Origin of the sequence: Intestinibacillus sp. Marseille-P6563 (assembly GCF_900604335.1) — a bacterium.
Taxonomy (GTDB): Bacteria; Bacillota; Clostridia; order Oscillospirales; family Butyricicoccaceae; genus Butyricicoccus_B.
Genome location: NZ_UWOD01000002.1, coordinates 1,256,854 through 1,370,665, shown reverse-complemented (window position 1 = coordinate 1,370,665; position 113,812 = coordinate 1,256,854). Strand labels below are relative to the sequence as shown.

Genomic DNA, 113,812 nt, shown 5'->3' with positions numbered 1-113,812 from the left:
TCGGTGCGGTAGAATTTTTCCCACAGACGGGGCAGCTCGTCCTCGGAAACACCTTCGCCTTCATTAAATACCGTGATGGTCGTGCCCACACTGTTTTGCTCGGCCTTGATCTTCACCGCACCGCCCTCGGGCGTATAACGGATAGCGTTGGTCAAATAATTGTCCACCACCTGCGAAAGCATGGTATCGTCGGTGTGGGCATGCAGGCCGCAGGGCGTATACTGTACCTTCAGGCTGCGGCCTTCGGACAACACCGCCGTTTTTTCCACGGCCGCGCCGATGAGTTCATCCAGGTCAACGTCGGACAGATTGGGTGTTTCGCGCCCGAGTTCCAGTTTGGAAAGGCTCAAAAGCTGCATGACCAGGTTGTTCATGCGCACTGCTTCATCCGAAATGGTCGAGCAGTAGTAATCACGGTCCTCGGGTGTTTCGGCAATGCCTTCTTTCAGACCCTCGGCATAGCCCTGGATGAGGGCGATCGGGGTCTTGAGTTCATGCGAGACATTGACGATAAATTCCTGCCGCATGGCGTCTATTTTTTCCTTTTCCTTGATTTCCTGGCCGAGTTTCCAGTTGGAGCGCCGCAGTTCGGCGATGGTTTCCTCCAGATGCTCGGACAGACGGTTAATCGACTGGCCGAGCTGACCGATCTCGTCGCGCACCGGGCCGTCGTATTTTTTGGAAAAGTCCAGGTCGGCCATGGCATTGGCCACATTGCCGATGGCAATGAGCGGCCGGGTGAAATGCCGCGCCACAAAAAACGCCAGGCCCATACAGATGATGAGTGTCAGCCCGCCCGAAATGCCCAGGAAGAACATATTAAATGTAGAGTTCTGTTCCATATAGGTAAACGGGATGCGCGCGACCACATAGCCGCTGTCCATCTGGCCGACCAAACACAGGAATTCCTCGCTGCGCTTTTTGTCATAGACGTTGACAAAATCAATGCCCTGCTTTTTCATCTTGTCCACATCGACGGCCTGAAAGGCGCTTTCCACAACTGAAAGCCCATAAAACAGGGTTTCCTGCGAGCTGTCGATGCCGGTGAGCTGCTCGCGCAGCACCGAGTCATAGCTGACCGTGCCGTCGCTGCCCACCAGGGTCAGGCGCACACCTTCGGTGTCCTCGCTCTGGATAATCTGATTGAGCAGGGCGTCGTTGCCCTCATCGCTGGCGTGCAGAATGTCCTCATAGGTATCCTGCAAGGCGCGTTCGCGCTGCCAGAGGTAATAATCATCATACAGCGTTACGTTGAGCAGGGTCAGCACGCCGACAAAAGCAATGGCGATTGCACAGATGGCGGCGAAAAATTTAAATTTGATCGAATGGCGCATGGCTGCGTCTCCCTTCATTTCCCGGGGAATCGGCAAAAAAAGGGGACGGACAAGCCGTCCCCCCTGGTTTATTTTTCTTCCTGCTGGTCGATCTCGTCGAACGCCTCAGCAGCCGATTTGCCGCCATACAGGATGGCGAAAACACCGGGCATATACTTATCAAACATATTGAACCCGACATAGGTCAGACGGGTGACGATCGAATCGGCCAGACCCTGTTCCGGTTCAAACACACCCACCGATTTATAGCTGAGTTCTCCGTCGGACATATCCATCTGGAAATTGCCCAGAAGCAGCACATAATTGACGCGGGTGAGATATTCGCTGACCGCCTCCCGCTTGTTTTCGGGGATATTCATGGGCAGGATGGTGGTAAACAGCGCAGTGCGCGGGTTGACGATGCGCGCGACAAAGCGCACGTCGGGGGACACCTCGGTATTCATGGAAAAGCGGATCATGCCGCGTTCCTCATCGGTGGAAAAATTGAGCTCTTCGGCCTCATAGACCTGCTTTACAGACAAAATATCAAATGCCATCGGGGATGCACCCTCCTTCTGAAAGTTCTGTCCTTAGTATACCACAAAAGGGCAGCGCTTTCATCGGGCAATTTCAGATTTCAAAGCGGTAGCCATAGCCGCGCACGGTCTCGATCTTGCTGCCGTATTCGCCCAGCTTGGCGCGCAGCTTTTTAATGTGGGTATCCACCGTACGCAGGTCGCCGAAATAATCGTATCCCCACACGGCATTCAAAATCTTTTCGCGCGACAGGGCGATGCCGCGGTTGTTTTTAAAGTAGACCATGAGTTCATATTCCTTGGGCGTCAGGCCGATGTCGGCGCCATGCACCCGCACTTCGTGCCGGGCTTCATCGATGTCCAGTTCGCCAAAGCTGTCCGCCTGTTCCTGCTGCGGGCCGATGGCCCGGGCGAGCAGGTTTTTCACCCGTGCACACAGCACCAGCGGCGAAAACGGCTTGGTGACATAATCGTCCGCGCCGCCCTGCAAGCCGTGTAGCTGGTCGAGTTCCTCAGCGCGGGCGGTCAGCATCATGACCGGAAGCCGTCGGGTGCGCTCGTCCTGCCGGATGCTTTTCAGTACGGCAAAGCCATCCGCGCCCGGCATCATCACATCCAAAATCGCCAGATCGATCTCATTGTGCTGGCGCAGCAGCTCCAGCGCCATGGTGCCATCCTCGGCTTCGAGCATGGTGTGGCCGTCTCGTTTTAAAAAATCGGACACCAGACGCCGGATACGCGCCTCGTCGTCCGCAATCAGAATCACTGCCATGGGGTTCACTTCCCTTCCTTATGCCGTTAGTATACCGTAAAATTTTGAATATTGAGTGAACAAACCAAACTTTTTTGCAAAAAAATTCTCCAGCGGCTAGGGACCGCTGGAGAAGGGTAGGGGATCAGTGATTTAATACCATCGCACGCTTTAAAATGTCGATCGAATAGAGGTGGCCTTCCATCATGCTCATGGTCAGGTCTTCCATCTCGAGGGATACGACATCATTATAACCGGACATGCGAACAACCGACAAAAATTCGCTCCACCACTGCTCGTTATGACCCGAGCCGACGGCGACGAAGTTCCAAGCGCGGCGCGCAAAGTCGTGGATGGTCTTGGTGTCGAGTACACCGTTGGGGTCGACGAGGTAGCGTTCCAGACGGGAGTCCTTGCCGTGTACATGATACAGCGCACCGGCAGCCCCCAGCACACGGGCTGCCGCCATCGGGTCACCCGACTGCCAGAACATATGCGACGGGTCGAGGTTCATGCCCACCATGGGACCGACCGCTTCGCGCAGCTTAAGGCAGGTCTCTACATTATATACAAGCTGACAGGGGTGGTTTTCCAGTGCGATTTTTTCGATACCGCACTCCTTGGCCAGCGCCACCAGACGGGTCCATTCGGGGATGGCAACTTCCTCCCACTGGTACTTGAGGACGTCCTGGGTTTCCGGCGGCCACGAGGTGGTCACCCAAACCGGGGTCTTGTCGCCCTTGCAGCCAGCCGGCAGGCCGCTCATCATGACGATCTTCTTAACGCCCAGCTCGCCGGCCAGACGGAAGGTCTTTTCGGTTACGTCCATATCGTGCTCGTAGGCGAGCGGGTTGCCTGCACAGTTGAGCGAATCGAGCGTCAGACCGCGGGCGGTGATCTCTTTATACCATTTATCGCGCGCGCCCTTATCGCTGACGACCGTGTCCAGGTCGATGTGCGGCGCGGCCGACCAGTTGCCGGTCGCGATCTCGAGCAGGGGGATTTCCTGCTGTACGCAGAAGTCGAGCGCTTCTGTATAAGGAAGGGTCAGGGTACAGGTCTTGATGCCAAGTTTCATAACAGCATTCCTCATTTCTCCGGATGTCTTGCCTTCTCAGGCAACTCTATTACTTCTTCGGCCTTATTTTAGCATAGCGACACGTGCCCGTTCAAGTATTTTGCAATATTTTTTTGATTAAAATATCTCGGCAGTTATTTACTTGCGCCCGCGGGTGTGCTATCATGAAGATACCGGAAGAGAAGACCGGATTTTGAGATTTGGAAAAAGCCCTCGTTTTGCGAAAGGAGAAAAGATCGTTATGCTGAATGTTGGTGTAATCGGCTGCGGCGGCATGGGCCGCGACCACGTTCGCCGTCTAACCCACGTGATCACCTCGACCAAGGTGGTCGCTGTGTCCGATGTTTTTGAAGAAGGCGGCCGCAAGGTGGCCGATCAGTATGGTGTGAAGTTCTATAAGGATGGCGTGGACCTCATCCATGACCCCGAAGTCGATGCGGTCGTTGTATGCACCGCCGATGAATTCCATGCCCCGCTGGTGCTCGCATGCATCGAAGCAGGCAAGTACGTATTCTGTGAAAAGCCCCTCGCACCCACGGCCGATGACTGCATGAAGGTCATCAAAGCCGAAATGGCGTTCGGCCGCCGTCTGGTACAGGTTGGCTTTATGCGCCGCTACGACAACGGCTATCGTGCGATGAAGAAATTCATCGACGAAGGCAAGATCGGCGCGCCGCTGCTCATTCACGCCTGCCACCGTAATTTCAGCCATGTCCCGGGTCATACCTCGGATATGACCATCGCAAACTCGGGTGTTCATGAACTGGACGTACTGCGCTGGCTGCTCGGCGAAGATTATGTTGCCGGCGGCGTCATCTGCGGCAAGCAGAACCGTGGGGAAGATCCGGCTGTCCTGCTCGACCCGCAGGTCATGATTCTGGAAACCAAGTCGGGCGTCCGTATTGATGTAGAGATCAACCAGCATGCCGGCTACGGCTACGACATTCAGTGCGAAGTTGTCGGTGAAAAGGGCGTTGTTTCGCTGCCTGACCCGGCCACCATCCACACCCGTCTGGACTGCCAGGCCGGTTATGAGGTTTATCATGACTGGACCCAGCGCTTTATCCAGGCGTATGACACCGAATTTGAAGAATGGGCACAGTCGGTCGCAGAAGGCAAGCTGGTCGGCCCGTCGGCGTGGGATGGCTATGCTGCCTGCCTGGGCGCAGATGCCTGCAACCGTGCACGCAACGAAGGCAAGTATATGCTGCCCATCGAACTGGAAGAGACCCCGGCATTCTATCGCTAAGCATTCAAAAAGGGAAACGAGCCGATCGTTTCCCTTTTTCTGCATATCCGGCCCCTTGAGGCTTTTCAGGAGGAATGAGCTATGAATCAGTATGAAATCCAAGGCACCGGCATCCGCATTTCCAGCCTGTCGCTGGGCACCTGGGCGTTTTCGGGCGCGAAAATCTGGGGGGCAGGGGACGACAAGGAAGCCATCCGCACGGTGCACTGTGCGATGGAGCGCGGCATCAACCTGTTTGACACCGCCGAAAAATACGGAAACGGCAAAGCCGAAGAGGTTTTGGGCGAAGCTCTCAAAGGCCGCCGCGACCGCGCCGTGGTCGCCACCAAGATCTTTACCGACAAACTCCACCACGATGATGTCATCGCCCATTGCGATGCCAGCTTAAAACGCCTGCAAACCGACTATATTGATCTGTATCAGATCCATTGGCCCAACCCGCACATTCCGCTCGAGGAAACCTTCGGCGCTTTCGAAGAACTCAAACGGGCCGGAAAAATCCGTGCCGCCAGCGTATGCAACGCCGGACCGAACTGTATCCGCGAGATGGCGCCGTATGGCGTGGCTATGAACCAGCTGCCGTATGCGCTCATCTGGCGCGTGGCCGAAAAAAAAAATCATTCCGGCGACTGAGCAGGCCGGTGTACCCGTGTGGGCGTATGTGCCGCTGGCCCAGGGGCTGCTCACCGGTAAATTCCGCTCAATCGACGATGTGCCCATGGGCCGCCGCGAAACACGCTTTTATAGTAGCCGCTGGCAGCAGGGTCTGCACCATGATCCAGGCTTTGAAACCGAGATTTTTGCCTTTTTGGATGAACTTGATGCTTTGTGCAAGCGTGGAGGCGTGACACCCGCCCAAGTTGCGCTGCAATTTCTCAAACGCCGGCCCATTGTCAAGAGCATTCTGATGGGCGCACGGTCCATCCGGCAGCTGGAACAGAACCTGGATGCTTATGCAGCCGATGTGCCGGACGATCTGATGGAAGAAATTGAGCACGCTTCCGAGCCGCTGCGCGACGGAATGGGAGAAAATGCCGATTTGTGGATCAGCGACAACGGTGGCCGCTTTTATTAACGCTTTCTTCACGAAATACCGTTTTCTTATCGAAAACGGTATTTTTTTATTCTTTCCGCTATTTCTAGTCACTTTTCATTCAGTTTTTCCCGCAAATCGCGTTTTTCCCAAACATTGGATTTTCTATGCGCTTTTCGTGCCATATCGGTGTCAATTCAGGCCTTATGACCTTCTAAAGCCTAGAAAATGGATATTTCCCGACAAATCTGCGTCTTCGGCAGTGCGCCGGCAAAACCATGAATTTCGATTTTCCAGTTTGCTTCCAATTTGCGTTTGCTTTCTATCCAAAACCGTTGTCTTTTGATACAACATCGTCGGAACACCCCAGCAACGGATATTTTGATAGCACCATTTTGCAGAATCTATCCAACCGACCGCCATTGTGCCGATTCAATTGTGACTTGTCTAAAATAAAGTCGTTTAGACCAATATTCGGCGAAAAACCCGGGAAAAACGAACTAGAATTTTGTTTCAAATCCTCTGCTGTCTTGACAGTTTCACTGCAATATTATGCAGTTTGTCTGGAAATAAACAATTTCTATGCACGATTGGCCTGCGTGCCAAAAAAGTTGGCTACTCCACTGTTTTCGTAGGATTCGCCCAAGGACGGGCCTTTGCGCAGGACTAAGCCTAGTGTGCTCACCGGGGGACATCCCCTACATGGACCCCCATCCAGCCCGCCTTGGATATACTGCATGATGCGGGAGATTTGCATGCCGGAAGCCATCGGCCCCACATTATTTTTATGGTATATACCGCATAGATTACCACCCCTCTGTTGCCGCCCAAACTCGGTGCTCAGGCGCAAGAATGTGTAATTTCCGTCTCCTGCGTAAATAACATATTGACTTATTTATATTTTTTCAGATGGCGCCGATCTTCTTTTGTTTGCCGCGCTGCGGCAGGACTTTTGTTTCTTGTTAAACCAACAGTCAAAAAGTTTTGAAAGCCCGCTTTTTCCTTTTCCACGCGCCAAATGTCCTTTTCCCAATATCTGTTCTTCCTTCACAAATCATGGTCCTATTTTTTATGGAATGTGACGGTTTGCATAAATTTTTTTTAAAAATCGTTGACTTTTTTAGCAGGAATGATATGATGGGGTTACTCCACGAGGGTAACAAACTTACTATCTCAAATCAAGAAAGGGAGCAGTTATTATGGATTTTACGTTGAGCAAAGAGCATCGCGCGCTGCAAGAGAAAGCAAGAGAATTTACCGAACAGGTACTCTTCCCGTATGAGATGGAGTGTGAGGAGAATAACGGCATTTCTCCTGAAACCCATAAGTACATTAACGATCAGGTAATGAAGTGGGGCTTCAATGCGACCAACCATTCGAAGGAACACGGCGGCACTGGTTACACCCTGTTTGAGCAGGCTCTGATCAGCGAGCAGCTCGGTATGTCTACCGGCGCTATCTGGGACGCAGTTCCGCAGCCTTCTTTCCCGATGAAGTTCGGTACCAAGGAACAGATCGAAGAGTATCTGATTCCGACCTGTCAGTGCAAGCGCCGCGACGCTTACGCTATCACCGAAGCTGACGCAGGTTCTGACCCGACTCAGTGCCAGACCACGGCTGTTAAGTGTGACGGCGGTTATAAGATCAACGGTGAAAAGTGGTACGTAACCGTAGGTAACATCGCTGACTATCTGCTGGTACATACCCATCTCGATGGCGATCCGGACAAGGCAACTGTATTCTTCGTAGAGAAGGACACCCCGGGCGTAAGCATCAAGCGTACTCCGGAATTCACCCACCACTTTGCATTTAAGCATCCGGAATTCACCTTCGACAACGTAGTTGTTGACGAATCCAAGATCCTGAAGGGCATCGGCGAAGGCTTCAACATGACCAAGGACTGGTTCGTAGAAGCTCGTCTGGGTATCGCTGCTCGCTGCGTAGGCGGCGCAGAGCGTGTCCTGAAGGTTGCTAACGAATGGGCTGCAGAGCGCGTACAGGGCGGCCGCATCATTCGTGACTACCAGGTTATCGAGCATATGCTGGTTGACATGACCATGGACATCATGGCTGCTAAGAGCCTGCTGTACCGTGTATGCTGGGAGATCTCCGGCGATATGGACCGCAAGCTGAAGCATGCTAGAGCTTCTGCTATCAAGCTGTGGTGCTCTGAAATGGTTAACCGTGTTACCGATAAGGGCGTTCAGATCCTGGGCGGCCGCGGCTACATGAGAGAGAACCCGGTAGAACGTCTCTGGAGAGACCAGCGTGTTGACCGTATCTGGGAAGGTACTTCCGAGATTCAGCGCAACGTTATCGGCGGCCAGATCAAGAAGCGCGGTATCGAGCTGTACACCGGCTGGGCTTACGAAGAATAAGAACCCGTGAGGCTTGTTTCTCACAGTAATAGGAGGTTTATATGTTCCCGTTAGAAGGAATTCGAGTTCTCGATTTAATGACACTTTCCGGTTACTGCGGGATGGAACTGGCTGATTACGGAGCGGAAGTTATTAAAGTGGAGTCGCCCGACGGAGGCGACCCACTGCGGACACTGGTGCCATTGAAAAATGGCACCAGTGCTCATCATGCCTTCCGTGATCGTGGCAAAAAGAGTATCACGCTTAATCTGCGGCATCCTGAAGGGAAAGAAATCTTTAAAAAGCTGGTGGCTACGGCCGATGTAGTTTTGGAAAATTTCCCTCCCAACACGATGGAAGAACTTGGCTTAGGCTATCAGGAACTGTCGGCTATCAAACCATCTCTTGTATATGGACGCATTTCTGCGTATGGCTCGACCGGCGAAGGGGCAAATACTCCCCAGTATGACCTGATTGCGCAGGCAAAGAGCGGCGTTATGCACTTTACCGGTTTCCCGGAAAACCCGCCCACCCGCATTGGCTTCTCGATTTCGGAACGCTATGCGGCTAGCTTCCTGTCCTCCGCTGTATGCCTGGCGATCTATAACGCCAGAACTACCGGAGAAGGCCAGATGGTCGAAACCACGCTTTGCGGTTCGGCGATCGCCATTTCGGAAGATAAGGTCATTACTTACGGCGCTACAAAGGAAGATCCGATGCGTACGGGCAATGCTCACCCGCTGATCAACCCGTATGATATCCTCAAGTGCAAAGACGGTTACGTAGCCATGGGTATTTCTTCGGATGCCCAGTGGATGAAGTTCTGCAATGCATTCAATTGTCCTGCTGAATGGACAGAGGATGAAAAATACTGCTCGAACCTGGTTCGAGGTTATCATTATTTCGGCGACCTGCGCGTCAAGTTGGAAGATCTGTTCTCCAACTACACCATGCAGGAAATTGCCGACATCTGCGATCAGGCTCTTATCCCGGGCACGATGTGCAGCACGACCAAGGAAGCGCTGCAGCAGCCGCAGCTCCAGGTAAGAAACATGATCGTGACAGTGAAGGATTCGACTCTTGGCGATCTGGAAATGCCGGGCAAGCCGGTGAAGTTCTGCAATCAGGAAGAAGAGCCTTTGCGTACAGCGCCCGAAGTTGGGGAACAGAACGCACAGCTTTATGCCGCTTTGGGGATTGATTCCGCTAAGCTCGAAGGTCTGCAAAAAGAAGGCGTTATCTAAACAACTGGGGTGGATAAACCTGAGAACGTAATTAAGGAGAGTGAAAAATGAAGAAGGGACCTCTCGAAGGGATTAAAGTTCTTGATTTTTCTCAAGTTTTATCTGCACCGTTCTGTGGCATGATGCTGGCAGACATGGGAGCAGAGGTAATCAAAATCGAGCGGCCTGGGCTCGGCGATATTTCCCGCGAATACGGGCCATATGCCAATGACATCAGTTTGTATTTCTGCCAGTACAATCGAGGTAAGAAGGGAATTGCAATCGACATGCGGTCGGAAGAGGGCAAGAAGGTTGTCCTGGATCTGGTCGCGCAAGTAGATGTCGTAATTGAGAACTTTAAGGCTGGTACCCTGGAAAAACTGGGAATCGGCTATGATAAGATGCTCGAAGTAAACCCCGGCCTAATTTACGGATCGATCTCCGGTTTTGGCACTTACGGTCCCCTGTCGCACCTGCCGTGCATGGACATCATCGCAGCGGCTCGCAGCGGTCTGGTTGGACAGAGTGGCAATGCGGATGAAGCACCGATTAAGCCTGGTTTCTCGCTGTGCGATACCTGGGCTGGATTGCAGCTGTTCCGTGGCCTTTCGATGGCGCTGCTGCACAAGCAGAAGACCGGCGTAGGTCTTCGCGTTGACATTGCAATGCTGGACTGCGCATTCTATATGTGTGAAGCGCCTGTCCTGGAACACTCGCTGACCGGCGAATTTACCCCAAGAACGGGCAACCATCATGCGTGGTATGCACCCTATGGTGAATTTGCGGCAAGCGATGGCAATGTGGTGCTCACCGTGACCAAGGAGGAAGAGTGGGCAGCACTCTGCCGGACTTTGGGTCTGGATGCCCTTGTGGCAGACCAGCGCTTCTGCAACAATGAGTTGCGGGTGCAGAACAGGGATGCGCTGATCGTGGAGCTTGAAAAGGCAACCAGTGTCATGGGTCGCTATGACATTGAAAAGAAACTGCTCGAAGCTGGCGTTCCGGCGGCAGCGGTGCAGTCGTTGCAAGAATTTGACAACAACCCACAAACGAAAACATTAAATGTTATAACGCAGGTCAATCAGCTTGGCGTAGGTGAGTACACGGTTACCAATACGCCCATCCTTTTCAGTAAAACACCGGTTAACCCGGATGCTTCGGCACCTGGCTTCCCGGGTGCGAACAGCCGTGAAATTCTGACAGAGCTGGGATACAGCGCAGAACGGATCGAAAGTCTGCTCGCGGATGGAGCCGTACATCAAGCAGGTTGATCATTGTCATGGGTACAACTTATGGATCCATCTAATGTTCATTGCCTGAATCAACGGAGCATATGAGCATTAGATGGATTTTTTTGAAAGGGATATTGTTGTGGAACGTATTTCACTAGTTACTCCTGATAAGGCAAAATGCGTAAAATGCAGCGCATGTGCCGAAATTTGTCCCATGCGCGTCATTCGAATGGGGACGGACGGCTATCCGGAATCGATCAGCAATGCATTTAAAACGTGCATTAACTGTGGTTATTGTGTGGACGTTTGCAGCTTCGGCGCACTGTCACACCGGGTACGTAAACGTTCGAATAATTCGGATGCCGCATTAAGACGCTTGAAGAGGATCAAGGAAAACCGACTGAAGCGAGGAGATTTGAAGAAATGAGGAGTGATTGCTTTTTCTTCTGTCCGGTCCGCGTCCGCTTCGGAGAAGTAGACCGGCAGGGTATTGTCTACAATGGCAATTATGTAGTCTATACCGACCTGGCATTTGAAGAATTTCTCCGCTCGAAAGGGTATTCCTATCGCGAACTGGCTGAAAAGTATGATTCAGAGGTGTGCCATAGAAAGGCGACCTATGAATATGTTTCCAGCGCTTATGAGGGAGATACGCTGGAAGTTGGTATCAGCAAGATCAAAGTTGGCAACCGGAGCTTTACCATTCAGTTTGAGATTTACCGAGAAGGGGAAGACGACCTAATTCTCCTGTGCGAATCGGTATATGTCGGATATGACGTGGAAAACCGGTGCAGCCGCCCAATTACCGACTTGATGCGATCTCTTCTAAGTTCATAACTGTAACTTGACAGTATGGGGAGGCGAACCATAAGATGGATAATAACTCGAAAAAAACCAAAAATTCGGACGTAGAAGTTGGCCTAATTATCGTTAGTGTTGCGATCCTGATCGTATTTATCATCTTCATGATCCTCAACCCCGAATCTACATTAAATGCAATTACCTCCTTCTTTAATGTAATGATTTCCGGGCTTGGACCGATCTTCGAAGTAGTAGCCTTCATATCTTTTCTTGTTGGCCTCTATTTTTGTTTCGGAAAATATGGTAAAATACGTTTGGGGAATTGTAAACCGGAGTATTCCAATTTCAGCTACTTTGCTATGATGCTGCTGGCATCGCTGGCATCGGCTGCACTGTATTGGTCTTTCACCGAATGGGCCAGCTACTATCAGGCGCCCGGTCTCGGCATGGAGCCGTTTAGTGTAGAAGCATTGGAGTCCTCCCTTGGCTATCAGTTTTTCCACTGGGGCATTGTCAACCAGGCCATGTACACGGTTATGGGCGTGGCAATTGCCTATGGCGTATATGTTCGAAAGATTCCTTCCTTCCAGACCAGCGCCGTTTGCTGCGCAATGCTGGGTGAGAAGGTCAAAGGCAAGACAGCGATCGGTAAGGTCATTGACTTCCTGGTTATTTTCGGCATCCTTGGCGCGCTGAGTTCTTCTCTGGGTCTGGCGGTTCCGCTCGCAACTGGTGGTTTGAAGCAGTTGTTTGGCATCGAAGCGACACCGCCCGTCCAAATCGGCATTATCGCATTCATTGCCGTTGTATATTCGATCACTGCATACCTGGGCACTGCAAAGGGCATGCAGGTTATCAGTAACATCACTTCGGTTGTCTGTGTATTCTTCCTTCTGTATGTCCTGTTCATGGGCCCGACGACCTTCATCCTGAAGAACATCGTCAACTCCATGGGACATATGATCGAAAAACTGCCGCGTATGTCCTTGTTTACCGACCCCATCAACAATACGGGCTTCCCGGAAGCATGGACCATCTACTTCGTTGCATTCTACCTCAACTACGTTGCGATGATGGGTATCTTCATTGCAAAGGTTTCCAAGGGTAGAACTATCCGCGAAGTTGCAGTTTACACCATGTTCATCATGACCGCCGGCGGTATCGGCATCTTCGGTATCAACGGCAGCTTCTCGATCTTCACCCATCTGTCCGGTGAGGTCGACGTAGTTGGTCTGGTCAACAGCGGCGTTGGTGACGCAGCGATTTACGGCATTATGTCGGTTCTGCCGCTTGGTAAAACGCTGCTTCCGTTCCTGATTCTGGTCCTGATCGTCGGTTTTGTGGCTCCGTCCATGGACTCGGCTTCGCTGGCATTGGCCGAAACGGTTACCAAACGAGGCACGCCAAAAATGGCACTTCGTCTGTTCTTCTGTATTTTGCTTGCAGTTATCCCGATGTCGATCATCCTGGTTGGCGCGGAATTTACGGCAATCAAAAACATCGCGATCATTATTTCGGCACCATTCCTCATTATTTTGGCAGGCACTATGATTGGCCTGCTCAAATGGCTCAAACATGACGAGCGCAGTGGTCTGCATGCTGAAATTTTGGCCATCCAAGAAGCGGAAGAAAAGCAGGAAGAACTGGCGAAGGAAAACAAGAAAAAAGAAGAACTGGTTCAAGAAAAGGTTTAAATTTCACAAGTTAATCTAATGGCACAACGAATACGTATGCGGCATTTTGCCGCATGCGTATTTGTTGAATTTACAGGCAGGGAGACACTTAGAAATGGTAAGAGATTTATATTACGGAGAAGATGCGAGAAATCGGCTGCAGGCAGGCGTAGATCAGCTTGCGGACACGGTGAAAGTCACCTTGGGTCCCACGGGCCGGAATGTTTTGGTGAACAAGTCTTCCGGAGTGCCGATCATTACAAATGCCGGCGCGAGTGTTACGAAAAATTTTGAACTGAATGACACTGCGGAAGATTTGGGCGCACAGCTCATCAAGCAGGTCGCGGCCAAAACCAGCGAAGCGGTTGGCGATGGCACCACGACTGCTATTCTGTTATCGCAGAGCATCATCCGGGAGGGTCTGAAGAACCTTGCCGCAGGAGCCAATCCCATTCTGCTGCGCCGCGGTATTCATGGCGCAGTCAATGCCAGTGTACAAGCCCTTCGGGAGCAGGCCCGTCCGCTCGACGGCAGCCAGGACATTATGCACGTTGCTGGCATTTCGGGTACCGATGAATCTCTGGGCCAAATGATCGCCGATATTATGGACGAAGTCGGCCAGGACGGCGTTATCACCGTGGAAGAATCCAAGACCATGGAAACCACGTTTGACATCATCAAGGGCATCCGGTTTGACCAGGGCTATCTGTCCTCTTATATGGTCAGCGACCAGGAAAAGATGGAAGCCGTGATGGAAAATCCGTATATCCTGTTTACCGATAAGAAGATCACCACGCTGCAGGAGATCATCCCGATTCTGGACCGTGTGGCGCAGCAAAAGGCTCCGCTGCTGATCGTTGCCGACAACGTAGACGGCGAAGCCCTCAAGGCGCTCATCATCAATAAGCTGCAGGGCGCAATCGATGTGGTCGCTGTCCGCGCACCGGGCTTTGGCGAACGCAAAAAGGCTCTGGTAGACGATCTGGCGCTGCTGACCGGCGCAACGGTCGTCCGCGAAGAAATCGGTTACGATCTGAGCCAGGCTACCCTGGGCATGCTGGGCCGTGCCGAAAAGGTCACGGTCACCAAATCCGGCACCCTGATCCTCAATGGCGCAGGCGATCCGGCTGCCATTGCAGAACGCACCGAGGAAGTTCGTCGGATGTTGGCCAAGGCTGCCGATGAGTTCGCAGTAGACCGTGCCAAGGAACGTCTGGGCAAGCTGACGGGTGGCGTTGCGGTCATCCGTGTGGGCGCGATTTCCGATGTGGAACTGAAGGAAAAGAAGCGCTGCGTGGAAGACGCTCTGCGTGCAGTACATGCGGCCGCTGAAGAAGGTATTGTTGCCGGCGGCGGTGTTGCTCTGTGCAGCGTCATCCCGCAGGTGGAGGCTTATGCCAATACGCTGGAAGGGGACGAAAAGGTCGGCGCACAGATCATTCGGCAGGCCTTGGAAATCCCGGCGCGTCAGATCGCGGAAAATGCCGGTTTTGATGGCAGCGTTGTCGTCGCGGAGATTTTGGGCCGCGGCAATGGCGTTGGTCTGGATGTCCTCAAGGGTGAATATGTGCCCATGCTGGAATCGGGCATCGTAGACCCGGCCAAGGTCACCCGTCTGGCACTGGAAAATGCCGCTTCGATGGCATCCACCTTCCTGACCACCGAAGCCGATATTGTTGACCCGGTTGATGAATCCTGGGTTCTGCCGGGCGGCGAAATCCGCACCCGTGCACCCCGCAAATTCCCGATCAAAAAGTAAAAAAAACGCGGTCCTCCGGCATACGGCTCGGAGGGCCGTTTTTTACATCAAAAAAAGAGCGGACGCTTGTCCGCTCTTTTGCGTTGTTTACGAATCGCCGTAAATATAGTCGTTGATGTCCTGCGCAGCCTTGTCCAAATCGTAAACGATATACTGTTCCTGGCTGCCGCCGTATTCCCATTCGCCATCCTTGGGCACACGGCTATGCTCCATCTGCGGCTGGCCGTTTGCAAACAAGCCCTTGGCCAGCGAAACCATCTCACTCTTTTTCAGCGATGTGGTCACATAAGGCAGCAGACGCGGCATCATCGCCACCAGTTCGGTAATCGACTTGTCCTGCACGGTTTCAAACATGGCTTCCAGCACAATGGACTGTCGTTCCACACGTCCCCAGTCATCGCCCGTGCCACCCTTTCGGATGCGTGCATAGGTCATGGCCTGGATGCCGTTGAGGTGCTGGTACCCGGCTTCTTCGATCAGTTCAGGCTCCATATCAAAGGATTCATAGTATTCCTTGATATATTTGTTGGCCTCGACCCGCTCGGCTTCGGATACATCGATATCCACGCCGCCGACTTCCCCGATGAGGTTGGCCATCTGGACGAAGTTGACTTCGGCATAGTCGGTGATATTCAAATCAAACGTCTGGTTGATGGTCTTAATGGCCAGTTCCGGGCCGCCATAGCTGTATGCATGGCATAATTTCTGGGTGCCATGGCCTTCGATCTCGACTTCGCTGTCACGCATGAGGGAAATCAGCTTGATGGTGCCCGTATCGGCGTTGACCGACATGACCATCATACAGTCCGACCGGGTCGGCTCATCCGGCCGGGTATCGATACCAAACAAGGCGATGTTGGTAATGCCCGATGCCGGTTTGGCACTGACGGCCAAATCCTCATCCGACAACCCTTCCAGCGAATTATCGTACGTATAGGAAAACAGAAAACGATAGACGAACAGCCCGACGGTAATCGCCAGCGTCGTCAGCACAGCCAGCAGCAGGCAGCGGCGCACAATACGCATCAATCTACGAAATGACATACTTCCTCCAGACCCAGCCCTTTTTGAGTAAGACGCACACGGTCGCGCCGCCCGAAAAACAGGCGGCGCGACCGACAAAATCCGTTATTCGTATTTTATCACAATGCGCTCGGAAATTTTAAACAAATTGTAAAGAATTGGCCTCTTTTTGATGACAAAATGGCTTATTCTTCAAAAGCGAGGTTGATGAAATCCTCGGTCACCTGGATGACGCGCATGGTGTTGGTGTAGCTGACACGACCAACCGGCATACCGGCGGTAACGATGATGACATCGCCCACCTTGACGTTCATAGCCTCAACCGCGCCGCGAACTGCCTGCATATACAGTGCTGTACCGCTGGACGGACGGCCAACCAGGCAGGGGATAACGCCCCAGGACATGGTCAGACGGTGGAAGGTCTTTTCCGACGGGGTTGCGCCGACGATCAGCTTGCCCGGACGGCGGCAGGATACCGCACGTGCGGTCGAACCCGATTCGGTGAAGGCCACGATGCACTTGGCCTCCAGGTCGGTTGCGGCGTTGCACACGGCGTGTGCGATCGCATTGGTCTTGACATCGCCCATGAGTTCCATTTCCATGAACTCCGGACGGGTGATGCGACGACGATCATAGTGAATGCTAGCTTCGGCGTTCTCCGCGATGCGGCTCATGGTCTGCACGGTCTGCACCGGATACTTACCGACCGAAGTTTCGCCCGACAGCATGATGGCGCTGGTGCCGTCGTATACGGCGTTCGCAACGTCGGATACTTCGGCGCGGGTCGGACGCGGGTTCTTGGCCATGCTTTCGAGCATCTGGGTTGCGGTTACGACGCGCTTGCCGCGGGATACGCACTTCTTGATCAGGCACTTCTGGATTTCCGGCAACTCCTCAAACGGTACTTCGACGCCCAGGTCGCCGCGGGCTACCATGATGCCCTGTACTTCGTCCAAGATGGCGTCGATGTTACGTACGCCTTCCATATTCTCGATCTTTGCGATGATCTGTACGTCTTCGCAGTTCTGCTCCTTGAGGATCGCCTTCAGGTCCTTCATGTCCTGCGCGGTGCGGCAGAAGGAAGCTGCGATAAAGTCGATGCCCTGCGAGCAGCCAAAGACAACGTCATCGCGGTCCTTATCCGAAATGTAGGGCATATTCAGCTTGATGCCCGGTACGTTGACCGACTTGCGGTTGGACAGCGGGCCACCATTGAGCGCACGGCAAACGATGTCGGTGCCGCCGCGGATTTCGATGACTTCAAATGCAACCAGACCGTCATCTATCAGAATCCGGGTGCCAACCTGCACGTCAGCCGGCAGGCCTTCATACGAAATGGAAACGATGGTGTTATCGCCTTCGATATCGCGGGTGGTCAGGGTGAATTCCTGGCCTTCCTGGATCTCGATCTTACCATCTTTGTAAGTCTTGGTGCGGATCTCCGGGCCCTTGGTGTCCAGCATAATGCCGATGGGCAGACCGAGCTCGGCGCGAGCGGCCTTGACCATATCCATACGAGCCTTGTGTTCTTCGTGCGAGCCATGGCTAAAGTTAAATCGTGCCACGTTCATGCCCGCCTTCATCATGTCCTTCAATACTTCGCCCTGATCGGTTGCCGGGCCCAGCGTACAAATGATTTTTGTTCTTCGCATTGGTACTCCATACCTCACTTCACAACTAAAACCTGCAAAATCAAAATTTTGCCTTCACCTAATATGTTTATTCCGTTCTTATTTTATATCATTTGCGTACTTTTGACAACACTATCCGGCTTTCCGGACGCGCTGCACGCGCATTTTCATTGCTTTTATCCAAAACCGGTTTGCTAACCCCTTTCTTTTGTTGCCATTTTGCCGGACAGCGCTTGTCAGGGGCTCCAAAATCGATTATAATAGCACTAGAACATACACCAAAATGTCCACACATTTTACAAAACAAATTTTTCCTTTTTTCAGCTGGCCCGTTTCTGCGGGCAGGCCGCATTTTGTTTGACCAAACTGGAGGGATCCTCATGAACAATACCCCGGCGCTCGTTGTTATGGCTGCGGGCATGGGTTCGCGTTACGGCGGCCTGAAACAGATCGACCCGCTCGGACCAAACGGCCAGATCATTCTGGATTATTCCATTTATGACGCTTACCGCGCAGGTTTTTCGCGCGTCATCTTCATCATCAAGCCCGAACTCAAAGATGCCTTTGAGCAGGCCATTGGCGCCAAGGCCCGGCGTTATATGCAGGTCGACTATGTGTTCCAGACGCTGGATAACCTGCCGGACGGCCTGACCGCCCCGGAAGGCCGCGTCAAGCCGCTGGGCACCGGCCACGCCGTATGGTGCGCACTGCCGCTGCTCGACGTGCCCTTTGCGGTCATCAATGCCGACGATTTCTATGGCGCTGACGCATTCCAGAAGATGTTCGACTTCTTGTCCAAGACCGTGGACGACGACAAATATCGGTACTGCATGGTCGGCTATAAGGTCGAAAACACGCTGACCGACAACGGTACGGTTTCCCGTGGGGTCTGCCAGGCCGACCAAAACGGCTTTTTGTGCTCGATCGTCGAGCGCACGGCCATCGCCCGGAGCGAGGACGGAGTGATTCATTTTTCCGAAGGCGATACGACCGGCGAAATCGCGGACGGCACTCCAGTATCGATGAACCTTTGGGGCTTTACGCCCTCGTTCCTCGGCGAACTGACCACCATGCTGCATGAGTTCTTTGCCGAGAAGCTGCCGAGCAACCCGGAAAAAGGCGAGTTTTATCTGCCGTCGGCCGTGGATGCCCTCATCCAGAACGGCAAGGCGACCGCCCGTCTGCTGACCACGGATGCCCGCTGGTTCGGTGTGACCTACCGTGAGGACAAGCCCACCGTGCAGGCGGCGCTTGCGGCCATGACCGAAGCCGGGGAATATCCGGCCGATCTATAAGGAGAACACGCCATGTTACCCAATTTTTCCGAATCTTTCGTTGAATTTTGCAACCGGGTCGAGCAATCGCTGCCGGCACAGTTCACCTGCACCCGCATGACCGAATACAATGGCCGCATCGCGGCGCTTTCGGCGGAATTTTCCACCTCGGAAAAGAAAAAACTCATGGGCCTGATGCCGACCAAACAAGTCACGCATTGCCATGAGTTCCGGCTGGTCTATGCCGTACCGGTGATGGACCTGGCTGCCCTGGAGGAATGGTGGGAATTTGCGCGCGGCCTGCAAAAAGAGATCGTTCCCGCTGACCCGACGCATGAATTTTCCATGGTCAGCCTGATTTTAGTAGCCGGGGAAGTGGACCCGGCGGCGGCCAAAAAGCTGAAAAGCCGCGCCAGCGAACTGCGATACAGCGCACCCCAGTCGGGCTGGTCCTCGGTACGGGTCGCGCTGGTCGATCTCGGGCGGGGCAAGATCCATGTCAACCGCATGGGCGGACCGCTGCGAGATTTGATCAAAAAACTGGTGTAAACGGTTACATTTTTCCCGTTTTGCTCGGATTTATGCAAAATTGCTTGCAATCGGCGGCCGGGTGTGCTATGATAACATGTACGCACATCATGCCCATCCGGGCTTTGTTAGAACACAAAAATCAAAAAGAAGCGGAGGTTTGGAAAAGCTATGGATACCCTTCACATTGTCATGAGCGTTGTGGAAGTGCTCGCTTGCCTGTTCCTGATCGTGACCATCCTGTTGCAGGAAGGCGCATCCCAGGGCCTGTCCGGTACGATCGCCGGCGGCGCGGAAACATTCTTTGGTTCCAAGAAGGCACACGGCATGCAGTCGACCCTGAGCCGCATCACCACCGGCGTCGGCATCCTGTTTGTCGTGCTGGCCGTTGCGCTCAACCTGCTGTAAGATGCGCACGCTGCAATATGCAACCCTGGGTCTGTTTGCACTGTTTGCTGTGCTGACCGTGTTTTTCCAATTCCGCATCGGAATGAAGGATGGGCAGGCCCAACGGGAAAATTCTTCCGAGGCCAAGCAGGCCGGAGAACGGTTCAGCCATCTCGCGCGTTCTTGCGCGGTGCTGGCCGCCGTATTTTTGGTCATCTGCATGGTGCTCGGCGCACTCAGTCGATGACAGAAAAGTGGCTGGATCTTCGCAAGGTCCGGCCATTTTTATATTTCCGCGCAAAAAAACACATCCGGCGCCTACAACGGCAAACCGGATGTGTTTTTTCAGGATTTCGCTCCTGATACCGTCCCCAATAAAAAGGGTTGGGATGGGGGACGCTTTTTATAAGGACGGTGTTATTTTTTTGCTCTCCGGGGTTTTTGAAGTGCGAGGCAAGAGGGAGAGAGCAAAAGGGATGTTATTTATGGACGTAGTTAGAAACCGGTTGGGGGAAAGCTGTGGAACTTTGGCAGGTTGTGTTCCATTTGCTGATCGCGGCTTGCATGCGGCAATCGGGGCAAATCACATGCTTGGCATACCATTCAGCCTTGTGTGCACGTTCTTCGGCTTGTCCGGTGAGATCCAGGATTCCCTGGTGACCGCAACGGAATTGTACTTGACATAACATTCTACAATCTCTCCTCTCTTGATGCCGCCCCACGGGGGAACCAAGTACACAAAAATATAATGTGTCCGAAAATAATTGTAGAATCCATTTCAAATCAACAGAAGCACATTATATTTTTATAAAATACTTTTGCATCATACTGAAATCGGTTTCATGTTTCTGCTCTTATTATAAAAAAATCGACTCTTTTTTTCAATGTGCATTTTGTACATTTTTTCTTAATTTTATTTGTATTTTACTAACATGATTTGCATTTGTTCATGATTACTTTTTGTATAATTTTATATTTTGATTACTTTTCCTGTTTTCGCTTGCATCTTGCCGCCAAACAGGGTATCCTTATACTATTCTGAAAGTTCAAAATGGAGCGCGTTTTTATGAATATTCAAATCTTCGGGAAAAGCAAATGCTTTGACACCAAAAAAGCCGAGCGCTGGTTCAAAGAGCGCGGCATCAAGTTCCAATCGGTCGATTTGATTCGCTATGGGATGTCGGTCGGTGAATTGACATCGGTCTGCCGGGCCGTCGGCGGTGTGGATGCCCTGATCGACCCCAAATCCAAGGATGCTGCCACGCTACGCTATCTGGAAGGCGACCAGGCCAAATTTGACAACCTTCTGGACAATCCCAAGCTGCTGCGCACGCCCATTGTCCGCAACGGCAAACAAGCCACGGTCGGCTATTGTCCGGAAGTCTGGGCAGGCTGGGCATAAGCCTGTGCACAACTTTGTGGAAACTCTGCATAACCCCAAAAAGGAGTATATAACGTGAAACAAGTTACCATATATACCGATGGTGCGTGCTCGGGCAATCCGGGACCGGGCGGCTGGGGCGCCATCCTGCAATACGGCGCCCACACCAAAGAGATCTCGGGCGGCGACCTGATGACGACCAATAACAAAATGGAGCTTTTGGGTGTCATTTCGGCGCTCGAACTGCTCAAAGAGCCCTGCCAGATCGATTTATATTCGGATTCCAAATATGTCATCGACGGCATCACCAAGGGCTGGGCCAAGGGCTGGAAGGCGCGCGGCTGGAAAAAAGCCGACAAGACCCCGGCCAAAAACCCGGAACTGTGGGACCGTCTGCTCGGCCTGCTGGACGTGCATACGGTCACTTTCCACTGGGTCAAGGGCCATGCGGAAAATCCGTACAACAATCGCTGCGACGAACTTGCCGTTGCCGAGTGGAAAAAACTCAAATAAAAAAATCCCGCTTTGATACAAAGCGGGATTTTTTCTTACTCCAGAGTGCCTTTGCGCAGGCGGGTGATCCCTTCTTCGTTGGTGAACGTGTCTTTGACCGTGACCTTGACCCCGCTCGGAATGACAAATTCGGTCAAACCATAGTGGTCATCGCCGGTCTTGCCCCAGTCATAGGTGTATCCCAAACGGGTCCATGGACGGGGATTGGTAAAGTAATTGTTCTGAATCTCATCTTCAAAGAAGCTGATGAAATCCTGGTCGACACTTTCTTCAAACGCCAGCGTCATCTTGCCGATCTGGGCATCCGGCTGATAGGCGGCACGCAAAATGCGCTCGGGCGTGACCCAAGCCACCACAAAGGCGCTGCCTTCGCTGCCTTCCGGCATGCCGAACAACTGGCACAACCGGGCGGTCTGCTGATTTTTCAGCGCATCGGAATTTTCCTTGCCCCAGGCTGCCAGTTCCAAATCGGAATAGGCATAGGTATCGGCATCCAGCGTGACCTGCTCATCCTTGACAAACATATCGGGCTGCTTGGTCCAGAACACCAGAAGCACGCGGTCGGTTTCATTGTCATAAGTGACGCCGCCGTCCTCCTTGGTCAGGCAGATCAAATCGTGCATTTCGGCTTCCTCCGCCTGCAAGGCATCGATCACAGCATCCTGATAGGTGAGGGTCTCGGTTTCGGCGGTTGTGTCCTGCTTTTTATCGGTTTCGGTTGCCGCCGGAGCGGACAACTTGCCGGCAATCACCTGTACGACCACCGCCGATAAAATCATCAGGAGCAGCACGATCACCAGCGGGAAACGCCAGTAAAATAAAATTTTCTGCCATCGTTTTACTTTTTTTCGGGGCCGCCGGGTGGGCGGTTCATAATTGGATGTCGACATAGCAAACCCTCTTTATCCTTTTCGGTGTTGAATGTGGTAGGCCACACGGGTGACCAGTGCTTCGGGGGCCAGACGGCGTACGGCCAACCCCAATTTGATGCTGAGTCCGGGCACGATCACGCCTTTACCGCGGAACATGCCATTGATCGCGCACCGAGCGACCGTTTCACTGGACAATCCGCCGATCGAAAACCGCACGTCAGCGACCCGGTTAAATTCGGTATCCACCGGGCCGGGGCACAGGGCCGCGACCTGCACGCCACAGCCTTCCTGCCGCAGTTCTTCGCGGATGGCCTGGGTCAGACGCAGTACATAATTCTTGGTCGCATAATAGGTCGCCATCAAAGGACCGGCCATAAAACCGGCAGAAGAGGCGACATTTAAGATGTAGCCGCTGCCACGTTTGCGGAAATCCTGCAAAAAGAGTTTGGTGAGCACGTGCACCGCGACAACATTGGTCTGAATCATACGCAGTTCGGTGTCCAAATCGGTCTCGGCAAACGGCCCAAACAGGCCAAAGCCTGCATTGTTTATCAAAATCTCGACATCGTCCCCGCGTGCTGCTTCATAGACCAGACGGCATTCGCGCACGCTGGACAAATCGGCCGTGAGAATCTGGCAGGACACCGGCAATTCGGCGGCCAAAGCCCGCAGACGGTCCTCCCGCCGGGCGATCAGGGTCAAATCATACCCCCGCGCGGCCAGCAGCCGGGCCATGTCCCGGCCAATGCCAGCCGAGGCTCCCGTGATGATTGCTCTCATTTTTCCTCCTTCCGGCGCGCACAGGCTTTGCTGCAGCCTGCGCAGCCGCCACAGCAGCCCTTGCCGCTGCGCGCCTGTTTAATTAAATACAAAACGGATAATATTACCGCGAGTATAATTGTTCCAACAATGAAAAAATCAGCCATTTTTCCTTCCTTTTTTACATTTAGTGTACCATCATCCATAGTTTCTGTCAATGAATGGACAAACATACCTGACTTTTCACCTGTCGGGAAGTTTTATCCGGGTTTTGATTTGGAAATCTTCTTTGCCGGCGGGCCTTGTCCGGAAATGGTCGATTTTGCGCTCAAAATCCGGGTTTGGTAACACGCAGGTAACATGTTTTTACCAAATTATCATTTGACTTTCCCCTATACTTTTCGTACGATAAGCGTAAGGTTGATCTCCTTTGTTGTGTTGTTTGGGGAGATCAAACAAGGAGGGACAAAGGATGTTTCACAATCAACTCAAACGGATCGTTGCGGTCTTTTGCGCGGGCAGCCTTTTATGGAGCTCGGCCGCCGCAGCCACAATTTCCGATTTTCCCGATGCCACCGGACATTGGGCCTATGATGCACTCGCACAAGCGGTGGAAGATGGTCTGTTGCAGGGCGATGATGGCCGCCTGCTTCCTAGCGGCAGCCTGACCGGCGCTCAGATGGCCGCGATTCTCAACCGCGTGCTCGAAGCCCAGAACACCGACCGTTCGTATCCGAACACCCCGGCCGGTCAATGGTATACACAGGACGCCTCCAAGGCCGTTTCGCTCGGCACTTTGCCGATCGATGGCTCAGTCGACCTCAATGCACCGGTCACCCGCGGCCAGGTCTTTGCCGCTTTGACGGCTGCTTTTGGTCTGGATGAGGCCGCACCCGATGAAAGCGTTCTGGATGCTTTCTCGGATGCCAACACCTTGACTCCGGTACAGCGCCGCGCTGCCGCCGTTCTGGTGCGGGACGGTATCCTGTCCGGTTCGCAGGACGGTTCGCTGCAAGCATCCCGCGGCATTACCCGCGCGGAATTTGTTTCCCTGATCTACCGCATTTGGAACGGTTCCTATCTGACCACGTCGGACATGCTCGCCGAGCCCGAAACGCCGACCGATGAAACCACTGAGCCGGAAACTCCGGTGGATGAAACTACCGAGCCTGAGGCTCCAGCCGATGAGACCACCGAATCCGAGACTCCGGCGGATGAAACTGCCGAATCCGAAACCCCGGTCGGCGTAACCCCCGAGCCGGAAACTCCGGCAGATGAAACCGCCGAACCCGCAACCGCGGCGGACGAAACTGCGGAGCCGGAAACCGCGGCGAAGGAAGCGGCTGAGCCCGAAACCGTAGCCAACGAGACCACGGAACCGGAAACCTCGACCGACGAAACCGTCGAGCCGGAAACTGCGACGATTTCTCCGGTCTATCTGTTCTTCACAGCACCCGACAGTCTGGATCGTACCCAGTCGTATGACCGCATCGTGCTGCGTGGGGAAGATATGGCACCGGTATTTACCGAAGGCGACCCGATTTCGGTCAAGCGTCTGGTGGTTGGCACTACCGGTGGACCGTTCACGGTGTCCAATCCCATCGGCAATACGTTTGAAACCGTTGTGGTCGGCGGCGGCACCGGTACGGTAACCGTTCAGGAAAACTCCACCCGCCGTGTCGAAATCACCGGTTCGGACCGTGCGATTTACTTAAATGGACTCAATCTGGACAGTCTCATTATCAGCGGCAGCGGCAATAAGATCTATACCGACAGCAAGACATCCATCGGCACGCTGCGCGTTGCGGCAGGTGCTTCGAATAACATCATTCAGGTCGATGGTTCGGTAAATTCGGCCGATATTGCCGGCGCATGGACCACCTTGCAGGGCGAAGGCCATGCGGGTAATGTCTTTATCACCGGCAAGCGCTGCACCATCTCGTTGGCAGCCGATGCCGTCGATGATTCCAAGGTCGACAATGGCCTGGAAGGTGTCAAAGTGACTGTTACCGCGCCCCAGGTCAAGCCCGGCGGACAAATCACCGCAACGGCGACCATTACTGGTGTCGATAAGGCCCGTGTATGCGGCGCTCAGTGGTATCTGGACGGTAAGCCGGAATCGTCGTTTGTCAATTCGTCGTTTGAAATCAGCGAAGGCAAGACTTCCAGCTATCATCGCGCCATCACGTTCACCAAGAACATGCAGCTCGAGCATACGGTCGGTTTTGTACTGACTTACCGCAATTCGGTGACCGGAGATGAAGAAAAGATCATCGCCGGTGCCACGGTAAAGATTGAAAACTATCCGGACAGTCATTATCTGCCCTCGCCGGCCGAAGTGCTGGCCAAGGTCAATCCGACCTATCGTCCGGGCAATACCGACTATTCCAAGGACGAAAAGACCGTCTTTGTCAACGCGAAGGGCTATTCTAGCGAAACCCAGTACCTGATTTGGGTCAGCCGTTCGGCGCAGATGGTCAATGTCTTCCAAGGCTCCAAGGGCAACTGGAAGCTCATCCATGAATTCCAGTGCGCGACCGGTAAATCCAGTTCGCCGACCCCGGTTGGTGTGACCTATGTCACCTACAAGCAGACCGCCTGGGTAACGGACAGCTATACCTGCCGTCCGATCGTGCGGTTCTATCCGGGCACGGGCTATGCGTTCCATTCGCGCCTGTATTATCCGGGTACGAATACCCTGAAAGACCCCTCGATCGGCTTCCCGGTATCGGCGGGCTGTGTGCGTATGCTGGACGAAGGCATCAACTGGCTGTACAACAACATTCCGAGCAAGACGACTGTTGTGATCTACTAAAAAGCAAAAAAGAAGGGAACCAGTGGTTCCCTTCTTTTTTATTCTTCGGATGATGTTTCTTCTTCTTCGTGGTCGGTGCGGACGATGGAGATGACCTTCACATCATCGTCGGTGCGCATGACGATAACACCCTGGCTCGACCGGCCGCATTCGCGAATCTGTCCGACCGGCGTACGGATGATGACGCCGTCATCGGTGATAATCATGATGTCATTATCGGCATCGACCACCGCAATACCAGCCACCAAACCGGTCTTTTCGGTCAGGTTGTGCAGGGTGATGCCGCTGCCGCCACGGTGATGGACGCTGAATTCCTCCACCGCGGTCCGCTTACCGTAACCGTTTTCGGTGATGGACAGCACATGTGCGCCCTTACGTGCGCGTGCGGCGCCCACGACAAAGTCACCTTCGGCCAGACGGATGCCGCGCACGCCGACCGCCGTACGGCCCATGGCGCGCACTTCGGATTCGGCAAAGGTGATGGCCTTGCCCTCGTGGGTGGCGATGAGGATGTTCTCCTGGCCGTCGGTCAGGCGCACATCGACCAACACGTCGCCTTCGTTGAGGCCGAGTGCCCGCAGACCGCCCTTGCGGATGTTTTGCAGGTCACTGAGCACAACGCGCTTGATAGTACCCATGCGGGTGACGAATACCAGATATTTATCTTCCGAGAACTCCCGAATCGGATACATAGCCGTAACCTTTTCGTCCGGGTCCAGTTCCAGCAGATTGACGATATTGGTGCCCTTGGCTGCACGTCCAGCTTCGGGGACCTGATAGCCCTTGAGCTTATAGACCTTGCCCTGGGTGGTGAAGAACAGCAGCGTATCGTGCGTGGATGCTGTGAACAAGCCGCGGGTAAAGTCTTCCTCACGGGTGGTCATGGCATTGACGCCGCGGCCGCCGCGGTTCTGGGCGCGGTACGCCGATGTCGGGATACGCTTGATATAATTGAGATGGGTGAGGGTATAGGTGCAATCCTGCTCCTCAATGAGGTCCTCAATGTCGATTTCGTCAGCCACGTTCGCGATCTCGGTGCGGCGCTCGTCGCCGTAGGCGTTTTTGATCTCCTGCATCTCTTTTTTGACCACTTCGAGCATGTTGCGGTCGCTCGACAGGATTTCCATAAAGCCTGCAATCTTGCCTTCGAGTTCGTTGTATTCGTCGTTCAGCTTTTGCTGCTCCAAGCCGGACAGGCGGCCCAGACGCATATCAACGATGGCCTGTGCCTGCGCTTCGTCCAGATGGAACTCAAAATGCTCGGAACCATCGACAATGCCCAGCAGCGCGATTTGGTCGATCCAGAACGGCTCCTTGCACAGATTTTCCTTGGCTTCGGCTTCGCTCTTGGACGCACGGATGATGGCAATGATGCGGTCGATGTTGTCCTGGTCGGTGGCCACCTTGAGGCCCTCCAGGATGTGGGCGCGTGCCTGCGCCTTGGCCAGATCGAACCGGGTGCGGCGGGCAACGACGTCCTTCTGGAAATCGATATAATAATCAATGATCTCGCGCAGGGTGAGCACGCGCGGCTGTACCTTGTCCGGGTTGGACGGGGAGGGCACGAGCGCCAGCAAGATCATCGAGCAGGTATCTTGCAGCTGGGTGTAATTATACAGCTGATTGAGCACCACCTGGGCGTTGGCATCGCGCTTGATGTCGATGACGATGCGCATGCCTTCGCGCGAAGAATGGTCCATGATGTTGGAAATGCCCTCGACGCGCTTATCCTTGACCAGATTGGCGATCGATTCGACCAGGCGCGCCTTGTTGACCATGTACGGGATCTCGGTGATGACGATCTGGCTGCGGCCGTTGTCGTTTTCCTCGATCGTGCAGCGCGCGCGGACCTTAACCTTGCCGCGGCCAGTGGCATAGGCGGCTCGCATGCCAGCACGGCCCATGATGATGCCGCCGGTGGGGAAGTCCGGCCCCTTGATGATAGCGGTCAGCTCATCCAGATCGGCTTCCGGATGTTCGATGACATAGCACACCCCGTCGATGACCTCGGTGAGGTTGTGGGGCGGGATATTGGTCGCCATACCGACCGCGATACCCGACGAGCCGTTGACCAGCAGGCAGGGGAAGCGGGAGGGCAGCACGACCGGTTCCTTGCGCTCCTCGTCGAAGTTGGGCTGGAAATTGACCGTGTCTTTCTTGATGTCGGCCAGCATGTAGTTGGAAACCTTGGCCATGCGGGCCTCGGTGTAACGGTACGCTGCCGGGGGGTCGCCGTCGACCGAACCGAAGTTACCGTGGCCGTCGACCAGCGGATAGCGCAGCGAGAAGGGCTGTGCCATACGGACCATGGCATCGTAAACCGAAGCGTCGCCGTGAGGATGGTACCGGCCGAGCACGTTACCGACGGTCGTTGCCGACTTACGGTAGGGCTTGTCCGAGGTCAGGCCGTCCTCATACATCGCATACAAGATGCGGCGGTGGACCGGCTTTAAGCCATCGCGCACGTCGGGCAGCGCACGCCCGACGATAACGCTCATAGCGTAATCGATATAGGAACTTTTCATCTCCTGGTAGAGCTCTACCGGGAGAATTTTTTGATTTTCGTATTCTTGACTCATTCTTTCCCTCCAAAAGCGAGGTCTATTTCAAACTCAGATGTCGAGGTTCGTGACGTATTTCGCGTTCTTCTCAATGAATTCCCGGCGCGGCTCGACCTTTTCGCCCATCAGCAGGGCAAAAATTTCGTCCGCTGCCGCCGCATCTTCCATGTGTACCTGCTTGATGATGCGGTTTTCCGGGTTCATGGTGGTTTCCCAAAGCTGTTCGGGGTCCATCTCACCAAGGCCCTTGTAACGCTGTACACGAACGCCATCGCCCATGTCATCCAGGCAGGCGCGCTGTTCTTCATCCGAGTAGGTATACCGCACGTCCTTGCCCTTTTCGTTCTTAAACAGCGGCGGCTGGGCGATGTATACATGCCCATGCTCGATGAGCGGCCGCATGAAGCGGAAGAAGAAGGTTAGCAGCAGGGTGCGGATGTGGCTGCCGTCCACGTCGGCATCGGCCATGAGGATGATCTTGCCATAGCGCAGCTTGCTTAAATCAAAATCCTCGCCAAAGCCTGCGCCAAAGGCGGTGATCATAGGCGTCAGCTTTTCGTTGCCGTAGACTTTATCCAGGCGTGCCTTTTCGACGTTGAGCATCTTACCCCACAGCGGCAGGATGGCCTGATAGCGGCGGTCGCGGCCTTCCTTGGCCGAGCCGCCTGCCGAGTCACCCTCGACGATGTAGATTTCAGTCAAATGCGGGTCGCGCTCCTGGCAGTCGGCCAGCTTACCGGGCAGGGAAGCGCCGTCGAGCGCCGACTTGCGGCGGGTCATCTCACGCGCCTTGCGCGCCGCTTCGCGGGCGCGGGCAGCCGTCTGCGCCTTGTCGATGATGGCGCGGGCAACCGACGGATTTTCCTCAAAGAAGGTGGTCAGGCGGTCGTTCATCATAGTTTCGACCAAGGTACGCATATCGCTGTTGCCCAGCTTGGTCTTGGTCTGGCCCTCGAACTGGGCCTCTTGCAGCTTGACCGAGATGATGGCCGTCAGACCTTCGCGCACGTCATCGCCCGAGAAGGACTTTTCATTTTCCTTGATGAGGTTATATTTGCGGCCATAATCGTTTAACACGCGGGTGAGCGACGCCTTGAAGCCGGTCTCGTGGGTGCCGCCCTCGGTGGTATTGATGTTATTGGCGAACGAAATGAGGGTCTCGGAATACGAGTCGGTGTACTGCATGGCAACTTCGGCCATGCTGCCCTCGCGGCTACCTTCCATGTAGATGACGTCCTTGTGGATGGGCGTTTTGGTGCGGTTCAAATACTCGACAAACTGCCGGATGCCGCCCTCATAGTGCATGACTTCCTCATTGAGTTCATCCTCGCGTTCGTCGCGCAGGGTGATCTTGATGCCGGCATTGAGGAACGCCTGGTCACGCAGGCGCTTTTCGAGCACTTCGAAGTCATAGACCGTGGTTTCGAAGATCTCGGGGTCGGCCTTGAAGCGGATGGTCGTGCCCGTTTCGCTTTCAAACGGCACCGACTCCATGGGCTTGACGGTCACGCCGCGCTCAAAGCGCATGAAATGCTTTTCGTGCCCGTCGCGCACTTCGGCTTCCAGCCAAACAGACAGGGCGTTAACGACCGACGAACCCACGCCGTGCAGGCCGCCCGAAACTTTATAGCCTTCGCCGCCGAACTTGCCGCCTGCGTGCAGCACGGTCAAAACCACTTCGAGCGTCGGAATGCCCATCTGCGGATGGATGCCGCAGGGGATGCCGCGGCCATTGTCGGCTACGCGGATGATATTGTTCTTTTCGATGGTCACCTCGATGTGGGTGCAGTAACCGGCCAGCGCTTCGTCGATCGAGTTATCGACGATCTCATACACCAGATGGTGCAGGCCCTGGGCCGAGGTCGAACCGATGTACATGCCCGGGCGCTTGCGCACCGCTTCCAGGCCTTCGAGCACCTGGATCTGGCTTTCGTCATAGGTTTCCGTGACCTTCAGGTCGAGCATTTCTTCGCTCAGGCCTTCACTTTCCTTTTTTTCGATGTTTTCACTCATACATAGATCCTTTACTTTGCGAAATAATCAACCGGCCGCAGCCCGCCCGCGGCGACGCGGCTCTCAGCAAACATGCGGACACGCCCCACTTTTACAGCGTTCCTTCCTCCACGCGCTTTTGCAGCGTGCGTGAGGAGATGGGCGAGAGATATAAAATCTCTCCCAATTCCCCGGTGCACAAAACCGCCGAACCGGGCAGGTCATCGCACAAATCGACGATGCGGCCTTCGTCGCCCAGCCGCGTGAGCAGGCGGCGGGTACGCGCCGAAGCCGTGGCGGTATCCATATCGAAAATGCAGACGATCTGCCGCAGGGGAACCATATAGTCCTGTCCAATATGCACATACACGGCTTTTTTTACCCCGCCTTCTCTATTGGTTTTTCCCGCATGGATTCTGTACCTATTATACCACTTTTTTGCCGTTTTGTCTGTGGAAAAAGCAAATATTTTGGAGTAAAAATGACTAATTCCCGCTTGAAACCCAGTGAAAAACTGTATAAAAAGCATCTTGCTTATTGTGCGCGGTCGCTTTCTGCCAAAATCCTCCCGTTTTGGATGGTGAAAACCTTCCCGGCCTCGATTTTCCGGGTAATATCCTCCTCACAGCAGGTGATGATGACCTGACCTTTGTCGATGCGGTTTAACACAAAATCCTGCCGCCGCCGGTCGAGTTCGGAAAGCACGTCGTCGAGTAGCAGCACCGGATATTCCCCGCAGTCCTCAAAGAACATGTCCCGCTCGGCAAGCTTCAAAGCGAGCGCGCAGGTGCGCACCTGCCCCTGCGAGCCGAACGACGAGGCCGACACCCCGTTGATGGTCAGATCGAGGTCGTCCTTGTGCGGACCGGACAGGCAGCTTGCGGCTGCGAGTTCGAATTTCTTGTGGCTCATGACGTGCTCGATAAGATCGCGCTCGATTTCGGCATAGCTCGCAAACGGGTCCTGGACGCCCGACACGGTCTTATACACCGCACCCAAGGTTTCACTCGGCGCAGCCTCCTTGTGCACCGCAGCGGCCTTCTCCGACAGCTTACGGATATAGTACGCCCGATACCGGATGAGAATCGCCCCCAGATGGGCCAGCCGCAGCGAGAAATCGTCCAACAGGTCGAGCAGCGCCGGTTTTTCGTCGCTGTCTTTGAGAATGCGGTTTTTATGGGCCAGGACTTTTTCGTATTCGCTCAGGACCTTGTCATAGTTGGGCCGGAGCTGACACAGCGCGGCGTCCAGAAACCGCCGCCGGGCCGCCGCCCCGGCGCGGATGAGATACAGGTCGTCCGGGCAGAACAGCACGGTTTTGAGGATGCCGCGCGCGTCGCCCTGCCGCTTCATGCGCACGCCGCCCCGCCAGACCTCGGCCGCCTTGTTGGCAAATAGACGGATTTCCACCGTGAAATCCCGGTTCTCGGCTTCAAATTCGCCCAAAATACTGCCCGCAGACTGGCCGAAGCGCAGCCCTTCCTTTTTCTGGCCGGTGCGGAACAGCCGCATGGTCGAAAGCGCTGCCGCGGCTTCGAGCAGATTGGTTTTGCCCTGGGCATTATCGCCGCTGATGACATTCACCCCCGGCGCAAACGAAAAACTGGCGTCCGCATAGTTGCGAAATTCATGTAATTTTATGCAGTTTATTTTCATAAATATTCATCCATTCCGGTCAGTGTCCCACAACACAGCAAACGCAGAACTACACATTTCGTGTGATTCTGCGTTTGCGTCTGTCCTTGTACTGCGGACATTTCCATCTGAATTTTCGTGTTTCACACGGGCAGATTTTTCCCGTTTCACATGAAACATTGCAGGTGTTTTGCGCCCTTCCTGCAATTTATTCGGCGATTTCCACCAGATTGCCGTCCAGCTCCACCCGGTCGCCCGGATGCAGCTTCTTTCCGCGCATGGTGCACACTTCGCCGTTTACTTTCACTTCGCCCCCCGCGATGCGGAGCTTGGCTTCGCCGCCCGACGAAACCAGATTGGCAAACTTCAAAAGGGCATCGAGTTTAATAAATTCTCCGGTGATTGCAATGGTTTCCACGCAAAAATCCTCCTTATTCGCCCGACTTCAAGCGGACCGGCAGCACCAGATAGGTGAATTTATCGCCTTCGACCGGCTGCAACACCAACGGATTGAGCGCGCCTTTGAGCTGCATCACGATCGGTTCGTCGCCGCAGGCGCGCAGCGCGTCGAGCAAATACCGGTTATTGAATCCGATTTCCAGGTCTTCGACCGGCTCGCCCAGCGGGCATTCGTCATAGGATTTGCCGACCGCGGTGATACAACTCATCTTGACAACCGGGCCGTCAAAGGTCATGCGGACCGGATTTTTCAGTTTTTCGGACACGATCAGCGAAACACGTTCGATGCAGGTGATCATTTCCCGCGCATCGATGGGCACCGAATGGCTGAAATCGTGGGGGATGGCCGAACGATAATTGAGGAATTCGCCGTCGATCAGGCGGGTAATGAGGACAGTTGAGCCGATTTCGAACAAAATATGCTTCTCATCCGGGTAAACCGATACGGTTTTTTCGGCATCATCGGCCAAAATGCGCTCGATTTCGCGCAGCGCCGAGCCGGGCACGACAAATTTGAGGTCCATTTCCGGGGCCGGGTCCAGGGTTTCACGGCGAACCGACAGGCGGTAGCCATCGACCGCGACTACATGCAGCCGGTTTCCTTCGGTTTCAAACAGGCAGCCGGTGTGGATGGGCTTGGCTTCATTGTCCGAAACGGCAAAAATGGTCTGGGCAATCATGGATTTGAGCGTTTTTTGCGGAATGGTGATCTCGCGTGAGCAGTCTACTTCGGGCATCTGCGGGAAATCATCGGATGCCGAAGCGACCAGATTAAAGACCGCGCGACCGCATTTGATGGTTGTGAGCATTTTTTCATCGGTTTCCACATAGACCGTATCGTCGGGCAGCTTGCGGATGATGTCGCCGAACAGTTTGGCGCTCAAAACAATCTCGCCGGCTTCGACAATATCGGCATCGATGCTGGTGCGAATGCCCATGGACAGATCATAACCGGCCAAAGTCAGACGGTTGGATGCTGTAATCCGCAGACCTTCGAGTAGGGCAATGGTAGATTTGGAAGACACCGCACGGGAAGCAATGCTGATCGCGTCGAGCAGTGTCGATTTTTCACAGGAGAATTTCATGGTGTTTTTGTTCCTTTCTTTGTTTACACAGGTCGGGAAATGGCGAAGGCCCCTTTTCCCGGGAAATAAGACCCTTATAGAAAGAATATAGGATTTTAGTAGTAGTAGTAGTAGTGTGGAAGCTGTGGAAAACTCACTTTTTTGCAGGGGAGCCGGGCGTTTGCTCGTCCACAAGCGCGTGGGGATAGGAGTGGATGAAACAGGAGCACGAAAAAACCCGAAATTTCATCCCCAGGTTATCCTTGTGGATTCCACAGGCGAAATGTGGATAACTTTGTGCAGAGGGTGCGTTCGTTTTATTCCAAGAGGGAACGTTTTGTTACGTCAAGGGTAGACAAAAACCACCGCCCATTCGCCTTCTTTTGCAGGAAAACTTGCAGGACGGCGGGGCGTTATAGGTTTTGGATGTTCTCGATCAGCGTGCGGATGATGTCGTCGGTCTCGGCGCTCAGTTTGCGTTCGTCTTCGATCTTATTGCACGCGTGCATGACCGTCGTATGGTCGCGGCCAAAGACCTTGCCGATTTCGGGCAGGGAATAGCTGGTCAGCTTGCGCACCAGATACATGGCCATCTGCCGGGGACGGACGGTATCTTTGGAGCGCTTGTTGGCCAGAATCTGATCGACCGGCATGGAATAGAAGTTGGACACGGTTTTGAGGATCATGTCCGGGGTGGGGTTCAGGCCCGGATTGATGGACTTGACCTCTTCGATGACCGTATCCACCAGTTCGGCCGAGATTGGTTCGCCGTTGAGTTCGTGTTTGGCCTTGATCTTTTTGACCGTGCCTTCCAGCTGGCGGACGTTGGATTGCAGATTTTCCGCGATCTGGTACATGATGTCGCGCGGCAGTTCGAACCCGAGTTTTAATGCCTTGGCGTTGATAATGGCCAGACGGGTTTCCAGGTCGGGCGGCTGGATGTCGGCCAGAAGGCCCCATTCGAACCGGGTCTTCATGCGGTCTTCTAGGGTGTTCATCTCCTTGGGCGGCCGGTCAGAAGTCAGGACCAGCTGCTTGCCCGATTCATACAGGGCATTAAAGGTATGGAAAAATTCCTCTTGCGTACGCTCTTTGCCGGCGATAAACTGGATATCGTCGATGAGGAGCAGATCTGCCATGCGGTATTTGCCGCGGAAGGACTGCACGTCGCCTTCCTGGATGGCGGTGACCAGTTCGTTGGTGAAATCTTCGCCCTTGACATAGATGATGCGGAAATTCGGATGGTTTTGGTGCACGACATTGCCGATTGCGTGCAGCAAGTGGGTCTTGCCCAGACCGGATTGACCATAGATAAACAGGGGATTGTAGTTTTCCGCCGGGCTGTTGGCCACCGCGATGGCGGCGGCATGGGCAAATTTGTTGGACGAACCGACGATAAAGTGTTCAAAGGTATATTCATCGTCGAAGGATAGGCCGACCAGCGTGTTTTCGGTGGGGACTTCGTCGCCCACGATCACGGACACCTGGATGGGGCCGCCCAACAGCTGCGCCAGCGCGTCGGAAAGCGGCTGCATAAAACGGCTTTCGATGATCTCCTTTTTAAATTGGCCGGATGCGCGCAGCGTCAGCCGGTCGCCGGCAAAACTGACCACCTCGGCGTCGTCGAACCAGGCCGACAGCGTGACCGGGTTGATGGTCTTTTCCATATAGGAAAGCGCCATTTTGAGAATGTCGTTAGGACCGTTCATTTTTCTTTCATCTCTCCTCCATTTACCGAGTGCTACTCAATACTAATAATAGCACAATCCACAAGGGGCTTTCAATGAAAATTCGCATTTCGGAGAAGTTTTCCACAGGATGTACACATCACACACGAAAGGCAGATTTTTTGGATACTGCGGCTGATTTTATGCAAAAAGGGCAGAAAACCCGAAAAACAGGAGATTTCCCGGGTGTTTTCGTAGAAAAAAGAGGTCTAGTCGTCCTTTGAAGGCGCACAAGCCCTGTGCATAAACGCAGGCTTTTCGAAAGGGTGGTGCGAGAAGGAAAAAAAACTTGACAGCGGCCGCGGTTTGTGCCTATAATAAATACTGATTCAGATTGCATTGGACAGGCAGCGACATATGTCGAAACCGCCGCAAGATGTGGTAGTTTGGACCTGTGCCGGTGCCCCACGGAATAAGATTGCAGTAGGAGGTGCTAGAGAGATGCTGAGAACTTACCAGCCGAAGAAGCGTCAGCGCAGCAAGGAACATGGTTTCCGCAAGAGAATGTCGACCTCGAACGGCCGCAAGGTGCTGGCTCGCCGCCGCGCAAAGGGCCGCGCTCGCCTGACCCACTAAGGGGATTTTTGACGTTTTGCGTCGCTTTTCCGGCTCTTGCCGGGAATTTTTATGAGGGCCGTCGTTTTTCGCGGCCCTTTTTTCAAAGCTCTTTCGCATGTCTGCCAGGAAAGATTCGGTTCGGCGGGGGTGGAATGCGGATTTTTTTGTCCCGCCGGGCAGATCGCAGGGAAAAAGCATCTGAATCGTGCCTGCGATACCAAAGCCGGCCCTCCGGAGTCCATCCGAGAGGCCGGGCTTTTCCGCTCTTTATTTTTGACAGGAGCGTTGTATGAAACACACCTATCGTATCAAACAGAATTATGAATTCCGTCGGCTGTACCGGCGCGGAAAATCGGCTGCGACCCCGTTTTTGGTGGTCTATGCGCTCAAAAACCGCCGTCCGGTCAGTCGCATCGGCCTAACGGTCAGCCCCAAACTCGGCGGCGCCGTGGTGCGAAATCGCATCAAACGTCTGCTGCGGGAGGCTTATCGTCTGCATGAACAAGAGATCATGACAGGCTATGACTTCGTTTTGGTTGCCCGCACGCGCATGGTCGGTATAAATTGTGCCCGCACCGAGCGGGAACTGCTGCGCGCTATGCGGCAGCTTGGTCTGGTCCGTCCGGAAAATGGAGGCGAAAAAGCGTGAAACGCTTTTTTTTAGCAGCGATCCACTTTTATCAAAAGCACATTTCGCCCGGCATCGCGCCCCGCTGCCGGTATATCCCCACCTGCTCGCAATATGCGGTGGAGGCTATCGAAAAATATGGGGCGCTCAAAGGGGGATGGCTGGCGTTCAAGCGGATCTGCCGGTGCCATCCGTTTTCCAAGCACGACGTTTATGATCCGGTCCCCTGACCCGCAGCCGGGAAAGAGGGGCTAAAAGGAGTGTCCGCCGCCTGCGGCGGAAAACGCCAACTCTTATTTTGGAGGATAATGTAACACATGGGTGATATTTTTGGTATCATTATTGTCCGGCCGCTGGGTATGCTGCTCAATGTAATCTATGGTGCAGTGCAGTCCTACGGTCTGGCAATTATTTTGTTTGCCTTGCTCGTCAAGCTGGTCATCCTGCCGATCTCCTACCACGGCAAAAAGAATATGATGCGTATGTCTGCTTTGCAGGGGAAAATGCAGCAGATTCAGAAGAAATACGCCAACAATAAGGTCAAGATGAACGAGGAGATCAGCAAGCTGTATGAAAAGGAAGGCGTCAGCCCGATGTCGGGTTGTCTGCCGACGTTCATTCCGCTGGTCGTTATGATGGGCCTGTATTATGCGGTTGTGAAGCCCATGAACTTTATGATGGGCCTGTCCGGCGGTCTGCCGGGCGATGTGGGCGAGGATATCAACCTGCTGGCGCAAAAAGTCGGTATTGAAATTACGCAGCAGAATGCCTACACTGTTCAGACCCAGATCGCACAGGCGTGCAACCAGTTCTTCCACAACGGCAAACTCGACCCCGAGATCGCCAGCTTGTCGGATAATATTGCAAACTTGCTCCAGCCGATGAACTTCAACTTTTTTGGTCTGGATCTGTCGGTCAAGCCCACGCTGTCCCTGAGCATTTTGGTTCTCATCCCGATTTTGTCCGGCCTGTCGGCTTTCCTGTCGTCCTGGATCCTCCAGCGGATGCAGAAAAATCAGGTACAGGGCAGCATGAAGATGATGATTTATCTCATGCCGCTCATGAGCGTTTATTTCGCCTTCCAGTTCCCGGCCGCAATCGGTGTATACTGGATTTTCAACAACATCTTCACCTGCATCCAGGAAATTGTCATGACCAAGATCATCCGAAAACGGCATTTGGTCGATGAGGACGAGCCCGAATCAGGGAAAAAGAAGAAAAAGAAGGGGGAAGCATAAATGCAGAAAAGCATTGAAATGACCGGTGCAACCCGCGATATTGCGATTGAAAAAGCACTGGAATTCCTTCATATGGACCGGGACGACGTTTCGGTCGAAGTTTTGGACAATGGCAAAAAGGGCTTTCTCGGCATTGGTGCAACCGATGCCAAGATTCGTGTGACCTACGAAGTGCCCGATGAAGAGCCGGTAGCGGCTCCTGCACCGGCGCCCCAGCCTGAGCCCGAAAAGGAAAAAGAGCCGGAAAAGAAGCCGGCCCAGACCCGTCCGGTGTTCCACGATGTGGCACCCGACGATCCGCGTCTGACCACGCCCCATCTTGTCAAGGCAGCGCCCAAGGGGGAAGGGGCTCCGGTCAAGAAGGAAAAGAAGGCCGACAAGCCCCGTGCGCCGCGCGCTGAACGCGCTCCCCGCGCACCGCGCGAAGAGCGTCCGAGCCATCCGCCGATCGTGCCGTATATCGATCCGGTGCCGATGGAAGAGGACAAAATTCCGCAGCCGGCCCGTGAAGCCGTACAGTTTATCGACGGCCTGCTCGAAAAGATGGATATTCAGGGCAAGGCAACTGTGCTGGACATCAGCGAACCCGACCACGTGCGCATCGACATCGCTGGCCCGGATATGGGTCCGGTCATCGGCCGCCGCGGCGATACGCTGGACGCCATCCAGTACCTGACCAGCCTGGTGCTCAACAAGAATTCCGAGGAGCATCTGCGCCTGACCATCGATACCGAAAACTATCGCGCCAAGCGCGCGGAGAGCCTGGAACGTCTGGCCCGCAAGATGGCGGCCAAGGTATCCAAGTATCACAAGGCTATGACACTCGAGCCCATGAATCCCTATGAACGCCGCATCATCCATGCGTCGCTCCAGGATTTCCGGGGTGTGACCACCTATTCGACCGGCACCGAACCCGGCCGCCGTGTCGTGATCGCGCCCGATGGCCCGGTGCGTCCGCCGCGCCGCGGTTTCCAGCCGCGTAATAACGGCAAGCCGCGCGATGGTTTTGACATGAAGTAAATGCAAAAGCCGGGACGGGCGGGCATGGACCCGCCCGTCCTTTTTCCATGACAGGAGGGAATGGAAGATGGACATCTTGGTAGAAGCCTACCGGCCGGACGATCTGGCCGGGATGATCGAGGTATGGAACGAAGTGGTGGAGGAAGGAGAAGCCTTTCCGCAGCGCGAACCGTTGACGCTGGAAAGCGGCAAGGAATTCTTTGCAAAGCAGGACTTTGTCGGCGTCGCCCGGGCGGATGGTCAGGTCGTGGGTCTGTATATCCTGCACCCGAACAACGTCGGCCGGTGCGGCCACCAGTGCAACGCTAGCTATGCGGTATCGTCCAGCCTGCGCGGCCAGCACATCGGTGAAAAGCTGGTGCGCGACTGCATGCAGCAGGCTGCCCGTTTGGGCTACCGGCTTCTGATTTTCAACGCGGTCGTCAAGGGCAACGAACGCGCCATCCGGCTGTATGAGGCCCTGGGCTTCCAGCGCATCGGCATGGTGCCCGGCGGCTTCCAGGCCAAGGACGGCACCTACCGCGATACCTTCCTGTACTATCATACCCTGTAAGAAAGGGGAGAACGACCGTGTTTGATACCATTGCCGCGATTGCGACCGCGCCCGGCGGCGCCATCGGCATCATCCGTCTGTCGGGCGAACAGGCTGCCCAGGCGGTCGATGCCGTGTTTGCCCCGGCATCGGGTAAGCCGTTTGCCGATTGTCCGCCGCGGATGCTCATTTACGGCGCGCTGCGCGCGCGCGATGGCCGGGTGGTCGACCAGTGTATGGCCGTCCGCTTTCCGGGGGATAAGACCTACACCGGCGAACCTATGGCCGAACTTCAGGTGCACGGGTCGCCCGCCGTGCTGAGCGAGGCGCTGAGCGCCCTGTTTGCCCAGGGCGTGCGCCAGGCCGAGGCGGGCGAGTTCACCCGCCGGGCCTTTTTAAACGGCAAGATGGATTTGATGGAGGCCGAAGCGGTCGCGGATCTGATCGCCGCGCGCACGTTGGAAGCGGCCGAAAACGCGGCCGGACAGGTCGCGGGCGCGGTCGGTGGCCGGATGCACGAGGCGCGGCAGCGGCTGATTGGTTTGGCCGCCCAATTTTTGGCCGTGGTCGATTACCCGGACGAGGATATTGACCCGTTTCTCATCAGCCAGGCCGAAGAGATTCTGGGACAGACCGCCCGCGAACTGGACGGCCTGTGCGACTCCTACGAGCGCGGGCGTATCCTGCGCGAGGGCTTGCCCTGCGCCATCGTCGGGCGGCCTAATGTGGGTAAATCGACGCTTTTGAACTCCTTGGTCGGTTTTGACCGGGCGATCGTCACCGATATTGCGGGCACGACCCGCGACACCATCGAGGAAACTGTGCGCATCGGCCCGCTGTGCCTGCGCTTGCAGGATACGGCCGGTCTGCGCGACACGGCTGACCCGGTCGAAAAAATCGGCGTCGAGCGGGCGCACCGGGCGGCCGAACAGGCCGGGCTGGTACTGGCCGTCGTGGACGGCAGCGTGCCGCTGACCGATGAGGACCAGGCTGCGCTCGAGCGGGCGCGGCAGGCGCCCCGCGCCGTGCTGGTCGTGAACAAATGCGACAAGGCGCAAACGCCCCACATCCCGGAAGGGTTTGCGTACACGGTTCAAATCAGCGCCAAGCAGGGCCAAGGGCTGGAACAGCTGCGGGAAACCCTGCTGGCCTGCGCTGGGCTGGAAGGCACGGCCTTTGACGGCGGAGTCATCACCAACGCGCGGCAGGCCGACGCGCTGCGGCGCGCCGCCGAAAGCTGTGCGCAGGCGCTTTCGGCCGTGCGAATGGGCGTCACGCCCGATGCGGTGCTGCTCGATGTTGAGAGCGCCATCGGCGCTCTGGGCGAGCTGACCGGCCAGGATGTGCGTGAGGATATCATCCAGGATATCTTCCATCGGTTCTGCGTCGGCAAATAAGGCCAGATGTTGTATGGGTTTCGGCTGTACACCCCCAGCAAATAGGGGTGGCAGTCGGGCCCCAGCCGATGGGGGTGAAAAGCACAGCTTATCCACAAATTGTGGATAAGTCTGTGTAAAAGGCTGGAAATGGTGGATAACTAGTATACAAAATGTATAATTTAAAATGGTAATACGTTTTGTATAGTATTTACCCAGAGTTATACCAAGTGTACACAGAGTTATCAACAGCTCTGTCAAGCATTTTTTATTTGTCAAATAGTCAAAAACGCGGGCAGATCTTGCGGCATTTTTGACAAAAGGAGGTTTGCCAAAATGTCTTTTGACGCGGGAAGTTTTGATATTGCCGTCATCGGCGCCGGACATGCGGGCATCGAAGCCGCGCTGGCTGGCGCACGGCTGGGCCTGCGGGTGGTTTGTTTTACGATTAACTTGGATGCAATCGGCAATATGCCGTGCAATCCGGCCATTGGCGGCACCGCAAAGGGCCATCTGGTGCGGGAAATCGATGCCCTGGGCGGCGAAATGGCCAAAGCGGCCGATGCCGCCTGCATCCAGTACCGGATGCTCAACCGGGGCAAGGGGCCGGCCGTGCATTCGCTGCGCGCCCAGGCCGACCGGGTTGATTACCGTAAGTATATGAAGCACAAGCTGGAGACGACCGAAAACCTGTCGGTCAAACAGGCCGAGATCGTGTCCATCGAAACCAAGGACGGCGCGGTCTGCGCGGTCGAAACCGCGACCGGCGCGCGTTATGCCTGCCGGGCGGCCATCATCTGCTCGGGCACCTATCTGGGCGGTCGCATCATCATCGGGGAACACATGCACGACGGCGGACCGGACGGCATGTTTGCCGCCACCAAGCTGACCGCCTGCCTGCGCGACTTGGGGCTGACGCTCATGCGCTTCAAGACCGGAACGCCGCCGCGCGTCAATCGCCGCTCCATCGACTTCACCGGCCTGGAAGTGCAGGAAGGGGAGAGCGACATCATCCCCTTCTCGTTTGAAACCGAGCAGGCGCCGCCCAACCGGGTGGTCTGCCATTTGACCTATACCAACAGCGAAACTCATCAGGTCATCCGCGATAATCTGGATCGGTCACCCCTGTTTTCAGGTAAGATTGACGGCATCGGGCCACGTTATTGCCCATCCATCGAGGATAAGGTCGTGCGTTTTGCCGACAAGCCCCGCCATCAGCTGTTCATTGAGCCCATGGGGCTGGACACCGAGGAAATGTACATCCAGGGCTTTTCCTCGTCCATGCCCGAGGAAGTGCAGCTCAAAATGCTGCGTACCCTGCCGGGATTTGCCCATGCCGAGGTCATGCGCCCGGCATACGCCATCGAATACGACTGCGTTGACCCGACCGAACTGCTGCCCACCCTGGAATGCAAGAAGATCGAAGGCCTGTACGGCGCCGGGCAGTTCAACGGCTCGTCCGGCTATGAGGAAGCGGCTGCGCAGGGGCTGGTCGCGGGCATCAATGCCGCCCTCAAGCTCAAGGGCGAACCGCCCATGATTCTCGACCGGGCAGACGGCTACATCGGCACGCTGGTCGATGATCTGGTCACCCGCGGCACGAACGAGCCCTACCGCATGATGACCTCACGGTCGGAATACCGTCTGCTGCTGCGGCAGGACAATGCCGACGAGCGGCTGGTCGAAATCGGTGCGCGGGTCGGGCTCAACAGCCCGGAGCGGCTGGCGCGCACACGCGCCAAGTATGAAACCGTCCAGCAGGAGATCGACCGGCTGGGCAAGGTCACGGTCGGCCCGACCGAGGCCATGCAGGCCTTTTTGGAGAGCATGCACTCCACGCCCCTCAAATCGGGCTGCAAACTCATCGACCTGCTGCGCCGCCCCGAACTCGGGTATGACGCCCTCGCGCCCTTTGACCCCGACCGTCCGGCGCTGCCCGCGATTATTCGGGAGCAGGTGGAAATCCGCGTCAAGTATGACGGCTATATCAAACGGCAGCTGCGGGACGTCGAGCAGTTCCGCAAGATGGAAACCCGACCGCTGCCTGCGGATATTGATTACAATGAAGTGCCTTCGCTGCGCATCGAGGCCCGGCAAAAGCTGGACCGGATTCGTCCGGTGAATCTGGGCCAGGCTGGACGCATTTCGGGCGTATCGCCGGCCGATTTGACCGCGCTGATGATTTATCTGGAAACCGGGAAGGGGGATGCACAATGACCGGACGCGCCTGCTTGGAGCAGGGCTTACAGGCCCTGCCGATGGACATTCCGGCTTCGGCTGTTGACCAATTTTTGGAATTTTCCGACCGGCTGCTGGAAAAGAATAAGGTCATGAACCTGACCGCCGTGACCGACCCGGACGAGGTCATTTCCCGTCATTTCCTTGACTGCGCCGTGCTCGCGCCGCGCATGATTTCCGGGGAAAAGATGATCGATGTCGGCACGGGCGCCGGGTTCCCCGGCCTGCCGCTCGCCATTTTGTGTCCGGATACCCAGTTTGTGCTGCTGGACGCGCTGCGCAAGCGCATCGACTTTTTGAATGAAACCATCGAAGCCCTGGGGCTTCGCAATGTGACGGCCGTGCATGCCCGCGCCGAGGAATTTGCTAAGGAGCACCGCGCAGCGTTTGACGGCGCGGTATCGCGCGCGGTTGCGGGTTTGAGCATGCTCAGTGAGCTGACCCTGCCGCTCGTCCGTACGGGCGGGGTGTTCTATGCCATGAAGGCTGAGCAGTGCGAGGACGAGGTCGCCGCCGCAGGCGAGGCGATTCGCATTCTGGGCGGCGCTCCGGCCGCGATCGAGCATTACACCGTTCCGGTGAGTGGCATCCCGCGCGCCGTGGTTGTGATCCGCAAAACCGAGGATACCCCGGCCAAATATCCCCGCCGGTTTGCCAAGATCAGCGCCCAGCCGCTCGGCGGGAAATAATGCCAAACCGGCCCTTTGATAACCTTTCGTAATGCGATTACGGAGGGTTATTTTTTGCCGGAAAATAGGCGGAAATACGGATTTGACCGGGAAAACGGTCGAAATCACATGGGGAAATACTTATCTCGCGGTCGATTTCCCTTTACTTTTTGGCATATAATGGTAGTCTATAACCAATAGGCATCGTATGCCGAATGACAAAAAGGAGGAAGCTGCATGACCCCAGTTTTAAGCATCCGCAGCACGAACACCGAGCGGCAGCTTCGGCGCGTGAAGGTCTCTCAGATCTCACGCAACCCGAATCAGCCGCGCAAGTATTTTGATCCGGAAGCGATCGGCCAGCTTGCCGATTCCATCCGGCAATATGGCGTGCTCAATCCGCTCACCGTGCGACGAACCGGCGAGGGATTTGAGCTGATCGCCGGCGAACGTCGCTTGCGCGCTGCCAAACAGGCCGGTCTGCTCGAAGTGCCCTGTATCATTATGAGCGCGACCGAGCAGGATTCATCGGCCCTGGCGCTCGTGGAAAACCTGCAACGAAGGGACCTGGATTTTTTCGAAGAGGCGTGGGGCTTTAAAAAGCTCATCGACACCTTTGGTCTGACCCAGGAAGAGGCCGCCCGCAAGGTCGGCAAAACACAGAGTGCCGTAGCCAACAAGCTGCGGCTTTTGAAACTGTCCCAAAAGAACATCCAGATGATTCGGGATGGGGGACTGACCGAACGCCATGCGCGGGCGCTGCTGCGCATCCCGGAGGAGGAGATGCGCCTGCAAGTGACCGCGCACATCATCGAGCATCAGATGAACGTCAGCCGCACCGAACAGTATATTGATAAGCTGCTCACCGAGCCGCCGGAAGAAAAACCAAAGACCGTCCTGCGGCTCATCAAAGACGTCCGCTTTTTCCTCAACACGGTGGACAAGGCCGTGGGGGTGATGAAAGAATCGGGCGTGCAAGCCAAGGTCGAACGGGAGGATAAAGACGATGGGGTGCTGCTGCATATCTTGATCCCAAATTGTAAAAAATAGTATAACAGGATGTTTTTCGGGAAACGGTCGATTTGGCTGTTTCACGTGAAACATCCTGTTTTTTTGGCGGCCTTCCAAAAAAATTCATCGGTTTCACGTGAAACATTGTCCGCTTGCCGATTGCGTTTCAGGCCGGATGTGATATAATAGTCGATAGACAGCGCAAAAAGGCGCTGATTTCACACAAAGAGGGGGCGACCTCTTATTAAACAGCAAAAACAAGGCAAGACCGTGGCGCTCATCAACCAAAAGGGTGGCGTGGGCAAAACGACCACGGCGGTCAATTTAGCGGCTGCCTTGCAGGAAAAAGGAAAAAAGGTGCTGCTGTGCGACTTTGACCCGCAGGGCAATGCGACCTCCGGTCTGGGCATCGACCCACGCGAGATCGAAACCACCGTTTATGATCTGGTCATTGCCGATCAGCCCGATGTCAAAAAGGCGATCATCCACACCCAGTGGGTCGACCTGCTGGGGTCGAACACCGATCTGGCAGGCGCGGAGATCGACTTACTTGGGCTCGAGCGCCGGGAGTACCGGCTGCGTGACGTATTGCAGCCCATCAAAAACGAGTACGATTATATCCTGATCGACTGCCCGCCGTCGCTCGGCATCCTGACCTTGGAATGCCTGTGCGCTTCGGATAGCTTTCTGGTGCCGCTGCAAACCGAGTATTACGCGCTCGAGGGCTTGAGCCAGCTGATGGCGACCGTGCGCAGTGTGCAGAAGGGCTTAAATCGCGGCATCCGCATCGAGGGTATTGTGCTGACCATGTACGATGGCCGCACCAATCTGGCCGTGCAGGTGGTCGAGGAGGTCAAGAAGCATTTCGGCGACCGGGTATATGCCACGGTCGTGCCGCGTAATGTGCGCTTGTCCGAAGCGCCCAGCCATGGACAGCCCATCACGGCGTATGACCGGCTGTGCCGGGGTTCGGAAGCATATTTGGCGATGGCCGAAGAATTTTTGAGCAAAAACGGTGAAGGATAAAAAGGGAAGGGGCGAATGAATGGCAAAGACAGCAAAAGGCGGTCTGGGCAAGGGCTTTGGCGCCCTGCTGGGCGAAAGTCTGCGGGATGACCCGGAAGAATCGGCCGGCATCTCCACGCTGCCTATGGCACTGGTCGAACCCAATCCCGATCAGCCCCGGAAGGTGTTTGACCGGGAGGCCATGGAGGCACTCAAGCAATCCATTGCGACCCATGGGGTGATTACCCCGATTACCGTGCGCGCGGCCAAGGATGGATATTATCAGATTATCGCCGGCGAACGCCGCTGGCGGGCGGCGCGCAGCATCGGCCTGACCGAGATTCCGGCCATGGTGATCGAAGCCGATGACAGCCAGGTGATGGAACTGGCGCTGATCGAAAATTTGCAGCGCGAAGACCTCAACCCCATCGAAGAAGCCGAAGGCTATGATGTGCTGATTCACCGGTTTGGTCTGACCCAGGAACAGGTCGCTGACCGGGTGGGCAAATCCCGTCCGGCGATTTCCAACGCGCTGCGGCTGTTGGCGCTGCCCGAGGAAGCGCGGGATATGGTGGCCAGCGGCGGACTGTCGCCCGGCCATGCGCGTGCCATTCTGGCCATCCAGGATGAAACGCGGCGGCTGGAAGCCATCGAGCAAATTGCCGGCATGTCGGTGCGGCAGGCGGAAAAGTATGCGCGTCAGATCAACCGAGCCGAGGAAATTGAAAACGGTCCGGCGCAGCAGCCGGTTTCGGTGGATTATCTGGCCGAAGCCGCCCGCGGACTGGAAAGCCATCTGGGGCGCAAGGTGCGCATCGAACAGGGCAAAAAAAGCGGCACCGTCACCCTGGAATTCTATGGCGAAGAGGACTTAGAGCGGCTGCTGGAAGCGCTCAACCGTCTGAGCGTATAAAGAGGCACTGTCCTCATATCACCTGGGAGGAGAAACATGGAAGATAAGAAGAATGAAACCCCCTGCGAACAGGAACACAAAAAAGTCAGCAAACGCTATCTGGCGTTTTACATCATTGGCCTGTTCAGCGTGGCGCTGGTGCTGATTTTGCTCAGTTATGTCACCCAGCTCCGGGCAGACCGGCAGCTTGCCAATATGAACAGCGAACTGGCGCAAAAGGACACGACCGTACAAGGCGTACAGGAAAAAGTCGTGACCTTGCAGCAGACCGTCGAGGAGCAGAAGACCGCTTTGGACAAGGCACAAAGCGAACTGGATGCCATCCGCACCGAACTGGGAATCGGGGAGGATGAGGAAATGCTGACCGCTTTGCAGCAGCAGCTCGACGAGCGGGACGCATTTTATGAAATGGCGCTGCTGGAAAACGCGGTGGCCGTGCAGGATACCCAGACCATTCAGACGTGCATGGAGTATCTGGAAAGCACCTATGGTTCGGGCCGGCTGGATGGTACGGCAGATAACGCGGTTTTCACCGGCGCGATGGCCGATCGTTATTTGGAAATCAAAGAACAATATCAATAAATAGGGAGTCGAAGAACTATGTTAGACATTCGTTTCATCCGAGAGAATACCGCCAAGGTCAAGGAACGCCTGGCGCTGCGTGGCACCAACTATGACGATGCCGTCGATCAGGCTTTGGCGCTCGATGACAAGCGCAAGGAAATCATCGGCGAAGTGGAAGGGCTGAAGGCACAGCAAAACAAGGTGTCCAAGCAGATTCCGCAGATGAAGAAAGCCGGGGAAGACACCACGGCGATCATGGCCGAGATGAAGGGCATTGCCGCCAAGGTCAAGGAGCTGGACGCACAGCGTACTGACGTAGAAACCCAGCTTAAGGACGTGCTGCTGGGCATCCCGAACGTTCCGGCCGACAAGGTCCCGACCGGTGCCGACGACAGCCAGAACCCGGAAATCCGCCGTTGGGGCACGCCCAAGGAATTTGACTTTGAACCCAAGGCACACTGGGACATTGGCTCGGACAAGGGCATCCTGCTGCCTGAGGTTGCCGCCAAGGTCACCGGCTCCCGTTTCCATTTCTATCGCGGTCTGGGCGCTCGTCTGGAACGTGCGGTGATTAACTATTTCCTCAACACCCACACCGATGCAGAAGGCGGGTATACCGAAATCCTGCCGCCCTTTATTGCAAACGGTGCATCCATGACCGGTACCGGCCAGCTGCCCAAGTTCTCCGAGCAGATGTATCAGCTCGGCCGCGAGGACAGCGACCTGTATCTGATTCCGACCGCCGAAGTACCGGTCACCAATATGTTCCGCGATGAGATCATCCCGGCCGATCAGCTGCCGGTACGCTATGCCGCCTATTCGGCTTGCTTCCGCCGCGAAGCCGGCGCAGCTGGCCGCGACGCGCGTGGACTCATCCGTCAGCATCAGTTCAACAAGGTCGAGCTCGTGAACTTCACCGCTCCCGAAGATTCGTGGAATCAGCTGGAGAACCTGACCCATGAGGCAGAACGTGTGCTCCAGGGTCTGGGTCTGCCGCACCGTGTGGTTTGCCTGTGCACCGGCGACGTTGGTTTCTCCTCGGCTTGCACCTATGACATCGAAGTTTGGATGCCGTCCTATGGCCGGTATGTCGAGATTTCGTCCTGCTCGAACTTCCTGGACTATCAGGCACGCCGTGCCAACATCCGCTGCCGCAATGCTGAAGGCAAGCCGGTCTTTGCCCACACCCTCAATGGTTCGGGCGTTGCGGTTGGCCGTACGGTTGCCGCGATTCTGGAAAACTACCAGAATGCCGATGGCTCGGTCACCATTCCGGAAGCTCTGCGTCCGTTCATGGGTTGCGACCAGATCTAAGAAAAACAAAAAAGCTGCCTGCGGGCAGCTTTTTTTGTTTCACGTGAAACCCTAAAGGGTTTGACTTGCGGGGCGGGACAAAATGGCGTATAATGGAGGAAACCCAAGAGAAGGGAAGTGGCCATGCATGCAGGACATGCAGCAAAATCCGGGAGTCCCGGTTTTTGAACTTGAATTTTTATTTACCGGTTGTCCAGCCGCAGCGTCGCAGGGCGCGCTGCAAAAGGCTCTGGCAGCCTGGTTGGATACAGTCGTTAGCACAGAGGACGGCTATCAGGTGAGCAGCGCGAAGATTTGCATTCAGGCGCCCGAACGGTTTGAACCGGAGGATATTTCCGACTTTACCCGCGGCCAGATGTGGAACATCCAAAACGCCAATGCGCTCATCCGGTCGTGCACCCATCGGGTGCGGGTCGCCGTGCAGGACATCCAAACGCTGTCGTATAAGGAACGCGGCGACTTGATCGTCCACATAGCCGAAGCGGTACTGGACGCTTATGCCGATTGTACGGCGGTGTATACCCCGGCTTCCGGGCGGATGCTGCTGGCCGATCAGGTGCGCAACAATCCGGCGCGGGGCGGTGACCGGTTCTTGTATCTGTGCGTCAACACCCGCCTGTTCAGTGTCAATGGTACGACCGGGGATATGATGGTCGACACGGTCGGTCTGCATACCATCGGTCTGCCGGACCTGCAATATCATTTCCATTCGCTCAAACCCCAGGCCGTCATGAAGCACGCATACAGCGTGGCTTCGCTCATCTATGCGGTGGGCCCCATCATGAAGAGCGGGGAAACCATTGACGGCATGGATGACTATGGCATTACCAAGGAGATTCGTTGGCCATTCCAATATCAGCAGGCGCTCATCGAGCCGCCGCGAATTGTCATGGCCATCACCCCCGGCGAATATGCGGTATAAGTCAAAAGGACGTTCCACACGGAACGTCCTTTTTTTGTTAGGGGTCATCCGGCCGATTGCCGACATTGGAATACAAATGCGCCATGGCATTCCAGGTATCAGCGTCCAAGCGGCCAGTGGCTTGCAAGCCGGCGGTGCGCTGCAAGGCGGTGACCGAGTTTTCGGTCGCCTGGTCATAGATGCCCGTATAGTCGGGCGCCGGCACATTGGAGTACAGGGTCGCCAAGCCATTCAGGATGCCTTGCAGGATGTATAAGAACCGTCCTTGATCGCCCGGACCAACCAGGTATAACGCGCTGGGGAACACCCGAACCGCCAGCGGCAGGGCTGTGCGACTGCGGGTGTGGTTGGCTTCCTGGACGATACGGTCCCAGGTGGTCAGGTCGGTCTTGCCGGTCGCGGGCAGGCCCTGCTGGCGCTGGAAGCGCCGTACGGCGTTTTCGGTCAGGGCATCATACACGCCGTTGATCTGGGGCAGCGGCTCTTCCTGCGCGGCCTGGATGACCCGCAGGTCCTGTTGCAGGCCGCGGATGTGTTCGCGGCGTTGTTCCTCGGTATACATGGCCGCTTATCCCTCCTCACTTTGCAGCACATAGCCCGGGAATTGTTGTTCGGCGGCTCGTGCGCCACGGGTACCTGTTTCATATTGGCGGGCTAAGATGTCCCAAGTCGCCGGGCCAATGGTACCGGTCACCGTCAGGCCGAACAGTTCCTGCGCGGCGATGACCGCTTCCCGTGTGCGTTCACCGAAATATCCAGTGACCGGGATGTTGGGAATCTCGGGATATATCGACGACAGGAAGGAGAGGAACTCCTGGGCCTGCTCCACATCGGCGCCTGACATGCCTTCGATCATCACCCGCCCAGGGAAGACCGGCACGCCGTCCGGGGTGGTCAAATCGGGATTGGAGTCCACGATGGACAGGTAAGTGGAATAGATAGCCTCCCAGGTCATGGGACCGACGATGCCGTCCACCGGCAGACCGAACAGTTTTTGGGCCGCCATGACCGCTTGCTCGGTCTGCTCGCCAAAAATGCCATCGTCTTTGATGATGGGGATTTCCTGATAGTAGGCGCCCAAAACCGATAAGTAATACTGTACCAGCCGCACCTGATCGCCCCGGTCGCCCCGCTGCAATACACCCGTCAGGACCGGTGTGACCTCGCTGAGCGAAAGGCCTTCGCTGTTGAGTTCGGCCAGCCGTTTGATGGCCGAATATAGATACGCAATGCGATACCAGGTCGCTTTGCCGACAATGCCGTCCGGCGTCAGGCCGAAGGTCTGCTGAAAGACCTTGACGGCATCTTCGGTCGATTTGTCAAACGCCCCGTTGACCGGATAGATTTTTGGGATGAGGGGATAGTTGGTCGAGATGCGGTTGAGCCGCAGCTGGATGGTGCGTACATCTTCACTGATGTTGCCCAGCCGCAGCGCCTTGCCCGGATAGGTGCCCAGGTTGGGCGCCACCGGCGCATTTTCTACAATGACCAGGTCGTCGCCATAAAACCGGGTGAGGATCTCAAAAGGAGTCAGTCCTTCTTCGGCGAGCGGGACCGTGCCCCATTGACTGAGGCCATCGCACGTGACCGTCGTGCCGTTGCAGTATTGGGCAAAGAGCGGTTCGACCGACCCGGGCCGGGTCAGGTAATCGGTGAACAGTTCGTCGGCAATGCGGGAGATGTTGTCAAAGATATCCCGGTCGTGGACATAGGCCTGGTCAAAGGCCGTGGAGTTTGTGATGTCAAAATCATAACCCTGCGAACGGTACCATTCGGTATAGACCCGATTGAGGGCAAATGAGATTTGCGCATACATATTGGCGCGGATGGCATTTTCCGGCCAGGTGGGATAAATCTCGGAAGACGCCACATTTTTGATGTAATCGGGGAAGGGAACGGTCACATTGCGCGCCGGACTGTCTGGCCGCCCCAGGTGAACAGTGATGGTTTCCGGGATAAACGGTAAAGCCAAATTTGGTCACTCCTCCTGTGTATTTAGGCTGTGGCTGGGAAAGACACGCACCTCCGGTGTGACCGGTGGGATTGCGGATTCTTCCAGCGGTACTAAGTATACGGGAAGCGTTGCGACAATGTCGGCGAAAATGGTCAGGTCCGAGGAAGAGATCGGCTGATAGCCGTCATAATCGACCGTGACCGCATACCGGGCGTAGGGATAGGGATTGCCCGGAGAAAGCGAACTGCTTTGCGGCGGGGCGGGCAACGGCAGTTCGGCCGTTTGGCCGGAACGGTTGGTGCGGGTGGTGAATAGCAGTTCGGCCACTCCGTTTTCATCTAAGGAAGATACGGTCACCAGCGCATTTTCAATGGGAATGGCATTTTGCGCCGTGGACACGGCGACCACCAGATAGCCCACCGCAGTATTTCGGGGATCGTGCATACAAAAACTCCTTTTCAAAGAAAATTTTCAGCGCCGGGCGGCGTTCTGGCATTGCCTTCCCCGGGCGATGGATTTATAATGAGAACAAAGGAACCAGGCAAAAAGAGGGTATGGAAAGGGGATTGAATATGGAAGATTATGCAACCATCTTGGAATCCTGCACCTTGCAGGAAGAACGGTTTCAGTTTTTCTCGTTTTCCCGGGAGGATGCGTTGGAGTTCGGTCTGCATCTGATCGAACACGCCAAGCCGTTTTCCCAGGGCGTTGCCGTAGCCATTGAGATCAATGGGCTGCGTGTTTTTCAGCATGTGACCGAAGGGGCCGCCAAGCACAATGTCGACTGGCTTCAGCGCAAGATCAATACGGTCAATCAGTTTGGCAAATCGTCGCTGCGGGTTTGGGCAGAATTTGAAACGCATAACCTGACCATGGTAGGCGAACGACTGGCCCCCATGGATTTTGCCATGTGCGGCGGCGGGTTCCCGCTGATCGTGCGCGGCATCGGACAGGTGGGCGTCATCGCAGTGTCCGGTCTGCCGCACCTGGACGACCATCAGGTGATCGTGGAAACGCTCACCGAATGGTTTGGCCGCAAAAAAAGATAAGTCGTGTTTCACGTGAAACGGGCCTTTCCCAACCGGGAAGGGCTCGTTTTTTTAGACCAGTTCGATGCGGTATTTTTTAAACCACCGGTCCAGCTGAATGAGATAAGCAAAGACCTGCGGGCCGCGCATAAGCTGACCATACCACGGCTCGGGCATGGAATCCGGTTCGAGCAGCAGTTCTTCGATGGCTTCGGCGCGGAACAGCTTGGGGATATAGGAATGTTCATCCTGCATAATTTGCCGCACATAGGAGGAAACCAGGCCGGTATACTCGGGCGAGAAGGTTTTGGGGTAGGGCGATTTTTTGCGCCAGACGATGGCCTTGGGCAGATCGTTTTCAAATGCCTTGCGGACAATGCCTTTTTCCCGGCCATCCCAGGCCTTGAGGTCCCAGGGCATGTTGTAGGCATATTCAACGATGCGGTGGTCGCAGAAGGGGACACGAACCTCCAGCCCCGAATACATGCTCATGCGGTCTTTGCGGTCGAGTAGGGTCGCCATGAACCATCGTAGGTTGAGCAGGAACATTTCGCGCATGCGCGCATCCTTGCGGCTGTCGCCCGGCAGCTTGTCGGCTGCGGCACAGGTATCCAGATAATGCTGGCGGACAAATTCCGGCCCATCGGTGACCACACCATCCTGCAACAGTCCCAGCCGGAAATCGACCGACCGCGACCAGGGGAAGGTATCCTCAAACAAAATTTCCTCGCGGTGATACCAGGGATAGCCGCCAAACAGTTCGTCGGCGCATTCGCCCGACTGGCACACGGTAAATTCTTTCTTGACCGCAGCGCAGAACAGCAGCAGCGAGGAATCCACATCGGCCATGCCCGGCAGGTCGCGCGCGTCCACGCTGGGCAGCAGGGCGGCGCACAGCGCCGGATTTTCCAGCACCACTTCATGATGCTGCGAGCCAATGGCATCGACCATCATGCCGATATACTCAGAGTCACTATTTGGCTGAAATAAACTCTTTGTAAAATACTTATCGTTGTCGCGGTAATCGACCGACCAGGTGTGCAGCTGTTTGTTTTGCCGCTGATAAGCCCGGGCCGCCAGCATGGACAAAATCGAAGAATCCAGTCCGCCGGATAGGAAGGTGCACAGCGGCACATCGCTGACCAGCTGGCGGGTCGCGGCATCCTCAATGAGTTCGCGGGTGTGCTCGAGCGTCCGGGCCGGGGAGTCGGTATGCTCCTGGGCGCGCAGCGTCCAATAGGCATAGGTATGGAAGCCTTCGGGCGTGAGCACGGCATAATGGCCGGGCAGCAGTTCGTCGATGCCTTCAAAGACGCCAAATCCCGGCGGTCGCGCCGGACCGAGCAGCAGCACCGAACGCAGACCATCCGCGCCCACGCGCGGCCGGATCTCCGGATGACAAAGCACGGCTTTGATTTCCGAGCCAAAGACGACGCCGTCGCGCTGGCGGCTGTAAAACAGCGGCTTGACCCCCAGCCGGTCGCGGCATAAAGTCAGGCGCGCGTTTGCCTTGTCCCACAGCGCAAAGGCATAAATGCCATTGAGCTTTTCAAATGCCGCGGTACCCCATTCCAGATAGGCGTGCAGCAGCACTTCGGTATCCGAATGGCCGCGGAAAGTGTGTCCCTTGGCCAGCAGCAGCACGCGCAGGTCTTCGGTATTATATAACTCTCCGTTATATATTAAAATAATATTCCCATCTGGTGATTCCATCGGCTGGGCGCCGCCCGTCGGGTCCACGACGATCAGCCGCCGATGGACGAGCAGAGCGCTGTCATCCAGATACTGCCCGCCGGTATCCGGCCCGCGGGGCGTCAGCGCCCGGGCCATCCGGCGCCCGACATCGCTCCAAACCCGGGCGCCTCGTCCATAATCGATCAGTCCACCAATTCCACACATCGATGCACCAGCTCCTTCCGTTTCGGTTGGCGCCACGCGGATCGGTTCCGTGTGGCATCTTTATGTATATGCGGGGGCAGGCTGGGAAATGCAAAAAAAGACCGGAGCCTTTTGGCTCCGGTCACAAGACGGCGTTACTCGCCGCAATATTTGATTAACGTGGTGCGAATCGCGCCCGGGCCGCGGGTGAGTTCGGCAAACATGTCGGTCACGCGGTCGGCCAGACCAACTTCGTAGAGGTTCGCGCCAAAGATGGACTTGTTCGACAGCAGCGGATAAAGCTGCTTTTCCTTAGCCGGTTCACCGCCCAGCTCAATGCCTTCGAGCAGGTTGTCCAGATAGGGGAGCATGGGGTCGGGGCTGCGGTCAAACGGCTGGCCCTGATCGTCCACACCCAGCAGATAGCGCAGCCAGCCCGCCAGCACGAGCGGGATATAGGTCAGGTTGGAAACGCGGTGCATGGGTACCGGCGAATTGTAGTACGCATACAGCGTCTGGCCAAAACGGGTAGACAGCTTTTGCGAGGTATCGGTCGCCGTACGCTGGGGCGTATCGGGCAGGAAGGGGTTGGGATAGCGCTCGCGCAGCACTTCGTGAAGGAATTCGACCGGATTGATAACGCCCGGGTCTTCGACCATGGGCATCGCTTCGTCAACGCTCATGCGGGTGATGAGCTTGACCAGCTGCGGGTCGTGCATCTCATCGTGGATGGTCTTGTAGCCGAGCATGCAGCCATAAACGCCCAGCGCGGTATCCATGGGGTTCAGGCAGGTGCAAGCCTTCATACGAGCCGACCGGTCTACGATCTTGCGGTTGGTGAAGATGATGCCCAGCTGCTCAAGCGGCGGATGGCCGTTCGGGAAATTGTCCTCAATGAGCAGGTACTGCGGACGCTCGGTGTTGACGAACGCGGCCGCATAGGTGCCTTTTTCGGTCATAAACGGGCGGATGCCTTCCAAACCGTCGGCTTCCAGCTGCTCGGTGACACGCGCATCCGGGCGGGGCGTGATCTTATCGATCATGGACAGCGGGTAGGAGATAGAGTTTACCAGCCAGTCGTGTTCGGTATCGGTGATGAATTCGCCTTCCAGCCAAGCGTCTGCCATATCAGTCATGGCACGGCGCAGACGGATACCGTTATTCTGGCAGTTGTCCAGCGAAACCAGCGCAAACGCCGGGGCGCCAGCGTGCAAGCGCGCAAGGCACAACGATGCCAGGCGGCCAAAGAAGGATGCCGCCGCGGCTTTGGGGCCGACCGAAGCATCCCAGGCGAAATCGGGCACAAAATTGCGCTCATTGTCGCGGATGGTGTAGCCCTTTTCGGTGATGGTCATGGTGACCATTTGCAGGCTGGGTGCGCAGAAGATCTCGGTCAAACGGTCCATATCCTCGCTCATCTTGAGGCTTTCGGTGACCGAAGCGATGACTTCTTTCTGGATATGGCCATCGGCATACAGGGTCGCGATGATGGACAGATTGTCGTTGGCGCGATAGACGCGGTCGATCAGTTCTTCATCATAGCCTTCGCAGCAGATGACGCCGGTCTTGGACAGGCCAGCGGTCAGCAGGCGCTGTGCCAAAGCAGCCGGGAAGGCACGGAACAGGCTGCCCGCACCAAAATGCAGCCAGGTGGGGGCGTCGTGGGTCGTTTGCCGTGCAGCTTCAATATCATAGGATGGCAGGCGATACCCCTTCCAGGAGAGGTTATTGCGCAAACTTTCCAATGTGAGTTTCATGTGAGTTTACCTTCCTTCCAAAACGAGTGCGGCCAAATCGGGGTGCCCCGCAGGGGCATCCGGCAAAAGCGCGCATGGACAGGGTCCTATTAAAAACAGTATACCAAAATTTTAGCCCTTCGGGTAGGGCGTTTTGGAAAAATGCAAAAAAAATCCCGACAAAAAAAGCAAGCTGTCGGTAAAATCGACAGCTTTAGAACAGGTCAATATGATACAGTAGAAAGGTCAGTGATCCCGGTTGGAACCGGTGACCGGCTTATCCTCATCGGCCAGATCGTTGAGTGCATATTCGCAGCAGCGAATCACAAGCTGGTTGAGCGACATGTTTTTACATTGTGCCAGTTCTTGCAATTCTTCTACCAGCGCAAGCGGCAGCCGAAAGGTTTTATTGACGAATTCACGTCTCTCTAGTTTAAACATGATGCGGTTCACCTCTCTATCCTTTATCATTATAGGGGAGTGTTTGCAAGGGAATATAGGACTAGATTTATCTTGCAAAAGTATGTATAATATACAATGTGGAAGGGAGATAAAACAACGATGCAGTACAAAGACGCGTACATTTTTCTCTTCAATCAGCTGAGCGACCTGATGGAAAACCGGCCCGAATTGACCGATGACATCATTCGCATCCAGCAGCAGGCCGAAGAGATCGTCCTGGAAAGTGAAGAATAAGAAAACCGCCCGGACGGAGATGCGTGATGCGCATACGGTGTCTGGGCGGTTTTCTTATTTATTGGGTGTCACGCGGCCCGATCATTTGATGCAGGGCGCTCAAAGCATCGGACAGGCTGCCAACCGCATCGATCAGCCCATGATCGACGGCTTCCTGCCCGCCGACGACCGTGCCGACATCGGCCGACATCTGGTCGGTGGCCATCATCAGCCGTTCGAACACCGCCGGATCGATGTGCGAATGCGCGGTGACAAAGGCGGTGATGCGTTCCTGAATGGACCGGAAATAAGCATACGTCTGGGGAGAGGCGATGACCGTTCCACTCATGCGCACCGGATGGATGGTCATGGCCGCGCTGGGGGCAATGAAGGACTGCTTGGCCGCAACGGCCAGCGGAACACCGATCGAATGCCCGCCGCCAAGCACCAGCGATACCGTGGGTTTGCGCATGCCGGCAATCAGCTCAGCAATGGCCAGACCGGCCTCCACATCGCCGCCCACGGTGTTGAGCAGCACCAGCAGGCCGTCGATGTCGTCGGCCTCTTCTACGGCGGTGATCTGGGGAATGATATGCTCATATTTGGTGGTTTTGGTCTGTTGGGGCGCTTCCATGTGCCCCTCGATCTGGCCTACGATGGTGATGCAGTGGATCGTGCCGCGCGAGGAACGCGCGGTGATCGAACCGGTCTGCGTAATGCTGTCCCGCTCGGGCGTTTCGTTGTCGGAGATGGAATTTTGCTGCTCACACATAACCTTGCCGCTCCTTTGCCGCTTTTTTTCGATGGCGCAAACCATCGCACCCCATAAGCTTCCCGAAAACGGCAGCGGTCATGCACAAAATGTCATGGGAATATTTTCAAGGCGTTCATTACGTATTGTATTCGCCAAAGCGCGGAATAAACGAGATTTTTTTGGATGATAACTTGAAGTTATCAACATGTCCACAGTTTTATACACAGAAGTTATCCACTTATCCTCAGATTTATCCACAAGAAAGCAGCTGTTTGTGGATGATTCGACAAGAAATCTCAGCATTTTGCCGAAAGGCTTGGCAAAAATCATACAATGCGTAATATATGCTGTGGATAAAACTGTGGGGATAGTGGAAAACGAAAAATACAAATTGGAATCTAAAAATGAAAAATTACAATAAGTTGATAACTGTGCGTAGCATCGATGTGGAAAACCCTGTGGATAATACGTTTTGCAATGTGGATAAAAAATATTACAGGATAGTACATCCATTATAAAAATACGGAACGCTATATTTTGTATAAATATTGCGTTCCGTGTTTTATTCGGTTTCGTAGGGCACCAGCTGCCAGGACACGATCTCATAGGAGCCCGGTTCCAGCAGATGCAGGGACACCGACAGGGTACCGGCTTCGTCCGCAGGCAGGGTGAACGAAAAGATCTGGCTGTCCGGGTCATACCGAGCAGCAATACCCTGCTCATTGAGCAGCGATTCCATTTCCACGCCCGCCAGGCTGGGCTCCAGCGCCACCGCGGATTCAATGGTGCCGAGCAGCATCTGTGCTTGCTGGTCGGCGGCAAAATAGCCATAGGTCACATCCCAGGCATGGGAAGCGGCCATATGGTCGGCCTGTGCGCGGCTGAGCGACAGCATGGACACGCAGGCGAACACCAGCAGCACCAGGATATTCACAATGGTCGGGAATCCGACGGCCAGACTGCTTTTTCTTTTTTTCATCCGTCCGCCTCCTTTGCCGCGGTGCCGACGTATTCACATACGCTCAGTTCGGCCACCGGCTGGCCGCCCTGCACCGGCGAAACGGTGATTTGTGCCTGGCGCACATGGTTTTCCAGCGGTTTGACCGATACGGTCAGGCAGTAGATGCCATCAGCTTCGGCGACCGGCTGCCAGTCCTGGCTGTACCAGATATGCAGCACATCGTCCTCCATGCGGCCGGACAGTAGGCTGGGCATTTCGGCCAGTTCGCCGTCCGTGGCCCGGAAGGCCATCGCCGCATTCTGCACCACCCGCTGCGCCTGGGTGGATACGCGGCTGCTGGCGCTGAGCGAATAGGCGCGCGATAGGGTCATCAGGCAGATGGCAGCGCCCACACAGAACACCAGAAGATTGACCAGCATTTCTAATAAAAACAGACGGGTACGGCTCAAACGTTTCATGGGGCACCTCCTGTCGTGCGCGGGGACAGGAACAGGGTCTCCCGGCCGCCGTCCGGCGCCACATAATCGGCGCGGATCAGGCCGCCGACAAAGCGCAGCCGCAGCGAACCGGCCGTGCACAGCCGTTCGGCGGTGGCGACATTCTTGGCGGAATTTTGTTTGTACAAATAGCCATCGCGGCAGAAATACAGCCAGTCGATGTCGTTTTCCCGGGCCAAAAGCGCGGTGGTGCCGTCGGACAGGGTGACGATGTCCAGCCCGTCCTGCGCATCGGCGCGGCGGGCCGCCCCGGTGAGATAATCGAGCGGTACCGAACGGGTATGGGTATCGGTCGCGCGCGCATCGATGCCTTCATAAACGCGCACGGCTTCGAATGCCAGTATGCTGCCCAGCGCTAAAAACACCAGGAAAAACACCAGCACAAAGGTCGTGCCCGCACGATGGCGGGTGATGGCCGTCCATTTCATGCCCACGCACCCCCTTTGTCTGCCTTCACGGTGATTTCAGGCGCGCGGTCCGGGGCCACGCGGCGATAATCCACCGCAAAGCGCCGGTGTTCGGTGCGGATGCCATAATGTTCTTCCAGATAGTCAAGGTCGGGGGGATAGCGGCCTTCGACCGCATAACAATGTTCGGCCGCCTGCTCCAGTTCCTGTTCGAGCGCGCGGCGGCTTTCCTGGGCCATCCAGTCGTCGATGTACTGGACCCCAAAAAAGAAAATGGCCACGATCAAAAGCGCCGTGACCAGGCTTTTGAGGATGCTTTTCATGGTTCCACCTCACGCCATAGCGGCCAGACCGCCGAGCAGCGGCAGCATGACCGACAATAAGATCGCACCCGCCGAAGCACTCAGCGCCAGCACGATGATGGGTTCGAGCCGCACCAGCAAACGGTCCATGCGGGTGGCGGTATCGATCGCCAGACGGGCCGCCGCCTCATCCAAGATAAAGGCCGGCCGTCCAGCCGAGCGCAGGCGGCTGAGCGCAACGCCTGACACCAGACCGCTTTGGGCCAGCGCCTGGGGCAGGGAAGCGCCTTCGGCCAGATCGTTTTGCATCTGGGCCGCTGCCTGGTCGATTTCCGGGTGCTTGGTCAGAAAGGCCGCCAGCCGGACCGTATCGCGGTCCTCCTTGCCGCAGCGGCAGAACAGGGCCAGCGCAGCGGTAAACTGCGCGGCGGCCAGCTTGCGGGCGAGCAGGGTCGAATAGAAGAAATGCATGCTGCGGTTTTGCAGGATGAGCCAGAGCAGCACCCCGGCAAAGACCGCACCGGTCAGCAGCACCCCAGCCACACCGGCCAGCCAGCGGCCGGCCCGCATGGCCCAGCGGGCAAAGGGGGAGAACGAAAGTCCCAACGCGGAAAACTGATCGGCAAACAGCGGCAGCACGAACCCGGCTGCAATGATGAGGATGGCGGTCGCCAGGGCTGCCATGACGGCCGGATAGGCCGCCCGGCCGCGCAAACTCTGGTTGGCCGCCCGTTCGCGTTCAAAATAGGACGACAGACTGGTGAAGGTTTCTTCCAGACAGTTTTCCTGTTCGCCATGGTCGATCAGGTCGACCATATATTCGGGAAAGGCGCCGGTCTTGCGCATGGCGGCTGCCAGCGAACCGGTGCGCACACCGGTACGAAGCTCCAGATACAGTCGTTCTTCGCCCGCGCCGGTCGCGCGCGCGGCCATGGCGGCAAAGCATTCATTCAGGGTATGCCCGCGCCGCAGGTAATTGCCGGCATCCTGGCAGAATTCGTCCAAGGTATCGGTCGATAGCAGCCGTTCCCGCTTTTTTTTCCCCCGCATGCGCGCGCCTCCTCTCGTAAATCGGAATACTTTTTTATTATAGCCCGATTCGGCAGACAGGTAAAGTTGTATTTGTGCGGCAGGCGAAACTTTTGACGCGCGCCCCGCGGGGCGGTATAATAAGGGAGGAGAATACGGTCCGGCAAGGAGGAAAGATACTATTGATTACACGATTGCTCGATCCGGTCAAGGACCGGACGGCTTATACCGAGGCAGCAACGCTGCTGCGTGCGGGCGAAGTGGTCGGCATGCCGACCGAAACGGTGTATGGTCTGGCGGCCAATGCGCTTGATGGCAAAGCCGTGGCCAAGATCTTTGCAGCCAAAGGCCGCCCGCAGGACAATCCGCTCATCGTCCACATCGCCGACCAGAAGCAGATGTATGACCTGGCGCGCACGGTGCCCGAAAGCGTGGAAAAGCTCGCATCCCGCTTTTGGCCCGGCCCGCTGACCATGATTTTACCCAAGGCTGACTGCATCCCGGACGAGGTTTCCGCCGGGCTGGATACGGTCGGCATCCGCCTGCCCAGCCATCCGGTGGCGCAGGAGCTCATCCGCGAAGCCGGAGTCCCGCTGGCCGCGCCGTCGGCCAATACGTCCGGTCGGCCGTCGACCACTACGTCCAGCCATGTAATGGAAGACCTGGGCGGCAAGATTCCGGCCATTTTGGAAGGTGGCCCGTGCACCGTGGGTGTGGAATCGACCGTCGTATCCCTGGCAGGGGACAAGCCCCGCCTGCTGCGGCCGGGTGGCATTTCACTCGAACAGCTCCGTGAGGTACTGGGGGAGGTCGAAGTTGACCGCGCGCTGCGCGAAAAAATCGGGGACGATGTGCGCGTATCCGCGCCGGGCATGAAATACCGCCATTATGCGCCCAAAGCGCCGGTCACGGTCGTTTGCGGTGACCCGGAACGCACGGCGGCCTATATCACCCGGCACGCCGGACTGGATGCAGGCATCATCTGTTTTTCCGAATGTGCTTTTCAGTTTGAAATGCACGAGCGGCGGGTGATCGGTTCGTCGGACGACGTGCAGACCCAGGCGCGCCGCATCTTTGACGCGCTGCGCGCGTTTGACGATACCAATGTGCGCGAGATCTGGGCGCAATGTCCGGACGATAAGGGTTTGGGGCTGGCGGTGGCCAACCGGCTGAAAAAAGCCGCAGGCTTCCATGTCATCAATGTCGTTTAAGGGGAGAAGGCTATGAAGATCATTGGACTGACCGGCGGCTCGGGCGCGGGAAAGACCTTGGTATCACAAAGCTTTGTGGCGCTCGGTGCGGGCACGGTCGATGCAGATGCGGTCTATCGTACGCTGTGTGACACCTGCCGTTCCATGCTCGACGGTCTGGCGACTGCATTTGGCCCGGTGCTGACACCGGACGGCAGCCTGGACCGCCCGAAACTGGCTTCTATCGTATTTGCCGACCCCGACCGGCTGCGGCAGCTCAACGCCCTGACTTTTCCGTATATCCGTGCCGCCTCCGAGCAGCGGTTTGCCGAGCTGCAAGCCCAGGGCAAACCGGTTGTCTTGTACGACGCCCCCACGCTGTTCCAGACTGGGGCCGACGCTTTGTGTGAGGATGTGATCGGTGTGATTGCTTCACGTGAAACACGGGTACAGCGCATCATGGCCCGGGATGGTTTGACACGCGAGGCAGCCTGTGCCCGCATCGACAGCCAGCCGGATGAGGATTTTTACCGGGCGCGCTGCCGGTTTGTCATCCAGAACGATGGCAGCCCGGAGGAGCTGCAAGTCCAGGCGCAAGCCGTCTGGCAGGCGCTTTGCAGCGTATGATTTGGGACCGGATACATAAAATAACGATATCTTGCAATAAAGGAGAAATCACATGACTTCCGAAGAACTGTTTTATCAAAAGAAACCGGCGTTTGACCGACTGGACGCCGAGAAAGTGCAGCAGTATGCCGAAGGGTATAAGCTGTTCCTGGACCGCGGCAAGACCGAGCGGGACGCAGTCAATACCATTGTGAACATCGCGCACGAAGCCGGCTTCCAGCCCTATAAGCGCGGCATGGAACTCAAACCCGGCGATCGTATTTACCGCATCAACCGGGAAAAGGCGGTCATCCTGGCGGTCATCGGCCAGGAGAGCCTGCAAAATGGCATTGCGCTGACCGCGGCCCATCTGGATGCACCGCGCATCGACATCCGCACCGTGCCGCTCTATGAGCAGGAAGGCATGGCGTTCTTCAAGACTCACTATTACGGCGGCATCAAGAAATACCAGTGGACGGCGATCCCGCTCGAGCTGCGGGGCGTGGTCTGCGTGGTGCGCGACGGCAAGATGCTCAAATTCCGGGTGGATATTGGCTCCGACCCGGAGGACCCCAAATTCGTCATCACCGACCTGCTGCCCCATCTGGCCAGCAAGCAGATGCAGGAAAAGATGGTGGACGGCATCAAGGCCGAAAATATGAACATCTTGATCGGTTCCCAGCCGTCTAATACCGAGGACAAGGACTGCAAGGACAAGATCAAACTGGCCATTCTGGAATACCTCAACCGCAAATACGGCATGCGGGAAATCGATTTCCTGTCGGCCGAGCTGTCGTGCGTGCCTGCGTTCAACGCCTGTGATATCGGCTTTGACCGCTCCATGGTGGGCGCCTATGGCCACGACGACCGCGTGTGCTGCTATCCGGCAGCAACTGCACTGATTGCGCTCGATGAAACCCCGCGCCGCACGGCGGTTTGCCTGTTGGTCGACAAGGAGGAAATCGGTTCGGAAGGCGTGACCGGTATGCAGTCGCGTTTCTTCGATACGTTTATGGCCGATTTGTGCCGTACCCAGGACGTTTATCCCGAGGTATGCTACGAAAACTCGACCTGCCTGTCCACTGATGTGTGTAATGCGTATGACCCCAATTATGCCGATGTTTCGGAAGCACGCAACGATGGCCGCCTCAACTGCGGCTTTGCGCTGATGAAATACAGCGGCGCACGCGGCAAGTCGGGTACGAGCGATGCCAATGCCGAGCTGATGGCCCAGGTGCGCCTGATTCTGGAGAATGCGGGCGTGCCGTGGCAGACCTCCCAGCTGGGCCGCGTCGACCAGGGCGGCGGCGGTACGGTCGCCATGTACCTGGCCAACCGCAACATCGACACCGTGGATGCTGGTGTGCCGGTGCTGTCCATGCACGCACCGTTCGAGGTCATCTCCAAGGTCGACCTGTACAGCGCCTTCCTGGGAATGGGTGCATTCTACAAAGCGTAATATAATACGGAAAGTAATAACCGCCCTCTCCAACCGGAGAGGGCGGTTTCATAATCCCCGGAAAAGCTGCGGCAAATACATGCCGTATTCAATATGGGTCACGTTTGTATGGATAATGGTGCGAATTTGCAGGATTGCAAAGAAGGCGATGACGAGCAGGACGAAGTAAAATACCAGGATGACGAAGGAAAGCATGCCGTACTTTTGGATAAAGTCGCGCAGCTGGTTCCAGTACTTCTCAAGAATTTCGATCCACCACATGAGACCTTTGCACCTCCTGTTTTGATATTGCAGGAGAATACCACGACAAAAGCATGAAATCAATAGAATATTTGAATGAAAAAAACAGGGTATTTTTGGGTAAAATGTAAATAGACCTGTGGTGGCTGTAACAAGGTTTGTAAAACCACGGGATTCCCTTGACAAAGCCGCCGGAAACATGGAAAATAATAATGAAAAGGCCTTTGTGTAAGACAAGGGCAGATTGTGATACTCAAGCCCTTAGGGATTGAGGAAAGAGGAAGGATGGAATACTAAGTGATTACAATTGAAGCATTGGGCGTATCCGAGGGCCTGGTCAAGGCCAAGGCATTTGTCCTGCGCGAACCCGACCTGAGCGTTACTAAGCAGAAGGTAGAGGACGTAGCTGCTGAACAGGCTCGTGTGGATGCGGCGATCCAGACCGCAAAACAGCAAATCGAAGGCATTTTGGAAGAAGCCGGCCAGACGCTCGGCGACGAAGCCGAAATCTTTGAAGCACACCTGATGATGATCGAGGATCAGGACTTCATCGATGGCATGAAAGACATCATTGCGGGCGAAGGCGTATGCGCCGAATATGCTTGCAAAGTCAACTGTGACAACTTCCAGGAGATGTTCCGCGCCATGGACGACGAGTACATGCAGGCGCGTGCTGCCGACATCGGCGACATCTCCATGCGCGTACTCAAGGTGCTCAAGGGCGTATCGGACAACCCGATCGACACCATCGTCGAGCCGTGTATCATTGTTGCCAATGACCTGACCCCGTCGGACACGGCCAAGGTCGGCACCAAGCCGGTTATGGGCTTCATCACCCAGATCGGCGGCCGCACCAGCCATTCGGCCATCATGGCGCGTTCCATGGGTCTGCCGGCGGCTGCCGGTGCAGGCGAACAGGCACGCATCATCGAAAACGGCGACTTTATCCTGCTCGACGGCTGCACGGGTGAGATCATCGTCAACCCGGCCAAGGAAGACGAGGACGAGTTCGACCGCAAGAAGGCGAAGTTTGACGAACAGCGCCGCATGCTGGAAACCTACCGCAATCAGAAGGGCGCTACTTCGGACGGCCATCGCATCATCATCGAAGGCAACATCGGCACCCCGGCGGACGCAGTTCGCGTCGACGAAATGGGCGGCGAAGGCGTTGGCCTGTTCCGTTCCGAGTTCCTGTTTATGGACCGTCCGGACCTGCCGGCAGAAGACGAGCAGTTCGAAGCTTACAAGCAGGCAGCTGAGACCATGACCGACCGTCCGGTTATCATCCGTACCCTGGACATCGGCGGCGATAAGGAAGTTCCGGCGCTGGCACTTGAGAAGGAGCAGAACCCGTTCCTCGGCTATCGTGCAATTCGTATCTGCCTGGACCGCGAAGAATTGTTCCTGACCCAGCTGCGTGCGCTGCTGCGTGCTTCCGCGTTCGGCGATATCCGCATCATGTTCCCGATGATCTCCTCGCTGGAAGAAGTGCTGGATGCCAAGGCAATGGTCGAAAAGGCCAAGGAACAGCTCCGCGCCGAAGGCAAGGATTTCAACAATGACATCAAGATCGGTATCATGATCGAGATTCCGGTCGCAGCCGTTTGTGCCGACATCCTGGCGAAGGAAGTAGACTTCTTCTCCATCGGTACCAACGACCTCATCCAGTATTCGTGCGCGGTTGACCGCATCAACGATAAGATTTCGTCCCTGTACCGTCCGCTCCATCCGGGCGTGCTGCGCCTGATTAAGATGGCAGCTGATGCTGCCAAGGCCAACGGCATCGAATGCGGCGTGTGCGGCGAAATGGCTGGCTCGCGCGGCATGGCTAGCGTGCTGTGCGGCCTGGGTGTGACCAACCTGTCCATGTCCGCTTCGTCCATCCTGGCGGCCAAGAGCGACTTGGCACACCACACCTATGAAGAATGCGTCACCCTGGCAAACAGCCTGCTCGGCGGCGTATCGGCAACCGAAAACGAGTCCAACATGGGCTAAAACAATCAGCGCCGCAGCCAATTTGGCTGCGGCGCTTTTGTATGCCAACAAGGAAGCATTGGCTTCCTTGTATTTTTTTACTTGCCCGATTTGTCGGCTGGCTTGCACAACAGAGCAAACAAACAGCCAAACACAATAGCTGCGGCAATGCCACCCGCGGCACCGGTCACACCGCCGGTAAATACCCCGAGTAGGCCGTTTTCGGCCACGCCCTTGGCGACCCCTTTAGCGAGGGAATACCCAAAGCCGAGCAGCGGCACGGTCGCGCCCGCACCGCCCCAGTCGACCAGCGGCTGATACAGCCCCAGCCCGGTCAGGATGACGCCCAGCACCACATAGCTGACCAGGATGCGTGCAGGCGTCAGTTTGGTTTTGTCGATGAGGATTTGCGACAGGGCACAGATTATACCACCAGTAATAAAAGCTTGCAAATAGTGCATTTTGTTAATCCCTCCGTTCGATGACGACCGCGTGGCACACCCCGGCGATGGCCTGTCCCTGTTGGATGGAGGTCGGACTCATCAGCGCGCCGGTGCCGGCAAAGACCAGACGCTTGAGAGTGCCTTCCTGCATCTGGCGCAGCAGCTTGCCGCACAGCACGGCCGCCGAGCAGCCGCAGCCCGACCCGCCGGCATGGACATCCTGATCGTCGCCATACAGCATGGAGCCGCAGTCGGAATAGACTGGCGTGATGTCGATGCCGTCCTGCTCCAGCAGACGCACCAGCAGGCTGGCGCCCACATCAGCCAGGTCCCCGGTCACAATGCAGTCAAAATCGCCCGGATGGGCGTCCAGGTCCTCAAAAAGCATGGACAGCGTGTGATAAGCGGCTGGTGCCATGGCAGCGCCCATGTTGTTAGCATCCTTAACGCCCAGATCGACCATCTGGCCAATGACCGCATGGGTGATGCACAGGTCCTTGGCCGCGCCGTCCAGAACGACCGCGCCCGATGCCGTAGCCGTCCATTGGGCGGTCGGCGGCCGCTGCCCGCCGTAAGCGAGCGGAAACCGGTATTGCCGCTCGGCCGAGCAGAAGTGGGAGGACGCAGCGGCCGCCAGACGGTTTGCACAGCCGCCGTCGATCAGGCAGGCACCCACTGCTAACCCTTCGGCCATGGTTGAGCATGCTCCGTACAGCCCCAGATAGGGCACATTGGACTGCACCGAAGCAAAGGCCGAGCCGATGCACTGGTTGAGCAGGTCGCCCGCCAGAATCATATCCAGACCGCCGAGCGATACCCCGGCTTTTTGCGCTGCGGTTTCCAGAGCGGTCTTTTGCATCTGGCTTTCGGCCAGTTCCCAGGTCTTTTGGCCAAAATGCGAATCTTCGCCCACCACATCAAAGGTGCCGCGTAAGGGTCCGGCGGCTTCCTTGGTTCCGACCACCGAAGCATAACCCAAAATACCGGGCGGATGATCAAAGCGCACGGTGCGTTGTCCGATGCGTTGCGCCATGCAAAATCTCCCTCCTTGGGGCGTACAAGCCCTGTTGTTTTTGCGGTTAGTTTAGCCAGGGCTGGGGCGGGTTATGCGGGACGGCAGACAAAAAATGCGGATGGCAAACCGGCGGCCCAATGGGGGTGAAATATACCATTGGTTCTATGAGGCGAATGTACCGGCCGGAAGCGGGCAGGGGATCGATGCGCGGCGCGCGCCGCACCGGCAAGGGACAGGGCAGGGAAACAGCTTGCATAAAAAACCCTCCTTTTTTTTATAATATGCACAACTGTGTCCCGGTTGATACCGGGCACGCTGCCTGGAAAACCTGAAACAGAGCTTGAGCAAGGACCCGATAAAATGCTTTTTTATAGGGATTTTGTTGACCGAAAGGTCAGATTCCTGTACAATAGGACAGGACACATCCAACCGGAGAGAAAAACCGCCATTATCTGGCGAAAAATCAAAAAATACGGGCTGTATGACCGGGAAAACCATATATCCACCGCCCATACAGCCGGCAATCATCCTGCCGCGGCTGCGGCAGGATTTTTCTTTCCATACACAAAAAATTCGCAAGATATGCAAAGAAGCCGCACGCAATCCTACCAAAGAGGAGGGAAAAAGACAGGCAAAACTGTACAAAAATCATAAGGGAATTTTAACAGAAATAAATATATTGTTTACAGATGTAAACATAAGAAGACCAGACAAATTGACTTTATCAGATGTTCTGGTCAGAACCTATTGCAAAAGATTTCGGAAAACGCTATACTCCAAGTAACAACAGAAAGCGTTCCGAAAACGATACATTTCCGTGTCATTTGGAGAGTTAAACATGAGAAAAGTTGTAGATGATCCGCGCTTGATCTATAAATGTTGCAAGCTTTATTACGAGGATGATTACAGCCAGCAGCAGATCGCAGATACACTTGGTGTATCGCGGGTTTCAGTTTCCAGAATGCTTTGTGCGGGCCGCGAGGCCGGCATGGTCAAGATCCAAGTCGTCAGTCCCAATCACCTGACCTACAACAAACTGGAGCAGGAGCTTGAGCAGCTCTATGGGCTGAAAGAAGCTGTGGTTGTGGAAAACAGTCCGCTTTCCACCAACTATGAGCATATGACCGCCCTGAGCACCGAAACGCTGAGTTTGCTGGAGACCTACCTGCACGAGGGCGATGTGGTCGGTGTTTCGATGGGCGTCACACTGCAAAACATCTGCCGCGGCACCCGGCCGAATGCGCACAACATCGGCTGCACGTTTGTCCCCATTCTGGGCGGCATCAGTTCGGGCCGCAGCGCAACGGTCAACATCCATTCCAATCAGATCGCACTCAGTTTTGCCCAGCTGTTCGGCGGGCAATACGTAGAATTCTTTTCCCCGGCAATTTTCTCCGACCCGGTGGTGCTGGAAGGCTTCATGAAGGAAGCACCCATGCGGCGCATCCAGCAGTATTACCGGGAAGTGAAAACGGTCATCATGGGCATCGGCACTCCCAATCGTGCCGGTTCCACCATGTTGCGTGCCGGATACATCACCCAGGATCAGCTCCGGGGTCTGGTCGCGCAAGGCGTGGCCGGGGACTTGTCCCTTCAGTTTTTTGATCGCGAAGGCAATACCGAAAAGTTCCGTTCCTTTAATGATCGCGTGGCCGGCATGCCGCTGCATCAGCTGCGCGAAGTCGAAAACCGCATTGGCATCGGCAGCGGCGTACACAGGGCAGAAGCCATCCACGGCGCCTTGTGTGGGGGATTTATCAACATTCTGGTCACCGAACAGGAATGCGCCCTGCGCCTGATCGAGATGCGGAAGGAGGATATGCAGGCATGAGCAAGGAAATGATGTTACTTTTTCTCATCGCACTGAGTTTGTTCACCATGCAGTCGGTTGGCGGGTATTTTCAAATCCGCGACTACAAAAAGGCGGTTAAACGCGTCCATAAACTGGGCAACGTCGGCATCGGCCAGAAAAAAGGCAGTTTGCTTTCCGGGTATCTGGTGCTGATCGCGTGCGACAGCCACGGTACGATCACCGGAGTCGAGGTCATGGAGGGCCTGACCTTCCTGACCAAGTTCAAACCCCGCGAAAACGTTTGCGGCCGCCGGATGGTTGGCGCCAGCGTGGAAGAATTTTTAGCATATTTCCGTCAGATGGACCCCAAAAAGCGTAAGCGCATGAAGGGTTACATCCAGGCGCTCGAAGCGCTGGAAATGCGGCTCAATCCGCCGCAGGAAGAGCAAGTGCCCGTAGAGGCATAATGCATTCGGTGTATTGGAAACCCGGAGCTTCCCCGACCGGTCCAGGGCCCGACCGGGAGGAGAGTGTTCGCAGCAAAGGGGAGAGGGTTTCTATACATATATGAAGAGACCACGGACGTGTGCGCGTCCGCATGAAGAGATGATTTGAAAGGGGATCAATTCTATGGAATCCTTAATGAATGCCATCAGTTGGGTAGCCAATGGCTTTATGTCGCTGTTCCAGGCGGGCGGCGAGACCTTCATGGGCTGGGTGACCGGTATTATTCCGATGGTCATCTGCCTGATGACAGCGATCAACTCGGTGATCAAGCTCATCGGTGAAGAACGCGTGGAGCGCTTTGCCAAGAAGATGACCGGCAACATCTTTGGCCGTTATCTGGTTCTGCCGGTTCTGGCGGTTATGTTCCTGGGCAACCCGATGTGCTACACCTTTGGTCGTTTCGTAGATGAGAAGTATAAGCCCGCTTATTACGACTCCTGCGTATCGTTCCTGCATCCTGTTACCGGCCTGTTCCCGCATGCCAACCCGGGCGAATTGTTCGTCTACATGGGCATTGCAGCAGGTATCACCGAACTCGGCCTGTCGCTGGGCGACCTGGCCATCCGGTATTTCGTTGTTGGTTTGATCGTGATCTTCCTTCGCGGTATTCTCACCGAGAAGATTTATCTGAACATGATCAAAAAGGCTGGTAAGTAAGGAGGCGTCACCATGTATAAGGCAGTAAGAATCACCCGTGGTTCCGGCGGTTGGGGTGGCCCCCTGGTCGTCAAGGCAGACGGAAAGCGTAACAAGATCCTGAGCGTCACCGGCGGCGGCATCCATCCGGTTGCTGCAAAGCTGGCGGAAATGACCGGCGGCGAAGCAGTCGACGGTTTCAAGGGCGGTGCACCGGATGATGAAATCCTGGTAGCCGTTGTAGACTGCGGCGGCACAGCTCGCTGCGGCGTATACCCCAAGAAGAAGATCTTCACCGTAAACCTGATGCCGGTTGGCAAGGCTGGCCCGCTGGCACAGTTCATCACCGAAGATATCTATGTTTCCGATGTTAAGATCGAATGCCTGAGCTTTGCCGATGACAGCGAAGTTGCTGCGGCTCCGGCTAGCCAGGCCGCTCCGGCACAGCCCAAGGCTGAACCGGGCGCTCCCAAGAGCAAGGCACAGGCTAAGGAAGAAATCGCAGCCATGCGTGCCGAGAAGGAACCCGGCATTATCACCAAGATCGGTATCGGTGTTGGTAAGGTCGTCGGTAAGTTCTTCCAGGCTGGCCGCGAATCGATCGACATGGTCATCCGCAACGTCCTGCCGTTCATGGCCTTCACCGCAACCATTCTGGGTATCATCAGCGCATCCGGTCTGGGCGATGTCATCGCAAACACCATCGCACCGCTGTGCGCAACCCTGCCTGGCATGCTGGTGATCTCCATCGTCTGCGCTCTGCCGTTCCTGTCTCCGGTACTCGGCCCTGGCGCGGTTATCGCACAGGTTGTCGGCACCCTGCTGGGCGCCCAGATCGGCATGGGCAACATCCCGGCGCAGTACGCACTGCCCGCTCTGTTTGCCATCAACGCACAGGTTGGCGGCGACTTCGTACCGGTTGGTCTGTCCCTGGGCGAAGCAGAAGCAGAAACCATCGAACTCGGCGTACCGGCGGTTCTGTACTCCCGTATCATCACCGGTCCGGTCGCTGTCCTGATTGCCTTTGCTCTGAGCATTGGCCTGTACGCTTAATTTGAACCATACCCGCCGTTTGCGGCAAGATTTTTAGGAGGTCTTTTATGAAATACTGCGCAACCATCACCGGCTGGGGCGAGGACGCCCTGGGCTTCCTGGCCGACGAGGACTGCAACTTTATGATCCTGTTCAACGAGGACGCACCCGCAGAACTGGCCGAGATCGCGGTACTGCACACCAAGGCCGAACTTGCCGCAGATCCGGCAGTCGGTGACACGATGATGATCTGTGACAAGGTCTATGACATCACCGCGGTTGGCGATGAAGCACTGCACACCCTGCGCCAGCTGGGCCACTGCACCCTGTCTTTCAAGGGCGGCAGCGAACCCGAGCGCCCGGGCTGCATCATGCTCGAAGGCGAGCCGTTGCGTCCCGAAGATGTGGTCAAGGGCGGCACGATCGAAATCTATTGATTGTCCATTCCAAAATTCACCTCACTTCATGACTGCAGGGCAGCGGGCAGCAGTCCCGCCGTGGGCTGCTGCCTGCTTTCTGCCCAATTCTCAGCCATAATATCACATATTTACCGTTAATTCTCAACCTAAGGAGGCTGATTTCTATGTTAAACATGAACGAGAAACTGCTCAAGCGCCAGGAGGAAGGCAAGATCATCCGCACTGGTATCGTTGGCGCAGGCCAGATGGGCCGCGGTATGGTTACCCAGATGGTCCTGATGAATGGCATCACCCCGGCAATTGTTTCGGATATTCAGGTGGAAAATGCCATCCATGCATTTAAGTATGCGGGTGTTGCGGACGATGATATTGCTGTGGCACATACCATCGAAGAAGCAAACCGCTTTATGGAAGCTGGCAAGTACGTTGCCTGTGAAGATGCAAACTTTATTTCCCAGGTAAACCTGGTTGAGTGTGCAATCGACGCAACCGGTGTGCCGGATGTTGGCGCACGCGTTGCAACCGAGTCGATCAAGAACGGTAAGCATGTTGTTATGCTGAACGTTGAGACCGACGTTGTTATCGGGCCTTACCTGAAGCGTCTGGCTGAGGAGAATGGCGTTCTGTACACTGGTTCGGCTGGTGACGAGCCGGGCGCTGTTATGGAGCTGTACTGCTTTGCCAAGGCTATGGGCATGGACGTTAAGGTTATGGGTAAGGGCAAGAACAACCGCCTGGCTCGTGACTGCAACCCGGACACCGTTCTGGAAGAAGCTACCCGCCGCAAGATGAGCCCGAAGATGCTCTGCGCATTCAAGGACGGCACCAAGACCATGGTTGAAATGACTGCAATGTCCAACGCAACCGGCCTGGTTCCGGACGTAATCGGCGGCCACGGCATCGCTTGCGACGTCAAGGGTCTGAACGATATGTACCGTCTGAAGGAAGACGGCGGTATCCTCAACAAGCATGGCGTTGTTGAGTACGTAAGAGGTATCGCTCCGGGTGTATTTGTAACCGTATCGACGGAGAACGAAGAGATCGCTTACCAGATGCAGTACCACTCCATGGGCCCTGGCCCGCTGTGGACCCTGTACCGTCCGTACCACCTGTGCAACCTGGAAACCCCGCTGACCGTTGCCAAGTGCGTCATCGACGGCGAGACCACCATCGTTCCGAAGGCTGGTCTGGTTTCCGAGTGCATCACGGTTGCCAAGAAGGACCTCAAGGCCGGCGAAATCATCGACGGCATCGGCGGCTACACCACCTATGGTTCGATCGCAACCAAGGAAGAGTCGGACGCCAAGGGCTACATTCCGTATGGTCTGGTCACCAAGGGTGCTAAGATGCTCAAGGATGCCAAGAAGGGCCAGCTGCTGACCCTCGACATGGTAGAACTGGACACCTCGACCCTGATCTATAAGCTCCGCAAGGAACAGGATGCGATGACCTTCTAATCGAGTTACTTTCAAAACTCTCTCCATTGGGGGGCTGCCAGTGGACGCCTTGCGTTTGTGGCAGCCCCCCATTTTTCTATTTTCCCGGAGGAGGCAGATGATATGAAACCGAAAATCAAAGTGGTCTTTGTGGACCTGGACGGCACGCTGCTGCAAGGCGTGGATACCGTTTCGCCGCGCACCGTGCGTGCGTTTGCCGCCGCGCGCGAGCGGGGAGTCACCCCAGTGATCGCGACCGGCCGTCTGGCGTATGAAGCCGATTTTGCCAGCCGCGCCATTGGAGCGGACGGATATTTTATCGCCATGAACGGTCTGGCGGTGTATGAAGATTACCGCGCCGGCCGCCTGCTGTACGAAGCCCATACGCCCGACGAAGCGGTCCCTTACATCATCCGCTGCCTGAGCCGGCACAATGTATTCTTCCAGGCGTATGCAGGCAACCGCGCGTATTGCCAGAAGAGCCATGCCCATCTGCTCGAGGACTGCGGCATGGACGAGGAACACCGGCAGTTTTTCGGCAGCACCCAGATGGTCGTGGACGATCTGGAAGCCTATCTGCGGGAAAAAGATCTGCGGGTCAATAAATTCTTTGTCAGCGTAGGCGACCCGGCCCGTATCCCGGCGCTGCGCGCCGTGCTGGACGAGATTTCGGGCGTCAAGACGCTGTCCTCTGGCCCGCATTATATCGAAGTCGTGCCCGAAGGGGCGGACAAAAAACGGGCCGTGCACGCGGTGCGCGAAGCGCTCGGCCTGTCCAGCGAGGAGATCATGGTCATCGGCGACAGCGAAAACGACCTGGGCATGTTCGATGAAGCCTTCACCTGCGTGGCCATGGGCAACGCAGTCGATGCGCTCAAGGCCAAGGCCAATTACATCGCCCCCACGAACGTAGAGGATGGGGTCGCGTGGGCGGTAGAAACGCTGCTTCTGGGCCAGGAGGGCGGCCGGTTCACCGGACGCATTGAGACCCTGCGCGCCGACGAGATCGAAGCGTCGCTGGTACACAGCACCCGCCAATACCTGGCGGGCGATTTGAAGCTGCCGCAGCAGCTTGGCTTCCTGTTTGACGAAGCCATCGAGGTGGGCATCAGCAGCTACCAGTATTACAAATGGGAGCAGCCGCATTATCATACAATCACCAGTGAATATTGTTACATTTTAGCGGGGGAGACCAAATACATCGATTTGGCCGAGGGGACCGAGTATCATTTCAAACAGGGTGATTTCTATATTCTGCGGCGGGATACCCCCTATCTGCAAAAGTGCAAGCCCGGCTGCCGGCTGATTTTTGCCAAGGCGCCTGGCGTGAATGATAAAGCACCGGTGGCGATGGACGACCGCATGCAGGCCTGGTGTGCCGATTGGGATGCACCCTGGGATGCGGCGCCGGCTGCCGGTTCACAGGAGGAGAAAAAATGAAAGAGATTACCTATACCATCACCGACCCGCAGGGCATCCATGCCCGTCCGGCCGGTGTGCTGACCAAAAAGGCGAAAGAATTTGCATGCAGCGTGACCATGAAGAAGGACGACAAGACCGCAGACGCCAAGAAGATGTTTGCAGTCATGGGCCTGGCTGTGAAAAACGGCGAAACCGTCACCTTCACCCTGGAGGGCGAAGATGAGGAACAGGCTGCTGTTGCGCTCGAGCAGATGCTCAAAGAAAACCTCTAAAAAACAAAAAACCCCTGCCGCTCTTTCGGGAGAGCGGCAGGGGTTTTTTAAATCACTTCTTTGCCCAAACGGCGGCAGGCCTGGACGAGTTCATCTGGCAGCGCACCGTCGGACACGATGCCATCGATATCTTGCAGGGACGCAAACGAAAACGTGCTGGTCAGGTCGGCCTTGCTCGAGTCCATAAGCATATAGACCCGTTCGGCCTGGCGGATGACCGTGCGTTTCAGTTCGGCTTCATCCTCCATTCCGCACGAAAAGCCAGCCTTTTCCGAATAACAGGTGGTTCCCAAAAAGGCGATGTCAAAATTGACCGCCGAAACCGTCTGCATGGCGCGGATGCCATACAGGCTCTGGCTGTATCGGTTGAGCAGACCGCCGACCACCGAAATGCGGGCATAGGTCAGGCGGCACAGGTCGCTGGCGCACGACAGGCTGTTGGTGAAGATCTGATACCGTTCATCCGGGATCAGACGGGCAAATGCCGTGGTCGTGCTGCCCGAATCCAGATAGATGGTGGTATCCGGACGCAGCAGCGTGAGCGCCTTTTGTGCGATGCGCGCCTTTTCGGGTACATACCGTTGCGCGCGGCGCAGGAGGAAATCGTCGGTGCCCACGATCACTTCGACCGATTTGGCGCCGCCATGCACTCGCACAAGCTTGCGGGCTTCATCCAGCGCTTTCAGGTCGGTGCGCAGGGTCATCTCCGACACCTGCGGAAACCGCTCCTTTAATTGGGAAAACCGCACGGTTCCACATTGGTTGACAAATTCTACGATTTCTTTTCGGCGCTGCTGCATCGAAGCGTCCCCTTCCTTTTGGTTATTGCTGCACCCAGTTCGCCAGCAGGTATTCCTCGGCTTCCGGACACCACAATCCGGCATGCGCATCGACGATATCCGCCAGAGCGGTAAAGCGTGCATCCTCGGCGCCCTTGCTGCGGAAATCGGCAATGGCCGTCAGCGGCATGGTGATATGGGTATAGATCAGTTTTTTCCCGCCCGGGATTTTGGGCAGATTGAGCGTGGTTTCAGCGGCTGCATCCAGTCCGCCGATGTGGGTGACCATGACCGCCGGATTGATACGGCCAGCTGCGGTCAGATCGAGCGATTCGATCATATCCGCCGTATTGCCGCCCGTGGTACCGATGACATGGGTGGAGTTGTAGTGTACGTCGTAATAGTTGAGCTTGGCCGCAAACTTGCGGTCGGTCGGGCCGGCGAAGAAGTTCAGGCAGCCGTCCCGGCCCAGAATATCGCTGGCCAGTTCGACCACCTGCGCCACCGGCGCATAGCAGAACACATCGTCAAATCCGTCGCCACCTGCGATGTCCCGCAGCGTCGCGGCCGGGTCAGCCAGGTCAGCGGTGTTGACAAAATGCAGTTCGATGCCATCCTTGGCCGCTTCCTCGACCGGGAACAGTTCGGCTGCCCGAGCCAGCCGGTCGGCGTTGATGTCGGTCACAACGATCAGCGAAGGACGTACATCGCGGTGCAGGGCATAGGTCAGCGCGCCCAGGCCCATCGGGCCAGCGGCGGCCAGCAGAGCCAGCTTGCCATCCTTGCGGATGCCCATTTCGTGCTCATAGACGCCCATGCGGGTGTGGAAGCAGGCGTTGAACGCGCCGATGCTGCAGCTCATGGGCTCGGCCAGCGAAGCTTCATAATAGGCGCGGCCAGTGTATTCGAGCAGGCAGCCCAGTTCCATGACTTCGGCCGGGATGATGCAGTAGGTCGCATCGCCGCCGAAAAATTCATACGAATAGCCGGGCGACCACATGGTGCCCTTGTAGTTGAGCGCGGGCTGCAAGGTAAATTTCATGCCGGGCTTGAACTTGTCGGCATGCTTTGCGCCGACCTTGACGATATCACCAGCAAATTCATGGCCCATGATGGCCGGATGGTCGGCCACATCCGGGTGTACGCGCTTGTGGCCGGTGCCCAGAATAGCACATTTATAGGTGGACATGCAGATGCTGTCCGATACGACCTTGACCAGGATTTCATCGTCCTTGATCTCAGGCAGTTCAAAGGTGTCCAGGCGAAGGTCATTGGCGGCATGTAAACGAACGGCTTTTGCTTTCATATTTCGATACTCTCCTTTACAATGGTTGGGTCAAAGGGTGTGGGAACATACCTGCGGCAGCAGAGCGTCGATCGCGCTGCGTTCGGCGGCCTGCGAACCGCTGCACATCACGTTGGCAGCGCTGGTCGCAACCGCCAGAGCAACGGTGTCTGCATCGCTTAATCCCTGTTCAGCGGCATAGGCCAGTGCAGCGACCATGCTGTCACCGGCGCCGACCGTGCTGCCGACCGGGACGTTCAGTCCCTCGGCGTGATAGGCGGTGTCACGGCCCACAAACAGTGCGCCGTCCCCACCCATGGAAACCACGACACGTTCCACGCCCTGAGCGATCAGGCCGCGTGCGGCATCCAGCAGGGCCTCGGCTGTTTCCAGCGAATGCCCGGTCAGGCGGGACAATTCATGGTTGTTGGGCTTGACCAGATAGGGCTTTGCCGCAAGGCCATGGGCCAGCGGTTCGCCATCGGCATCCAGAAAGACCCGCGCACCGGCTTTTTGACAGGCAGCGGTCCAGGTGGCGTAGGTATCCACCGGCGCGCCTTTCGGCAGGCTGCCCGACAGCACAACGATGTCGCCGGGACGAAGGTCCGCGGTCAGCCGGGCGAGCATCTCGTCCAGCAGGGCGGGCGTGACGGTCAGGCCGGGTTCGTTGAGGTCGGTGTTGGTGTGACGGGTGCGGTCGATGACCTTGAGGTTGGTGCGCGTTTCTCCTTCGACAAAGGTGAAGGCGCACGGGATGCCAAGCGCGTCCATGGCGTCGGCGATGCGGCGGCCGGTTGAGCCGCCCAAAATGCCGACGGCGGTACTGGTACCGCCCAGCTTGGCAATGACTTTGGATACGTTCAGCCCTTTTCCGCCCGGGTCGGTGCGCATGGCGGTGATACGGTTGACCGCATCAAGCGTAAAATCGGGGATCTCGACGGTTTTGTCGAGCGCAGGGTTTAGGGTTACCGTATGGATCACAGAATTACCTCCTGCCGGTGCAGCGGGGTGCGTGCCCAGCGAAATATTCAAAACGAAAGCCTGATAGTATTATAACAACACAGAAAGCGGGTTTGCAATTGTTGAAATAACAGTTTCCGAAAAATGTTTTTGTGAGTTTCGCACAAAAATAGACCGGCGCCGTTTTACAAAGGCAAACGGCGCCGGAGGGTTATCCCGGAGGGAGAGGGCGGCTCAATTCATAGCAAAACCGGCGGCTCAGGTCGGTTTCAAGCAGGCGGACGGCGTGGGCCCGGTCCCCGGCGCGCAGCGCGTCGAGCAGGGCAGGGCGGTCGACCAGAATGGCGCTGACCTCCTGCATGACCTGCTGCCAGACCGGCTCCGGCCCGGCGGGGGCCAGCATGACGATTGCGCCCTCGATGACAGCACCCGCTTCGGCCAGCGGCGTGGCCGGACGCAGATACCCCAGGCGGCAGCCGGGGACCGCATCGGTTTTGCCGTGCAGCAGCAGCGCCCGCAGGGGCGGCAGGAAAGTATCGCCCAGCCCTTCGCGTCGGAGCAAAACTGCCTGCACGCTTTGGATGCCGCGGGGCGTGTCACAGAACAACCGCGCGGCATACCGGATGAAGTCGCGGCGCGAGCGGGGCGTGGGCACATCCTGAATGACCAGATTGTCCAGCAGTTCCACGATGCAGGCGCTCAGCGCACCGGCATACCGCACATCGGTCTGGGGGGCCGCCTGTGTCCGGGGCGGGGTATCGGGCCGTGCGCGGAAGGCCTCCACGATGCCGCGCAACTGGATGCGGTCTTTTTCCTGCAGGACCGCGCCGACCACGATATGGGGTAGATCGGCTTGGAGCGGCACGGTCGAAATAATCAGGTCAATGCCTTCCCGGCGCAGTGCGTCGGTGTCCAGCCCGCGCATGGGGCACATGCGCTCGACCGTGATCTCGGGCACTTCGCGGTCCAGCTGGCTGGTCAGGAAACGGCTGGTCGCCATGCCCATCGGGCAGACGACCACGGCCCGCAGCCGCCTCCGGGTACGCTCGCATTCTTCGAGCACCGCGCCAAAGTGCATGGCCAGAAAACAGGCCTCTTCGTCCGGGATTTCGGGCAGGGAAGCCGCCTGTCCGGCCTGGTCGCATACCCGGCGCATGGCCTGCCAAAGCGCCGGATATTGGGTGCGCATGGGTTCGAGCTGGGGGTTTTCGATGCGCTCACCCCGCTGGATGCGCACCAGCATGGGCCGCAGATGGGCGCATAAATCGTCGCGCAGGGTGGAAAAACCGGTCAGTTCCACGCCGGTTTCGCGCTCCATACCCTGGATGAGCACCGATGCCAGATATTGCAGATGGATTTCCGACGGGTCATCCCAATCGCGCTTGCCGCAGGCCGCTTGCAGACAGTGGTCGAGATACGCGGCTTCCCCGTCGGGCAGGCGGATGCCGAGCGCCTGCTCGAGTGCGGCCAGCAGTTCTCCCGGTTGGCGTGTCGGGGCGGTTTGGGGCGAAGGCTGGTTGCGCATCTGTCCGGCCAGCAGGGTGATGTGCAGCACCAAAGACAAAAAGGCGCTATCGCTGAAACAAAAGCGGCCTTTGCGTTCCCAATCCTGCAAAACGCCGACCACAGCCGCCATATCATCCCGGTCGAGCAGTTCCAGAGGCGAAGCGGCCGAACGGTCGGATAAAAAGCGCCGCCAGTCCACCTGGGCCAGCTGGGGGCGCAGCCGTACGCCGATGGCGCGGCGCAGGTTTTCGGGCGAACCTTCCAGCCAGACGCCCACTCCGGCCCGGCGGACCAGCGTGACGCCGCGGGCGAGCAGCCAGGCGGCTGCGGCGTCCAGATCGCCCGACAGGGTGTGTTCGGAGATTTGCAGCTGATGGGCCAGATAGGCGGTCTTGACCGGTCCTCCTTCGGCAAACAGCAGGGCAATCAGCCGGTCGATGCGCTCCCGGCGAGACAGGGCGGTCTGACCGCCATCGAGCAGGACGCGCAAGGCGGCGCGGCGGGATTCATCTTCTTCCAGGCGGATGCCCTGACCGGGGCTGCGCACTAAGCGAAACCCGGCAGCGGCCAGCCATTTTTCCATGCCCGGCAGCTCGCGCATGACTGTGCGGCGGCTGACGCCCACGCTTTCGCCCAGCGCCGCAGCCGTGAACCAGACGGGCGGCAATTCGGACAGCTTACGGATGAGCCGGCTGCCGTTGGAGGATAAGCGGGGCAGGCGGGTAGGCTGCTCCATCGGGGGCACCTCCTTTCTTAAAATGGGTGTTTTGTTCATTATACCACAAGCACGTGAAAAATCTTGGATTCCTCCCGCAATTTTGGCGCTGGCCGCTGGTGCCGCGGCGGCGGAAAGGGCCGGATAATACCGGACCGATTTGGGCACCCTGCCTATCTGCGCCCGGCATCAGTGGGCACAAATGCCGAAAACCGCAAAAATGGCATCATCGTTCCGGGACAGTGCCAGGGTATCTTCGCCTTGCCGCGCCGCTGCCGGACAGGTACAATAAAGGCAACGAAACGAAAGCCGAGAGAAAAAGAGAAAAGGAGTTGCCTTTCTTCATGAAAAACGCCATTGCCCGTTTTGGCAAATTCCTCAGCGCCATGGTCATGCCGAACATCGGCGCATTTATCGCCTGGGGCTTTATCACAGCCCTGTTCATCGATACCGGCTGGATTCCGAATGCGAATCTGGCGTCCATTCAGCCGTTCATGCTCACCTATCTGCTGCCGGTGCTCATCGCGGCACAGGGTGGTAAGATGGTCGGCGGCGACCGCGGCCGCGTCATGGGCGCCATCGCGGTGATGGGCTGCATCGCAGGCGTGGGCGGCACCGAAGGCCAGCCCATGCTCATGGGCGCCATGATTATGGGCCCGTTGGCAGGCCTTGTCATCAAAAAGTTTGATCAGGCGATGGAAAACCGCATGCCCGCTGGCTTTGAGATGCTCATCAACAACTTCTCGGTCGGCATCTTTGGCATGATTATGGCCATCATCGGCTATTATGCCATTGGCCCGGTCATGAGCACCATCCTGTCCGTGCTGTCGGCTGGCGTCAGCTTCCTGGTGGAGCACAGCCTGCTGCCGCTCGTGTCCATCTTCCTGGAGCCCGCCAAGGTGCTGTTCCTCAACAATGCCATCAACCATGGTGTCTTTACTCCCATCGGCGCCGAACAGGTCGCCGAAGCCGGCAAATCCATCATGTACATGCTGGAAACCAACCCCGGTCCCGGCCTGGGCGTGCTGCTTGCGTACATGTTCTTCTCCAAGGACCGCGTGACCAAGGGTTCGGCGCCCGGTGCCATCATCATCCACTTCCTGGGCGGTATCCATGAGATTTACTTCCCGTATATCTTGATGAACCCGGCAGTCATCCTGGCGCCCATCGTGGGCAATATGTGCTCGATCTTTTTCTTCTCCATGATGGATGCCGGTCTGAACGGTCCGGCCGCACCGGGATCGATCATCGCATTCACCATGATGTCGCCCAAGAGCGGGATTCTCATCAGCTGGATTGGCGTGGCAATCGCCACGGTGGTATCGTTCGTCATCGCGGCCCCCATCGTTAAGATGGCAGGCGCCAAGAACCTGAACGAAGCACAGGATAAGATGCAGCAGATGAAGGCCCAGGCCAAGGGCCAGGCCATTCCGGCTGCGGGCGGGGCGGTTCATAAGATCGTGTTTGCCTGCGACGCCGGTATGGGCTCGTCGGCCATGGGTGCGACCAAGTTCCGCAACCGCATCAAGGAAGTCCGTCCCGATTTGATTGTCACCAACACCAGTGTGGACAATATCCCGTCGGATGCCGATGTGGTCGTCTGTCAGGAGATTCTGGCCGACCGTGCCCGTGCCTGCGCGCCGCAAGCGCAGCTGGTGACGCTGGCCAACTTCCTGGCAGACCCCAATCTGGATGCGCTGTATGACACGCTGACCTGGCAGAATGCGCCCGCCGCGACGCCGGCTGCGGCACCTGCTGTACCGCTCGACCATACGCTGCTGCGTGCCGAGGGTATCCAGCTCGGTCTGGCGTCGGTTTCCAAGGAAGACGCCATTCGTGCGGCTGGCCGTCTGTTGGTCGAGCAGGGCTGCGTGGATGAGTCCTACATCGACGCCATGCTGGAACGCGAAAAGTTGGTCACTACTTATATGGGTCTGGGCGTCGCTATCCCGCACGGCACGAGCGAAGAAAAGGCGCGTGTCAAGAAATCAGGCGTGGTGCTGCTGCAATACCCCGAAGGTGTAGACTTTGGCGGAGAAAAGGCACAGCTTGTCTTTGGCATCGCCGGGGTGGGCGACGAACACCTCGACTTGCTGGCAAGCATCTGCACGGCCTTGGAGGATGAGGAAGTCCTCCACACCCTCAAGACCACAAATGACCCGGCCTATGTTCTGGGCTGCCTGCAATCTGGAAAGTAAAGAAAAAGCCGTCCCGTGGGACGGCTTTTTTCTCTTTATTCGGCGCAGAGGGTTTCCAGTTCGTGTGTCAGCTCGGCAAAGAGTTTGAGCGCATCGCTGACCGGGGCCGGGGAGGCCATATCGACTCCCGCGCCCTTGAGGAGCGTCACCGGGTCGGCCGAGCAGCCGCCGGACAGGAACGCGAGATAATCGTCCACCGCGGGCTTGCCTTCGCGCAAAATGCGCTGCGACAGCGCAATGGCGGCCGAAAATCCGGTGGCATACTGATAGACATAGAAATCATAATAGAAATGCGGGATGCGTGCCCATTCGAGCGCGATTTCGTCATCGAGGACAATATCCTCGCCGTAGTAATCACGGTTGAGCTGCCGGTACTTAGCCGAGAGCGCTTCGGCGGTGAGCGCTTCGCCCTGGCGGACCTGTTCGCTGCACCACAGCTCAAACTCGGCAAACATGGTCTGCCGGTACAGCGTGCCGCGGAACTGCTCGAGGAAATGGTTGATGAGATAGGCGCGGCGGCGCTTGTCGGTCGTGGTCTTTAAAAGATGCTGCATGAGCAGCGCTTCGTTGCAGGTGGACGCGACCTCGGCGACAAAAATCACGTAGTTCGCATACGTCACCGACTGCTTTTGGTTGGACAGATAGGAATGCAGAGCGTGGCCCATTTCATGCACCAGCGTGAACACATCATCCAGCGTGTCGGTGTAGTTTAAAAGCACATAGGGGTGTACGCCATAGGCGCCCGCCGAGTACGCACCCGACCGCTTGCCCTGGTTTTCATAGACATCAATCCAGCGGTTTTGGAAGCCCTCGCGCAGCAGGGCCAGATAATCTTCGCCCATGGGAGCCAGCGCGTCGAGCGCCAGCTGTTTGGCTTCTTCATAATCGACCTTAACGTCCTGCCCGGCGACCATGGGGGTGTAGAGGTCGTAAAAATGCAGGTCCTCGACGCCCAGCAGGCGCTTGCGCAGGCGGACATAGTCGTGCATGGCCGGCAGGTTTTCGCGCACGGCGGCAATCAGGTTGTGGTAGATGTCCACCGGTACTTCGGTCTGGTCGAGCGAGGCGTGCAGCGCCGAAGGGTAATGCCGCGCCGCGGCGAAGAACTGGAGCTGCTTCATCTGGCTGGACAAAATGGCGGCCGAGGTGTTGCGGAACTGGCCGTATACGCTGTAAAGCGACTGGAAAGCCGATTGCCGCAGCGTGCGGTCGGCCGATTGCAGCAGGGGGACAAAGGTACCGTGCGTGACCGGATGGGGCTTGCCGTCCGTATCGACCGCGTCCGGGAACACCATGTCGGCATCGTTGAGCATGGAGAAAATATCGTCCGGGGCCTGGCTCATCGGGCCAGCGGCAGCCAGCAGGGCTTCGCAATCCTTGGAAAGCGTGTGTTCCTTCTGGCGGCGTACCCGCTGGACGGCTAAACGGTAATGCTCCAGACCGGGTTCTGCGGCAAAGAAGCCTTCGAGCACCTCGTCCGGGATGGCGAGCAGTTCAGGGGTCTCAAAGGCCGACGCTTCGCCCATCGAAACCGCGAGGTTCATAAACTGGGCGCTCATTTCCTGATAGATCGGATTGCGGGTATCCTCATCCGATTTGCGGCGGGCATAGTTGCCGAGTTTGTCCATGGAGAGCGACAGTTCATCCTCCAGACGGAACAGCTTGAGTAGGGTCGCGCCGCTTTCGCCCAGACGGCCCTGAAAGGCGGTCAGCTTTTCGACCTGACCGCGCACCCGGTTTAGTTCGGTGCGCCAGGCGTCGTCGGTGGGGAAAATATCGGCAAGGTTCCAGGTAAAGCGCACGTCCACATCGGCGCGCGCGGGAAGGGTTTGGCTCATGGGGGTATACCTCCTGATTGGAATTGGGTCTTGCCCTTATTATAGCACGCCAGCCTTCAAAAAATAAAAACCACGTGTAAAAAAATTCCCCGCGCACGGGCGCGGGGAAAGATAGGTCATACATCAAACGAAACGCGGGATTGCAAAAACTCGATGAGCGGTTCGGGGTTTAAAATGCGGTAGCGGGTGCCGTTGTGTTCTACAAAAGCCAGCGTTTGGCCGTCCACCAGATTGACACGGAACCAAAACCAGCTGTCCGGATGCGATACCATAAGATCGTGGACAATTGTACCCGCGGTGCCGGACACGCTGTGGCCATTTAACTTGCTGCTGACGCGAAGGTCCAGCGTCGGGACGAGCGCGCACAGGGCGTCCCAGTCATCGTCCGTCAAGTCGGTCAAAGAAGAATGATAGTCTGGGGTGTAGAGCGAAGAATTTATCTGACCCGCCCCCAGCCGTTTGCCGGTAGATTCGGGCAGGGTCAAATGCACGGGGCACAGCCACGCACCCCACAGACAAAGGACGGTCATCACGGCTAAGAAGAGCCGGGGAAGTCGCTGTTTCATGGAGAAGCCCCCTTTCTATGTTCAGCATACCATAGAAAGAAAAATATATCAAATATGGATTTCTGAGGTTGGCTATAAAGTGCAGCAGACTTGTTTTTTGGCGGATACCTATGCTATCATAGAGAAAAACAGCAAGGGGAGAGAGACGATGCCGCTCGAACAATTTTTCCCGGTCTGGGATAAACTCACACCCGCGCAGCAGCAGCGCCTGCGCGAGGCTGCTTCTTTGCGTCAGGTGCCCAAGGGGACGGTGCTGCACAATGGCTCGGCCGACTGTGTTGGGCTGCTGGTCATCCGCTCCGGACGGCTGCGCGCCTTTATGCGCTCGGACGAGGGCAAGGAAGTCACACTTTACCGCCTGTTCGAGCGGGATATCTGCCTGTTTTCCGCTTCGTGCATGCTGTCCAGCCTGCAATTTGACGTGGTCATCGAAGCCGAGACCGACGCGGAGATGTGGGTCATCCCGGCGGGGCTGTATCAGCAGATCATGCAGGAATCGGCGGTGGTCGCCAACTATACCAACGAACTGATGGCCACTCGCTTATCCGAAATCATGTGGCGCATGGACCAAATCTTGTTCAAGCGGTTCGACAGCCGCCTGGCTGACTTTCTGCTCGAGGAAAGCCAGATCGAGCAGACCGACACCCTGTCCATCACCCATGAAAAGATCGCCGCCCATATGGGCACCGCCCGCGAGGTGGTCACACGCATGCTCAAGTATTTCCAGTCGGAAGGCATGGTGCGGCTGGCGCGCGGGGTGGTGGAACTCACCGACCGCAAACGGCTGCGCGATCTGGCCGAATGAAAAAACCGCCGCAGGTGTAACACCTGCGGCGGTTTGTTTTATTTCCAGGGAAATATCATTACGGGATCAGGCTGAGGATGTCATCCTTGCCGCGAGCGCCGATGGCCTGATTGACCACCTTGCCGCCCTGCATAACGATCAGGGTCGGGATGCTCATGATGCGGAACTGTGCCGCCAGTTCGGGCTCAGCGTCTACATCGATCTTGCCGACCTTGAAGCGATCGTTTTCGGCAGCGATCTCTTCAATGATGGGGGCAACCATACGGCACGGGCCGCACCAGCTTGCCCAGAAGTCGATCAGGACCGGTCGGTCGGATTCCAGCACTTCGGACTGGAAGTTATTCTTGGTAATATGGAGAACAGACATTTTCATATGCCCCTTTCGTAGAAGTTTTTTGGATGATTCTAGTATACCCGGTTTGTCGGTTTTCTACCGTGACAAAGTCACCGGTTTTTCGCTTTGCAGATCAGCTGGGTCATGGTGCCCATCGGGCAGTACACACACCACGAACGCGGCTTGAACAGTACCATGGTAATGAGTCCCAGCACGGTCGAAGTGAGCATGACGCTGTAAAACCCAAACGCGAACTGCGCCACCCAGGGGGCAAACAGCGTGCCATGATAGGCCCAGTGCCAGGGCAGCTTGAAGGTCCACAGCAGGGTGACGACCTGACCGAGGTCACGGCTGCCAGCGAACACCAGATAGGTGTTAAACAGCATCAGGCCGAACATGACCATAAAGAAGGTCAAAAATCCGTACCGGAACCATTTGCTTTTGAGAAATGCCGGTACATTATGCTTGCGGGACAGGCCGAACCGTCCGCCGAGCAGGGAAAAGAGCTGGCCGCGGCCGCAGTAGCGGTTGCAATAGGCTTTATTTCCGCCCGCAATGGCGATGATGAGCGGAATCAGAAAACACAACATGCCCAGCCAGGCAAATAGGATGTTGAAAAATCCCAAAATGAGATAGGTCGCGGAAAAAATCCAGAGATAATCGTACCAATGCTTCTGATTCATGCGTCCACCTCCCGAATCTCGATGACCGACGCGGGACAGGCTTTGGCGCACAGGCCGCAGCCGACGCAAAGGCCGGGGTCCACCTGGGCAAAGATGCCCTTTTCCACATGGATGGCCGCTTTGGGGCACACTTTCACACAACAGCCGCACGCAACGCACAGGCTTTCATCGACCTCAGCCCGGCGGGGGCGGCGCTTGGTTTGCTGCATCATTCGGTTCCTCCTCGGGGCTGCCCAGATGGGCAGGCCTTTCATCTTGATGCAGTCAGTATACTACAAAGATTCGCGGCCGACCGTGATGAGGTCACAGTTGCTGAAGTCGCTCCAAAATCACGACATCGGCTTCGCAGAAGGGGAAGTCAGTCAGCTCCGCCGGCGTGACCCACCGCAAATCGGATGGTTCGATCTTCTGCGGCTCGCCGGAAAGAATCGTGGATTCATATAGCCGCAAATGGATGGTCTTGTCCGGGTAATCGTGGGTGACTTCCATAAACAGGCCGCCGACTTGCACTTCGATGCCGAGTTCTTCCCGGCATTCGCGCGCGAGGGCCTGTTCGGGCGTTTCGCCCGGTTCAATTTTGCCGCCGACAAATTCCCATTTGAGCGGATGGGACTGCCGGGGTGGACGCTGACAGATCAAAATGCGTCCGTCCCGACGGATGAGGGCCGCAACGACTTCGGTTGCCATAGGGGATGCCTTCTTTCTTACAGGCTTTCGGCTTCGCTCAGCCAGAGTTCGCTGACCGCATCACTCGGCATGCGCCAATCGCCGCGGGGCGAGAGCGTGACCGAACCGACCTTGGGGCCGTCAGGCAGGCAGGAACGCTTGAACTGCTGGATGAAGAAGCGGCGAGTGAAGATGACCAGCCATTTTTTGATGGTTTCGTCATCGTAGGTGCCCTGGAAGGCCAGACGCGCGACGCGGAAGATTTTGCGCGGCGAATAGCCGAAGCGCACCATATAATACAGGAAAAAGTCATGCAACTCATAGGGGCCGACCAACTCTTCGGTCTTTTGGCTGATTTCGCCGTCCTTGGGCGGCAGCAGCTCGGGCGATACCGGGGTGCCCAGCACGTCGAGCAGGCTTTCTTTGAGTACCCCGGACGCATGCGCGGCTTCATAGGCGGTTAGATAGCGCACCAGCGTTTTGGGGATGGAGGCATTGACACCATACATACTCATATGGTCGCCGTTGTAGGTCGCCCAGCCGAGCGCGAGTTCGGAAAGGTCGCCCGTACCGATGACCAGACCGCCCATTTCGTTGGCAAGGTCCATCAGCACCAGCGTACGGGTACGCGCCTGCGCGTTTTCAAAGGTGACGTTCTGGTTGTCCCAGCTGTGGCCGATGTCCTCGAAATGCTGGTTGACCGCAGCCTTGATGTCCACGGTGTGCAAGGTCGCGCCATAGCCTTCGGCCAGACGCATGGCGTTGGACTTGGTGCGCGTGGTGGTGCCGAAGCACGGCATGGTCACGGCGTGGATGCCGCTGTGGTCGATGCCGAGGATATCAAACGCATGCACGGTCACGATGAGCGCGAGCGTGGAATCCAGGCCGCCCGACAGGCCGATGACCGCGGTCTTGCAGCGGGCATGCTGCATGCGGGTGGCCAGACCGGTGGCCTGCATGTGCAGGATCTCTTCGCAGCGGATTTCCAGATCGGTCTTGTCGGTCGGGACAAAGGGGGTCTGGGCAAACGGACGGGTCAGGACCGTGTCGCGCAGCGGCAGATCAAACGGAATTTCCACGCAGGTACCCGGCTGCGCTTCAAAGGTGTTCATGCGGCGGCGTTCATGGAGCAGACGGTCCAAATCCAGTTCGGAATACACGATGCCGGTCGAAAAACGCTTGCTCTCGGCCAGAAGGGCGCCGTTTTCGGCGATCAGGTCATGGCCGGAGAACACGAGGTCCTGGGTCGATTCGCCCATGCCAGCGTCGGCGTAGACATAGCCGCACAGCAGGCGAGCCGACTGGCCCTTGACCAGTTCACGGCGATAGGCTGCCTTGCCGATGGTCTCATCCGAAGCCGACGGGTTAGCGATCACGGTTGCACCGGCCGCGCTCAGGTAGGAGCTGGGCGGATTGGCCACCCACAGATCTTCACAGATCTCGCAGCCGAGCACGAACGAGGACAGTCCAGTGCAGCGGAACAGCAGGCCGTCGCCAAACAATGTCTCCTGACCGCAGACCTGAACGGTCATGGGTTGAATGCCTCTACCAGATGTAAAATGTCTGGCTTCATAAAACTCTGAGTAATTAGGAATGTTGTGCTTGGGCACCAGACCGAGCAGCTTGCCGCGGCAGATGACCGCCGCTACATTATATAAGGCGCCGCCCAGGCGGAAGGGCATGCCAACCACCAGCACAATGGCATGGCGGGCCGAAGCGTCCAGCACGCGGGTGAGCGCCTGCTCGGCGCCGCGCAGCAGGCTGTCCTGCAAGAAGAGGTCGCCGCAGGTGTAACCGGTCAGGCACAGCTCGGGGAATACGAGCAGGGCCGCACCGTTTTCGGCCGCCTCGGCGGCCATGGCTTCCACGCGGGAAGCGTTATACGAGCAGTCGGCCACCCGGATGCGCGGGGTCGCGGCTGCAACCTTTAAAAATCCGTCTTTCATAGGGGAAATATCCTCCGAATTCCTTAAAATACGATTACTTTTATTATATCCCGGTTTTCCCATCGATGCAACCGAAATGCCGCTCGAAAACGCGCGCCAAAAAACGAGGGCAGGAACTTTCCTGCCCTCGCATGGGGGTCTGACTTATGTATGATACATCTTATATAGACCTTGAAAAACAAGGAAACCGGCCAGACAACCGATGAACCCTAAAATGATGTCATCCACATCAAAGGTACCGGTCAGAGTCAGGCGCTGGAAAACTTCCAACCCGACGCAAAACAGGGCGCACACGCCGAGGAACGGGCCGAATCGGCGGAAACGGGCAAAGCCCCACGGCAGCAGCACCCCGAATGGCAGCAGAACGAGGATGTTGCCGAACAGATTGCGTAGCGCAATGGTGCTGGGCAGCTGACTTAGATACAGGCCAATGGTCTGGAACGGCACGTAGTTGTGCGGAAGCCAGCCATAGTATTCCAAATACCATTGCATTTCCTGTCGATACCCGACAAGGCTGTCCATACGGGTGAACACAAAGGCGGCAACCAATAGGACAAAGTAGCCGAGGAGCGCCAGACGGGCATAACGTTCTTTCTTCATTAGGGTATATCTCCTGAACAAAATCGAAACGTATGAGATTTCCGGAACATCTCTATATCAAGAATACCAAATTTGGGTTATAATTCAAATTGACAAAATAGACAAAAATAGGATGCAAAAAAGACAAATAATACAAAAAAGGAGAAGGTTTCCCTTCTCCTGATCCCACGCCGTTCGGAAGCGCTTATTCGAGATTGAGTTTTTTGGACAAGATGCGTTCGGTGCCAATCGCGAACACAGCCAGTTCGATGAAGTTCCAGAGGATCATACCGATCAGCAGCACATGCATGTTAGCTGTGGGGGACAGCTGCGCCAACCAAGCACCGATGTACAGATTGGAAGCCCCTACAAGAATCAGGACAAACCCGCTGATGAAACTCAGCGCCATCGAGATGATGATATACGCCACCACACTCATCATCACGCGGTGCTTTCTGGCCAGATGGCCGATCGCCATGGAAACATAGACGTGAAACAGGGCCGCCAAGGCAGTCAGAATACACATCACAATAAATTCGATCACATACAGCGGCCAAGCCGGATACTGGATGTTGAGCTGATGGAGCACCCGCGCCCAACCCTGGAAATCAAAGAGGTTGGCCAGCAGGCCGAGCGGGTCCGCAGTTGCACCAAGCCCCAAAATCAAAATGGAAATCATCGCTGCAATGCCGCTTACCACCGACATCACAAAGGCGACCGTTGCCTTGGACGCGACCAGATGCCAGGTCTTGACCGGCAGGGTAAACATCAGATACCCTTCGTCACACAAAAGACCTTTATAGAACCGCTGGATGATAACCACCGTGGTCAGGACAAACAAGGCGACCAGCACACCGAAGTACGCGAAGGCAGCCACTGCCTGAAACAGACCCAGAATGTTGCTGAAAAGCGATCCGGTACCTAGAAACGAGGAACCGCTCATCAAACTGCCGCTGCCGATCTTTTCGGAAAAAGCATTGATAATGGATACCGCAATAACTGCCAGATAGATGGGCAGCAGGGTGCGGGCAATGGATTTGAATTCATATTTGCAAAGCTTGCGATACATCAAGAAAACCCCCTTTCGATTACACACCGTAAGCGAAGATCTCGCGGAAGAGCTGATCGACCGATTTGCCTTCGTTTTCGCGGATGTTGTCCACGGTATCGTGACGCACAACGTGTCCGGTCTGCAAGAAGATGGCTTCATCCAGCACGCGCTCGATGTCAGCAATCAAATGCGTGGACAGCATGACCGTACCATCTTCATTATAGTTGGTCAAAATGGTGTTGAGGATAAAGTCACGTGCCGCCGGGTCCACGCCTGCAATTGGTTCGTCGAGCAGGTACAGTTTGGCTTTCCGGCTCATGATAAGCGCGAGCTGGACTTTTTCCTTGGTGCCCTTGGACATGGTCTTGAGCCGCTGGTTGGGACCAATATTCAGCGCTGCCAGCATCTCGACCGCCTTGGCGCGGTCAAAGTTCTCATAAAAGTCGGCAAAAAAGTCGGTCAAATCACAAGTCTTCATCCAGTCGGCAAAGTACATGCGGTCAGGCAAATACGAGATTACACTTTTGGTATGGATGCCAGGCGCATGCTCGTCGATGGTCAATATGCCGGATGTGGGCTGCAAAAGTCCGCAGAGTAATTTTATAAAGGTCGTCTTGCCCGAACCGTTGGGGCCTAAGAGACCTACGATGCGGCCGCTGCCGATGGTCAGATCGATGTGGTCGAGCGCCGGTACCGCGCTATAAGTCTTGGTCAGCCCGCGGGCAACGATCAAAGATTCATTCATGATTTATCCTCCTTTTCCCATTGTGCGATGAGCGAGCGTGTCTGCTCATCGGTGTAGCCGAGTGCGCGCATGGATGCCAGGAAGGCATCGATGCGGCCAAACGCCAGTTTGCGCCGCGTGTTTTGGATGAGCTCCAAGTTTTCGGTCACCGTCCGCCCCGCGGTGCGCCGAGTTTCGGCGAGCCCCTGATTTTCCAGTTCGGCAAGCGCGCGCTGCATGGTATTGGGGTTGACACCCGCTTCGGCGGCCAGTGCCCGCACCGACGGCAAAGCGCCGCCTGGTTCGTATTCGCCCGATACGATGCGCAGGGTGAGCTGTTCGGTCAGCTGGACCCAGATCGGCCGGTCATCGGTAAACTTCCAATTCATGCCCGTTCCTCCTTTGTGTCGTTGTACTAAGTGCTTAATACAAGCATACAGATAGCAAGGCCGTTTGTCAAGAGGGGAAAGGAAAATTTTTTTGTGAAACTAGAACGTTTGAGAAAACCATTTCGCAACAGGAAATTTCAAGAAGAATAGACAAAATATCAAAGGCACACTTGGCAGATTTGTGAATATCTTTGGGAATCAAACCGTGATACACTCTTACTGTAAAGGACTAAGGAGGAAACGATATGACGCCAAAGCAAAGGTGGTACTGCTTTTGGGGAATCCTTGTGATCAGTATACTCTTACTGGCGGCATTGCTCTGGGTTGCGCTTCAGAATCCGCAAGCATCTTTTTATACGGTCATCAGCAATCTATGGGATAGCATTACGGGCGCATAATGGTTTATATGATAGCCGGAAAGGACGGGATGTACAATGAAACGATGGCTTGCGATTGTCTGGCTGATCGCCTACATGGCGTTTTCCAGCGTGGAGTTTGCCCTGTTTGCGCAGGACCTCGCAATCTGGGCGCCTGTCTCCATGATGCCCAATCTGTTGCCCGGCGTTCTGGCGACTGCATCGGCGCTGCTGTGCGGTCTGTGTTTCCCGGGGAATCTGCCGGCGTGGGGCCGGACAAAAATCGTTCTGGGAATTCGGCTCGTCCTGCTGGCGTTTGTGCTGTTCTTTGTGCTGCGGTGGAGCGGCATTCTGCCCGGCGCGCTGCCGCCGCTGCTGCGGATGCTGGAAACTCGATGCCCCGCGTGGGTCGTCCATGCGGCCGCCTTTCTGGCCGGCTATGGCTGGACGAGCAAAAATCCAAGATATTCCTGAAAATAACGGCCAAATTTGCCGTATGAATCCACCGCTCACCCGTTTGGGTGGGCGGTTTTGTTTACATAGAATTTTCTTTTGGTGAAGTTTTGGGTAAGATTTGTGAAATTTTAGACAAGTTGTGAAAAGGTACGCAAGGATGCGCAATTTGCTATATTTCTTTTGTTTTATTTCTCCAAAAATGCGCCGTTAAATTATTGACAAAGTGTTTGGATGCGTTATAATAGTCATAGACGCGCGAAAAAGCGCGCCCAAAATACACAAGCCTTTATAGTAGAAGGCGGCGCTGTAACACCACCCGCAAAAGCTGAAGAAGAGGCGGGAGAGCGTACGCTGGTCTGGCTATAAAGAGGGCAAGGCCCGCGTATTGAAATTCATGAATGAATAAAATTTTGGGAGGTTTCACAGCATGGATTTTAGGCTTACAAAACAGCAGGAAATGATGCAGAAGCTCTGCCGTGAGTTTGCGGTAAACGAGATCGAGCCGATCGCGGCTGAGATCGACGAGCAGGAGCGTTACCCGATCGAGACGGTTGAAAAGCTCCGCAAGTACGGTCTGATGGGCATTCAGTTCCCGAAGGAACTGGGCGGCTCCGGCGGCGACACCATCTGCTACTCGATCGCAATCGAAGAAGCATCCAAGTTCTGCGGCACCACCGGTTGTATCCTGTCGTCCCACGCAACTCTGGGCGCATGGCCGATCTTCAAGTACGGCACCCCGGAGCAGAAGGAAAAGTGGCTCCGTCCTCTGATCGACGGCCATAAGACCGGTGCATTCGGTCTGACCGAACCCAATGCCGGTACCGACTCGGCAGCTCAGCAGACCGTTGCTGTTAAGCAGGAAGACGGCACCTGGCTGATCAACGGCTCCAAGGTATTCATCACCGGCGGTGGCGTTGCTGATACATATGTAATCTTCGCAATGACCGATAAGTCCAAGGGCAACCATGGTATTTCGGCATTCATCGTTGATAAGGATGACCCGGGCTTCAAGATCGGTAAGATCGAGCATAAGATGGGTATCCGCGGCTCCCAGACCTCGGAGCTGATCTTTGAAGACATGAAGCTCCCGGCAGACCGTCTGCTCGGTAAGGAAAACGGCGGCTTCAAGATCGCTATGACCACCCTGGACGGCGGCCGTATCGGTATCGCTTCTCAGGCACTGGGTCTGGCACAGGGCGCTCTGGACAAGGCTGTTCAGTACATGAAGGAGCGCGTACAGTTCGGCCGCAGCCTGGATAAGTTCCAGGGCCTGCAGTGGATGGTAGCCGACATGGCCACCAAGATCGACGCAGCTCGTCTGCTCGTTCGCCGCGCTGCTTTCAATAAGGACCATGACCTTCCGTACACCAAGGAAGCGGCTATGGCAAAGCTGTTCGCAGCAGAAGTTGCTATGGACGTTACCACCAAGTGCGTACAGATCTACGGTGGTTACGGTTACATCCGTGAGTACCCGATGGAACGCATGATGCGCGACGCAAAGATCACCGAAATTTACGAGGGCACTTCCCAGGTACAGCGTATGGTTATCGCCCGCGAGGTTCTCAAGAAGTAATCAAGGGAGGAAAACTGAAATCATGAAAGTAATCGTTTGTGTAAAGCAGGTACCGGACACCTCCGGTAAGGTAGCGGTAAATCCGGACGGCACGCTGAACCGTGCATCGATGGCAACGATCATCAACCCGGACGACAAGAACGCCGTAGAAGCAGCGCTGACCCTGAAGGACAACACCGGCTGTGAAGTTGTTGTTGTAACCATGGGTCCCCCGCCGGCAGAAGGCATGCTGCGTGAGCTGCTGGCAATGGGTGCAGACCGTGGCGTGCTGGTATCGGCACGTGAGTTCGGCGGTTCGGACACCTTTGCAACCTCCCAGATCCTGGCTGCTGCAATCAAGAAGATCGGTCTGGAAGCAGACGACCTGGTACTGTGCGGCCGTCAGGCAATCGACGGCGACACCGCTCAGGTAGGTTCGCAGATCGCTGAAAAGCTGAACATCCCGCAGATCTCCTACGCTGCCGACATCAAGAAGGACGGCGCAAAGGTAACGGTAAAGCGTATGCTGGAAGACGGCTACATGCCCATCGAGACCCAGACTCCGTGCCTGCTGACCTGCATCAAGGAGCTCAACGAGCCCCGTTACATGTCGGTTGGCGGTATCTTCGACTGCTACAACAAGCCGGTCGACGTATATGACTACAACACCCTGAAGGATGATCCGCTGATCGAGCTGGACACCATCGGCCTGAAGGGTTCTCCCACCAACATCTTCAAGTCGTTCACCCCGCCGCAGAAGGGCCAGGGCCGCATGCTGGAAGGCGCGGACAAGAACACCTGCGCAGAGCTGGCTGCTGAACTGCTGAAGAAGCACATCATCTAATTTCGAAAGGAGAACTTAGAACAATGGCTGAATTTAACAACACCAACCTGGCCGATTTTTCCGGCGTATGGGTATTTTGTGAGCAGCGCCAGGGCAAGCTGCAGCCGACCGTACTGGAGCTGATCTCGGAGGCTCGCAAGCTGGCCGACGACATGGGCGTAGAAGTATGCGGCCTGCTGCTGGGCGGCAAGGGCGTAGGCGACAGCATGGCGAAGGAACTGGGCGCATATGGCGCTGACAAGGTTCTGGTATGCGAAGACGACCTGCTGGAAACCTACACCACCGATGCATATGCAAAGGTCATCTGCGACACGGTTATGGACAAGAAGCCGGAGATCATGCTGATCGCGGCAACCAACATCGGTCGTGACCTGGGCCCGCGTTGCGCAGCTCGTCTGCACACCGGCCTGACCGCAGACTGCACCCATCTGGACGTAGACGTAGAGAAGTACGCTGCATTCCTGCAGGAAGCATCCACTCTGCCGCAGGCACAGCTGGACGCTCTGAATCGTGAAGACCGCAACCTGAAGATGACCCGTCCGGCATTCGGCGGTCACCTGATGGCAACCATCATCTGCCCGCGTTTCCGCCCGCAGATGGCAACCGTTCGTCCGGGCGTTCTGAAGAAGGGCGTATACGACGAAGCAAAGGCAAACGCTGTTGTCGTTGAGAAGCTGGCTGTTTCCCTGTCGGATGCAGACCTGCAGACCAAGGTAACCGAGATCGTGAAGGAAGCCAAGGAACTGGTTGACCTGACCGGCGCTGACGTCGTTGTATCGGTAGGCCGTGGTATCTCCAAGGACGTAGAAGGCGGCATCAAGCTGGCTGAGCAGCTGGCAGCAGAGTTCGGCGGCGTTGTCGGCGGCTCTCGTGCAGCCATCGACTCTGGCTGGCTGTCTGCTGACCATCAGGTTGGCCAGACCGGTAAGACCGTACATCCGAAGCTGTATGTTGCTCTGGGTATCTCCGGTGCGATCCAGCACAAGGCTGGCATGCAGGATTCCGAGTGCATCGTAGCCGTGAACAAGTCTGATTCGGCTCCGATCTTCGACGTAGCAGACTACGGCATCTGCGGCGACCTGTTCAAGGTTGTTCCGATGATGATCGAGGCTGTTAAGGAAGCTAAGGCATCCAAGTAAGCTGAAAATCCAAAACGCCCGTTCCAACTGGAACGGGCGTTTTTTATAATTTTAGGAAAGATGCAGGGGGAAAGTCTGCTCTTGGCTACCGCCATCCCAGTAAACTGAAATCGTGACTGATTTCAACGCATCTGGCAACTCTTCTGGCTGCTTACCACTATACTCAAGGTCCTCAGCAGTGGTTAAAAGCATACTCCAAGTGTGTACAAAACCAGAAATCAGCAGTTGGCTGGAATCCGCATTTTGTGTTGCCTTTTCTACCGTGGTCACAGGCATGGGGTCGCTTTCAAATGTCAAAATATGACTTGCAATAAAAGGTTTGACCTCTGCATTGAGTGAAGCGCTGAAACGGACATCTTGAAAGTTTGTTTGCGTCATATTTGTGATAGAGATTGTGAGTTCTAGACGTCGGTCTATAGTGCCGGTAGGAACAAGAGCATTATCTTCAAAACGCTGGCCAGATTCTTCGATAATCTCCGGTGCGCTGATAGAAATGGAAAAGGGACGGTTGTTAGTTTCGGTAGACGTGGAGAGTGATCCCAGATAAGAAGTCGCAAGTAGTAAGAAAGCCAATATAGCAACTCCAGCAAAAATTCCAAATCGACGGGAAAAAAGCTTCATTGTTTCACCACGATTCCAACATCACCAAGGCAAATCGGTAAGGATAAGACCGTTTTGAATTCGTTTGCGGGCTTCCTCCTTAAACCAAGAATCGCTCTTGTTATAATAGCTTCCAATGGCAGTATAAGCCGGATCGCTTAAATAGTCGTGAGACTTGGTTGTCCATTGACCACTGGAGTTCTGTGTACCTGCCAAAACATGTTTATAGTAATTGCGTTTACCAGAGAAAACCCAAGGAGAATACGATGAATCGTCGGCCCACTTTGCTTCAGCTTGCTTTTGGTATTGAACATACGAAGTGAAAGTCTTTGCCTGGGAATATGTGCTGGCACTTGCAGTCAATCCGACTACAGAGAAAATAGTAGCTACTGTCATTGAGCCGGGAAAGTTTACAAATGAGAGGGCAATCGAAGCGATGCTAGAAAAAGTTCCAATCGCGCTATCCCTTTCTTTAATACCGCTGCTAGATGACTGAATAGTGCGTACACGAGTGGATATTGGGTACTGACCGGAGTACGCAGAGATACCGTCTTCAGGATAATACAAAGTTTCTTCTGAGGTGTATATGATCTTTTCTTCACCAGATAGGATGTCGTTCATGGTGATGGAAGTAGATTCTCCAAAGGCTTCTGGTTTTTGAGATATTGCTCCTGCTGGATTGTATGATAGTAGCAAGGAACAGCATAGGCCGGTAGCAACGATTTTTTTAACAGACATTTTTGTTCACCTCACGTTACAAAAATTACAATCATAATACAACAGATGCATCCTTGTATATACATTACATACATATATTAATATAATCTTACATTTTAAGTCAATTAAAAAATATTACAAAATCAAAATTAAAAATCGTATATTTTATGCAAAGCGGAAGATTCCACGAAATCATAGGATATGATTGAATGGTTTTGACAAAACAGGAAAGGACTACACGCCGGATTTTCGCCTAGAAATGCCAAAGAAAATGTGGTATGATTATACTGTATTCGTATGCATTGGCTGTCAAAAAGCCCCATCGCAGTTTGATTGTTTTGATCCCACCAAACGAGGTGATACTTTGGCACAACCCAAAAAATCTACAAAAACCACCAAAAAGCGCACGAGTGCTTCGCAGCGCGCCAAGGACGCCGCACCGGACAGCTACTTGCCCCGTCCGGTCTGGGGCCTGATCTATGGCGTGCTCGGCATTCTGGTGCTGCTCACATTGGTGCAAAAGGATGGCGCGGTACTGCGCATGGCGCGCACCGGTTTGGGCAGCCTGATCGGATATGGTCTGTATGTCCTGCCGCCGGCTTTATTTGCCCTGGCCGCGCTGCTCATCAGTCACCGCAAAGGCCCCGTGCGGCTGCGCGGTACGGCGATCGGCCTGTTTCCCATCCTGTTTGGCGCCATGGCGCATGCCATGCTGCGCGCCGGACGGTATGACCTGGCCGCTTTTGGCGACCTGATGGAATCGGGCGCAAATCTGAAATCGGGCGGTTTGCTGGCTGGTACGCTGTATGGCGTCCTGGAATGGGCCTTTTCGTCCATTGGTGGCCTGCTGTTTTGTATCCTGCTGCTGCTCGCCGATGTGATGGTCATGTTTCGGCTGACCCCGCAGACCATTTATAACGCTCTGCGGCCAATCGAATATGAATATGACGACGAGGAGGAGCGCCAAAAGTACGAAGCGCCGGTTACGCTGCCCAACGTTCACGAATTGGCCGCGGCCCGCAAGGCCAAGCGGCAGGCACGGGCTGCGTTTGACATCCCGATCGAAGGGGAGGACATGGACCTGCCAGTCGCCCCGGAGCCGACACCGTCTCCGGCTCCAGCGCCCGAACCCATTCCCGAACCGGAATCCTCAAAACCCGACCCCTTCGGGGATATTTTGTCGCTGCTGCGCAATAAACCGGACAAGGGCGGGGAGGAGCCGATCGTGGCCGACCTGCCCGAGGAATCGGTATCCGAACCCATCCACGACGAAACCCCGCCGTGGGAGGAGGACAAGCCGCTGTCCAAGGCCGAACAGAAAAAGCTGGAGGAGCGCGAACATGCCGCCATGGCTGCCCAGATGGATGCCAGCCAGCAGGCGCCGCTTCCGGTATACAGTTATCCGCGGCTCAATCTGCTTCATCCGCCCGCCCGCACCCCGGCGGGCAACTACCAGGCCGAACTGACTGAATGCAGTCACCGTCTGGTCGATACCCTGCAATCGTTCAACATTGAAGCGCAGATCATCGGCATCGTGCGCGGACCGACGGTCACCCGCTTTGAAGTGACCATCCCGCCCGGAACCAAGTTCAGCCGTATCACCGGCCTGTCGGACGATATTGCACTCGCGCTCGGTGCCATGTCGGTGCGTATTGCGCCCATCCCGGAAAAGGTCGCCATTGGCATCGAGGTGCCCAACAAGACCAACACCATGGTGCCTATCTATGATGTGATTTCGTCCGATGCGTTCCAGAACGCCAAGAGCCGGGTCGCTTTCTGTGTGGGTAAGGACATCACCGGCGCGCCGGTGGTCGGCAATATCGGCAAAATGCCCCACTTGCTCATCGCCGGTACGACCGGCTCGGGTAAGTCGGTGTGCGTCAACTCCATGCTCATTTCGCTGCTGTACAAATCCACGCCTGAGGAAGTCCGCCTGATTATGGTCGACCCCAAGATGGTCGAACTGGGCAACTACAATGGCATCCCGCACCTGCTCATTCCGGTTGTGACCGACCCGCGTAAGGCGGCCGGGGCGCTCAACTGGGCGGTCGGGGAGATGGAGCGGCGTTATAAACTGTTCGCCGACCATCAGGTGCGTAAATTGGAGGACTACAACGCCCTCATGCGCAAGAAAAAGGCCGAACAGGACGCCATGCCGCCCATTACCGAGGGCGACGGCGTTCCGGTCACGCCGGTGGAAACCTACCAAACCCTGCCGGAGATCGTCATCGTTATCGACGAGCTGGCCGACCTCATGATGGTCGCCGCCAAGGAAGTCGAAACGTCCATCTGCCGCATCGCGCAGAAGGCGCGTGCCGCGGGCATGTATCTGATCGTCGCGACCCAGCGTCCGTCGGCCGACGTCATCACCGGTATCATGAAGGCCAACATCCCGTCGCGCATCGCCTTTGCGGTCGCCAGCCAGATCGAAAGCCGCATCATCCTGGATACCACGGGTGCGGAAAAGCTGATCGGCAAGGGCGATATGCTCTACGCCCCCTTGGGCGAGGGCAAGCCGCAGCGTATCCAGGGCTGCTTTATTTCGGGCGAGGAGATCGAAAACGTCATCGACTTTATCAAGTCTACGTCCACGGCCGAATATAATGAGGAGATCCTGGAACACATCGAAAAGCAGGCCGAAGCGGCCGAATCGGGCGGTGGTTCGCTGGGCGACCCGTCGGGCGACGAGGACGAAATGCTGATGGATGCCATCGATGTGGTCATGGACTGTAAACAAGCTTCGGTTTCCATGCTCCAGCGGCGGCTCAAGCTGGGCTATGCCCGCGCCGCGCGCATTGTCGACCAGATGGAGGAACGCGGCATTGTTGGCCCCTTTGAAGGCTCCAAACCGCGGCAGATCCTCATTTCCAAGGACGAATGGAACGAGATGAAGCTGCGTCGCAAATTATAATTCGAGGAGGAATATCCCATGAACAAACTGGACCTGTCGACCCTGTCTTTGAACCCCTTCCGCAAGCTGCGCGATGAATGGGCGCTGCTGGCCAGCGGCAAAGAGGGCGACTTCAATATGATGACCGTATCCTGGGGCGGCTTTGGCCAGCTCTGGCGCACCGATGTGTGCACGGTCTATGTCCGTCAGAGCCGTTATACCATGGAATTTATGGACAAAAATGAGTACTATACCCTGATTTTCCTCAAAGAAGGCCATAAGGACGCGCTGGGTGTGCTGGGCTCCAAGTCCGGCCGCGACATCGATAAGATGGCGGGAGCCGGCCTGACCCCGGTCTTTACGCCCGAAGGCTGCCCGACCTTTGCTGAGGCCGAGCTGACCTTTGTATGCCGGAAGATGTACAAGGATACCATGCCCAAGGAAAACTTCCTGGACACCAAGGCGTATGACGAGTGCTATCCGGATAACGATATCCACAGCATGTTTGTCGGCGAAGTGGTCGCCGTATATGGCGGCTAAGAGCCCCCAAAAGGACGCATCCAGCAGGATGCGTCCTTTTTTTGCGGGAAAGGGCCGGAAATGGGGAAAACTTCCGCTGAAATTACCGCTTTTTGGGTGTTGCAAGAATGTAATATTTCACTTTGTTTGCATTGCTTGCTGGGCGGGGTGGAAAACGGTATAATTTGAAATAGAAACTAACCGACAAGGGGGAATTTTATATGAAAAAGTACCTTTTGTCGATCCTATTTGCAGCAGCAGTGCTGACCGCGTCCGCAGCGGCGGCCGATCTGTTCCCGGTGGAGAACATCGCAGCAGACGGTTACACCAGCTGGGGCTACATGGACGAGTCGGGCACGCAGGCCATTCCCTATCAATATACGAGCGCTTCGGCGTTCAACGAAGAGGGCTTTGCGACCGTGACCGACAGCACCGGCTGCCTGGCAGTGATCGACGAAACCGGCAATGCCGTGATTCCGCTGCGTGCAGCGCCCGAAGAAGTGGACTTTGGCGACAATGCCATTGCCTTCCGTTACGATGGCTATACCATCTATTTTGACAAGCAAGGTCAGGAACTGGGCCAGGTGGAAGGCGCTGCTGGATTCCTGTCCGCAGACGGACTGCTGGCCGTGCAGGCCGAAGATGGCGCGTGGGGCTATGTGTCCCGGGACGGCACCCAAGTGATCGCCCCGGCCTATCGGCAGGCCGGCGAATTTTCCGACGGCTATGCGGTGGTCCAGCTCATGGACAGCCCGGGCTATGCGGTCATTGACACAGAGGGCAACGAAATTCTTCTGCCGTCCGGTGCAGCCCCGCTGTATATGGAAGTCTACGGCGGCCAGACGGTCATTTTGACCAACGGCAACCGGCATGCGCTGTATGCGCTGCCCAGCAAGACCGACCCCGAAGCCGAGACCACCGAAGAACAGGAGCAGGCCCCCACCGGGTCCTACCTCACCGATTACATCTATCAGGAGCTTTCTCCTTTTTATGATGGCTGCGCCATGGCGCGGCAGAACAACCGCTGGGGCATCATCGGCCTGGATGGCAATGCGTCGGTGCCCTTCCAGTATAATTACATGTCCTATATGGGCGAAGGCGTATACGCCGTCCGTTCGGACGACGGCTCGGTCGCAGCCATTGACGCCAGCGGCGGCATCATCTACCGCACCTATGGCTATGTGGGCGGGTTTGATACCATCACCCACGGCGTAGCCTGGCATGGCACCATGGACAACGGCATCATCTTTTTCTCCAAAGTGGGCGGCTACATCACCAAGCTGACCAACGCCGAAAATCCCACCATCCTGACCGATGACATCGCGCTTGTGACCATTGGCGGCAAGCGGCAATATGTCCGTTTGCACGATAAAAAGACCCTGTATTCGCCCGAACGGTCCTATGACCTGGGATATTGCAAGATTACGACCACGTCGTATGAAAAATACCTCGGTACCGACCAGAACGGCAACGAATATGGCTGGTATGTGACCTATCCGGTCGTGTCCGGCATGAGTGACAAGACCGTGCAAAGCAAAGTCAACAGCGCCATTGAGAGTTTCTTTTTGACCGGCCCCTCGGCATCGGCCCAGCGGACACCGCTGACCGGCAGCTATGGCGTGCGGCTGGTGGGACGGCTGCTCGTGGTATGGGCCGACTGCATCAGCGGTTCGGGCGATGGTGCCACTGTGTGGAACGACAATGTGGCCATCGACCTGGCCACCGGACAAACCTATTCGGTCGTGACCGATCTGTTCACCAAGGACTATGCCGATGTGGTCAAGGACCTGTTGCCCGAAGACATCCCGTTCTATCTGTTCAGCTATCCGCGCATCACCGACCGGGGTGCCAGCTTCTTCTACAACGTCCCGCAGGACAGCGCAAACGGTCAGCGTGCCCCGTCGTCCAAGGAATATGCGCTCACCTTTGACCAGCTGCGTTCGGTGATGCGTACCGACTCCGAATGCTATAAAGCGCTCAACGGCAACGCGATCGGTACGCTGGACCAGTATACCGGCTATACCGACGTGCCCGCAGGGCACTGGGCCTATGCTGCCATTCAGGCGGTGACCGAAGCCGACCTGATGCATGGCAACGATGTAAAATTTGAGCCCGATGCCGCCATTACCGGCGCTGAAGTAGCGGCCGTGATGGTGCGTTTGCTCGATATCGATACAAGCGCGATTGCGCCGCCGGATGGCGCACCCTGGTATTATGTCGAGACCACAGCCGCCCAAAAGGCCGGTCTGATGGAAGGGTTGGGCAGTCCGATCGAATATGCAGCGCCTATGACCCGGGAAGATGCCATGCAGGTTCTGGCCAATGCGCTGATGGCTCAGGGACAGAGCAAACTGACCGAAGCCGAGATTCAGACCCAGCTGGCCGCCTTTTCGGATGCCAATGAGGTATCTTCCGGCCGCCGTGCCGCCGTAGCGCTGTGCGTCAAGACCGGTCTTGTGGTCGGATCGGAAGGAAAACTCGACCCGCAGCAGACCTTTACCCGCGCACAATTTGCACAGATCCTCAGCCAGATGCTGCCCGCAGAAGATTAAGAAAAACCCGGAAGCCATGCTTCCGGGTTTTTTATTAGGATTGGGCCTGCAATTTGGCTGCCGTGTCCGCGGTGACAAGCGCGTCGATGACGTCGTCCAGATCGCCGTCCATAAACTGGCCCAGTTTATACAGCGTCAGCTTGATGCGGTGGTCGGATACGCGATTTTCCGGGAAATTGTAGGTGCGGATGCGCTCGGCACGGTCGCCGGTGCCAACCTGATTTTTGCGGTCGGCCGCGATGGCTGCATTCTGCTTTTCGAGTTCGGCTTCATACAGACGGGTGCGCAGCACACGCATGGCTTTGTCTTTGTTCTTGTGCTGGCTGCGTTCGTCCTGGCATTCGACCACCATACCGGTTGGCAGGTGGGTGATGCGGATGGCCGATTCGGTCTTGTTGATGTGCTGGCCGCCGGCACCCGACGAGCGGAAGGTATCGATTTTGAGGTCAGCCGGATTGATGGCAAAGTCGACCTCTTCGGCTTCGGGCAGCACGGCTACCGTGACCGTCGAGGTATGCACACGGCCCTGACTCTCGGTTTCGGGCACTCGCTGGACGCGGTGCACACCCGATTCAAACTTCATACGCGAATAGACCTGGTCGCCGGAAATCTGAAACACGACTTCCTTGCAGCCGCCCAGTTCGGTTTCACTCATGCTGAGCAGTTCGACCGTCCAGCCGCGCTTTTCGGCATACATGGTATACATCCGGTAGAGCGAATGGGCAAACAGCGCCGATTCTTCGCCGCCCGCACCGCCGCGGATTTCCACGATGATGTTCTTGTCGTCGTTGGGGTCGCGGGGCAACAGCAGGATTTTCAGTTCGCCTTCTAGCCGCTCCAGATCGTCTTTGGCCTGCCGCAGCTCGTCCTGCGCCAGTTCTTTCAGGTCCGGGTCGCCCAGCATTTCTTCGGCTTCGGCCTTTTGCTGCTCGGCGGCATGATACGCGCGCGCGGCAACCACAATGAGTTCCAGGTCGCCCCGCTCTTTGAGCAGCGCCGCCGCGGCTGCCGGGTCATCATACAGGCCAGGCGCCGACAGGCGGGCTTCCAATTCTTCAAAGCGGTGAATCACCGCATCTAGCTGATCGAACATAGAATGTTCCCTTTCTTACGAGGATTGCGCCCGCCACTGGATGAGTGCCTGGGCAACGCCCTCGATGATTTGTTGTTGATAGGCCGGATCGATCATCCGGCTTTCTTCATCTGGATTGGACAGAAACCCCATTTCCAGCAGTACACAGGGCACCTCCGACCAGTTAAAGCCGGTCAGGTCGCGGCGCTCGGTCAGGCCGCGGTTTTTGGCGTCCGTCTGCGCGGCGACCGCATCGACCATCAGCTGCCCAAGGGTCCGGCTGGGCTGGACAATGGAGGGCGTACCCAGCAACTCGCCCGCCGGGATGAGGACCGACACCCCGTGCACCGACCGGTCGTCGATGCCGTCGGCATGGATGCGGATGCAGCAGGTCGCCCCGGCTTCGTTGGCGATTTGGGCGCGCTCGATGTTGGATACCGTGGCTTCGTTGGTCTCCCGGGTCAGGATGACCTGGGCATCCAGGGCGAGGAGCTTGTCCCGCAAGCCAAGCGCGACTTGCAGATTGAGCGCTTCCTCGGTGATCTGTTCGCCCGAGGCGCCGCTGACATAGGCTGCCTTAGTTTCGTCTGACAGGGGAGAGATGGGCTCCTGGGCATGGGCATCGGTGATGCCATGGCCGGGGTCCAGACAGACGATCATGCCCGCCAGCGGACCGGGTTCGGGTTCCGGGACCGGCTGGGGTTCGGGTTCGACAACCGAAGAAACCGCCTCGTCCGCCGGGGCGGACGAGGCAGCCGGTGCCGAAGACGAAGCCTGCGGGGCCGCGCTGCAGCCGGTAAGCAGCAAGGCCGCCAGCAGGAGGGAAAGGCCGCGCATTACAGCCACCCCTTTTCCTGCTCATACAGGACAATGGTGTCGATGTTCTGTTTTTCCAGCTTGGAGAACCCTTCCTCAGTGAACGAGGGGTCGGGTTCATACCAATCGTAGTCGTCAAAGAAGTCGGCCCACGCTTCGCTGGTAAAGACATATCCGTGGCGGGCAAAGGTCTCGTTGCGGATGATGTCGATTTCGTCCCGGGTCAGGCGGTCGAGGTCAGCCGTGGAGATGGCAAACTGGTCGAGCGGCCAGAAATGCAGGTCGGGCTGATCTTCGGGGATGACGCCGCCGGTCGAACGGGTGCCGGTCGAGGGCGAATAGAACAGATACCCGCTGTCCGACGCATTGAGCGTCGGGGTTTCGCTCGGAACGGTATCGGTTTCGGGCGGCAGGTTGTTGGAACGCATGGCGTCAAAGGTGTGGCCGTCGATGGTCACGCGCAGCGTGCCGCCTTCGCGCGGCAGCAGGCGCATGGTGACGTCATCAAATTCCAGTTCCAGATTTTCCGGGCAGTGTTCCAGATCGTAGACAATCATCTGGGAGGAAGTTTCGGTATTAAAGGTGGCTTTGAGCATGCCGCCTTCGGTCAGCAGGGAAAAGCGGTAGCCGCCCGCCGACCAGTTGCCCGTGTACTCGCCCCAGTCGACCTTATCGGCCGGGAGAGCATCGTCTTCCTCGGCACTGTCTGCGGCATTGGGCACCACTTCGGACAGGATGCTCTGGGCGCCGACCGAATTGGAAAAATTCATCCACGGCCGGAACAGGATGAGCGCCACGACGATGGCCGCGACCACCAGCAGGATCCCAGCCAGCACAGCAAACAGCGCCAGACGGTTCTTTTTGGGCGGTTCGGCCGGATAGGTCGGACGAATGGGTTTGCTTGGTTGTATGGGTTCTTGCGCCGGGCCGGGAGCGGATGAAGTATCGCCAACCGGCTGGCCACATTGGGTACAAAATTTGGTCCCGTCGGGCAGCTTTGCGCCGCAATGGATACAAAACATGGTTTTCGCTTCCTTTCTCGATGGGGGTACATGGCGGCCATGCGCGTACGCAGGACTGCCATGTGCCCCCAGGGACAGAAGTGTCCTCAGGGGGAATGCCGCCGGATGGGGAAGGCGCCAGCCAGCAAAAAGGCCAGGCCAAAGCCCCACAGGCATACGCCGTCCAGCGTCGCGCCTTGCAGGGCGCGCAGCAGCCAGGAGGGCGGCAACAGGCGGGAAATCGGAGCGGCAGGCGCAAACAAGCGCGCCGCGTCAAAAAAGATAGGGCAGAGCAGCAGACAGGCCGCCGGCAGGAAAGGCAGCAGGGCTGCCAGGACATGCCGTACGCCGCGGATGCGGCCCAAAACAAGTGCTAGTCCGGTCAACCACAAAGCATAGCCCAAAAGGGCGGCGAAACCGGTCAGATTTTGCAGCTTGCCTGCAAAAAAGATTTCGCTCAGCGCATAGGCCAGAACGGCCAGCGCGGTCAGCGGCAGCATTTGTGCGGCTGCCAGTCCGGCGCGCAAGGCAAAGGGGCCGGATACTGCCGAAAGACGGACAAACCAGCCGTCCTCGCGCACGCTGTCCAGTTCGGACGCGAGCAGCAGGGCAAACAGGAACAGAAAGACCGCAATCAGGCCCTGGCAGGCCGCGCGGGCCGTGGCTGCGCCCAGATTGGGCGCCTGTCCGGCTGTGCCATCCACCGTGACTGTATCGAGCTGCATGGCGTGGGGCGAACCGGCGCGGACAGTTTCCTGCACGGCTTCCAGTTCAGCGCCGCGGGCGAGGTCGTTTTGCGCGGCATAGTCGGCCGCCAGATAAGGGGCGCGGACGTGATACAGCGCCGCGCAGAAGGCTTCCCGCAGCAGCGGAGCCATGGTCTCGGCCGGGGTCTGCACCACCTCAGCCAGACGGCCGGGACGGGTCTGGGTCAGACGGGTATCAAACTCCGGGTCGGCCACAAAGCCGCACACCCATTTGCCAGCCGCGACCTGTTCGTAAATCTCGGTTTCGGTGGCGGGGTGGAAGATGACATAAGAAGGGTCGGAAGCGTTCAGCCGCTCCCACAGCGGCTCGGCATAAGCCGAATCGGCGGGCAGGCACACCCCGGCTTCCAAGGCGGTATTCAGGCTGTCCGGCGGCAGCAGCAGGCCAATGAGCAGCACGGCCAGCGGCAGCAAAATTGCGCCGAGCAGGCGGCCGGGTTTGCGTCGCATCCGGGCCAGACCGATCAGCAGGCAGGCAGAAAAGGATTTCATGCGCCGACCTCCTTTCGGTGCCGTCGGTGAGCGGCAAACAGTGCGAGCGCCCAAAGGGCAGCGCCGCACACCGTGAGTGCAAGCACCGCCACCGGCTGGGAGTCATATCCGCAGGCCGGACTGAGCGCGAGCGCCAGCAGGCGCACTGGGCTGAACGGCAGCAGGGCACGCAGCGGTCCGGGCAGCAGGGCAGGGGGCAGGATGCCGCCGCCCAGAAACAGCGCGGCGGTCGCCAGCAGGAACAGGGCCAGCGAACAGGTGCCCGCATGGCCGGTCCATGCCGCGCAGGCGCCAGCCAAACCGGCGGCAAACACCGCTCCGGCCAGCACGCCAGCCCAGGACATGCCGCCCAGCGCCGCCAAAGCGGCGCTCAGGGCGGCGGCCAGCAGCACGGCACAGACGCTCAGCGCCGCGAGCCGCAGGGGCAACAGCGATTGCCCGACCCCGTCCAACCGCCGCAGAAAGTCGCGTCGGCTGCGTTCTTCAAACAAAGGGAAAAAGACCGCACCGCTCAAAAGCGCCAGATAGGCGAGTGCCGAGAGCGCATAATGATCGCCCGGCGCGAGCGCGCCGGTGGCGGTCACGGTCGTGGTGCGCAGCACATCCGAGCGGCCCAGCGCCGCCTGGATGTACACCAGATTGATTTCCTCAATGACTTTTTTCTGGGACTTTTCCGGACGGTCACCCGCCGCACGGCGGGCCTGGTACGCTTCGCGTACCGCGGTCACGCCGGTCTGAGCGTCCATCAAAAGCCCGATGGCGCATTCCCCGGCCCAGCGGGCCAGATAGCCTTCGAGCGGCCGGGTTTCGTCCAAAATGAGCGTGGGCGCCAGATTTTCACCCGAATAGATGCTGTCCAGAAAGCCTTCCGGCAGCACGACCGCCGCCGAAGCGGCGCCGCTTTGCACTTCGGCCCGCGCAGCCGCTTCGTCTTCGACGGCTTCAAACACGCAGTAGGTGCGGATGTCCTCCATCTGTCCGGTCAGGTTGGCCGCTGTCTGGGCACCCGGCCCACAAAGCGCGATGCGCAGCCCCGTGAGTTCGGATTTCCCGGAAAATACATCGGCCAGCGCCTGCGCGGCCACCTGGCCCAGCAGCGCGGTCAGTAATGCGACCGCCACGAGCAGGATCAGGCGGCGGCGCATCAGCCGCAGCGACAGGCCCAGCCCAGCCAAATAAGTATGCATGGCTTAATAATAGTAATAGGAGAAGGGATCGTCATCATAGGAGAATGGGTCGTCAAGGTAGGGGACGGCACTGCCTCCACTGTACGAAGAAGAGAACGAATTGAACAGTTCGCCGTAGATGGCTTCCTGTACGCTTTCCTCAATGAGTTCAGCAATCTCCACGATGTCGTTTTCGTCCATATCGGTCAGGAGCGTTGCATCCTTGCCGCTAAAGGCGAAATTCTTGCAGGGTTCAACCGCGTAATTGAGCGACAGGGTCATGCTATCGCCGCCGCTGCTGACCTCCAGGTTGTCAAACTGCAGGTCAACCGACTTGGACGTAGCATCCATCGTGCCCTCGCCCGAAACGGATGCACCAGGGACCTTCATCTCAAACAAAACATCCTTGGACTTGGTATCCCATTCCATGTTGGTGTAAATGATCTGGGAGTTGTATTCCGTTATCCAGAACCAGCTATTGAATACACCGTCCTTCGACTCATAGGCGCTGGCCGACTTGATGACATAAACCGGTTCGCTGCCATTGGCCGCTTCAATGGTCAGAGCGCTGATGATCGACTCCGCGGTGCCAATCTCGGCGCTGATGGACATTTTCTCGGCGCCATCCGGCTGGATGGACAGTTCCATAAATGCGATCTGCTTGCCGCGCAGGCCAATCACCAGTTCGATGTCCACATCGCCCATGCTGTCGGCCATGTCGTCCGGATCCATCTGATCCAGAATCTGATTCTGGAATTGCTCATACAGCTCGTCGGCGGTCATATCACTCTGGGCTGCCTCGGTGGCGAGCAGAGGCTCAATCGTTTTGTACAGGTTCTCATCCTTGAGAACGATGTCTGCACAGTTGAACATACGGGTCGCCAGATCTTCGGGGGAGATGTCCACCGTGTACATCTGGAGCGTTTCGCGCTGACGGTTGATGCTTTTATCCTTTTTGCCCTGCTTTTCGATGTCAGAATCGCCCAGCAGACCGACGGCTTCCTTGCCAAGGGCCTTATAGGTCTTTTCGGTGAGCAGGTTGGTGGGCTTCTGGTACAGGTCGAGCAGGTCAAACACATTGAAGCTCAGGTTTTCATCCACATCGGCCATGGCTCCCCAGGGCGCGTTTTTGATATCCTGGCCCAGGGTTTCGGTATGAATACCGTAGAACTTTCCGTCCGTATACTGGGGCGAACCGACGGCAATCAGGTCGTCCTTGAGGTAAAGCTGTGCGCTGCCCAGGCTGATGGAGCCATATTCCGCGCTGAGTTCGGCTGCCAGTTCCCGGCCCTTACGGTCAAACTGGATGGTGGACGAGAAGCCCGCACCGTTGATCATGGGCATATCCGGGTAATCTTCAATGGTGCCATCGATGGTGTACTGCATACGCTGATCAAACAGGTTGTCATAAAGACCCTTTGTACCCGTAGACTTGGCGATGCTTTCCCAAGCAGAGTTGTAAGCGGCCAGGGTGTTGCTGGCGCAGGAGGCCAGATATGCCTTGGGACTGACAAGATTGATGACCGAGGGTGCAATCAGGAAGACAACGGCCGCGATCACCGCCAGGGCAGCCACGATCAGGCCAATGATGATCGGCAGACCATTGCGGCGTTTGCCCAGGATGGGCTCGCCGGGGATGGGCGATTCGGTCGGCGCAGAGCCGGATTTCTGCTTTTCGAGCAGTTGACGGGACCGGCGCAGGATGGGCTCGGGCGCCGGGGACTCCGCAGCAGCTGCGGGTGTTTCGGGGGCAGCGGGAGCTTCCGCCGCTTCGGGGGATGGGGTTGTATCCGGTGCCGGTGTTTCGGCAGCAGGCTGCGGGGCAGCTTCCGGAGCAGCAGCCTCGGGAGCAGCCGGAGCCGGTTCGGGAGATACGGACGGTTCCGCAGGTGCGGGGGATGAAGCAGCCTCGGGGGCAGGGGTGCCGCAATGGCCGCAGAATTTTGCGCCTTCACGCAGCGGCGCGCCGCAATTGGGACAGAACATCAAAAAACTCCTCCTTTTCAAACGCACGATGGGGCAGGCAGGATATGCCCGCCTTCCAAAGTGATGACCCGGCTGCACAGGCGCTGCAACTCCTCCGGCTCATGACTGCACCACAGAAGGGCACCGCCCTGGGCCGTGTAGTCCCGCAGCCAGGTTTCCAGCCGGCTGCGGTAGACGCGGTCGAGCGCCGCGAACGCCTCGTCCATGATGAGGTAACGCGGCGTTCCAGCCAGCGCCAGCGCAAAGCTGACGCGCTTGCGCATGCCGCCCGAAAGCTTGGAAATGGGCTTTTTGCGCATGTTATCCAGGTCAAGCAGTTCCCAAAGGGCACGGTCGGCGTGCGCCGGCCGGCCGGTCAGCCGCTGCCAGAGCGCAAGCTGCTCGGCAACGGTCAGTTCCGGGATGAGGGCATCGGCCTGCGGGACATAGCCCACATGCTGCCGCAGAAAGGCGCGGTTGCCCAGCACACAAACGCCATCCTCGGTGATCGTGCCGCCATCGGGCACAAGGGTTTGCGCCACGATGGACAGCAGGGTGGATTTGCCCGAGCCATTGGCACCCGCAACGCCGACCGCCTCCCCCGCGGTGAGCGTCAGACTGGCCGGATGCAGGACGGTCTGTCCGTTGTAGCATTTGGTCAAGCCGGTAGCCGCAAGCATCGGCAAAAGCCCCCTTTGCTTTGGGAATCGAATGGACACTTTGGTCCCATGTGGCCTTTATTATAGCAAATTTCTGCTTTTCCGAAAAGGGTTACCGCCGCTTTTTAACCGAATTGGAACGAAAATGTTGCAGAAAGCAGGCTTTACAAGGCGGCCGGTTTGATGCTATGATAATGAAAAATGGGGTATCGGGCGGCACGCCCGGACAAGATGGAAGGCAGGGAACGATATGCTGGAGAAAATCAAGAGCACCTTTGACCGCGGTTTGGCGACCGTGAGCGTCAAATCGGAATCCATGGTGGAGATCAGCCGCATCAAGGCGCAGATTCAGGGCCTGCAAAAGCAGCAGACCACGATGATCAGCCGCCTGGGCGAAGAGATGTACGCCATGTGGAAGTCGAACGCGATGGACCGCGAGCGTTTCGAGCAGCTTTGTGGGGAGATCAGCGGTGTAGAAAAGACGGTGGAAGAACTGAATCGCCGCATCGAGCAGGTGCGCGCCGAGGAGCAGCAGCTTTTGGGCACTTCGGCGCCTGCGGCTGGCGCTGCACCGGCTGCCGCGCCAACGCCGGGGCTGTTTTGCCCGGACTGCGGCACCAAAAATCAACCGGGCGCCCGCTTCTGCGTCAACTGCGGCAGCAAACTGGGTGAATAAAAAAATCCCCCGCATACTGCAAACGGTATGCGGGGGATTGCTGTTTTAATGCACGTCCGGCAGGTTTTTCTTAGCCTCCTCGGGCACACGGATGGGGCCGCAGCCTGCGCACTTGGAACAGTCGTGCATGCAGGCCATCGGGTCGTCGGGGTCCTCTTCGCGGCAGATCTCCAAAATGCCGGGGTCGCCCTGCTTTTCACCCACCAGGAACTTGGCGGCAGCTTCTTCGGCCGGACCGGTCACGCCTGGTACCAGCACCACGCCGAGCATTTCCAGTGCGTTGCGCAGCGCCACGCCCAGCGCGCCGCAGATAAACACATCGGCCTGCACCATGCTGAGGAAGGTCAGCATGGAGGTCGCGCCGCTGCCCGGCGCCTGCATCAGCTCCTTGGCCGTCGGCTGGCCGTTTTCGGCGGTGACGATCAGGTATTCGGCGCAGGCATTCGCGTCCGCGACCGCGCCGTCCTGGTATGCGATGACGATTTTCATCATGCGGTCACTCCTTTACGAATGCAGCGCTTCGAGCGCCTTCATTGCGCCGTGCAGCTCGTCGGGGAGCTTGACGTCTTCGATCTCGCCGCGGTCGACCGCTTCGGCCAGCTTGGGGTCGAGCGGCAGCTTGGCCAGTACCGGCAGTTCATATTCGGCGGCGACTTCATCGACCTTGCTCTTGCCGAACAGTTCGATCTTCTTGCCGCAGTCCGGGCAGGCGAGATAGCTGTAATTTTCGACGATGCCCAGAATCGGGATGTTCATCATCTTGGCCATCTTGACCGCCTTGCCCACGATCATGCTGACCAGGTCCTGGGGCGAGGTCATAACGACGATGCCGTCCACCGGGATGGACTGGAACACGGTCAGCGGTACGTCGCCGGTTCCGGGAGGCATATCGACAAACATATAGTCCACGTCCTGCCAGATGACATCCGACCAGAACTGCTTGACCGTTTCGGCAATGATCGGACCGCGGTAGACGACCGGGTCGTCCACATGGTCTAAGAGGAAGTTGATCGAGATCATATCAATGCCGGTGTCGGTGGTCTTGGGCAGGATGCCTTCTTCGCAGCCTTCCAGCTTGCCGCTCATGCCGAACGCCTTGGGGATGGATGGACCGGTGATGTCGGCGTCCAGGATGGCGGTATGATAGCCCTTGCGGCACATGCCGACCGCCAGCATGGAGGTGGCCAGGCTCTTGCCTACGCCGCCCTTGCCGGAAACCACGGCAATGACCTTGTGGATGGTCGAAAGTTTATTGGGCGCGACGAGCAGGCT

115 protein-coding genes (2 of these 115 running past the window's edge) are annotated in these 113,812 nt (G+C 56.6%); 57 read left to right on the top strand and 58 right to left on the bottom strand.

Annotation, left to right across the window (positions count from 1 at the left end; genetic code table 11):
- The 4 genes from EFB11_RS14975 to EFB11_RS14960 form a co-directional block, all read right to left on the bottom strand.
- Nucleotides 1-1,334 carry the 5' portion of a sensor histidine kinase gene (locus EFB11_RS14975; RefSeq protein WP_164706796.1) on the bottom strand. The gene continues 157 nt to the left of window position 1, outside the view, so only the first 1,334 of its 1,491 coding nucleotides appear in the window; its start codon is at nt 1,332-1,334; its stop codon lies beyond the left edge, outside the window.
- A 68-nt stretch (nt 1,335-1,402) separates the two neighbouring features.
- Nucleotides 1,403-1,870, bottom strand: coding sequence for a YbjN domain-containing protein (locus tag EFB11_RS14970; RefSeq protein WP_122791097.1), 468 nt, complete (start codon nt 1,868-1,870; stop codon nt 1,403-1,405).
- Between the two features lie 73 nt (nt 1,871-1,943).
- Nucleotides 1,944-2,621: a response regulator transcription factor gene (locus EFB11_RS14965; protein ID WP_122791095.1), complete on the bottom strand. Its 678-nt coding sequence runs from the start codon at nt 2,619-2,621 to the stop codon at nt 1,944-1,946.
- A 124-nt stretch (nt 2,622-2,745) separates the two neighbouring features.
- Complete coding sequence (locus tag EFB11_RS14960) at nt 2,746-3,678, bottom strand: sugar phosphate isomerase/epimerase family protein (RefSeq protein WP_122791093.1); 933 nt, start codon at nt 3,676-3,678, stop codon at nt 2,746-2,748.
- Nucleotides 3,679-3,919: 241 nt separating this feature from the next.
- Between EFB11_RS14960 and EFB11_RS14955 the strand changes: the two genes are divergently transcribed.
- The 10 genes from EFB11_RS14955 (at nt 3,920) to groL (ending at nt 15,005) form a co-directional block, all read left to right on the top strand.
- Entirely contained in the window at nt 3,920-4,927 is a 1,008-nt protein-coding gene (locus EFB11_RS14955; RefSeq protein WP_122791092.1) for a Gfo/Idh/MocA family oxidoreductase, read from the top strand.
- A gap of 81 nt (nt 4,928-5,008) precedes the next feature.
- Entirely contained in the window at nt 5,009-5,560 is a 552-nt protein-coding gene (locus EFB11_RS17425; protein ID WP_122791090.1) for an aldo/keto reductase, read from the top strand.
- A gap of 16 nt (nt 5,561-5,576) precedes the next feature.
- On the top strand, nt 5,577-6,002 hold the full coding sequence (locus tag EFB11_RS17420) for an aldo/keto reductase (protein WP_279220557.1): 426 nt from the start codon (nt 5,577-5,579) through the stop codon (nt 6,000-6,002).
- A gap of 1,157 nt (nt 6,003-7,159) precedes the next feature.
- Complete coding sequence (locus EFB11_RS14940; RefSeq protein WP_122791087.1) at nt 7,160-8,338, top strand: acyl-CoA dehydrogenase family protein; 1,179 nt, start codon at nt 7,160-7,162, stop codon at nt 8,336-8,338.
- Between the two features lie 41 nt (nt 8,339-8,379).
- Nucleotides 8,380-9,561: a CaiB/BaiF CoA transferase family protein gene (locus EFB11_RS14935; RefSeq protein WP_122791084.1), complete on the top strand. Its 1,182-nt coding sequence runs from the start codon at nt 8,380-8,382 to the stop codon at nt 9,559-9,561.
- A gap of 47 nt (nt 9,562-9,608) precedes the next feature.
- Complete coding sequence (locus EFB11_RS14930) at nt 9,609-10,811, top strand: CaiB/BaiF CoA transferase family protein (RefSeq protein WP_122791082.1); 1,203 nt, start codon at nt 9,609-9,611, stop codon at nt 10,809-10,811.
- Between the two features lie 73 nt (nt 10,812-10,884).
- Nucleotides 10,885-11,199 carry a 4Fe-4S dicluster domain-containing protein gene (locus EFB11_RS17570; RefSeq protein ID WP_122791080.1) on the top strand — a complete coding sequence of 105 codons (315 nt, stop codon included), beginning with the start codon at nt 10,885-10,887 and terminating at the stop codon, nt 11,197-11,199.
- Nucleotides 11,196-11,609, top strand: coding sequence for an acyl-CoA thioesterase (locus EFB11_RS14920; protein ID WP_122791078.1), 414 nt, complete (start codon nt 11,196-11,198; stop codon nt 11,607-11,609). Before EFB11_RS17570 ends, EFB11_RS14920 begins: the two co-directional genes overlap by 4 nt.
- A 35-nt stretch (nt 11,610-11,644) precedes the next feature.
- Entirely contained in the window at nt 11,645-13,267 is a 1,623-nt protein-coding gene (locus EFB11_RS14915; protein ID WP_122791076.1) for a BCCT family transporter, read from the top strand.
- A gap of 94 nt (nt 13,268-13,361) precedes the next feature.
- The gene (gene groL / locus EFB11_RS14910; protein WP_122791074.1) at nt 13,362-15,005 is read left to right on the top strand and encodes a chaperonin GroEL; all 1,644 of its coding nucleotides are present in this window, start codon (nt 13,362-13,364) and stop codon (nt 15,003-15,005) included.
- Nucleotides 15,006-15,092: 87 nt separating this feature from the next.
- Here groL and EFB11_RS14905 read toward each other — a convergent pair whose 3' ends face one another.
- Together EFB11_RS14905 and pyk are read right to left on the bottom strand one after the other, a co-directional pair.
- Nucleotides 15,093-16,049, bottom strand: a complete 957-nt coding sequence (locus EFB11_RS14905) for an LCP family protein (protein WP_122791072.1) — start codon at nt 16,047-16,049, stop codon at nt 15,093-15,095.
- A gap of 164 nt (nt 16,050-16,213) precedes the next feature.
- The gene (pyk, locus tag EFB11_RS14900) at nt 16,214-17,680 is read right to left on the bottom strand and encodes a pyruvate kinase (protein WP_122791070.1); all 1,467 of its coding nucleotides are present in this window, start codon (nt 17,678-17,680) and stop codon (nt 16,214-16,216) included.
- Nucleotides 17,681-18,039: 359 nt separating this feature from the next.
- Between pyk and EFB11_RS14895 the strand changes: the two genes are divergently transcribed.
- From EFB11_RS14895 to rnhA, 6 genes are all read left to right on the top strand, one after another.
- A complete protein-coding gene (locus tag EFB11_RS14895; RefSeq protein ID WP_122791068.1) occupies nt 18,040-18,954 on the top strand; it encodes a nucleotidyltransferase family protein in 915 nt (304 codons plus the stop codon).
- 12 nt (nt 18,955-18,966) lie between these two features.
- A complete protein-coding gene (locus tag EFB11_RS14890) occupies nt 18,967-19,482 on the top strand; it encodes a hypothetical protein (protein WP_122791066.1) in 516 nt (171 codons plus the stop codon).
- A gap of 150 nt (nt 19,483-19,632) precedes the next feature.
- Nucleotides 19,633-19,869, top strand: coding sequence for a preprotein translocase subunit SecG (gene secG / locus EFB11_RS14885; protein ID WP_122791064.1), 237 nt, complete (start codon nt 19,633-19,635; stop codon nt 19,867-19,869).
- A gap of 1 nt (nt 19,870) precedes the next feature.
- A complete protein-coding gene (locus EFB11_RS14880; protein WP_122791062.1) occupies nt 19,871-20,095 on the top strand; it encodes a hypothetical protein in 225 nt (74 codons plus the stop codon).
- A gap of 819 nt (nt 20,096-20,914) precedes the next feature.
- A complete protein-coding gene (locus EFB11_RS14870; RefSeq protein ID WP_122791058.1) occupies nt 20,915-21,250 on the top strand; it encodes an arsenate reductase family protein in 336 nt (111 codons plus the stop codon).
- 54 nt (nt 21,251-21,304) lie between these two features.
- Complete coding sequence (gene rnhA, locus EFB11_RS14865) at nt 21,305-21,742, top strand: ribonuclease HI (protein ID WP_122791056.1); 438 nt, start codon at nt 21,305-21,307, stop codon at nt 21,740-21,742.
- Between the two features lie 35 nt (nt 21,743-21,777).
- Here rnhA and EFB11_RS14860 read toward each other — a convergent pair whose 3' ends face one another.
- From EFB11_RS14860 to EFB11_RS14850, 3 genes are read right to left on the bottom strand one after another with little or no spacing between them, the layout of a single operon-like run.
- A complete protein-coding gene (locus EFB11_RS14860; RefSeq protein WP_122791054.1) occupies nt 21,778-22,632 on the bottom strand; it encodes a hypothetical protein in 855 nt (284 codons plus the stop codon).
- A gap of 12 nt (nt 22,633-22,644) precedes the next feature.
- On the bottom strand, nt 22,645-23,394 hold the full coding sequence (locus tag EFB11_RS14855; RefSeq protein ID WP_122791052.1) for an SDR family NAD(P)-dependent oxidoreductase: 750 nt from the start codon (nt 23,392-23,394) through the stop codon (nt 22,645-22,647).
- Nucleotides 23,391-23,540, bottom strand: coding sequence for a FeoB-associated Cys-rich membrane protein (locus EFB11_RS14850; RefSeq protein ID WP_122791050.1), 150 nt, complete (start codon nt 23,538-23,540; stop codon nt 23,391-23,393). The genes EFB11_RS14855 and EFB11_RS14850 overlap by 4 nt, the downstream gene beginning before the upstream one ends.
- A gap of 305 nt (nt 23,541-23,845) precedes the next feature.
- Between EFB11_RS14850 and EFB11_RS14845 the strand changes: the two genes are divergently transcribed.
- Complete coding sequence (locus EFB11_RS14845) at nt 23,846-26,188, top strand: L,D-transpeptidase (RefSeq protein WP_122791048.1); 2,343 nt, start codon at nt 23,846-23,848, stop codon at nt 26,186-26,188.
- Between the two features lie 38 nt (nt 26,189-26,226).
- Here the strand turns inward: EFB11_RS14845 and gyrA are convergent, their stop codons facing one another.
- The 7 genes from gyrA to dnaA all read right to left on the bottom strand — a co-directional run bounded on the left by gyrA (nt 26,227) and on the right by dnaA (nt 35,608).
- Entirely contained in the window at nt 26,227-28,767 is a 2,541-nt protein-coding gene (gyrA, locus tag EFB11_RS14840) for a DNA gyrase subunit A (RefSeq protein ID WP_122791046.1), read from the bottom strand.
- Between the two features lie 33 nt (nt 28,768-28,800).
- Nucleotides 28,801-30,714 (bottom strand): DNA topoisomerase (ATP-hydrolyzing) subunit B, encoded by a 1,914-nt coding sequence (gene gyrB / locus EFB11_RS14835; RefSeq protein ID WP_122791335.1) that lies wholly within the window; start codon nt 30,712-30,714, stop codon nt 28,801-28,803.
- A gap of 139 nt (nt 30,715-30,853) precedes the next feature.
- Entirely contained in the window at nt 30,854-31,111 is a 258-nt protein-coding gene (remB, locus tag EFB11_RS16945; RefSeq protein WP_164706795.1) for an extracellular matrix regulator RemB, read from the bottom strand.
- A 164-nt stretch (nt 31,112-31,275) separates the two neighbouring features.
- On the bottom strand, nt 31,276-32,397 hold the full coding sequence (recF, locus tag EFB11_RS14825) for a DNA replication/repair protein RecF (protein ID WP_122791042.1): 1,122 nt from the start codon (nt 32,395-32,397) through the stop codon (nt 31,276-31,278).
- A gap of 187 nt (nt 32,398-32,584) precedes the next feature.
- A complete protein-coding gene (locus EFB11_RS14820) occupies nt 32,585-32,794 on the bottom strand; it encodes an RNA-binding S4 domain-containing protein (RefSeq protein ID WP_122791040.1) in 210 nt (69 codons plus the stop codon).
- 13 nt (nt 32,795-32,807) lie between these two features.
- A complete protein-coding gene (gene dnaN, locus EFB11_RS14815) occupies nt 32,808-33,920 on the bottom strand; it encodes a DNA polymerase III subunit beta (protein WP_122791038.1) in 1,113 nt (370 codons plus the stop codon).
- A gap of 392 nt (nt 33,921-34,312) precedes the next feature.
- On the bottom strand, nt 34,313-35,608 hold the full coding sequence (dnaA, locus tag EFB11_RS14810; RefSeq protein ID WP_122791036.1) for a chromosomal replication initiator protein DnaA: 1,296 nt from the start codon (nt 35,606-35,608) through the stop codon (nt 34,313-34,315).
- A 459-nt stretch (nt 35,609-36,067) separates the two neighbouring features.
- Here dnaA and rpmH point away from each other — a divergent pair, with 459 nt between their 5' ends.
- The 15 genes from rpmH (at nt 36,068) to EFB11_RS14735 (ending at nt 49,613) form a co-directional block, all read left to right on the top strand.
- A complete protein-coding gene (rpmH, locus tag EFB11_RS14805; protein ID WP_122791034.1) occupies nt 36,068-36,202 on the top strand; it encodes a 50S ribosomal protein L34 in 135 nt (44 codons plus the stop codon).
- Nucleotides 36,203-36,473: 271 nt separating this feature from the next.
- Nucleotides 36,474-36,833 (top strand): ribonuclease P protein component, encoded by a 360-nt coding sequence (gene rnpA, locus EFB11_RS14800; protein ID WP_122791032.1) that lies wholly within the window; start codon nt 36,474-36,476, stop codon nt 36,831-36,833.
- Complete coding sequence (gene yidD, locus EFB11_RS14795) at nt 36,830-37,042, top strand: membrane protein insertion efficiency factor YidD (RefSeq protein ID WP_206424195.1); 213 nt, start codon at nt 36,830-36,832, stop codon at nt 37,040-37,042. The genes rnpA and yidD overlap by 4 nt, the downstream gene beginning before the upstream one ends.
- Nucleotides 37,043-37,129: 87 nt before the next feature.
- Nucleotides 37,130-38,050 carry a YidC/Oxa1 family membrane protein insertase gene (locus tag EFB11_RS14790; RefSeq protein ID WP_122791028.1) on the top strand — a complete coding sequence of 307 codons (921 nt, stop codon included), beginning with the start codon at nt 37,130-37,132 and terminating at the stop codon, nt 38,048-38,050.
- Nucleotides 38,051-39,070, top strand: a complete 1,020-nt coding sequence (gene jag / locus EFB11_RS14785; RefSeq protein WP_122791026.1) for an RNA-binding cell elongation regulator Jag/EloR — start codon at nt 38,051-38,053, stop codon at nt 39,068-39,070.
- 67 nt (nt 39,071-39,137) lie between these two features.
- The gene (locus tag EFB11_RS14780; RefSeq protein WP_122791024.1) at nt 39,138-39,623 is read left to right on the top strand and encodes a GNAT family N-acetyltransferase; all 486 of its coding nucleotides are present in this window, start codon (nt 39,138-39,140) and stop codon (nt 39,621-39,623) included.
- 17 nt (nt 39,624-39,640) lie between these two features.
- Nucleotides 39,641-40,999: a tRNA uridine-5-carboxymethylaminomethyl(34) synthesis GTPase MnmE gene (mnmE, locus tag EFB11_RS14775; RefSeq protein ID WP_122791022.1), complete on the top strand. Its 1,359-nt coding sequence runs from the start codon at nt 39,641-39,643 to the stop codon at nt 40,997-40,999.
- A gap of 315 nt (nt 41,000-41,314) precedes the next feature.
- Nucleotides 41,315-43,195 (top strand): tRNA uridine-5-carboxymethylaminomethyl(34) synthesis enzyme MnmG, encoded by a 1,881-nt coding sequence (gene mnmG, locus EFB11_RS14770; RefSeq protein ID WP_122791020.1) that lies wholly within the window; start codon nt 41,315-41,317, stop codon nt 43,193-43,195.
- The gene (gene rsmG, locus EFB11_RS14765) at nt 43,192-43,905 is read left to right on the top strand and encodes a 16S rRNA (guanine(527)-N(7))-methyltransferase RsmG (protein WP_122791018.1); all 714 of its coding nucleotides are present in this window, start codon (nt 43,192-43,194) and stop codon (nt 43,903-43,905) included. The genes mnmG and rsmG overlap by 4 nt, the downstream gene beginning before the upstream one ends.
- 216 nt (nt 43,906-44,121) lie before the next feature.
- Nucleotides 44,122-44,934: a ParB/RepB/Spo0J family partition protein gene (locus EFB11_RS14760; protein ID WP_122791016.1), complete on the top strand. Its 813-nt coding sequence runs from the start codon at nt 44,122-44,124 to the stop codon at nt 44,932-44,934.
- 231 nt (nt 44,935-45,165) lie between these two features.
- Nucleotides 45,166-45,921, top strand: coding sequence for a ParA family protein (locus EFB11_RS14755; protein WP_279220556.1), 756 nt, complete (start codon nt 45,166-45,168; stop codon nt 45,919-45,921).
- Nucleotides 45,922-45,940: 19 nt separating this feature from the next.
- On the top strand, nt 45,941-46,813 hold the full coding sequence (locus EFB11_RS14750; protein WP_122791012.1) for a ParB/RepB/Spo0J family partition protein: 873 nt from the start codon (nt 45,941-45,943) through the stop codon (nt 46,811-46,813).
- A gap of 36 nt (nt 46,814-46,849) precedes the next feature.
- A complete protein-coding gene (locus EFB11_RS14745) occupies nt 46,850-47,395 on the top strand; it encodes a hypothetical protein (protein WP_122791010.1) in 546 nt (181 codons plus the stop codon).
- Nucleotides 47,396-47,413: 18 nt separating this feature from the next.
- Entirely contained in the window at nt 47,414-48,691 is a 1,278-nt protein-coding gene (serS, locus tag EFB11_RS14740; protein ID WP_122791007.1) for a serine--tRNA ligase, read from the top strand.
- Between the two features lie 127 nt (nt 48,692-48,818).
- Nucleotides 48,819-49,613 carry a DUF4261 domain-containing protein gene (locus EFB11_RS14735; RefSeq protein WP_164706794.1) on the top strand — a complete coding sequence of 265 codons (795 nt, stop codon included), beginning with the start codon at nt 48,819-48,821 and terminating at the stop codon, nt 49,611-49,613.
- 37 nt (nt 49,614-49,650) lie between these two features.
- Here EFB11_RS14735 and EFB11_RS14730 read toward each other — a convergent pair whose 3' ends face one another.
- The 3 genes from EFB11_RS14730 to EFB11_RS14720 are packed head-to-tail and all read right to left on the bottom strand — an operon-like array spanning nt 49,651 to nt 52,011.
- Complete coding sequence (locus EFB11_RS14730; RefSeq protein WP_122791003.1) at nt 49,651-50,175, bottom strand: peptidoglycan-binding domain-containing protein; 525 nt, start codon at nt 50,173-50,175, stop codon at nt 49,651-49,653.
- A gap of 6 nt (nt 50,176-50,181) precedes the next feature.
- The gene (locus tag EFB11_RS14725; RefSeq protein ID WP_122791001.1) at nt 50,182-51,585 is read right to left on the bottom strand and encodes a peptidoglycan-binding domain-containing protein; all 1,404 of its coding nucleotides are present in this window, start codon (nt 51,583-51,585) and stop codon (nt 50,182-50,184) included.
- A gap of 6 nt (nt 51,586-51,591) precedes the next feature.
- Nucleotides 51,592-52,011, bottom strand: a complete 420-nt coding sequence (locus EFB11_RS14720) for a carboxypeptidase-like regulatory domain-containing protein (protein ID WP_122790999.1) — start codon at nt 52,009-52,011, stop codon at nt 51,592-51,594.
- Between the two features lie 128 nt (nt 52,012-52,139).
- Between EFB11_RS14720 and EFB11_RS14715 the strand changes: the two genes are divergently transcribed.
- Entirely contained in the window at nt 52,140-52,616 is a 477-nt protein-coding gene (locus EFB11_RS14715; RefSeq protein WP_164706793.1) for a heme-degrading domain-containing protein, read from the top strand.
- Between the two features lie 51 nt (nt 52,617-52,667).
- Here the strand turns inward: EFB11_RS14715 and asnB are convergent, their stop codons facing one another.
- The 3 genes from asnB to EFB11_RS14700 all read right to left on the bottom strand — a co-directional run bounded on the left by asnB (nt 52,668) and on the right by EFB11_RS14700 (nt 56,650).
- Nucleotides 52,668-54,494, bottom strand: a complete 1,827-nt coding sequence (asnB, locus tag EFB11_RS14710) for an asparagine synthase (glutamine-hydrolyzing) (RefSeq protein ID WP_122790995.1) — start codon at nt 54,492-54,494, stop codon at nt 52,668-52,670.
- 134 nt (nt 54,495-54,628) lie between these two features.
- Nucleotides 54,629-56,230 carry a mannitol dehydrogenase family protein gene (locus tag EFB11_RS14705; RefSeq protein ID WP_122790993.1) on the bottom strand — a complete coding sequence of 534 codons (1,602 nt, stop codon included), beginning with the start codon at nt 56,228-56,230 and terminating at the stop codon, nt 54,629-54,631.
- Between the two features lie 225 nt (nt 56,231-56,455).
- A complete protein-coding gene (locus EFB11_RS14700; RefSeq protein ID WP_122790991.1) occupies nt 56,456-56,650 on the bottom strand; it encodes a hypothetical protein in 195 nt (64 codons plus the stop codon).
- A gap of 120 nt (nt 56,651-56,770) precedes the next feature.
- Here EFB11_RS14700 and EFB11_RS17415 point away from each other — a divergent pair, with 120 nt between their 5' ends.
- Nucleotides 56,771-56,905: a hypothetical protein gene (locus tag EFB11_RS17415; RefSeq protein ID WP_279220555.1), complete on the top strand. Its 135-nt coding sequence runs from the start codon at nt 56,771-56,773 to the stop codon at nt 56,903-56,905.
- 58 nt (nt 56,906-56,963) lie between these two features.
- Here the strand turns inward: EFB11_RS17415 and EFB11_RS14695 are convergent, their stop codons facing one another.
- The 6 genes from EFB11_RS14695 to EFB11_RS14670 all read right to left on the bottom strand — a co-directional run bounded on the left by EFB11_RS14695 (nt 56,964) and on the right by EFB11_RS14670 (nt 60,855).
- Nucleotides 56,964-57,656: a ClpP family protease gene (locus EFB11_RS14695; RefSeq protein ID WP_122791334.1), complete on the bottom strand. Its 693-nt coding sequence runs from the start codon at nt 57,654-57,656 to the stop codon at nt 56,964-56,966.
- A 544-nt stretch (nt 57,657-58,200) separates the two neighbouring features.
- On the bottom strand, nt 58,201-58,617 hold the full coding sequence (locus EFB11_RS14690; RefSeq protein WP_122790989.1) for a hypothetical protein: 417 nt from the start codon (nt 58,615-58,617) through the stop codon (nt 58,201-58,203).
- Nucleotides 58,614-59,057, bottom strand: a complete 444-nt coding sequence (locus tag EFB11_RS14685; protein WP_122790987.1) for a hypothetical protein — start codon at nt 59,055-59,057, stop codon at nt 58,614-58,616. The genes EFB11_RS14690 and EFB11_RS14685 overlap by 4 nt, the downstream gene beginning before the upstream one ends.
- Complete coding sequence (locus EFB11_RS14680) at nt 59,054-59,524, bottom strand: hypothetical protein (protein ID WP_122790985.1); 471 nt, start codon at nt 59,522-59,524, stop codon at nt 59,054-59,056. The genes EFB11_RS14685 and EFB11_RS14680 overlap by 4 nt, the downstream gene beginning before the upstream one ends.
- Complete coding sequence (locus EFB11_RS14675; RefSeq protein ID WP_122790983.1) at nt 59,521-59,826, bottom strand: hypothetical protein; 306 nt, start codon at nt 59,824-59,826, stop codon at nt 59,521-59,523. Before EFB11_RS14675 ends, EFB11_RS14680 begins: the two co-directional genes overlap by 4 nt.
- Before the next feature lie 9 nt (nt 59,827-59,835).
- Nucleotides 59,836-60,855, bottom strand: coding sequence for a type II secretion system F family protein (locus EFB11_RS14670; RefSeq protein WP_122790981.1), 1,020 nt, complete (start codon nt 60,853-60,855; stop codon nt 59,836-59,838).
- Between the two features lie 161 nt (nt 60,856-61,016).
- On the opposite strand from EFB11_RS14670, the gene EFB11_RS14665 reads away from it, so the two are divergent.
- The 3 genes from EFB11_RS14665 to EFB11_RS14655 are packed head-to-tail and all read left to right on the top strand — an operon-like array spanning nt 61,017 to nt 64,089.
- On the top strand, nt 61,017-62,045 hold the full coding sequence (locus EFB11_RS14665; protein WP_122790979.1) for an L-threonylcarbamoyladenylate synthase: 1,029 nt from the start codon (nt 61,017-61,019) through the stop codon (nt 62,043-62,045).
- A gap of 12 nt (nt 62,046-62,057) precedes the next feature.
- A complete protein-coding gene (gene coaE, locus EFB11_RS14660; protein WP_122790977.1) occupies nt 62,058-62,651 on the top strand; it encodes a dephospho-CoA kinase in 594 nt (197 codons plus the stop codon).
- A gap of 52 nt (nt 62,652-62,703) precedes the next feature.
- Nucleotides 62,704-64,089: an aminopeptidase gene (locus EFB11_RS14655; protein ID WP_122790975.1), complete on the top strand. Its 1,386-nt coding sequence runs from the start codon at nt 62,704-62,706 to the stop codon at nt 64,087-64,089.
- 48 nt (nt 64,090-64,137) lie between these two features.
- Here EFB11_RS14655 and EFB11_RS14650 read toward each other — a convergent pair whose 3' ends face one another.
- Nucleotides 64,138-64,350, bottom strand: coding sequence for a hypothetical protein (locus EFB11_RS14650; protein WP_122790973.1), 213 nt, complete (start codon nt 64,348-64,350; stop codon nt 64,138-64,140).
- A gap of 276 nt (nt 64,351-64,626) precedes the next feature.
- On the opposite strand from EFB11_RS14650, the gene ptsP reads away from it, so the two are divergent.
- On the top strand, nt 64,627-66,324 hold the full coding sequence (gene ptsP / locus EFB11_RS14645; RefSeq protein WP_122790970.1) for a phosphoenolpyruvate--protein phosphotransferase: 1,698 nt from the start codon (nt 64,627-64,629) through the stop codon (nt 66,322-66,324).
- Nucleotides 66,325-66,401: 77 nt separating this feature from the next.
- On the opposite strand, the gene spoVAE is transcribed toward ptsP, so the two are convergent.
- The 3 genes from spoVAE to EFB11_RS14630 are packed head-to-tail and all read right to left on the bottom strand — an operon-like array spanning nt 66,402 to nt 68,017.
- The gene (spoVAE, locus tag EFB11_RS14640) at nt 66,402-66,764 is read right to left on the bottom strand and encodes a stage V sporulation protein AE (protein ID WP_122790968.1); all 363 of its coding nucleotides are present in this window, start codon (nt 66,762-66,764) and stop codon (nt 66,402-66,404) included.
- Nucleotides 66,765-66,768: 4 nt separating this feature from the next.
- On the bottom strand, nt 66,769-67,779 hold the full coding sequence (gene spoVAD / locus EFB11_RS14635; RefSeq protein ID WP_122790967.1) for a stage V sporulation protein AD: 1,011 nt from the start codon (nt 67,777-67,779) through the stop codon (nt 66,769-66,771).
- 46 nt (nt 67,780-67,825) lie between these two features.
- A complete protein-coding gene (locus EFB11_RS14630) occupies nt 67,826-68,017 on the bottom strand; it encodes a hypothetical protein (protein WP_122790965.1) in 192 nt (63 codons plus the stop codon).
- 104 nt (nt 68,018-68,121) lie between these two features.
- On the opposite strand from EFB11_RS14630, the gene EFB11_RS14625 reads away from it, so the two are divergent.
- The 9 genes from EFB11_RS14625 to EFB11_RS14585 all read left to right on the top strand — a co-directional run bounded on the left by EFB11_RS14625 (nt 68,122) and on the right by EFB11_RS14585 (nt 75,277).
- On the top strand, nt 68,122-68,415 hold the full coding sequence (locus EFB11_RS14625; RefSeq protein WP_122790962.1) for a hypothetical protein: 294 nt from the start codon (nt 68,122-68,124) through the stop codon (nt 68,413-68,415).
- A 184-nt stretch (nt 68,416-68,599) separates the two neighbouring features.
- A complete protein-coding gene (locus EFB11_RS14620; protein WP_122790960.1) occupies nt 68,600-69,592 on the top strand; it encodes a sugar-binding transcriptional regulator in 993 nt (330 codons plus the stop codon).
- The gene (locus EFB11_RS14615) at nt 69,589-70,020 is read left to right on the top strand and encodes a transcriptional regulator GutM (protein WP_122790958.1); all 432 of its coding nucleotides are present in this window, start codon (nt 69,589-69,591) and stop codon (nt 70,018-70,020) included. The genes EFB11_RS14620 and EFB11_RS14615 overlap by 4 nt, the downstream gene beginning before the upstream one ends.
- A gap of 175 nt (nt 70,021-70,195) precedes the next feature.
- The gene (gene srlA, locus EFB11_RS17250) at nt 70,196-70,717 is read left to right on the top strand and encodes a PTS glucitol/sorbitol transporter subunit IIC (protein ID WP_122791333.1); all 522 of its coding nucleotides are present in this window, start codon (nt 70,196-70,198) and stop codon (nt 70,715-70,717) included.
- A 12-nt stretch (nt 70,718-70,729) separates the two neighbouring features.
- Nucleotides 70,730-71,749 (top strand): PTS glucitol/sorbitol transporter subunit IIB, encoded by a 1,020-nt coding sequence (gene srlE / locus EFB11_RS14605; RefSeq protein ID WP_122790956.1) that lies wholly within the window; start codon nt 70,730-70,732, stop codon nt 71,747-71,749.
- A gap of 47 nt (nt 71,750-71,796) precedes the next feature.
- Nucleotides 71,797-72,165: a PTS glucitol/sorbitol transporter subunit IIA gene (locus EFB11_RS14600; protein ID WP_122790954.1), complete on the top strand. Its 369-nt coding sequence runs from the start codon at nt 71,797-71,799 to the stop codon at nt 72,163-72,165.
- A gap of 146 nt (nt 72,166-72,311) precedes the next feature.
- Nucleotides 72,312-73,604 carry an NAD(P)H-dependent oxidoreductase gene (locus EFB11_RS14595; RefSeq protein WP_122790952.1) on the top strand — a complete coding sequence of 431 codons (1,293 nt, stop codon included), beginning with the start codon at nt 72,312-72,314 and terminating at the stop codon, nt 73,602-73,604.
- Nucleotides 73,605-73,706: 102 nt separating this feature from the next.
- Nucleotides 73,707-75,023 carry a Cof-type HAD-IIB family hydrolase gene (locus EFB11_RS14590; protein ID WP_122790950.1) on the top strand — a complete coding sequence of 439 codons (1,317 nt, stop codon included), beginning with the start codon at nt 73,707-73,709 and terminating at the stop codon, nt 75,021-75,023.
- Nucleotides 75,020-75,277, top strand: coding sequence for an HPr family phosphocarrier protein (locus tag EFB11_RS14585; protein ID WP_122790948.1), 258 nt, complete (start codon nt 75,020-75,022; stop codon nt 75,275-75,277). The genes EFB11_RS14590 and EFB11_RS14585 overlap by 4 nt, the downstream gene beginning before the upstream one ends.
- A gap of 47 nt (nt 75,278-75,324) precedes the next feature.
- Here the strand turns inward: EFB11_RS14585 and EFB11_RS14580 are convergent, their stop codons facing one another.
- The 4 genes from EFB11_RS14580 to EFB11_RS14565 all read right to left on the bottom strand — a co-directional run bounded on the left by EFB11_RS14580 (nt 75,325) and on the right by EFB11_RS14565 (nt 80,543).
- Nucleotides 75,325-76,077, bottom strand: a complete 753-nt coding sequence (locus tag EFB11_RS14580) for a DeoR/GlpR family DNA-binding transcription regulator (protein WP_122790947.1) — start codon at nt 76,075-76,077, stop codon at nt 75,325-75,327.
- 22 nt (nt 76,078-76,099) lie between these two features.
- Entirely contained in the window at nt 76,100-77,362 is a 1,263-nt protein-coding gene (locus EFB11_RS14575; RefSeq protein ID WP_122790945.1) for a zinc-binding dehydrogenase, read from the bottom strand.
- A gap of 30 nt (nt 77,363-77,392) precedes the next feature.
- Complete coding sequence (gene pfkB, locus EFB11_RS14570; RefSeq protein ID WP_122790943.1) at nt 77,393-78,322, bottom strand: 1-phosphofructokinase; 930 nt, start codon at nt 78,320-78,322, stop codon at nt 77,393-77,395.
- A 190-nt stretch (nt 78,323-78,512) separates the two neighbouring features.
- Nucleotides 78,513-80,543, bottom strand: a complete 2,031-nt coding sequence (locus EFB11_RS14565) for a BglG family transcription antiterminator (protein ID WP_122790941.1) — start codon at nt 80,541-80,543, stop codon at nt 78,513-78,515.
- A gap of 323 nt (nt 80,544-80,866) precedes the next feature.
- On the opposite strand from EFB11_RS14565, the gene EFB11_RS14560 reads away from it, so the two are divergent.
- Nucleotides 80,867-82,720: a PTS mannitol transporter subunit IICBA gene (locus EFB11_RS14560; RefSeq protein ID WP_122790939.1), complete on the top strand. Its 1,854-nt coding sequence runs from the start codon at nt 80,867-80,869 to the stop codon at nt 82,718-82,720.
- 35 nt (nt 82,721-82,755) lie between these two features.
- On the opposite strand, the gene pepF is transcribed toward EFB11_RS14560, so the two are convergent.
- Both pepF and EFB11_RS14550 read right to left on the bottom strand, forming a co-directional pair.
- Complete coding sequence (pepF, locus tag EFB11_RS14555; protein ID WP_122790937.1) at nt 82,756-84,558, bottom strand: oligoendopeptidase F; 1,803 nt, start codon at nt 84,556-84,558, stop codon at nt 82,756-82,758.
- 116 nt (nt 84,559-84,674) lie between these two features.
- Entirely contained in the window at nt 84,675-85,124 is a 450-nt protein-coding gene (locus EFB11_RS14550) for a hypothetical protein (RefSeq protein ID WP_122790935.1), read from the bottom strand.
- Nucleotides 85,125-85,272: 148 nt separating this feature from the next.
- Between EFB11_RS14550 and EFB11_RS14545 the strand changes: the two genes are divergently transcribed.
- Nucleotides 85,273-85,929 (top strand): Crp/Fnr family transcriptional regulator, encoded by a 657-nt coding sequence (locus EFB11_RS14545; RefSeq protein WP_122790933.1) that lies wholly within the window; start codon nt 85,273-85,275, stop codon nt 85,927-85,929.
- Between the two features lie 58 nt (nt 85,930-85,987).
- On the opposite strand, the gene trxA is transcribed toward EFB11_RS14545, so the two are convergent.
- From trxA to EFB11_RS14500, 9 genes are all read right to left on the bottom strand, one after another.
- Complete coding sequence (gene trxA, locus EFB11_RS14540) at nt 85,988-86,296, bottom strand: thioredoxin (protein WP_122790931.1); 309 nt, start codon at nt 86,294-86,296, stop codon at nt 85,988-85,990.
- A gap of 77 nt (nt 86,297-86,373) precedes the next feature.
- Nucleotides 86,374-86,946 (bottom strand): 4Fe-4S binding protein, encoded by a 573-nt coding sequence (locus tag EFB11_RS14535; protein WP_122790929.1) that lies wholly within the window; start codon nt 86,944-86,946, stop codon nt 86,374-86,376.
- A complete protein-coding gene (locus EFB11_RS14530) occupies nt 86,943-87,155 on the bottom strand; it encodes a 4Fe-4S binding protein (RefSeq protein ID WP_122791332.1) in 213 nt (70 codons plus the stop codon). Before EFB11_RS14530 ends, EFB11_RS14535 begins: the two co-directional genes overlap by 4 nt.
- Nucleotides 87,156-87,249: 94 nt before the next feature.
- The gene (gene mutT, locus EFB11_RS14525; protein WP_122790927.1) at nt 87,250-87,633 is read right to left on the bottom strand and encodes an 8-oxo-dGTP diphosphatase MutT; all 384 of its coding nucleotides are present in this window, start codon (nt 87,631-87,633) and stop codon (nt 87,250-87,252) included.
- Nucleotides 87,634-87,650: 17 nt separating this feature from the next.
- A complete protein-coding gene (locus tag EFB11_RS14520; RefSeq protein ID WP_122790925.1) occupies nt 87,651-89,558 on the bottom strand; it encodes an NAD(+) synthase in 1,908 nt (635 codons plus the stop codon).
- Nucleotides 89,559-89,702: 144 nt separating this feature from the next.
- Nucleotides 89,703-90,158: a VanZ family protein gene (locus EFB11_RS14515; protein WP_122790922.1), complete on the bottom strand. Its 456-nt coding sequence runs from the start codon at nt 90,156-90,158 to the stop codon at nt 89,703-89,705.
- 184 nt (nt 90,159-90,342) lie between these two features.
- Nucleotides 90,343-91,206: a hypothetical protein gene (locus tag EFB11_RS14510; RefSeq protein WP_122790920.1), complete on the bottom strand. Its 864-nt coding sequence runs from the start codon at nt 91,204-91,206 to the stop codon at nt 90,343-90,345.
- Nucleotides 91,207-91,225: 19 nt separating this feature from the next.
- Nucleotides 91,226-91,933 carry an ABC transporter ATP-binding protein gene (locus EFB11_RS14505; protein ID WP_122790918.1) on the bottom strand — a complete coding sequence of 236 codons (708 nt, stop codon included), beginning with the start codon at nt 91,931-91,933 and terminating at the stop codon, nt 91,226-91,228.
- Nucleotides 91,930-92,301: a GntR family transcriptional regulator gene (locus tag EFB11_RS14500; protein WP_122790916.1), complete on the bottom strand. Its 372-nt coding sequence runs from the start codon at nt 92,299-92,301 to the stop codon at nt 91,930-91,932. Before EFB11_RS14500 ends, EFB11_RS14505 begins: the two co-directional genes overlap by 4 nt.
- 434 nt (nt 92,302-92,735) lie before the next feature.
- On the opposite strand from EFB11_RS14500, the gene EFB11_RS14495 reads away from it, so the two are divergent.
- The 4 genes from EFB11_RS14495 to acrA all read left to right on the top strand — a co-directional run bounded on the left by EFB11_RS14495 (nt 92,736) and on the right by acrA (nt 96,648).
- Nucleotides 92,736-93,131, top strand: coding sequence for a hypothetical protein (locus EFB11_RS14495; protein ID WP_122790914.1), 396 nt, complete (start codon nt 92,736-92,738; stop codon nt 93,129-93,131).
- 409 nt (nt 93,132-93,540) lie between these two features.
- The gene (locus tag EFB11_RS14490; RefSeq protein WP_122790912.1) at nt 93,541-94,686 is read left to right on the top strand and encodes an acyl-CoA dehydrogenase; all 1,146 of its coding nucleotides are present in this window, start codon (nt 93,541-93,543) and stop codon (nt 94,684-94,686) included.
- A 22-nt stretch (nt 94,687-94,708) separates the two neighbouring features.
- On the top strand, nt 94,709-95,509 hold the full coding sequence (acrB, locus tag EFB11_RS14485) for an acryloyl-CoA reductase electron transfer subunit gamma (protein WP_122790910.1): 801 nt from the start codon (nt 94,709-94,711) through the stop codon (nt 95,507-95,509).
- A 23-nt stretch (nt 95,510-95,532) separates the two neighbouring features.
- Entirely contained in the window at nt 95,533-96,648 is a 1,116-nt protein-coding gene (acrA, locus tag EFB11_RS14480) for an acryloyl-CoA reductase electron transfer subunit beta (protein ID WP_122790908.1), read from the top strand.
- A gap of 51 nt (nt 96,649-96,699) precedes the next feature.
- Here acrA and EFB11_RS14475 read toward each other — a convergent pair whose 3' ends face one another.
- Complete coding sequence (locus EFB11_RS14475; RefSeq protein ID WP_122790905.1) at nt 96,700-97,269, bottom strand: hypothetical protein; 570 nt, start codon at nt 97,267-97,269, stop codon at nt 96,700-96,702.
- Between the two features lie 21 nt (nt 97,270-97,290).
- Entirely contained in the window at nt 97,291-97,986 is a 696-nt protein-coding gene (locus EFB11_RS14470) for a hypothetical protein (protein ID WP_164706792.1), read from the bottom strand.
- A gap of 343 nt (nt 97,987-98,329) precedes the next feature.
- On the opposite strand from EFB11_RS14470, the gene EFB11_RS14465 reads away from it, so the two are divergent.
- From EFB11_RS14465 to EFB11_RS14455, 3 genes are all read left to right on the top strand, one after another.
- Complete coding sequence (locus EFB11_RS14465; protein WP_243115240.1) at nt 98,330-100,876, top strand: DNA translocase FtsK; 2,547 nt, start codon at nt 98,330-98,332, stop codon at nt 100,874-100,876.
- 18 nt (nt 100,877-100,894) lie between these two features.
- Complete coding sequence (locus tag EFB11_RS14460; protein WP_122790900.1) at nt 100,895-101,395, top strand: flavin reductase family protein; 501 nt, start codon at nt 100,895-100,897, stop codon at nt 101,393-101,395.
- Nucleotides 101,396-101,595: 200 nt separating this feature from the next.
- On the top strand, nt 101,596-103,926 hold the full coding sequence (locus tag EFB11_RS14455) for a WG repeat-containing protein (protein ID WP_122790898.1): 2,331 nt from the start codon (nt 101,596-101,598) through the stop codon (nt 103,924-103,926).
- Between the two features lie 34 nt (nt 103,927-103,960).
- Here the strand turns inward: EFB11_RS14455 and prfA are convergent, their stop codons facing one another.
- The 7 genes from prfA to EFB11_RS14420 all read right to left on the bottom strand — a co-directional run bounded on the left by prfA (nt 103,961) and on the right by EFB11_RS14420 (nt 111,885).
- Nucleotides 103,961-105,019, bottom strand: a complete 1,059-nt coding sequence (gene prfA / locus EFB11_RS14450) for a peptide chain release factor 1 (RefSeq protein ID WP_122790896.1) — start codon at nt 105,017-105,019, stop codon at nt 103,961-103,963.
- 15 nt (nt 105,020-105,034) lie between these two features.
- Complete coding sequence (locus EFB11_RS14445; protein ID WP_122790894.1) at nt 105,035-105,835, bottom strand: N-acetylmuramoyl-L-alanine amidase family protein; 801 nt, start codon at nt 105,833-105,835, stop codon at nt 105,035-105,037.
- Nucleotides 105,835-106,836 (bottom strand): YARHG domain-containing protein, encoded by a 1,002-nt coding sequence (locus tag EFB11_RS14440; protein ID WP_164706820.1) that lies wholly within the window; start codon nt 106,834-106,836, stop codon nt 105,835-105,837. The genes EFB11_RS14445 and EFB11_RS14440 overlap by 1 nt, the downstream gene beginning before the upstream one ends.
- Before the next feature lie 86 nt (nt 106,837-106,922).
- On the bottom strand, nt 106,923-108,074 hold the full coding sequence (locus tag EFB11_RS14435) for an ABC transporter permease (protein ID WP_122790890.1): 1,152 nt from the start codon (nt 108,072-108,074) through the stop codon (nt 106,923-106,925).
- On the bottom strand, nt 108,071-109,261 hold the full coding sequence (locus EFB11_RS14430; RefSeq protein WP_122790888.1) for an ABC transporter permease: 1,191 nt from the start codon (nt 109,259-109,261) through the stop codon (nt 108,071-108,073). The genes EFB11_RS14435 and EFB11_RS14430 overlap by 4 nt, the downstream gene beginning before the upstream one ends.
- Before the next feature lie 3 nt (nt 109,262-109,264).
- A complete protein-coding gene (locus EFB11_RS14425; protein WP_122790886.1) occupies nt 109,265-111,226 on the bottom strand; it encodes a zinc ribbon domain-containing protein in 1,962 nt (653 codons plus the stop codon).
- 17 nt (nt 111,227-111,243) lie between these two features.
- A complete protein-coding gene (locus EFB11_RS14420; RefSeq protein WP_122790884.1) occupies nt 111,244-111,885 on the bottom strand; it encodes an ABC transporter ATP-binding protein in 642 nt (213 codons plus the stop codon).
- Between the two features lie 229 nt (nt 111,886-112,114).
- On the opposite strand from EFB11_RS14420, the gene EFB11_RS14415 reads away from it, so the two are divergent.
- Nucleotides 112,115-112,540: a zinc ribbon domain-containing protein gene (locus EFB11_RS14415; protein WP_122790882.1), complete on the top strand. Its 426-nt coding sequence runs from the start codon at nt 112,115-112,117 to the stop codon at nt 112,538-112,540.
- A 45-nt stretch (nt 112,541-112,585) separates the two neighbouring features.
- On the opposite strand, the gene EFB11_RS14410 is transcribed toward EFB11_RS14415, so the two are convergent.
- Nucleotides 112,586-113,032, bottom strand: a complete 447-nt coding sequence (locus EFB11_RS14410) for a NifB/NifX family molybdenum-iron cluster-binding protein (protein ID WP_122790880.1) — start codon at nt 113,030-113,032, stop codon at nt 112,586-112,588.
- 12 nt (nt 113,033-113,044) lie between these two features.
- Nucleotides 113,045-113,812: the 3' portion of an Mrp/NBP35 family ATP-binding protein gene (locus EFB11_RS14405; RefSeq protein WP_122790878.1), read on the bottom strand. The gene runs 54 nt beyond the window's last position; the window shows 768 of its 822 coding nt (coding positions 55-822); its start codon lies off the right edge, out of view; it ends in the stop codon at nt 113,045-113,047.

Bases quoted from the DNA above. Each gene is read 5' to 3' on its own strand.
- EFB11_RS14970 (WP_122791097.1), bottom strand. From the start codon at position 1,870: ATGGCATTTGATATTTTGTCTGTAAAGCAGGTCTATGAGGCCGAAGAG.
- EFB11_RS14965 (WP_122791095.1), bottom strand. From the start codon at position 2,621: ATGGCAGTGATTCTGATTGCGGACGACGAGGCGCGTATCCGGCGTCTG.
- EFB11_RS14960 (WP_122791093.1), bottom strand. From the start codon at position 3,678: ATGAAACTTGGCATCAAGACCTGTACCCTGACCCTTCCTTATACAGAA.
- EFB11_RS14955 (WP_122791092.1), top strand. From the start codon at position 3,920: ATGCTGAATGTTGGTGTAATCGGCTGCGGCGGCATGGGCCGCGACCAC.
- EFB11_RS17425 (WP_122791090.1), top strand. From the start codon at position 5,009: ATGAATCAGTATGAAATCCAAGGCACCGGCATCCGCATTTCCAGCCTG.
- EFB11_RS14940 (WP_122791087.1), top strand. From the start codon at position 7,160: ATGGATTTTACGTTGAGCAAAGAGCATCGCGCGCTGCAAGAGAAAGCA.
- EFB11_RS14935 (WP_122791084.1), top strand. From the start codon at position 8,380: ATGTTCCCGTTAGAAGGAATTCGAGTTCTCGATTTAATGACACTTTCC.
- EFB11_RS14930 (WP_122791082.1), top strand. From the start codon at position 9,609: ATGAAGAAGGGACCTCTCGAAGGGATTAAAGTTCTTGATTTTTCTCAA.
- EFB11_RS17570 (WP_122791080.1), top strand. From the start codon at position 10,885: ATGGATTTTTTTGAAAGGGATATTGTTGTGGAACGTATTTCACTAGTT.
- EFB11_RS14920 (WP_122791078.1), top strand. From the start codon at position 11,196: ATGAGGAGTGATTGCTTTTTCTTCTGTCCGGTCCGCGTCCGCTTCGGA.
- EFB11_RS14915 (WP_122791076.1), top strand. From the start codon at position 11,645: ATGGATAATAACTCGAAAAAAACCAAAAATTCGGACGTAGAAGTTGGC.
- groL (WP_122791074.1), top strand. From the start codon at position 13,362: ATGGTAAGAGATTTATATTACGGAGAAGATGCGAGAAATCGGCTGCAG.
- EFB11_RS14905 (WP_122791072.1), bottom strand. From the start codon at position 16,049: ATGTCATTTCGTAGATTGATGCGTATTGTGCGCCGCTGCCTGCTGCTG.
- pyk (WP_122791070.1), bottom strand. From the start codon at position 17,680: ATGCGAAGAACAAAAATCATTTGTACGCTGGGCCCGGCAACCGATCAG.
- EFB11_RS14895 (WP_122791068.1), top strand. From the start codon at position 18,040: ATGAACAATACCCCGGCGCTCGTTGTTATGGCTGCGGGCATGGGTTCG.
- EFB11_RS14890 (WP_122791066.1), top strand. From the start codon at position 18,967: ATGTTACCCAATTTTTCCGAATCTTTCGTTGAATTTTGCAACCGGGTC.
- secG (WP_122791064.1), top strand. From the start codon at position 19,633: ATGGATACCCTTCACATTGTCATGAGCGTTGTGGAAGTGCTCGCTTGC.
- EFB11_RS14880 (WP_122791062.1), top strand. From the start codon at position 19,871: ATGCGCACGCTGCAATATGCAACCCTGGGTCTGTTTGCACTGTTTGCT.
- EFB11_RS14870 (WP_122791058.1), top strand. From the start codon at position 20,915: ATGAATATTCAAATCTTCGGGAAAAGCAAATGCTTTGACACCAAAAAA.
- EFB11_RS14860 (WP_122791054.1), bottom strand. From the start codon at position 22,632: ATGTCGACATCCAATTATGAACCGCCCACCCGGCGGCCCCGAAAAAAA.
- EFB11_RS14855 (WP_122791052.1), bottom strand. From the start codon at position 23,394: ATGAGAGCAATCATCACGGGAGCCTCGGCTGGCATTGGCCGGGACATG.
- EFB11_RS14850 (WP_122791050.1), bottom strand. From the start codon at position 23,540: ATGGCTGATTTTTTCATTGTTGGAACAATTATACTCGCGGTAATATTA.
- EFB11_RS14845 (WP_122791048.1), top strand. From the start codon at position 23,846: ATGTTTCACAATCAACTCAAACGGATCGTTGCGGTCTTTTGCGCGGGC.
- gyrA (WP_122791046.1), bottom strand. From the start codon at position 28,767: ATGAGTCAAGAATACGAAAATCAAAAAATTCTCCCGGTAGAGCTCTAC.
- gyrB (WP_122791335.1), bottom strand. From the start codon at position 30,714: ATGCTCGACCTGAAGGTCACGGAAACCTATGACGAAAGCCAGATCCAG.
- recF (WP_122791042.1), bottom strand. From the start codon at position 32,397: ATGAAAATAAACTGCATAAAATTACATGAATTTCGCAACTATGCGGAC.
- dnaN (WP_122791038.1), bottom strand. From the start codon at position 33,920: ATGAAATTCTCCTGTGAAAAATCGACACTGCTCGACGCGATCAGCATT.
- dnaA (WP_122791036.1), bottom strand. From the start codon at position 35,608: ATGAACGGTCCTAACGACATTCTCAAAATGGCGCTTTCCTATATGGAA.
- rpmH (WP_122791034.1), top strand. From the start codon at position 36,068: ATGCTGAGAACTTACCAGCCGAAGAAGCGTCAGCGCAGCAAGGAACAT.
- rnpA (WP_122791032.1), top strand. From the start codon at position 36,474: ATGAAACACACCTATCGTATCAAACAGAATTATGAATTCCGTCGGCTG.
- EFB11_RS14790 (WP_122791028.1), top strand. From the start codon at position 37,130: ATGGGTGATATTTTTGGTATCATTATTGTCCGGCCGCTGGGTATGCTG.
- jag (WP_122791026.1), top strand. From the start codon at position 38,051: ATGCAGAAAAGCATTGAAATGACCGGTGCAACCCGCGATATTGCGATT.
- EFB11_RS14780 (WP_122791024.1), top strand. From the start codon at position 39,138: ATGGACATCTTGGTAGAAGCCTACCGGCCGGACGATCTGGCCGGGATG.
- mnmG (WP_122791020.1), top strand. From the start codon at position 41,315: ATGTCTTTTGACGCGGGAAGTTTTGATATTGCCGTCATCGGCGCCGGA.
- rsmG (WP_122791018.1), top strand. From the start codon at position 43,192: ATGACCGGACGCGCCTGCTTGGAGCAGGGCTTACAGGCCCTGCCGATG.
- EFB11_RS14760 (WP_122791016.1), top strand. From the start codon at position 44,122: ATGACCCCAGTTTTAAGCATCCGCAGCACGAACACCGAGCGGCAGCTT.
- EFB11_RS14750 (WP_122791012.1), top strand. From the start codon at position 45,941: ATGGCAAAGACAGCAAAAGGCGGTCTGGGCAAGGGCTTTGGCGCCCTG.
- EFB11_RS14745 (WP_122791010.1), top strand. From the start codon at position 46,850: ATGGAAGATAAGAAGAATGAAACCCCCTGCGAACAGGAACACAAAAAA.
- serS (WP_122791007.1), top strand. From the start codon at position 47,414: ATGTTAGACATTCGTTTCATCCGAGAGAATACCGCCAAGGTCAAGGAA.
- EFB11_RS14735 (WP_164706794.1), top strand. From the start codon at position 48,819: ATGCAGGACATGCAGCAAAATCCGGGAGTCCCGGTTTTTGAACTTGAA.
- EFB11_RS14730 (WP_122791003.1), bottom strand. From the start codon at position 50,175: ATGTATACCGAGGAACAACGCCGCGAACACATCCGCGGCCTGCAACAG.
- EFB11_RS14720 (WP_122790999.1), bottom strand. From the start codon at position 52,011: ATGCACGATCCCCGAAATACTGCGGTGGGCTATCTGGTGGTCGCCGTG.
- EFB11_RS14715 (WP_164706793.1), top strand. From the start codon at position 52,140: ATGGAAGATTATGCAACCATCTTGGAATCCTGCACCTTGCAGGAAGAA.
- asnB (WP_122790995.1), bottom strand. From the start codon at position 54,494: ATGTGTGGAATTGGTGGACTGATCGATTATGGACGAGGCGCCCGGGTT.
- EFB11_RS14705 (WP_122790993.1), bottom strand. From the start codon at position 56,230: ATGAAACTCACATTGGAAAGTTTGCGCAATAACCTCTCCTGGAAGGGG.
- EFB11_RS14700 (WP_122790991.1), bottom strand. From the start codon at position 56,650: ATGTTTAAACTAGAGAGACGTGAATTCGTCAATAAAACCTTTCGGCTG.
- EFB11_RS17415 (WP_279220555.1), top strand. From the start codon at position 56,771: ATGCAGTACAAAGACGCGTACATTTTTCTCTTCAATCAGCTGAGCGAC.
- EFB11_RS14695 (WP_122791334.1), bottom strand. From the start codon at position 57,656: ATGTGTGAGCAGCAAAATTCCATCTCCGACAACGAAACGCCCGAGCGG.
- EFB11_RS14690 (WP_122790989.1), bottom strand. From the start codon at position 58,617: ATGAAAAAAAGAAAAAGCAGTCTGGCCGTCGGATTCCCGACCATTGTG.
- EFB11_RS14685 (WP_122790987.1), bottom strand. From the start codon at position 59,057: ATGAAACGTTTGAGCCGTACCCGTCTGTTTTTATTAGAAATGCTGGTC.
- EFB11_RS14680 (WP_122790985.1), bottom strand. From the start codon at position 59,524: ATGAAATGGACGGCCATCACCCGCCATCGTGCGGGCACGACCTTTGTG.
- EFB11_RS14675 (WP_122790983.1), bottom strand. From the start codon at position 59,826: ATGAAAAGCATCCTCAAAAGCCTGGTCACGGCGCTTTTGATCGTGGCC.
- EFB11_RS14670 (WP_122790981.1), bottom strand. From the start codon at position 60,855: ATGCGGGGGAAAAAAAAGCGGGAACGGCTGCTATCGACCGATACCTTG.
- coaE (WP_122790977.1), top strand. From the start codon at position 62,058: ATGAAGATCATTGGACTGACCGGCGGCTCGGGCGCGGGAAAGACCTTG.
- EFB11_RS14655 (WP_122790975.1), top strand. From the start codon at position 62,704: ATGACTTCCGAAGAACTGTTTTATCAAAAGAAACCGGCGTTTGACCGA.
- EFB11_RS14650 (WP_122790973.1), bottom strand. From the start codon at position 64,350: ATGTGGTGGATCGAAATTCTTGAGAAGTACTGGAACCAGCTGCGCGAC.
- spoVAE (WP_122790968.1), bottom strand. From the start codon at position 66,764: ATGCACTATTTGCAAGCTTTTATTACTGGTGGTATAATCTGTGCCCTG.
- spoVAD (WP_122790967.1), bottom strand. From the start codon at position 67,779: ATGGCGCAACGCATCGGACAACGCACCGTGCGCTTTGATCATCCGCCC.
- EFB11_RS14630 (WP_122790965.1), bottom strand. From the start codon at position 68,017: ATGCAAGCTGTTTCCCTGCCCTGTCCCTTGCCGGTGCGGCGCGCGCCG.
- EFB11_RS14625 (WP_122790962.1), top strand. From the start codon at position 68,122: ATGCTTTTTTATAGGGATTTTGTTGACCGAAAGGTCAGATTCCTGTAC.
- EFB11_RS14620 (WP_122790960.1), top strand. From the start codon at position 68,600: ATGAGAAAAGTTGTAGATGATCCGCGCTTGATCTATAAATGTTGCAAG.
- EFB11_RS14615 (WP_122790958.1), top strand. From the start codon at position 69,589: ATGAGCAAGGAAATGATGTTACTTTTTCTCATCGCACTGAGTTTGTTC.
- srlA (WP_122791333.1), top strand. From the start codon at position 70,196: ATGAATGCCATCAGTTGGGTAGCCAATGGCTTTATGTCGCTGTTCCAG.
- srlE (WP_122790956.1), top strand. From the start codon at position 70,730: ATGTATAAGGCAGTAAGAATCACCCGTGGTTCCGGCGGTTGGGGTGGC.
- EFB11_RS14600 (WP_122790954.1), top strand. From the start codon at position 71,797: ATGAAATACTGCGCAACCATCACCGGCTGGGGCGAGGACGCCCTGGGC.
- EFB11_RS14595 (WP_122790952.1), top strand. From the start codon at position 72,312: ATGTTAAACATGAACGAGAAACTGCTCAAGCGCCAGGAGGAAGGCAAG.
- EFB11_RS14590 (WP_122790950.1), top strand. From the start codon at position 73,707: ATGAAACCGAAAATCAAAGTGGTCTTTGTGGACCTGGACGGCACGCTG.
- EFB11_RS14585 (WP_122790948.1), top strand. From the start codon at position 75,020: ATGAAAGAGATTACCTATACCATCACCGACCCGCAGGGCATCCATGCC.
- EFB11_RS14580 (WP_122790947.1), bottom strand. From the start codon at position 76,077: ATGCAGCAGCGCCGAAAAGAAATCGTAGAATTTGTCAACCAATGTGGA.
- EFB11_RS14575 (WP_122790945.1), bottom strand. From the start codon at position 77,362: ATGAAAGCAAAAGCCGTTCGTTTACATGCCGCCAATGACCTTCGCCTG.
- EFB11_RS14565 (WP_122790941.1), bottom strand. From the start codon at position 80,543: ATGGAGCAGCCTACCCGCCTGCCCCGCTTATCCTCCAACGGCAGCCGG.
- EFB11_RS14560 (WP_122790939.1), top strand. From the start codon at position 80,867: ATGAAAAACGCCATTGCCCGTTTTGGCAAATTCCTCAGCGCCATGGTC.
- pepF (WP_122790937.1), bottom strand. From the start codon at position 84,558: ATGAGCCAAACCCTTCCCGCGCGCGCCGATGTGGACGTGCGCTTTACC.
- EFB11_RS14550 (WP_122790935.1), bottom strand. From the start codon at position 85,124: ATGAAACAGCGACTTCCCCGGCTCTTCTTAGCCGTGATGACCGTCCTT.
- EFB11_RS14545 (WP_122790933.1), top strand. From the start codon at position 85,273: ATGCCGCTCGAACAATTTTTCCCGGTCTGGGATAAACTCACACCCGCG.
- trxA (WP_122790931.1), bottom strand. From the start codon at position 86,296: ATGTCTGTTCTCCATATTACCAAGAATAACTTCCAGTCCGAAGTGCTG.
- EFB11_RS14535 (WP_122790929.1), bottom strand. From the start codon at position 86,946: ATGAATCAGAAGCATTGGTACGATTATCTCTGGATTTTTTCCGCGACC.
- EFB11_RS14530 (WP_122791332.1), bottom strand. From the start codon at position 87,155: ATGCAGCAAACCAAGCGCCGCCCCCGCCGGGCTGAGGTCGATGAAAGC.
- mutT (WP_122790927.1), bottom strand. From the start codon at position 87,633: ATGGCAACCGAAGTCGTTGCGGCCCTCATCCGTCGGGACGGACGCATT.
- EFB11_RS14520 (WP_122790925.1), bottom strand. From the start codon at position 89,558: ATGAAAGACGGATTTTTAAAGGTTGCAGCCGCGACCCCGCGCATCCGG.
- EFB11_RS14515 (WP_122790922.1), bottom strand. From the start codon at position 90,158: ATGAAGAAAGAACGTTATGCCCGTCTGGCGCTCCTCGGCTACTTTGTC.
- EFB11_RS14510 (WP_122790920.1), bottom strand. From the start codon at position 91,206: ATGTATCGCAAGCTTTGCAAATATGAATTCAAATCCATTGCCCGCACC.
- EFB11_RS14505 (WP_122790918.1), bottom strand. From the start codon at position 91,933: ATGAATGAATCTTTGATCGTTGCCCGCGGGCTGACCAAGACTTATAGC.
- EFB11_RS14500 (WP_122790916.1), bottom strand. From the start codon at position 92,301: ATGAATTGGAAGTTTACCGATGACCGGCCGATCTGGGTCCAGCTGACC.
- EFB11_RS14495 (WP_122790914.1), top strand. From the start codon at position 92,736: ATGAAACGATGGCTTGCGATTGTCTGGCTGATCGCCTACATGGCGTTT.
- EFB11_RS14490 (WP_122790912.1), top strand. From the start codon at position 93,541: ATGGATTTTAGGCTTACAAAACAGCAGGAAATGATGCAGAAGCTCTGC.
- acrB (WP_122790910.1), top strand. From the start codon at position 94,709: ATGAAAGTAATCGTTTGTGTAAAGCAGGTACCGGACACCTCCGGTAAG.
- acrA (WP_122790908.1), top strand. From the start codon at position 95,533: ATGGCTGAATTTAACAACACCAACCTGGCCGATTTTTCCGGCGTATGG.
- EFB11_RS14475 (WP_122790905.1), bottom strand. From the start codon at position 97,269: ATGAAGCTTTTTTCCCGTCGATTTGGAATTTTTGCTGGAGTTGCTATA.
- EFB11_RS14470 (WP_164706792.1), bottom strand. From the start codon at position 97,986: ATGTCTGTTAAAAAAATCGTTGCTACCGGCCTATGCTGTTCCTTGCTA.
- EFB11_RS14460 (WP_122790900.1), top strand. From the start codon at position 100,895: ATGAACAAACTGGACCTGTCGACCCTGTCTTTGAACCCCTTCCGCAAG.
- EFB11_RS14455 (WP_122790898.1), top strand. From the start codon at position 101,596: ATGAAAAAGTACCTTTTGTCGATCCTATTTGCAGCAGCAGTGCTGACC.
- prfA (WP_122790896.1), bottom strand. From the start codon at position 105,019: ATGTTCGATCAGCTAGATGCGGTGATTCACCGCTTTGAAGAATTGGAA.
- EFB11_RS14445 (WP_122790894.1), bottom strand. From the start codon at position 105,835: ATGCGCGGCCTTTCCCTCCTGCTGGCGGCCTTGCTGCTTACCGGCTGC.
- EFB11_RS14440 (WP_164706820.1), bottom strand. From the start codon at position 106,836: ATGTTTTGTATCCATTGCGGCGCAAAGCTGCCCGACGGGACCAAATTT.
- EFB11_RS14435 (WP_122790890.1), bottom strand. From the start codon at position 108,074: ATGAAATCCTTTTCTGCCTGCCTGCTGATCGGTCTGGCCCGGATGCGA.
- EFB11_RS14430 (WP_122790888.1), bottom strand. From the start codon at position 109,261: ATGCATACTTATTTGGCTGGGCTGGGCCTGTCGCTGCGGCTGATGCGC.
- EFB11_RS14425 (WP_122790886.1), bottom strand. From the start codon at position 111,226: ATGTTCTGTCCCAATTGCGGCGCGCCGCTGCGTGAAGGCGCAAAATTC.
- EFB11_RS14420 (WP_122790884.1), bottom strand. From the start codon at position 111,885: ATGCTTGCGGCTACCGGCTTGACCAAATGCTACAACGGACAGACCGTC.
- EFB11_RS14415 (WP_122790882.1), top strand. From the start codon at position 112,115: ATGCTGGAGAAAATCAAGAGCACCTTTGACCGCGGTTTGGCGACCGTG.
- EFB11_RS14410 (WP_122790880.1), bottom strand. From the start codon at position 113,032: ATGATGAAAATCGTCATCGCATACCAGGACGGCGCGGTCGCGGACGCG.